Source organism: Paraburkholderia sp. UCT2 (assembly GCF_014397665.1).
Lineage (GTDB): Bacteria > Pseudomonadota > Gammaproteobacteria > Burkholderiales > Burkholderiaceae > Paraburkholderia > Paraburkholderia tuberum.
Genome location: NZ_VZQO01000001.1, coordinates 287,251 through 377,118, shown reverse-complemented (window position 1 = coordinate 377,118; position 89,868 = coordinate 287,251). Strand labels below are relative to the sequence as shown.

The 89,868-nt window shown below is 64.5% G+C and carries 83 protein-coding genes, 1 tRNA gene, 1 pseudogene and 2 riboswitches (1 of these 87 only partly in view); of the genes and pseudogenes, 35 read left to right on the top strand and 50 right to left on the bottom strand.

The genetic code is table 11. From position 1 onward, the window contains the following. Positions 1-199 precede the first annotated feature (199 nt). The 5 genes from F6X39_RS01725 to fliE form a co-directional block, all read right to left on the bottom strand. Complete coding sequence (locus tag F6X39_RS01725) at positions 200-559, bottom strand: EscU/YscU/HrcU family type III secretion system export apparatus switch protein (protein ID WP_187615318.1); 360 nt, start codon at positions 557-559, stop codon at positions 200-202. Then, positions 559-1,974, bottom strand: coding sequence for a flagellar hook-length control protein FliK (locus F6X39_RS01720; protein WP_187615316.1), 1,416 nt, complete (start codon positions 1,972-1,974; stop codon positions 559-561). Before F6X39_RS01720 ends, F6X39_RS01725 begins: the two co-directional genes overlap by 1 nt. 106 nt (positions 1,975-2,080) lie before the next feature. Then, positions 2,081-2,407, bottom strand: a complete 327-nt coding sequence (locus F6X39_RS01715) for a flagellar protein FliT (RefSeq protein WP_090802544.1) — start codon at positions 2,405-2,407, stop codon at positions 2,081-2,083. Next, complete coding sequence (gene fliS, locus F6X39_RS01710; protein WP_184074503.1) at positions 2,404-2,838, bottom strand: flagellar export chaperone FliS; 435 nt, start codon at positions 2,836-2,838, stop codon at positions 2,404-2,406. The genes F6X39_RS01715 and fliS overlap by 4 nt, the downstream gene beginning before the upstream one ends. 319 nt (positions 2,839-3,157) lie before the next feature. After that, entirely contained in the window at positions 3,158-3,493 is a 336-nt protein-coding gene (gene fliE, locus F6X39_RS01705) for a flagellar hook-basal body complex protein FliE (RefSeq protein ID WP_187615314.1), read from the bottom strand. A gap of 236 nt (positions 3,494-3,729) precedes the next feature. Here fliE and fliF point away from each other — a divergent pair, with 236 nt between their 5' ends. The 13 genes from fliF to fliR all read left to right on the top strand — a co-directional run bounded on the left by fliF (position 3,730) and on the right by fliR (position 16,050). Then, entirely contained in the window at positions 3,730-5,526 is a 1,797-nt protein-coding gene (fliF, locus tag F6X39_RS01700; RefSeq protein ID WP_187615312.1) for a flagellar basal-body MS-ring/collar protein FliF, read from the top strand. Next, positions 5,516-6,511 (top strand): flagellar motor switch protein FliG, encoded by a 996-nt coding sequence (gene fliG, locus F6X39_RS01695; RefSeq protein WP_018418745.1) that lies wholly within the window; start codon positions 5,516-5,518, stop codon positions 6,509-6,511. The genes fliF and fliG overlap by 11 nt, the downstream gene beginning before the upstream one ends. After that, a complete protein-coding gene (fliH, locus tag F6X39_RS01690) occupies positions 6,498-7,187 on the top strand; it encodes a flagellar assembly protein FliH (RefSeq protein WP_176078844.1) in 690 nt (229 codons plus the stop codon). The genes fliG and fliH overlap by 14 nt, the downstream gene beginning before the upstream one ends. Beyond that, complete coding sequence (gene fliI, locus F6X39_RS01685; RefSeq protein WP_187615310.1) at positions 7,181-8,824, top strand: flagellar protein export ATPase FliI; 1,644 nt, start codon at positions 7,181-7,183, stop codon at positions 8,822-8,824. The genes fliH and fliI overlap by 7 nt, the downstream gene beginning before the upstream one ends. A 17-nt stretch (positions 8,825-8,841) precedes the next feature. Continuing rightward, complete coding sequence (gene fliJ, locus F6X39_RS01680) at positions 8,842-9,291, top strand: flagellar export protein FliJ (RefSeq protein ID WP_187615308.1); 450 nt, start codon at positions 8,842-8,844, stop codon at positions 9,289-9,291. Between the two features lie 61 nt (positions 9,292-9,352). Continuing rightward, positions 9,353-10,870, top strand: coding sequence for a flagellar hook-length control protein FliK (locus F6X39_RS01675; protein WP_187615306.1), 1,518 nt, complete (start codon positions 9,353-9,355; stop codon positions 10,868-10,870). Positions 10,871-11,595: 725 nt separating this feature from the next. Then, entirely contained in the window at positions 11,596-12,096 is a 501-nt protein-coding gene (gene fliL, locus F6X39_RS01670) for a flagellar basal body-associated protein FliL (protein WP_187615304.1), read from the top strand. 58 nt (positions 12,097-12,154) lie between these two features. After that, on the top strand, positions 12,155-13,153 hold the full coding sequence (gene fliM, locus F6X39_RS01665) for a flagellar motor switch protein FliM (protein ID WP_184065889.1): 999 nt from the start codon (positions 12,155-12,157) through the stop codon (positions 13,151-13,153). Next, positions 13,146-13,610, top strand: a complete 465-nt coding sequence (gene fliN / locus F6X39_RS01660; protein WP_090802529.1) for a flagellar motor switch protein FliN — start codon at positions 13,146-13,148, stop codon at positions 13,608-13,610. Before fliM ends, fliN begins: the two co-directional genes overlap by 8 nt. Beyond that, positions 13,607-14,122: a flagellar biosynthetic protein FliO gene (gene fliO, locus F6X39_RS01655; RefSeq protein WP_187615302.1), complete on the top strand. Its 516-nt coding sequence runs from the start codon at positions 13,607-13,609 to the stop codon at positions 14,120-14,122. The genes fliN and fliO overlap by 4 nt, the downstream gene beginning before the upstream one ends. Next, entirely contained in the window at positions 14,122-14,931 is an 810-nt protein-coding gene (fliP, locus tag F6X39_RS01650) for a flagellar type III secretion system pore protein FliP (RefSeq protein ID WP_184069741.1), read from the top strand. Before fliO ends, fliP begins: the two co-directional genes overlap by 1 nt. A gap of 35 nt (positions 14,932-14,966) precedes the next feature. After that, the gene (fliQ, locus tag F6X39_RS01645) at positions 14,967-15,236 is read left to right on the top strand and encodes a flagellar biosynthesis protein FliQ (protein WP_090802525.1); all 270 of its coding nucleotides are present in this window, start codon (positions 14,967-14,969) and stop codon (positions 15,234-15,236) included. A gap of 31 nt (positions 15,237-15,267) precedes the next feature. Beyond that, the gene (fliR, locus tag F6X39_RS01640) at positions 15,268-16,050 is read left to right on the top strand and encodes a flagellar biosynthetic protein FliR (protein ID WP_184051828.1); all 783 of its coding nucleotides are present in this window, start codon (positions 15,268-15,270) and stop codon (positions 16,048-16,050) included. Between the two features lie 67 nt (positions 16,051-16,117). Here the strand turns inward: fliR and flgL are convergent, their stop codons facing one another. The 12 genes from flgL to flgB all read right to left on the bottom strand — a co-directional run bounded on the left by flgL (position 16,118) and on the right by flgB (position 28,627). Then, a complete protein-coding gene (flgL, locus tag F6X39_RS01635; RefSeq protein ID WP_187615300.1) occupies positions 16,118-17,344 on the bottom strand; it encodes a flagellar hook-associated protein FlgL in 1,227 nt (408 codons plus the stop codon). Between the two features lie 9 nt (positions 17,345-17,353). Continuing rightward, the gene (gene flgK, locus F6X39_RS01630; protein ID WP_187615298.1) at positions 17,354-19,348 is read right to left on the bottom strand and encodes a flagellar hook-associated protein FlgK; all 1,995 of its coding nucleotides are present in this window, start codon (positions 19,346-19,348) and stop codon (positions 17,354-17,356) included. A 217-nt stretch (positions 19,349-19,565) separates the two neighbouring features. Beyond that, positions 19,566-20,339, bottom strand: a complete 774-nt coding sequence (locus tag F6X39_RS01625; RefSeq protein WP_187615296.1) for a flagellar brake protein — start codon at positions 20,337-20,339, stop codon at positions 19,566-19,568. Positions 20,340-20,693: 354 nt separating this feature from the next. Further along, positions 20,694-21,698 (bottom strand): flagellar assembly peptidoglycan hydrolase FlgJ, encoded by a 1,005-nt coding sequence (gene flgJ, locus F6X39_RS01620; RefSeq protein WP_187615294.1) that lies wholly within the window; start codon positions 21,696-21,698, stop codon positions 20,694-20,696. A gap of 12 nt (positions 21,699-21,710) precedes the next feature. Beyond that, entirely contained in the window at positions 21,711-22,880 is a 1,170-nt protein-coding gene (locus F6X39_RS01615) for a flagellar basal body P-ring protein FlgI (RefSeq protein WP_026225507.1), read from the bottom strand. Positions 22,881-22,882: 2 nt separating this feature from the next. Further along, positions 22,883-23,581, bottom strand: a complete 699-nt coding sequence (gene flgH / locus F6X39_RS01610) for a flagellar basal body L-ring protein FlgH (protein WP_184035104.1) — start codon at positions 23,579-23,581, stop codon at positions 22,883-22,885. Between the two features lie 29 nt (positions 23,582-23,610). Beyond that, positions 23,611-24,399, bottom strand: a complete 789-nt coding sequence (gene flgG / locus F6X39_RS01605) for a flagellar basal-body rod protein FlgG (RefSeq protein ID WP_018418763.1) — start codon at positions 24,397-24,399, stop codon at positions 23,611-23,613. A 106-nt stretch (positions 24,400-24,505) separates the two neighbouring features. Next, entirely contained in the window at positions 24,506-25,264 is a 759-nt protein-coding gene (gene flgF / locus F6X39_RS01600; RefSeq protein ID WP_090802512.1) for a flagellar basal-body rod protein FlgF, read from the bottom strand. Positions 25,265-25,281: 17 nt separating this feature from the next. Then, positions 25,282-26,796, bottom strand: a complete 1,515-nt coding sequence (locus F6X39_RS01595; protein WP_187615292.1) for a flagellar hook protein FlgE — start codon at positions 26,794-26,796, stop codon at positions 25,282-25,284. Positions 26,797-26,839: 43 nt separating this feature from the next. Then, positions 26,840-27,562 (bottom strand): flagellar hook assembly protein FlgD, encoded by a 723-nt coding sequence (locus F6X39_RS01590; RefSeq protein WP_187615290.1) that lies wholly within the window; start codon positions 27,560-27,562, stop codon positions 26,840-26,842. Positions 27,563-27,572: 10 nt separating this feature from the next. After that, positions 27,573-27,998, bottom strand: a complete 426-nt coding sequence (gene flgC, locus F6X39_RS01585; protein WP_026225509.1) for a flagellar basal body rod protein FlgC — start codon at positions 27,996-27,998, stop codon at positions 27,573-27,575. A gap of 128 nt (positions 27,999-28,126) precedes the next feature. After that, positions 28,127-28,627 carry a flagellar basal body rod protein FlgB gene (gene flgB, locus F6X39_RS01580; protein ID WP_090802505.1) on the bottom strand — a complete coding sequence of 167 codons (501 nt, stop codon included), beginning with the start codon at positions 28,625-28,627 and terminating at the stop codon, positions 28,127-28,129. A 218-nt stretch (positions 28,628-28,845) separates the two neighbouring features. On the opposite strand from flgB, the gene flgA reads away from it, so the two are divergent. The 5 genes from flgA (at position 28,846) to F6X39_RS01555 (ending at position 32,279) form a co-directional block, all read left to right on the top strand. Further along, positions 28,846-30,321 (top strand): flagellar basal body P-ring formation chaperone FlgA, encoded by a 1,476-nt coding sequence (gene flgA, locus F6X39_RS01575; protein WP_187615288.1) that lies wholly within the window; start codon positions 28,846-28,848, stop codon positions 30,319-30,321. A 177-nt stretch (positions 30,322-30,498) separates the two neighbouring features. Continuing rightward, complete coding sequence (flgM, locus tag F6X39_RS01570; RefSeq protein ID WP_187615286.1) at positions 30,499-30,858, top strand: flagellar biosynthesis anti-sigma factor FlgM; 360 nt, start codon at positions 30,499-30,501, stop codon at positions 30,856-30,858. A 94-nt stretch (positions 30,859-30,952) separates the two neighbouring features. Continuing rightward, positions 30,953-31,399, top strand: coding sequence for a flagella synthesis protein FlgN (locus F6X39_RS01565; RefSeq protein ID WP_090802500.1), 447 nt, complete (start codon positions 30,953-30,955; stop codon positions 31,397-31,399). 290 nt (positions 31,400-31,689) lie between these two features. Further along, positions 31,690-31,872, top strand: coding sequence for a type II toxin-antitoxin system HicA family toxin (locus tag F6X39_RS01560; protein WP_013090886.1), 183 nt, complete (start codon positions 31,690-31,692; stop codon positions 31,870-31,872). Further along, positions 31,869-32,279 (top strand): type II toxin-antitoxin system HicB family antitoxin, encoded by a 411-nt coding sequence (locus F6X39_RS01555; protein WP_187615284.1) that lies wholly within the window; start codon positions 31,869-31,871, stop codon positions 32,277-32,279. Before F6X39_RS01560 ends, F6X39_RS01555 begins: the two co-directional genes overlap by 4 nt. Positions 32,280-32,372: 93 nt before the next feature. On the opposite strand, the gene F6X39_RS01550 is transcribed toward F6X39_RS01555, so the two are convergent. From F6X39_RS01550 to flhD, 20 genes are all read right to left on the bottom strand, one after another. Further along, positions 32,373-33,107, bottom strand: coding sequence for an RNA polymerase sigma factor FliA (locus F6X39_RS01550; protein WP_090802497.1), 735 nt, complete (start codon positions 33,105-33,107; stop codon positions 32,373-32,375). 30 nt (positions 33,108-33,137) lie between these two features. Further along, positions 33,138-34,007, bottom strand: a complete 870-nt coding sequence (locus F6X39_RS01545; RefSeq protein ID WP_187615282.1) for a MinD/ParA family protein — start codon at positions 34,005-34,007, stop codon at positions 33,138-33,140. After that, entirely contained in the window at positions 34,000-35,976 is a 1,977-nt protein-coding gene (gene flhF / locus F6X39_RS01540; RefSeq protein WP_187615280.1) for a flagellar biosynthesis protein FlhF, read from the bottom strand. Before flhF ends, F6X39_RS01545 begins: the two co-directional genes overlap by 8 nt. Before the next feature lie 246 nt (positions 35,977-36,222). Next, on the bottom strand, positions 36,223-38,325 hold the full coding sequence (gene flhA / locus F6X39_RS01535; protein WP_187615278.1) for a flagellar biosynthesis protein FlhA: 2,103 nt from the start codon (positions 38,323-38,325) through the stop codon (positions 36,223-36,225). Then, a complete protein-coding gene (gene flhB / locus F6X39_RS01530; RefSeq protein ID WP_187615276.1) occupies positions 38,322-39,557 on the bottom strand; it encodes a flagellar biosynthesis protein FlhB in 1,236 nt (411 codons plus the stop codon). Before flhB ends, flhA begins: the two co-directional genes overlap by 4 nt. 175 nt (positions 39,558-39,732) lie before the next feature. Beyond that, entirely contained in the window at positions 39,733-41,049 is a 1,317-nt protein-coding gene (locus tag F6X39_RS01525; RefSeq protein WP_187615274.1) for a DUF3443 domain-containing protein, read from the bottom strand. A gap of 14 nt (positions 41,050-41,063) precedes the next feature. Beyond that, positions 41,064-41,609, bottom strand: a complete 546-nt coding sequence (locus F6X39_RS01520) for a DUF2844 domain-containing protein (RefSeq protein WP_187615273.1) — start codon at positions 41,607-41,609, stop codon at positions 41,064-41,066. 337 nt (positions 41,610-41,946) lie between these two features. Then, positions 41,947-42,657, bottom strand: coding sequence for a protein phosphatase CheZ (cheZ, locus tag F6X39_RS01515; RefSeq protein WP_187615271.1), 711 nt, complete (start codon positions 42,655-42,657; stop codon positions 41,947-41,949). Position 42,658: 1 nt separating this feature from the next. Next, complete coding sequence (gene cheY / locus F6X39_RS01510) at positions 42,659-43,054, bottom strand: chemotaxis response regulator CheY (RefSeq protein WP_018418782.1); 396 nt, start codon at positions 43,052-43,054, stop codon at positions 42,659-42,661. Between the two features lie 61 nt (positions 43,055-43,115). Then, on the bottom strand, positions 43,116-44,204 hold the full coding sequence (locus F6X39_RS01505; protein ID WP_187615344.1) for a chemotaxis response regulator protein-glutamate methylesterase: 1,089 nt from the start codon (positions 44,202-44,204) through the stop codon (positions 43,116-43,118). Between the two features lie 5 nt (positions 44,205-44,209). Continuing rightward, entirely contained in the window at positions 44,210-44,929 is a 720-nt protein-coding gene (cheD, locus tag F6X39_RS01500) for a chemoreceptor glutamine deamidase CheD (protein ID WP_018418784.1), read from the bottom strand. Next, on the bottom strand, positions 44,926-45,897 hold the full coding sequence (locus F6X39_RS01495; RefSeq protein WP_187615268.1) for a CheR family methyltransferase: 972 nt from the start codon (positions 45,895-45,897) through the stop codon (positions 44,926-44,928). Before F6X39_RS01495 ends, cheD begins: the two co-directional genes overlap by 4 nt. Positions 45,898-46,101: 204 nt before the next feature. After that, complete coding sequence (locus F6X39_RS01490; RefSeq protein ID WP_187615266.1) at positions 46,102-47,949, bottom strand: methyl-accepting chemotaxis protein; 1,848 nt, start codon at positions 47,947-47,949, stop codon at positions 46,102-46,104. Between the two features lie 39 nt (positions 47,950-47,988). Continuing rightward, positions 47,989-48,522, bottom strand: coding sequence for a chemotaxis protein CheW (locus F6X39_RS01485; RefSeq protein ID WP_090802480.1), 534 nt, complete (start codon positions 48,520-48,522; stop codon positions 47,989-47,991). 79 nt (positions 48,523-48,601) lie between these two features. Further along, the gene (cheA, locus tag F6X39_RS01480) at positions 48,602-50,962 is read right to left on the bottom strand and encodes a chemotaxis protein CheA (RefSeq protein ID WP_187615264.1); all 2,361 of its coding nucleotides are present in this window, start codon (positions 50,960-50,962) and stop codon (positions 48,602-48,604) included. Positions 50,963-51,058: 96 nt separating this feature from the next. After that, positions 51,059-51,436, bottom strand: coding sequence for a response regulator (locus F6X39_RS01475; RefSeq protein ID WP_184035000.1), 378 nt, complete (start codon positions 51,434-51,436; stop codon positions 51,059-51,061). Positions 51,437-51,519: 83 nt separating this feature from the next. After that, a complete protein-coding gene (gene motB, locus F6X39_RS01470) occupies positions 51,520-52,530 on the bottom strand; it encodes a flagellar motor protein MotB (RefSeq protein WP_184035003.1) in 1,011 nt (336 codons plus the stop codon). Between the two features lie 22 nt (positions 52,531-52,552). After that, positions 52,553-53,413 (bottom strand): flagellar motor stator protein MotA, encoded by an 861-nt coding sequence (gene motA, locus F6X39_RS01465; protein ID WP_090802475.1) that lies wholly within the window; start codon positions 53,411-53,413, stop codon positions 52,553-52,555. 136 nt (positions 53,414-53,549) lie between these two features. Then, complete coding sequence (gene flhC / locus F6X39_RS01460) at positions 53,550-54,200, bottom strand: flagellar transcriptional regulator FlhC (RefSeq protein WP_187615262.1); 651 nt, start codon at positions 54,198-54,200, stop codon at positions 53,550-53,552. After that, positions 54,200-54,520, bottom strand: a complete 321-nt coding sequence (gene flhD / locus F6X39_RS01455) for a flagellar transcriptional regulator FlhD (protein WP_090802472.1) — start codon at positions 54,518-54,520, stop codon at positions 54,200-54,202. Before flhD ends, flhC begins: the two co-directional genes overlap by 1 nt. Before the next feature lie 798 nt (positions 54,521-55,318). Between flhD and F6X39_RS01450 the strand changes: the two genes are divergently transcribed. Further along, positions 55,319-56,383 carry a glycosyltransferase family 4 protein gene (locus tag F6X39_RS01450; protein ID WP_187615260.1) on the top strand — a complete coding sequence of 355 codons (1,065 nt, stop codon included), beginning with the start codon at positions 55,319-55,321 and terminating at the stop codon, positions 56,381-56,383. A 299-nt stretch (positions 56,384-56,682) separates the two neighbouring features. On the opposite strand, the gene F6X39_RS01445 is transcribed toward F6X39_RS01450, so the two are convergent. After that, positions 56,683-56,985 (bottom strand): H-NS family nucleoid-associated regulatory protein, encoded by a 303-nt coding sequence (locus F6X39_RS01445; RefSeq protein WP_013090908.1) that lies wholly within the window; start codon positions 56,983-56,985, stop codon positions 56,683-56,685. Between the two features lie 287 nt (positions 56,986-57,272). Here F6X39_RS01445 and aqpZ point away from each other — a divergent pair, with 287 nt between their 5' ends. The 3 genes from aqpZ to F6X39_RS01430 all read left to right on the top strand — a co-directional run bounded on the left by aqpZ (position 57,273) and on the right by F6X39_RS01430 (position 59,535). Beyond that, positions 57,273-58,013: an aquaporin Z gene (gene aqpZ / locus F6X39_RS01440; RefSeq protein ID WP_187615258.1), complete on the top strand. Its 741-nt coding sequence runs from the start codon at positions 57,273-57,275 to the stop codon at positions 58,011-58,013. Between the two features lie 173 nt (positions 58,014-58,186). Continuing rightward, positions 58,187-58,954 (top strand): histidine phosphatase family protein, encoded by a 768-nt coding sequence (locus F6X39_RS01435; RefSeq protein ID WP_187615256.1) that lies wholly within the window; start codon positions 58,187-58,189, stop codon positions 58,952-58,954. A 287-nt stretch (positions 58,955-59,241) separates the two neighbouring features. Beyond that, on the top strand, positions 59,242-59,535 hold the full coding sequence (locus tag F6X39_RS01430) for a PXPV repeat protein (protein ID WP_018418797.1): 294 nt from the start codon (positions 59,242-59,244) through the stop codon (positions 59,533-59,535). Positions 59,536-59,636: 101 nt separating this feature from the next. On the opposite strand, the gene F6X39_RS01425 is transcribed toward F6X39_RS01430, so the two are convergent. After that, on the bottom strand, positions 59,637-60,458 hold the full coding sequence (locus F6X39_RS01425) for a Cof-type HAD-IIB family hydrolase (protein ID WP_187615254.1): 822 nt from the start codon (positions 60,456-60,458) through the stop codon (positions 59,637-59,639). A gap of 47 nt (positions 60,459-60,505) precedes the next feature. Further along, positions 60,506-61,396 (bottom strand): BadF/BadG/BcrA/BcrD ATPase family protein, encoded by an 891-nt coding sequence (locus tag F6X39_RS01420; RefSeq protein WP_187615252.1) that lies wholly within the window; start codon positions 61,394-61,396, stop codon positions 60,506-60,508. 140 nt (positions 61,397-61,536) lie between these two features. Between F6X39_RS01420 and F6X39_RS01415 the strand changes: the two genes are divergently transcribed. Beyond that, positions 61,537-62,133, top strand: coding sequence for a DNA-3-methyladenine glycosylase I (locus tag F6X39_RS01415; RefSeq protein WP_187615250.1), 597 nt, complete (start codon positions 61,537-61,539; stop codon positions 62,131-62,133). A gap of 162 nt (positions 62,134-62,295) precedes the next feature. Beyond that, positions 62,296-62,721: a hypothetical protein gene (locus F6X39_RS01410; RefSeq protein ID WP_187615343.1), complete on the top strand. Its 426-nt coding sequence runs from the start codon at positions 62,296-62,298 to the stop codon at positions 62,719-62,721. Between the two features lie 100 nt (positions 62,722-62,821). On the opposite strand, the gene rpsU is transcribed toward F6X39_RS01410, so the two are convergent. Both rpsU and F6X39_RS01400 read right to left on the bottom strand, forming a co-directional pair. Beyond that, complete coding sequence (gene rpsU, locus F6X39_RS01405) at positions 62,822-63,034, bottom strand: 30S ribosomal protein S21 (RefSeq protein ID WP_006050883.1); 213 nt, start codon at positions 63,032-63,034, stop codon at positions 62,822-62,824. A 418-nt stretch (positions 63,035-63,452) separates the two neighbouring features. Beyond that, positions 63,453-64,394 carry an aldo/keto reductase gene (locus F6X39_RS01400; protein WP_184051755.1) on the bottom strand — a complete coding sequence of 314 codons (942 nt, stop codon included), beginning with the start codon at positions 64,392-64,394 and terminating at the stop codon, positions 63,453-63,455. 207 nt (positions 64,395-64,601) lie between these two features. Between F6X39_RS01400 and F6X39_RS01395 the strand changes: the two genes are divergently transcribed. Continuing rightward, complete coding sequence (locus tag F6X39_RS01395; RefSeq protein ID WP_187615248.1) at positions 64,602-64,886, top strand: hypothetical protein; 285 nt, start codon at positions 64,602-64,604, stop codon at positions 64,884-64,886. 778 nt (positions 64,887-65,664) lie between these two features. Here the strand turns inward: F6X39_RS01395 and F6X39_RS01390 are convergent. The 4 genes from F6X39_RS01390 to F6X39_RS01375 all read right to left on the bottom strand — a co-directional run bounded on the left by F6X39_RS01390 (position 65,665) and on the right by F6X39_RS01375 (position 72,834). Continuing rightward, positions 65,665-69,108 carry a tetratricopeptide repeat protein gene (locus tag F6X39_RS01390; RefSeq protein WP_187615246.1) on the bottom strand — a complete coding sequence of 1,148 codons (3,444 nt, stop codon included), beginning with the start codon at positions 69,106-69,108 and terminating at the stop codon, positions 65,665-65,667. Between the two features lie 211 nt (positions 69,109-69,319). Continuing rightward, positions 69,320-69,619: a flagellar protein FliT gene (locus tag F6X39_RS01385; RefSeq protein ID WP_187615244.1), complete on the bottom strand. Its 300-nt coding sequence runs from the start codon at positions 69,617-69,619 to the stop codon at positions 69,320-69,322. 19 nt (positions 69,620-69,638) lie between these two features. After that, positions 69,639-71,267: a flagellar filament capping protein FliD gene (fliD, locus tag F6X39_RS01380; protein ID WP_187615242.1), complete on the bottom strand. Its 1,629-nt coding sequence runs from the start codon at positions 71,265-71,267 to the stop codon at positions 69,639-69,641. A gap of 148 nt (positions 71,268-71,415) precedes the next feature. Further along, positions 71,416-72,834 carry a flagellin gene (locus tag F6X39_RS01375; RefSeq protein ID WP_187615240.1) on the bottom strand — a complete coding sequence of 473 codons (1,419 nt, stop codon included), beginning with the start codon at positions 72,832-72,834 and terminating at the stop codon, positions 71,416-71,418. 414 nt (positions 72,835-73,248) lie between these two features. On the opposite strand from F6X39_RS01375, the gene F6X39_RS01370 reads away from it, so the two are divergent. Next, complete coding sequence (locus F6X39_RS01370; RefSeq protein WP_316251637.1) at positions 73,249-75,381, top strand: tetratricopeptide repeat protein; 2,133 nt, start codon at positions 73,249-73,251, stop codon at positions 75,379-75,381. Positions 75,382-75,411: 30 nt separating this feature from the next. Here the strand turns inward: F6X39_RS01370 and F6X39_RS01365 are convergent, their stop codons facing one another. Beyond that, positions 75,412-75,711, bottom strand: a complete 300-nt coding sequence (locus F6X39_RS01365) for a hypothetical protein (protein WP_187615236.1) — start codon at positions 75,709-75,711, stop codon at positions 75,412-75,414. Positions 75,712-76,282: 571 nt separating this feature from the next. Between F6X39_RS01365 and F6X39_RS01360 the strand changes: the two genes are divergently transcribed. Both F6X39_RS01360 and F6X39_RS01355 read left to right on the top strand, forming a co-directional pair. Beyond that, positions 76,283-77,707: a hypothetical protein gene (locus tag F6X39_RS01360; RefSeq protein WP_187615234.1), complete on the top strand. Its 1,425-nt coding sequence runs from the start codon at positions 76,283-76,285 to the stop codon at positions 77,705-77,707. A gap of 653 nt (positions 77,708-78,360) precedes the next feature. Then, positions 78,361-79,944 carry a DUF262 domain-containing protein gene (locus F6X39_RS01355; RefSeq protein ID WP_187615232.1) on the top strand — a complete coding sequence of 528 codons (1,584 nt, stop codon included), beginning with the start codon at positions 78,361-78,363 and terminating at the stop codon, positions 79,942-79,944. Positions 79,945-80,093: 149 nt separating this feature from the next. Here F6X39_RS01355 and F6X39_RS01350 read toward each other — a convergent pair whose 3' ends face one another. Then, positions 80,094-81,008 carry a phage portal protein gene (locus F6X39_RS01350; RefSeq protein WP_187615230.1) on the bottom strand — a complete coding sequence of 305 codons (915 nt, stop codon included), beginning with the start codon at positions 81,006-81,008 and terminating at the stop codon, positions 80,094-80,096. 152 nt (positions 81,009-81,160) lie between these two features. Between F6X39_RS01350 and F6X39_RS01345 the strand changes: the two are divergent. After that, a pseudogene (locus F6X39_RS01345) lies at positions 81,161-82,003 on the top strand (tyrosine-type recombinase/integrase); the annotation flags it as partial. A gap of 52 nt (positions 82,004-82,055) precedes the next feature. On the opposite strand, the gene F6X39_RS01340 reads toward F6X39_RS01345, so the two are convergent. Next, a tRNA-Arg gene (locus F6X39_RS01340) sits at positions 82,056-82,131 on the bottom strand. 308 nt (positions 82,132-82,439) lie between these two features. Between F6X39_RS01340 and F6X39_RS01335 the strand changes: the two genes are divergently transcribed. After that, entirely contained in the window at positions 82,440-83,339 is a 900-nt protein-coding gene (locus F6X39_RS01335; RefSeq protein ID WP_187615228.1) for a c-type cytochrome, read from the top strand. A gap of 120 nt (positions 83,340-83,459) precedes the next feature. On the opposite strand, the gene F6X39_RS01330 is transcribed toward F6X39_RS01335, so the two are convergent. Then, entirely contained in the window at positions 83,460-85,550 is a 2,091-nt protein-coding gene (locus F6X39_RS01330; RefSeq protein WP_187615226.1) for a UvrD-helicase domain-containing protein, read from the bottom strand. 308 nt (positions 85,551-85,858) lie between these two features. Here F6X39_RS01330 and F6X39_RS01325 point away from each other — a divergent pair, with 308 nt between their 5' ends. The 5 genes from F6X39_RS01325 to gcvP all read left to right on the top strand — a co-directional run. Continuing rightward, the gene (locus tag F6X39_RS01325) at positions 85,859-86,908 is read left to right on the top strand and encodes an oxidoreductase (RefSeq protein ID WP_187615224.1); all 1,050 of its coding nucleotides are present in this window, start codon (positions 85,859-85,861) and stop codon (positions 86,906-86,908) included. Between the two features lie 218 nt (positions 86,909-87,126). Continuing rightward, entirely contained in the window at positions 87,127-87,477 is a 351-nt protein-coding gene (locus tag F6X39_RS01320) for a hypothetical protein (RefSeq protein ID WP_018418835.1), read from the top strand. A gap of 219 nt (positions 87,478-87,696) precedes the next feature. After that, positions 87,697-87,799, top strand: a riboswitch (glycine riboswitch). Positions 87,800-87,819: 20 nt separating this feature from the next. Beyond that, positions 87,820-87,980: riboswitch (glycine riboswitch) on the top strand. Positions 87,981-88,060: 80 nt separating this feature from the next. After that, positions 88,061-89,176: a glycine cleavage system aminomethyltransferase GcvT gene (gene gcvT / locus F6X39_RS01315; protein ID WP_187615222.1), complete on the top strand. Its 1,116-nt coding sequence runs from the start codon at positions 88,061-88,063 to the stop codon at positions 89,174-89,176. Positions 89,177-89,235: 59 nt separating this feature from the next. Then, the gene (gcvH, locus tag F6X39_RS01310; protein WP_187615220.1) at positions 89,236-89,616 is read left to right on the top strand and encodes a glycine cleavage system protein GcvH; all 381 of its coding nucleotides are present in this window, start codon (positions 89,236-89,238) and stop codon (positions 89,614-89,616) included. A gap of 68 nt (positions 89,617-89,684) precedes the next feature. Next, positions 89,685-89,868 carry the beginning of an aminomethyl-transferring glycine dehydrogenase gene (gene gcvP / locus F6X39_RS01305; RefSeq protein ID WP_187615218.1) on the top strand. Its footprint extends 2,753 nt past the window's final position, so the window shows 184 of its 2,937 coding nt (coding positions 1-184); the start codon lies at positions 89,685-89,687; its stop codon lies off the right edge, out of view.

Sequence of the window (89,868 nt, the reverse complement as noted above, 5' to 3'; positions counted from 1 at the left end):
ACTCCTTCCAAGCCAGGGGACCCGCTTAAGAGTTGGCGGTTTGAGCTGTCTTCTTTGCCTACTTTCTTTGCAGCAGCAAAGAAAGTAGGTGCCGCCCCGCACAGGGGCAACGCTAATAGACCGATAAGACAACAAGGAAAGGCCAACCAGGCCAGAACAACGAAAAAGCCCCGCCCTGCCAAAGGGCAAACACACCCCTTCAGTGATCCACAGTACTAGCGCCGCCAGGCACATCAGTAGCAACAACATCAACCACATCCGGCGCGCCAGCGCCATTGCCCGTCTCAGCATCAACCCCACTCTCGAGCCGATGCAACCAGGCCAGCAACTCGGCGACAGCCTGATAAAGCTGCGGTGGAATCCGCGCATCCAGATCGACTTGCATCAGCAGCGACACCATCTCGGGCGCCTCATGCACATACAGCCCAGCCTCCTTCGCGCGCTGCACGATCATCTCGGCGAGCAGCCCATACCCCTTGGCGACCAGACGCGGGGCGGGCTCACCGCCATGAGCGTCATAAACAAGCGCAGCCGCGCTGCGACGATGGGTGCGGCTCATCAGATATCCCAATCAAGGTCGTCGCGCGATGCGGCGCCCGACGCCGACGCCGTCGACGTGGCCACAGCCGCCGACGCCGACCGTGCATACGCGCTCGCGGCCTGCGCACCCGCCGCCGAGGTGCCCGCCGCAGTAGCACCAGGCACACCGCCGCCGATCTCGCGAATCGTCAATCCCTGCAGCTCGAGCCCCGCCGCCGCGAGCCGCTGACGGAAACCGTCCCCCTGCATCGCGAGCCGAGCGGCGCCCCGCGGGCTCGCCTGCACGCGCGCGGTCAGCCGCGTGCCGGTCAGCGTCAGTTCGGCATCGACGGTGCCGAGCGTCGGCAGCGACAGCGTCAGGCGCGTGCGCCACGGCTGGTCGTCCTCGCTCGCGAGGCCGCCGCCGCTGCGGTCCCATTCGTCGCCATCCTGCTCGATCGTCCAGTCCAGACGCGCGCCGGGCCACGCCTCGCCGGTCCAGCGGAACTGTCCGGTCGCAAGCAGATCGAGCTGCTGGCGCACGAGCGGCACCGTCGCCGGATGCACCGCCGCCGCCATCGCCTGCGCGCTCTGCGACGAGCCGGCATCGGCCGCCTGAGACACCGCGCTGTGCAGCCCCGCGTGTGTGGACTGGCCATTCAGGTCGGACACCGAGCTGGCCAGCAGCTCGCCCGCGACGAGTCGTGCGGCCTGCGCGGTCAGGATCGACGGCATCGCGTGCATGGCAGGGTTGTTCTCGGCAACGTTCGCCGTGCCGCGTGGCGTTGCCTCGGCGGCGCCGTTCGCCGCAGCGGTCCGCGCGCTCGCGTCGCCGGCGTCGGCGCTCCAGTCGGGAGGCAATTGAGAATCTGCGACGAGCTGGTTCTGCGCCTCGTTCGCCAGTTGGGCCGGCGAACGCTGGCCGACCAGCCACGCCGCGAGATGCGCCTCGTAGAACAGGCCGCTGTCGGCGACCGTCTGTTGCAGCGCGGCCGCGAGCGCCGCGACCGGCACTTCGGTCGCCGCCACGCTCGCGGCGGCGGTCGCGGTTGCGCTGGCGGCAGCGTTGGGATTGGTATTGGTGTTGGCAGCAGCGGCGGCATCGCCGGCAGCGAAATTGACTGTCGGGGCGCCCGCCGCATCGGTCAGCGGCAAGCTTTCGATGGCGACGTCGAGCGCCGGCGCGGCCGCCCAGATCGGCGCGCGGCCGAGCACCGCCGGTGTGGCCTCGCCGCCTGAGTGCGCAATCGCATTCAGCGTCAGCGCGACGGCCGACAGCGCGGTTTGCGCGGACGACTGGGGCGCGGGCGTCACGTTCGCAGGCGCCGCCGGAACCGCGGTATCGACGCCGGCCGCGCCGGTCTGCGAGGTGGTCGCGGTTCCCGGCGCGATGCTGAGCAGGCTGTCGATCCGGCTCGACAGCACCGAAGCGAGGGCCGAATCGATTCCGTTCATGCCGGTTCCTTGGTCGCATCGGCGGCAACGCGCGCGATGTTCTGATTGCTCCGATCCTTCAGACGCGTGCGGCATGGCGTCAGCTCACGCGCGCGCCCGCTCGCGCTCAGCGCGCCCCGTACAACTCCTTCAGCACGCGCGTCGACCGGCCGGCGAACAGCGCCGACAGATGCGCCATGCGCGGATTCGCGAGGTCGCGGATCGCGGCGTCGTCGGCGAGGATCTGGCGGATCAGCGCGTACTTGCGCAGGCGTTCGGCCTCGTCGAGCTTGACGCCCACGTCGGCTTCGCGCAGCGCTTCGACCAGTTGCCGATACTCTTCCTGCAAGTGCACCAGGTCGTTCCACAGTGCACGACGGGCCGCCATCAGCATGCGGCAGGACAGCGCCGCGATCGCCTCGTAGCGGGCAAAATATTCTGCGTTCGATGTCATCTCAGGCTTTCCGCGGCTGGCTGTGCTGCCATCCGCGCGATCTCCGGGGCTATCCCGATCCATGCCTCTTCGAGCGTCGCGAGCAGACGGTCCACCTCGACGAGCATCGCCTCGCTCTGATTGATATTGGCTTGCAACAGTCGACGCGCCATATAGTCGTACAAAGCATTGAGCCGTTCGGCGATTTCGCCGCCCACCTCGAGGTTGAGCGACAGCTGCAGCCCGCTTTCGATGATCCGGATCGCCTTGCTGATCGCCATGCCACGTTCGGCCACGTTGCCCTGCTGCAAATGCATGCGGCTTTGCGCGATCGCCTGGCGTGCGCCCTGGTACAGCAACACGATCAGACGATGCGGACTTGCGCCCATCACGGATGTTTCGATACCGACACGCGCATACGCGTTGGCTCCAGCGTGCCCTTGGGAAAACATCGGCGCTCCTCCTCTTATACTGGCTGCGGTTAAGTCGTGGCGTGGCCGCGCGGCGCGTCGACGCGCCGGTCGCTGACCTGTAATTGGGTTATCGGATGCGCGACGACAAAGCTTTAGTCCGGTGTAAGGAGGATCGAAAGCGCCGCTGGGCGGGCCCGGGAAACACGGCACGAAGCCGCCGGCGCAAGCGCCGGCAGCGGCGTGCCGGATCGTCGGACGGGACTCGTGTGGACCTTCAGGCGGTCCTTCAGGCAGTCCTTCAGGCAGTCCTTCAGGCAGTCCTTCAGGCAGTCCTTCAGGCGGACACGCGCGATCCCGCTCAGATCGACATCTGCGCGATGTCGTTGTACGCGGCGACCAGCTTGTTGCGCACCTGCAGGCCGAACTGGAAACCGATGTTGGCCTTCTGCATGTCGACCATCACGTCGTTCAGCGACACGTTCGACGCACCGAGTTCGAACGCCTGCGACTCGCCGACCGCCTTCTGCTGGTCGTCGCTGATCTTGTCGAGCGAAGCCTTCAGCGCCGCCGCGAAGCTGGTGGGCGTCGCCGCGCCGGATTGCTCCGCCGCCGGGGGCGCGTCGCCGGCCGCCTGCGCCGCCATCGCCTGCATCTGTTGCAGCGCCGACGATAGCGCGTTCACGGGCATGGTCATGTTTTCTCCGTTGGATCTGCGATCGGACCGCCGGACGGTGTACCGATCTGGACGAAAGCATAGCAGCGGCTCCTCGCGGAAAGTCCCGAAACTAGAGGGAAAACCCGGCTCTATTCAAGCAATCGGGTTGAGCGGCGCTGCGGATAATTTCAAAGGTGAAAGTCTCTGTCCGTCCGCCCAGCCCCGGCGCGGCATCACGACAGAACGCCAAGGCATTCCCCGGAGAAACCCGACGCATGGATTCGTCAGCCAACTCTTTGATCAACCCCGACGCCCGTATGGGGCTCGCCGGCGCGCAGCCCGCTGCCGGTCAGGCCGGTAGCGGCCAGGCCGGCGGCACTGCCGACCTCGGTGGCCTCGGCGGCCTGGGAGGTATCGGCGGCAATTTCGGCCAGCGTCTGTCCGGACTCGCGCAGATGCGCGGCAACCCGCGCGCGCCGCTCGTGTTCGCGGTCGCGCTGCTGGTGGCGGTCGTCGCCGGTCTGTTCCTGTGGTCGCGCGCGCCCAGCTACAAGGTGCTCTACAGCAATCTGTCCGACCGCGACGGCGGCTCGATCATCACCGCGCTGCAGCAGGCCAATATTCCGTACAAGCTGTCCGAAAGCGGCAGCGCGATCCTCGTGCCGGCCGAGCAGGTCCACGAGATGCGCCTGCGCCTCGCATCGCAGGGGCTGCCGAAGAGTGGCTCGGTCGGCTTCGAGCTGATGGACAACCAGAAATTCGGCATCAGCCAGTTCGACGAGCAGATCAACTATCAGCGCGCGCTCGAAGGCGAACTCGAACGCACGATCGAAGCGATCTCGAGCGTCAAATCGGCGCGCGTGCATCTCGCGATTCCGAAGCCGAGCGTGTTCGTGCGCGACAAGGAAGCGCCGTCGGCGGCGGTGCTCGTGAACCTGTACCCGGGCCGCGTGCTCGACGAAGGGCAGGTCGTCGCGATTACGCACATGGTGGCGTCGGCGGTGCCGGAAATGCCGGTGCGCGGCGTGACGATCCTCGACCAGGACGGCAACCTGCTCACGCAGCCCACCAATGGCAGCGGACTCGATGCGACCCAGCTGAAGTTCCGCCAGCAGATCGAGCGCAACACCCAGCAGCGCATCGACACGATCCTCGCGCCGCTGTTCGGCGCCGGCAACGCGCGCTCGCAGGTCAGCGCGGACATCGACTTCTCGCACAGCGAGCAGACCTCCGAGAACTACGGCCCGAACGGCAATCCGCAGCAGGCCGCGATCCGCAGCCGGCAGTCGAGCAGCGCCACCGAAATGTCGCAAGGCGGCGCCTCGGGGGTGCCGGGCGCGCTGTCGAACCAGCCGCCGCAGCCGGCCTCCGCGCCGATCGTGGCGGGCAACGGCGCGAGCTCGGTCACCACGACGCCGGTCAGCGACCGCAAGGATTCGACCACCAACTACGAGCTCGACAAGACCGTGCGCCACGTCGACCAGCCGATGGGCGGCATCCGCCGGCTGTCGGTCGCGGTGGTAGTCAATTATCTGCGGGTCGTCGATCCGAAGGGTCACGTGACGATGCAGCCGGTCAGCGCCGACAAGCTCGCGCAGATCACCCAGCTCGTGAAGGACGCGATGGGCTTCGACGCGTCGCGCGGCGACTCGGTCAACGTGGTCAACAGCGCGTTTACCACCGAGCTCGACCCGAACGCCGACCTGCCGTGGTGGCGCACGCCCGACATGCTCGCGCTGTACAAGCAGATCGCGACGTACCTCGGCATCGGCGCGGTGGCCCTGTTCCTCTACTTCGTGATGGTGAAGCCGGCGTTGCGCCGCGCCTTCCCGCCGCCGCCCGAGCCGGTTGCCGCGCTGATGGCGCCCGACGAACCGGTGCTGCTCGACGGCATCCCGGCCGAGGAGCGCGATGGCGCGGTGGTCGAAATCGAAGCGGATAGCGAGCAGCTCGCGCTCGAAAACGCGAAGCACAAATACGAGCGGAACCTGGAGTTCGCGCGCAGCATCGCGCGTCAGGATCCGAAGATCGTAGCAACCGTCGTCAAGAACTGGGTGTCCGATGAGCGCTGAAGGCGTAGTGAAGAGCGCGCTGCTGCTGATGTCGATCGGCGAGGAAGAGGCGGCGCAGGTGTTCAAGTTTCTGGGCCCCCGTGAGGTTCAGAAAATCGGCGTCGCCATGGCCGCGCTGAAGAACGTCACCCGCGAACAGGTCGACGAGGTGCTGCAGGAGTTCGTGCGCGAGGCCGAGCAGCACACCGGCATGTCGCTCGATTCGAGCGATTACATCCGCTCCGTGCTGACCAAGGCGCTCGGCGACGACAAGGCCGGCGCGATCATCGACCGGATCCTGCAGGGCAGCGACACGAGCGGCATCGAAGGCCTGAAGTGGATGGACTCGGCGGCGGTCGCGGAACTGATCAAGAACGAGCATCCGCAGATCATCGCGACGATCCTCGTGCATCTGGACCGCGATCAGGCTTCGGAGATCGTCGGCTGTTTCACGGACCGGCTGCGCAACGACGTGCTGCTGCGGATCGCGACGCTCGACGGCATCCAGCCGGCCGCGCTGCGCGAGCTCGACGACGTGCTGACCGGCCTCTTGTCCGGCAGCGACAACCTGAAGCGCAGCCCGATGGGCGGTATCCGCACGGCCGCCGAGATTCTGAACTTCATGTCGAGCAACCACGAGGAAGGCGTCATCGAAAACGTGCGCCAGTACGACGCCGAGCTCGCGCAGAAGATCATCGACCAGATGTTCGTGTTCGAGAACCTGCTCGACCTCGAAGACCGCGCGATCCAGCTGCTGCTGAAGGAAGTCGAATCCGAAGCGCTGATCATCTCGCTGAAGGGCGCGGCGCCCGCGCTGCGTCAGAAGTTCCTGTCGAACATGTCGCAGCGCGCGGCCGAGTTGCTCGCCGAAGACCTCGACGCGCGCGGCCCGGTACGCGTGTCCGAAGTCGAGACGCAGCAGCGCCGCATCCTGCAGATCGTGCGCAACCTGGCCGAGAGCGGACAGATCGTTCTAGGCGGCAAGGCGGAAGATGCCTATGTCTGATCCGAACGCCCCGGCAAAGGAAAGCCTCTCGGCCTACCAGCGCTGGGAGATGGCGTCGTTCGATCCGGCTCCGCCGGCGCCGCCGCCGGCCGAACCCGAGTTCGACGAGCGCGCGTTCGAAGCCGAACTCGAGCACCGCCGCGAAGCCGCGCATGCACAGGGCGTCGCGTCCGGTCATGTGGCCGGCCAGGCGCTCGGCTATCAGGCGGGCTATGACCAGGGGCACGCGCAGGGCTTCGCGCAAGGCCAGACCGAGGCGCGCGAGGAAGCGATGCGGCTCGCCGCGCTCGCCGAAACCTTCAAGAGCGCGCTCGATGGCGCGCAGCACGCGATCTCCGAAACGCTGATCGCACTCGCGCTCGACATCGCGCAGCAGGTCGTGCGCCAGCACGTGCAGCACGACCCGACCGCACTGATCGCGGCCGCGCGCGAGGTACTCGCGGCCGAGCCCGCGCTCGCCGGCGCACCGGCGCTGATCGTGAGTCCCGCCGATCTGCCGGTCGTCGAGGCGTATCTGCTCGATGAATTGCAAACGCGCGGCTGGACCGTGCGAACCGACGCATCGGTGGAGCGTGGCGGTTGCCGCGCGCAGGCCGGCACCGGCGAGGTCGACGCGGGCATCGACACGCGCTGGCAGCGCGTCGCCGCCGCGCTCGGCAAGGTGAGCACGTGGTGAAGCCGACGCTCGACGAGATCCGCGCGAGCGATCTGACGCCGCTCGAACGCGAGCTCGCGTTGGCGTCGTTCGGCGCCGAGGCGCTGGCCGATGTCGAGTCGGCCGGTATTCCGCAGCCCCCGGATGCGGCATGGCACGCTCCTGCGAGCGCACATCCGGCGACAGGCGCGGCGGCGAGCCGCGAGTCCGCCGCGACGGACCACGCCGCGCGCAGTGCTTGCGCCGCTCACGCTCCGCACGCGCCGTCCTACGATCCCGCGCTCGACATCAATCCCCACATGCAGGCATGGCGCGGCCAGCTCGACGCGCTGCGCGCGCGCAACGCGATCGCGAAGCCGCTGCGCGCGTGCGGGCGTCTCACACGCGCGGCCGGTCTCGTGCTCGAAGCGGTCGGCCTGCGTCTGTCGGTCGGCGCCGAAGTGATGATCGAGTTGCCGCCCGGCAGTTCGCTGCCGATGGCCGAAGCCGAAGTGGTCGGCTTCTCCGGCGACAAGCTGTTCCTGATGCCGACCACCGAAGTGATCGGGCTGTTGCCCGGCGCGCGGGTCTTTCCGCTCGAAAGCGCGCCGATCGCCGACCCGCTCGCGGGCGCGAAGCGTCTACCGGTCGGCTGGGAATTGCTCGGCCGCGTGCTCGACGCATCCGGCCGTCCGCTCGACGGGCTCGGCCCGCTCGGCACGCAAAAGGACGCGCCGCTGTCCGCGCCGGTCATCAATCCGCTCAATCGCGAGCCGATTCACAAGGTGCTCGACGTCGGCGTGCGCGCGATCAACTCGCTGTTGACCGTCGGTCGTGGTCAACGGATGGGGCTGTTCGCGGGTTCGGGCGTCGGTAAATCTGTGCTGCTCGGCACGATGGCGCGCTACACCAGCGCCGAGGTGATCGTGATCGGCCTGATCGGCGAACGTGGCCGCGAAGTGAAGGAGTTCATCGAACAGATTCTCGGCGAGGAAGGGTTGGCGCGCTCGGTCGTGATCGCCGCGCCGGCCGACGTGTCGCCGCTGCTACGGATGCAGGCCGCCGCGTACTCGACCTCGCTCGCCGAGTACTTCCGCGACCAGGGCAAGCACGTGCTGCTGCTAATGGATTCGCTGACCCGTTACGCGATGGCGCAGCGCGAGATCGCGCTCGCGATCGGCGAGCCGCCCGCGACCAAGGGTTATCCGCCGTCGGTGTTCGCGAAGCTGCCGGCGCTCGTCGAGCGCACCGGCAACGGACCGGCGGGCGGCGGCTCGATCACCGCGTTCTACACGGTGCTCACCGAAGGCGACGACCAGCAGGACCCGATCGCCGACTCGGCGCGCGCGATTCTCGACGGCCACATCGTGCTGTCGCGCTCGCTCGCCGAAGCCGGCCACTACCCTGCGATCGATATCGAAGCGTCGATTAGCCGGGCAATGACCGCGCTGATCGACGATAACCATCTGAATAAAACGCGTATGTTCAAGCAGATGCTGTCGCGCTATCAGCGCAACCGCGATCTGATCAACGTCGGCGCGTATTCGAGCGGGCGCGACGCGGTGCTCGATCGCGCGATCGCGCTGTATCCGCGGATGGAAGCGTTCCTGCAGCAAGGCTTTCGCGAGTGCGCGAACTTCCAGCCGAGCATCGACATGCTTAGCGCGCTGTTTGCTTAGGGCCGAGGAGGCTGACGATGTCGAAACATTTTCCGATCAAGACGCTGATCGGTCTTGCGCAGGACGACGTGGACGCCGCCGCGCAGCGGCTCGGCCGCGCGCAGCGCGAGCGCAACGACGTACAGGCGCAACTCGATGCGCTCGTGCAGTACCGCGACGAATACTACGCACGCTTCATGGAGAGCGCGCAGTCGGGCATGCCGGCCGGCAACATGCGCAACTTCCAGGCGTTCATCGACACGCTCGATGCCGCGATCGAGCAGCAGCGCAGCCTGCTGGCGGCGGCGAGCGCGCGCTTCGAGGCGGCGAAGCCCGATTGGCAGCGCCACAAGCAGAAGCTCGGCTCGTACGAAGTGCTGCAGGCGCGCGGCGAGGCGGCCGAGGCGAAGGTTGCGGCGCGGCGCGAACAGCGCGACGCCGACGAATATGCGGCGCGGAGTCTGCGCATGCGAGCCGACGGCGCGTGAGGCCTTGCCTCGCGGCTAACGCCCTACGGCACACCCGTTCGACCGATTCACAGGATTCTTTATGTCGCTTCTTTCACAGATCGGCTCCCAACTGAGCACGCTGCTCGACACGAGCGGCAATGGGTCGAGCAGCGCGTCCGCGAACGCCGCGGGCTCGAGCCCGTTCGCGCAGACCTTGCAGCAAAGCATCGACCAGCAGAACAGCGCGAATCAACAGCACACCAGTTCCGCGACGGCGTCGCCAGCCTCGGCGCCGAGCGCGCCCAGTGCGCCGCCGCCCGCTTCCGCGCAGCAGAGCGCGAGCGGCAGCCAGAACGGCAACGGCACAGCGAGCAACGCGGCCAGCAGCAGCGCGTCATCGCCGTCGTCCACGCCGTCGACGACACCAACGCAGCAGGCATCGAACAGCCAGACGAGCGCGACGCAAGCCAGGCAGAAAGACACCAAGGCGCAAACCGACGCTGGCGCGCTCGCCGCCGCTGCGGCTGCCGCCCAGGCTCAGGCGCAAGCGCAGGCACAGGTCGTCGCCAACAACGCCGACTCGAACGCCACCACCACGACCGATGCCGCGAGCTCCGCCGCCGATGCGGTGAGCGCGCTGGCCGGCACGGCCACGAGCGCGCTCGCGGCCACCGCGGCAAGCAGGAAAGGCGCGGTCGATCCGAAGTCGCTGCAGGAAGCGTTGCAGAGTGCGCTGTCCGCGCTGTCGAGCGGCCAGGGCGCGGTGCCCGCGGCCGCGCTTGCTGCCGGCGCGGCCGCGAAAGCCGCGAGCGTGTCGAGCGCGGCGGGCGGCTTGGGCAGCACGAAAAACGGCCTGAACGGCACGTCGGACGACAAGACGCTCGCGAGCGGCCTGTTCGGCAACGGCAAGGGCGCCTCGACGACCCACACGACGTCGACGGCGGCGGCCGCCGCGACCGCGCTGGCCGATCCGTCGGCAGCGAAGTCGGCCGCCGATGCGTTGAGCGCCGCGGCCGCGACGAGCGGCCAGGCGGACAACCTCGCATCGGCACGCAGCGCGTCCGAGGCGGCGAACGCCGCGCTGGCCGCGACGCAGGCGGCAGCGAACGCCGCGAGCACGACGGCGGCAGCGCAGAGTACGGGCAATGCGAGCGCGGCCGCCGCCGCGAATGCGTTGACGCCGCAGGTCGGCACGAGCGACTGGGAAGACGCGCTGAGCCAGAAGGTGGTGTTTTTGTCGAATGCGCATTCGCAGAGTGCTGAGCTGACGCTCAATCCGAAGGATCTGGGGCCGTTGCAGGTCGTGTTGCAGGTGGCGGATAACCATGCGCATGCGCTGTTCGTTTCGCAGCACCAGTCAGTGCGGGAGGCGGTCGAGGCGGCGTTGCCGAAGCTTCGCGAGGCGATGGAGTCGAATGGGATTGGGCTCGGCAGTGCGAGTGTGAGTGATGGGTTTGCGCGGCAAGGCGGGCAACAACAGCAGAGCGCTGGCGCGGGTGGGGGGAATGGGAAGAGGGGTAGTGGTGGTGGCGGTGCCCTTGCAGGGGACAGCTCCAGCGATGCCATCGGGAATGTTGCCGTGCGGCAGCAGGTTGGATTGGTCGATACGTTTGCCTGAAGCGAGGCGGGGCGCTTTTTTGTCGTTGTTCTTTGCGGTGTTGGCCTTTCCTTGCTTTCTTGTCGGTCTATTAGCGTTGCCCCTGTGCGGGGCGGCACCTACTTTCTTTGCTGCTGCAAAGAAAGTAGGCAAAGAAGACAGCTCAAACCGCAAGCTCATAAGTGGGTCCCCTGGCTTGGAAAGGGTAGTGGTGCATCTGGAATCCGGGCCGCCGCACATTCCCCGTTCGTGACAAAGCCGTCATCCCTCCCACTCCGCACTACGTGCGTCGCGGACGGGTCTGCCTGGGAAACCAATGGTTTTGCCCGCGCAGCGGGGGCCCTCGGCTGCGCCTCGGCGATGCGCCGAAACAACCGGTGGTTTTTGAGCGGGGTTTCGGCGCGCGTAGCGCCGCCGGAAGAATGACTGCCTTGTCACTGGCGCCGAATGTGCGAGGGCACGGATTCCAGATGCACCACTACCTCATGCAGACCGAGGGACCCGCTTAAGAGTTGGCGGTTTGAGCTGTCTTCTTTGCCTACTTTCTTTGCAGCAGCAAAGAAAGTAGGTGCCGCCCCGCACAGGGGCAACGCTAATAGACCGATAAGTCAGCAAGGAAAGGCCAACAAAGCCAGAACAACGAGAAATAGCCAGAAATAGCCCTTCTTTTCGACCCATAGCGCCGCAGGCAAATCAACAACAATCACCCTAACCCTTACTAGGCCAGCAACAAGCTGGCAAACCAAATGGCAACCACGACCGCCCCGCAACAAGCCGCGCCCGCCTCGCCGGGCCCCATGAAGCGCATCATCCTGATCGTCCTCATTGCGCTGATCGCCGCGGGCGCTGCCGGTGCCGGTGTGTGGTTCTTCATGTCGAAGCGCGCACCCGTCGCCGTATCGGCCGAAGCCGCGCCGGCGCAATCCGCCGTGCCGCTGTTCTTCCCGCTCGAATCGATGACCGTCAACCTGCAATCGGACGACGGCCAGCAACACTTCCTGCGCATCGGCCTCACGCTCAAGCTCGGCGATGCCGCCACCCAGCAGGCGCTCACCGATCACATGCCGGAAGTGCGCAGCCGCATCCTGCTCGCCCTGTCGAACAAGCACCCCGAAGAACTCGCGCCGCTCGAAGGCAAGCGCGCGCTCGCCGAAGAGCTGAAGACGCTGATCACCGAGCCGACCGACAAGAGCGTCGCACCGATCCGCGTGCAGGACGTGCTGTTCACCGAATTCGTCGTGCAGTGACGTGACGTTGTCAAGCGCTGCCATCATCAATCGCCAAGGGACGCACGAGGAATAAGCAATGGGCCACGAAGAGTTCATGTCCCAGGAGGAGGTCGATGCCCTTCTGAAGGGCGTCACCGGCGAATCCGACACGGAATCCGAGCAAAACGACCGCACGGGCGTGCGGCCGTACAACATCGCCACGCAGGAACGTATCGTCCGTGGCCGGATGCCGGGCCTCGAAATCATCAACGACCGCTTCGCGCGCCTGTTGCGCGTCGGCATTTTCAACTTCATGCGGCGCTCGGCGGAAATTTCCGTCGGCCCGGTGAAGGTGCAGAAGTACAGCGAGTTCACGCGCAACCTGCCGATCCCGACCAACCTGAACCTGGTCCACGTGAAGCCGCTGCGCGGCACGTCGCTGTTCGTGTTCGATCCGAACCTCGTGTTCTTCGTGGTCGACAACCTGTTCGGCGGCGACGGCCGTTTCCATACGCGCGTCGAAGGACGCGATTTCACGCAGACCGAGCAGCGCATCATCACGAAGCTGCTCAATCTGACGTTCGAGCACTACGCGGCGTCATGGAAGAGCGTGCGTCCGCTGCAGTTCGAATACGTGCGCTCGGAAATGCATACGCAGTTCGCCAACGTCGCGACGCCGAACGAAATCGTCATCGTCACGCAGTTCTCGATCGAGTTCGGCTCGACGGGCGGCACGCTGCACATCTGCATGCCCTACTCGATGATCGAGCCGATCCGCGACATTCTCTCGTCGCCGATCCAGGGCGAGGCGATGGACGTCGACCGACGCTGGGTGCGCGTGCTGTCGCAGCAGGTGCAGGCCGCCGAAGTGCAGCTGAGCGCCGATCTCGCGCAGGTGCCGGTCACGTTCGAACAGATCCTGAACATGCGCAAAGGCGATGTTCTGCCGATCAACATCCCCGAGCACATCACCGCGAAAGTAGACGGCGTGCCGGTGATGGAATGCGGCTACGGAATTTTCAATGGTCAGTACGCGTTGCGGGTCCAGAAGATGATCAGCGCAGCCGACACGATGAAGGAAGGTGGATATGAGTGACCTGAACGCAAAGCCCGAGACCGATCTCGCGGCAGCCGAGCAACTCGCCGCCGGCGAGCTGTCCGCCGTGGAAGACGACGCGGCGATGGCCGACTGGGCAAGCGCGCTCGCCGAGCAGAACGGCAACGACGAAATCAACCCGGCCGCGGGCGCCGTGTTCCAGCCGCTGTCGAAGGCCGCGCCGACCTCGACGCACAACGACATCGACATGATCCTGGACATTCCCGTCCAGATGACGGTCGAACTCGGCCGCACCAAGATCGCGATCCGTAATCTGCTGCAGCTCGCGCAGGGCTCGGTCGTCGAACTCGACGGCATGGCCGGCGAACCGATGGACGTGCTCGTCAACGGCTGCCTGATCGCGCAGGGCGAGGTGGTGGTCGTCAACGACAAGTTCGGTATCCGGCTGACCGACATCATCACGCCGTCCGAACGCATCCGGAAACTCAATCGATGAAACGTTTGGCAGGTCGCGGCGTGCTGCTCGCGTCGCTTTTCGCGTCCACCGTCGCGCACGCCGCCGACATGAACGCGGTCAACAACGCCGCGAAGATCGCCTCCGGTGTCGGCGCGGGTAGCGCGGTGCCGGCGCTCGGCGTCGGCGCGGTCCTGCAAACCTTCGTCGGGCTCGCGGTCGTGATCGGCCTCGTGTTCGGCTGCGCATGGCTCGCGCGACGCTTCGGCCTGCAACCGGGTCAGCGCGGCGGTCTCGTGAAGACGGTCGGCGGCGCTTCGCTCGGTGGCAAGGAACGCGTCGCGGTCGTCGAGATCGGCGATACGTGGCTCGTGGTCGGCGCCGCGCCCGGCAACGTGCGGCTGCTGCATACGATGCCGGCGGGTTCCGTCGCGGCCGATACGGTTGCCGCTTCGCCTGCACCGCTTTCCGGCACTTTTGGTCAACGCTTTCGCGACGCCCTGAAAGGCGAAGTGGGCAAACGCTTCAACGCGCACCGCGGCGGGGATCGGTAATGCAGGTCAGTTTCAGGCAGTCAGCCTGGTTCTTCACGCTTACGCGCCGTGCGGGGCGGGCGCTCCCCGCAGCGCTTCAACTCGCGCTGCCGGCACTGCTGTTCGCGCTGCCGACGCTGTCTTTCGCGCAAACCGCCGGCCTGCCGGCGTTCACGACGAGCCCCGGCCCCAACGGCGGCACGACCTACTCGCTGAGCGTGCAGACGATGCTGCTGCTCACGATGCTGTCGTTCCTGCCCGCGATGGTGCTGATGATGACGAGCTTCACGCGCATCGTGATCGTGTTGTCGCTGCTGCGCCAGGCGCTCGGCACGACCACGACGCCGCCGAACCAGGTGGTCGTCGGTCTCGCGCTGTTTCTCACGCTGTTCGTGATGTCGCCGGTGCTCGATAAAGCCTATAACGAAGGTTACAAGCCGTTCTCCGAAGGCACGATGTCGATGGATCAGGCGGTGGCGCGCGGCGTCGCGCCGTTCAAGACCTTCATGCTGCGTCAGACCCGCGAAAGCGACCTTGCGCTGTTCGCGCGCATCTCGCACGCGGCGCCGATGCAGGGGCCCGAAGACGTGCCGCTGTCGCTGCTGGTGCCGTCGTTCGTGACGAGCGAGTTGAAGACCGGCTTCACGATCGGCTTCACGATCTTCATTCCGTTCCTGATCATCGACATGGTGGTCGCGAGCGTGCTGATGTCAATGGGCATGATGATGGTGTCGCCGGCGACGATTTCGCTGCCGTTCAAGCTGATGCTGTTCGTGCTCGTCGACGGCTGGCAGTTGCTGCTCGGCTCGCTCGCGCAGAGCTTCGTCTGATATTTTTTCGACTCCTTGTTCTTCAGGCACTCACGATGACACCCGAAGCAGTCATGACGCTGGCCCACCAGGCCATGTACGTCGGCCTCGTGCTGGCCGCCCCGCTGCTGCTCGTCGCGCTCGTCGTCGGTCTGGTCGTGAGCCTGTTCCAGGCGGCCACGCAGATCAACGAAAGCACGCTGTCGTTCATCCCGAAGCTGCTCGCGATCGCGCTCACGCTCGTGATCGCCGGACCATGGATGCTGACCACGATGCTCGACTATCTGCGCCACACGATCACCAGCATTCCGACGCTCGTCAACTGAGCGCCGCTGGCACGCCTGCCCTCCCCACTCCATGTTCACGGTCACCTACGCGCAACTGAACGTCTGGCTGACCGCGTTCCTGTGGCCGTTCGCGCGCATCGCCGCGCTGATCGCGACCGCGCCGGTGCTCGGCAACATGTCGCTGCCCTCGCGCGTGAAAATCGGTCTCGCCGCGTTCGCGACGATCATCGTCGCCCCGACGATCGGCGCGCTGCCGCAGGTCACCGTGTTCTCCGCGGCCGGCGTGTGGATTCTCGTCAACCAGTTCCTGATCGGCATCGCGCTCGGCGTGACGATGCAGGTCGTGTTCCAGGCGATCGACGCGACCGGCTACTTCATCGGCCTCGGCATGGGCCTTGGCTTCGCGACCTTCTTCGACCAGCAGGCGACCGGCTCGGGCGTCGTGATCTCACGCTACATGACGACGATCGCGACGCTGGTGTTTCTCGCCGTCGACGGTCATCTGCAGATGATTGCCGCGCTCGTGACGACGTTCCAGTCGGTGCCGGTGTCGGCGAACCTGCTCGCGCCGCACGGTTGGCAGACGCTCGCGAACTGGGGCGGCTCGATCTTCTCGGCGGGGCTGCTGCTCGCGTTGCCGGTCGTCGTCGCACTGCTGATCGCGAACCTCGCGCTCGGCATTCTCAATCGCGCGGCGCCGCAGATCGGCGTGTTCCAGATCGGCTTTCCGCTGACGATGCTGGTCGGCCTGCTGCTCGTGCAGCTGATGCTGCCGAACATGATCCCGTTCTTCGTGCGCTTGTTCGATAACGGCATCGATGAGATGGGACGGGTCGCGGCGGCGCTGAGATAACGCCGAAAATCGCGGACATAAAAAAACCGGCGCGAGCCGGTTTCTTTATTGCGCCGCCGCAGCGGCATCAGCTGTTGATGTACTGGAACAGCGACATGTTCTGGATCTGCACGAACGCTTGCTGCGAAGCCTGCAAGGCCGCCTGCTGCATCGTGTACTCGCTGATCGTCGAGACCATGTCGGTCTGGGTCAGGTCCGCGAGATCGCTTTGCGTTTGCAGTGAGTTGGTCTCCGTGACCGTTTGCAGCGCCTTGACTTCCTGCTCGCGGCCGCCGACCGATGCCTGCACCGCGGTGACGTTGTTCAGCGTGTTGCCTAGCTGCGACAGGCCCGTATTCAACGCGTTCTGCAGCTTCGCCGAGGCCGCGGGGTCGCCGCTCACCGGCTGCTGGAGCGCGGCGATCATCGCGTTCAGGTTCGCGAACACGTTGGTGCCCGCCTGATTGGCCGGCTGCACCGTGAATTTGTCGTTGGCGGCCGGCGTGCCTGTGATTTCGACGGTCTGGCCCGCGATCGTGATGTCCGAGCCCGCCGTGTACGGCTGCGCCGTACCCGCGACGCCAGTCGTCGTGTCAGTGACCGTGTAGGTGAGCGAGCTGCCGCTGCCGCTGAACTGGATCTGGTACGAGTCCGCGTTCCCCGCGTTGGTCGGATCCTTGACCGACACCGCGCCGATCACGCCGCTGCCGGTATTGGCCGGGTCGCCCGAGGCGATCGGCTGCGCGTTGGTCGCACCGACGCTCATGAACACCGACAGCCCATTGTCACCGGTCGAGACCGCGTTGCTATCGGTGACCTGCACGGTGCGCGTGCCCGTGTCGCCCGTATAGGTGACGTTGCCGGCCGCATCGGTCGTGAAGGCCTGGGTCGAATTCTGGAAACCGGCGAACAGCGCATTGCCCGAGCTGTCGGTCGCATTCGCGTAGGTGACGAGCTGGTCGCGCAGGCTGGTCAGCTGCGCGGCGATCGCCGTGCGGTCGGCGTCGTTCAAACCGCCGTCGCCGGCGCGCAGGCCTAACGTGTTCGCGCTTTGCAACGTCGTGATGACGGTGGAGAGCGTCGAGTCCTCGGCCTGCAACGACGTGAGCGCCGCGTTCTGGTTCGTCGTGTACTGCGACAGCGCGGACGCCGTCGAGCTGAGCTGCACGGCCTGCGCGGCGCCGAGCGGATTGTCGGCGGGCGTGGTCAGGCTCTGGCCGCTCGAGATTTCCTGATAGATCTGCGACAACTGAGCCTGCTGATTGCTCATGTTCGCGACGTTCATGCTGAAGTACTGCTGGGTCGAAATTCGCATGGTTCCGCCTTACGAGAAGATGCCAAGCAAAGTCTGGAACAGCGTCTGCGCCGTCTGGATGACCTTGCTGTTGGCCTGATAGAGCTGCTGGTACTGAAGCAGGTTGGCCGCTTCCTCATTGATATTGACGCCCGACACCGACTGCTGCGCCGACGTGATCTGCGTGACGAGCGTGCTTTGCGCGGTCGCCGAGGTCTGGATCTGCGTGGTCTGGTTGCCGATGTTGTTGACGTAGCTCGCGTACGCGCCCGTCAGCGTCGAGGTGCCGCCGTCGAGCACCTGCGCCGAAGTCAGGTTCGACAGCAGTTGCGCGTTGCGGCCGTCGTTGGTCGCGCCGGTGTTCGGTCCGATCGTGAACGAGTCGCCGTTGGCGGGCGTGCCGCTGATCGTGACCGTCACGTTGTTCATCACGCCCGCGCTCGCCGAATTGCTCGGGTTGGTGATCGTCAGCGTCGCGCCCGAGCTCGGCGAGTATGGCACCGCGGTCGTCGCCGAGCTGATCGTGTACTGCGTGGACGGCGAGCCGGCGACTGTCACCACCGTGCCGACCGGGAAGCCGGTCAGGCCGGTGCCCGCGGTGTAAGTGATCGTCGAGGTGCTGGTCGGCGCGCTGTAGCCGGCAGATACCGTGCCTTGCGTGATCGTCCCGGTGCCGGTGTTCGACGTCGACGCCGACGCGAGCACCGGCGCCGCGGCCGCGATTGCCGACGCCGACGTGGTGGTCAGCGCGAAGCCGTCGAGCGCGCCGCGGGTCGGTTCGACCGAGAACGAGTCGCCGGCCTTCATCGTGCCGCTCGCGACCGAGAACTGCAGGCCGCCGATCGGGTTGGTCAGGTTCGCCGCCGAACCGACGATGCTGCCGGTCTGGTTGTCGGTCAGCGTGTAGCTGCTGCCGTCGTACGACAGCGTGTAGTCGCCCGTGGTCGGCTGGGTCGCGTCGGCGAACGAGACGCCGAGCGTAGCGTTGCCGGTGTTCTGCGAGTTCGCGTACACGGTCGGCGAGCCGACCGTGAACAGCGCGCCGCCCGCGGTGCCGTTCAGCGTCAGGCCGAGTTCGTTCTGCGCATTGACCTGCGCGGCGAAGCTGGTCGCGATCGCGCCGAGTTGCGCCTCGGCCGGATCGAGCGTTTGCGAGCGGAATTGCAGCAGTCCGCCCAGCGTGCCGCCGGACACGCTCGTGTCGGACAGCGTCTGCGGCGTCGGTGTCGGCTTTGCCCCGGCCTGGCCGAGATACTGGACCGACAGCTCGCTCGGATCACCCGACGAAGTCGCCGTGCCGAGATTGAAGCTGTTGCCGGCCAGCACGAGCGGCTGTCCGCTCGACATGAACAGGCTATAGCTGCCGTTGTCCTGCACGACCGACACGCCGATCAGCTGGGACAGGTTCGACACCGCCTGGTCGCGTTCGTCGAGCAGCTGGTTCGGCGGCTGGCCCTGGTTGCTCGCCTGCGTGATCTGCGTATTCAGCGACGCGATCTGCGCGGTGTAGGTATTGATCTGCGTAACCGAGTTGCTCAGCTGCGTGTTGACGCTCGAGCGCAACTGGTCGTACTGCTGGCCCGCCGCGTTGATCTGGTTCGCGAGCGTCTGCGCGTCGCTGACCGCGGTCTGCCGCGCCGACACGCTCGACGCGTTGTTGGCGACGTTCTGCAGCCCCGTGAAGTAACCGCTGATCGCGCTCGCAATCCCGGCGGTCGGACTGCCGACGAGGTTGTTGAGCTGGGTGATCATCGTGTTGTACGCGGTGAGCGCGCTGCTCGACGACTGCGCGGTGTTCAGCTGGGTCGTCAGGTACTGGCTGTATGCGCGCGTCACGGTGTCGGTGGAGACGCCCATCGGCAGGTAGCCGGAGCCGGTATACGTGCCGCCCGTCTCCGAATACACCGGGGTTTCCATCGTATAGCCGGGTGTCGACGCGTTGCTGATGTTCTCACCAGTCGTCGTCAAACCCCACTGGGCCGCGTTGAGTCCGCTAAGGCCGATATTCAACAGATTGCTGGACATGCGTCATCCTGAAGGGCGGCATCGCAGACATGCCACCGCGTTAGTGGAACATCCTCTTTAACGGCCCACCGTGCGAAAAATTGAGGGCCATTCCACTTCGTTTGCGCGACGTTGCCGCGCTGTTGCCTCCGACGCGAGTGCAACGTTTGCTTCGTCGGCCAAAGCGTTCGCGCGGTGCCGGGCGTCGCGCGCACGGCACCGCGCGTTGGCTCGCCGCTCAGCGCGCCAGCGAGCGGCGCTTCATTTCGAGCTGCGTGATCAGCCGCTGCAGCGTGTTTTCCGCGCTGCCCGGCAGCGACAGGAAACGGAAGCCGAGCTGATAGCGCTGCGTGCCGTTCGGCAGCGCGAGCGAGCGATGCGACACGAGCTGCAGATCGAGCGACAGACGGCCGAGCGCGCCGAGCGTGAGCTCGCAGTCCATCAGGCGCGCGCCCATCGGCAGCGCGGCGACGCGCAGGTCGGTCGTGCGCATCCCGACGCCGCCGAGCGACAGGTCGTGCACCTCGAAGCGGAACGTGTCGCCGTCGGGCAGGCGGCCCGTACACATGAACGGGTCGAGAATCGGCGCGGCGACGCGGAAGTACTCGCGACGCTGCACGTAGAACAGCACCTCGGGGAAGTCGGCCTCGAACGCCGGCATTCCCTCGAAGCGCGTCTCGCGTGGCGTCGGGGTCGTGAACTCGACGCGCACGCCGTCGGGCGACGCGTGGAACTGGCAGCGCGGCGCGTTGAGCAGCCCCTTGTTCTGATCGGCGAGCGCGCCCCAATCGAAGGTGAAGGTGCGCTCGCGCACGTCGACGTCGAGCAGGCGCGTGACGATCTGCCCGCCCGCATATTCGACGGTGAGGAAATCGCCGCGATTGACGATATTGCGCAGCTGCACGCCGATTTCCAGCGGATTGCGGCGGCCGAAATCGGAAGCGCTCTCGTTTTGCGGGACGTGCGGCTGACCGTTCGTGTCAGTCAGGCCGTTCGACTGGTTCATATCCATGGGCTTGCCGGTAAGCATGTTCTTGCGGGCACGTGCCAGGGCCTAGCCATGGACTCTGAGGGTCTTCATGCAAAGCCGCAACACACGCGTTCGACCGGACCTTACAGCGCTATTCCGGTATCGGGTCTAACTCGTTAGCGGCAGCATCGAGCCAAAATTTAGGGGCTCAATTTAAATATTCGCCGGAAAATTTCGCGCAAACGTTAAAAGCGTATCTGCCCTATTTTCCGCGACCTTGCTCGCCCCGGACCTCGCGGCGCTTTTTACCGATGCCGGTTTTTCTGCTGCTTTTATCGCCGCTTTTACCGACACCTTTAAAACCGCTTTAATGCCCGTCGCGTGCGTTATTTTTAATCAGCCCATTTTCTGCATGATCGACAGCAGCTTTTTCGCGTAATGCGGATCGGTTGCATAACCGGCGCGCTGCATGCCGTTCGCAAAGCCGTTCACATCGCGCGACGAATTGATCACCTGCGCGTAACGCGGATTGCTCTTCAACATGCTCGCGTAATCGGTCATCGCTTCCTGGTACGAGTCGTACGCGCGGAATTTCTCGACCGTGCGCTGCGGCTTGCCGTTCACGTATTCGGTCGTGACCGTCGACACGGTCTTGCCGGTCCAGTCGTTGCCCGCCTTGATGCCGAACACGTTGTGGCTCGTCGAGCCGTCGGCCTTCTTGATCTCGCTCTTGCCCCAGCCCGATTCGAGCGCGGCCTGACCGATGATGAAGCGCGCCGGAATGCCGGTCGCCGCGCTCGCGGCCTGCGCCGGCGCGGCGAGCTTGTCGACGAAGGCGTCGACCTTCGACGAGCTGCCGTCGCCGCGCACCGGCGGCGTCAGCGCGCTATTGGCCGAGTAGGCGCGGCCGAGCCCGAGCTGACCGTTGGCCTGGGCGTTGCCGTAGGCACGCGCGAGCGCGTTGAGCGCCGCGCTCTGGCCTTCGTCGCCGCCGCTACCGCCGCCGAGCGCGTTGGCCATGCCGGCGAGACCACCCGCCGCGCCCGCGCCGTTCGCGCCACCCACCTGCATGCCCTGGTTGCGCATCAGCTGCTTGAGCATCGCGTCGGCGACGCCGATGCCCTTCTTCGACAGCTGCTGCGCCATCTGCTGATCCATCATCGACGTGAACGTCGCCGTGTCGTGCGAATCGAACGGACCGTCCTGCGGCGTCGCATCGCGCATGCTCTTCAACATCATCTGCGTGAACACGGCGTCGAACTGCTGCGCGGCCATCTTCATGCCGGCTTGCGGCGAGGCCTTCGCCTGCGCGCTGAGTGCGCCGAAGCCCTGCACGTCGAGCGCGAACCGGCTGGTCAGATCGTTGGCGGAGTTGACGCTATTGGTCGTATCGGAATTCATCTCGCGTGCTCCTTAGATGATTTCAAGGTCGGCGCGCAATGCGCCGGCTGCTTTCATGGCCTGCAGGATCGACATCAGATCCGCGGGCGTCGCGCCGAGCGCGTTGAGCGCCTTCACCACTTCGGCGAGGTTCGCACCGGCGTTCACGAGTTTCAGCGAGCCGTTGTCCTGCTTCATCTGGATCTGCGACTGCTGCGCGACCACCGTGCGGCCGTTCGAGAACGCGCCCGGCTGGCTCACCACCGGCTGCGTATTGATCACGACCGACAGATTGCCGTGCGCGACCGCGCAGTTCTGCAGCGTGACCATCTGGTTCATCACGATCGAGCCGGTGCGGGCGTTCAGGATGACCTTCGCGGCGGCCTGCCCGGGCCGCACTTCGAGGTTCTGCAATTGCGCCATGAACGAGACCTGCTGCTGCGGATCGGCCGGCGCGCGCAGCTGGATCGTGCGGCCGTCGAGCGCGGTCGCGGTGCCGCTGCCGAACGCGTTGTCGATCGCCGCGACGACGCGCTGCGTGGTGTCGTAGTCCATGTCGTTCAGGTCGAGCTGCATGGTGCCCGCCTGCGACACCGCCGTCGGCACCGAGCGCTCGACGATCGCGCCGCTGGTGATGCGCCCCGCGGCGAGCTGGTTGACCTGCACCCTGCTGCCGTTCGCGCTCGCGCCCGCGCCGCCCACGGCGACGTTGCCCTGGCCGAGCGCATACACCTGGCCGTCGGCGCCCTTCAGCGGCGTGAGCAGCAGCGTGCCGCCGCGCAGGCTTTTCGCATTGCCGAGCGACGACACCGTGATGTCGATCGCTTCGCCCGGCCGCGCGAACGGCGGCAGCACCGCGGTCACCATCACCGCGGCGACGTTCTTCAACTGGATGTTCGACAGCGACGACTGCGAGTTGCTGGAGCCCGCCGCCTGGTTGTTGATCGAGATGCCGAGGTTCGCGAGCATGTTCGCGAGCGTCTGCGTCGTGAACGGCGTCTGCGTGGTCTGGTCGCCGGTGCCGTCGAGGCCGACCACGAGGCCGTAGCCGATCAGCGGGTTGTCGCGCACGCCCTGGATCTGCACGAGGTCCTTCAGGCGCTCCGCGTGCGCCGGCGTCGCGGCCGGCAGCGCCGCGCAGGCGAGCGCGACGAACATCAGTGCGCGGCCCGCGCGCGACAGCGTGTTGAAGACGGTACCCATGATCACCACGGCGCCACGTTGAGGAAGAACCGCTGCAGCCAGCCCATGGTCTCCGCTTCGTTGATGTAACCCTTCGCGGAGTATTCGATTTTCGCGTCGGCGACCTGGGTTGAGTACACGGCGTTCAGACTCGAAATCGTGTTGGGATTCACGACACCGGAAAAGCGCACGAATTCATTGCCCTGATTGATCAGCATCTGTTTCTCACCGCTCACGATCAGGTTGCCGTTCGCCTGCACGCCGGTCACGGTCACGGTGATCGTGCCGTTGAACGTATTCGACGCGTTCGCGCCGCCGGTGCCGGTAAAGCCGTTGGCACCGGTCGCGTTCAGGTTGGTCTTGGCGAACAGGCCGCCGAGAAAGCCCGCGGTCGGCACGCTGAAGTTCGTGCTGCCGTTGCGGCTCGCATTCGCGCCCGAGTTCTTCGTCGCGTTGATGTTCTCGGCGATCACGATCGTGATGATGTCGCCTACGTTGCGTGGCCGCTGGTCTTCGAACAGCGGCCGACCCGCGTAGCCCGGGTTGTAGATCGAGCCCGGCGCCTGCGCCTGCGGCGGCAGCGGCGGCACCGCGTTCATCGGCTGCTGGGTGATCGGTTCCCTCGGCAGTTGCGCGCAGCCGCCGAGCGCGGCGAGCAGCGTGAGCTGCACGAGCGCCTCCGCCGTGCGCGAATGAACCGGAGTGCGAGTGGAGTGCGACATCATCGTTTACCGCCTTAAATTTCCAGTCCTCAAACCTGCATCTGGCTCAAGGTCTGCAGCATCTGGTCGGAGGTCGTCACGGCCTTGCTGTTGATTTCGTACGCGCGCTGCGTCTGGATCATGTTCACCAGCTCCTGTACGACGTTCACGTTCGACGCTTCCACGTAACCCTGGTTGAGCGTGCCCGCGGCGTTCAGACCCGGTTGCGACACGTTCGGCGCACCCGACGACGCGGTCTCCGCGAACAGATTCTCGCCCTTCGAGTCGAGGCCGGCCGGGTTGATGAAGGTCGCGAGCTGCATCGTGCCGAGCTGCTGCGTATTGCTCGAGCCGGCCACGGTGATCGACACCGCGCCGTCGCTGCCGATCGTCAGCGAGGTCGCATTGGTCGGGATCGTGATCGCCGGAATCACCTGGTAGCCGCTCGACGTGACGAGCTGACCCTGCGCGTTGGTCTGGAACGAGCCGTCGCGCGTGTAGGCCGTCGTGCCGTCGGGCATCTGCACCTGGAAGAAGCCCGCGCCATTGATCGCGACGTCCTTCGAGTTGCCGGTCTGCTGCAGGTTGCCCTGCGTGTACAGACGCTCGGTCGCGACCTGTTGCACGCCGGTGCCGAGCTGGATGCCCGACGGCAGTTCGGTTTGCTGCGTCGAGTTCGCGCCCGGCTGGCGGATGGTCTGGTACAGCAGATCCTCGAACACCGCGCGCGAGCCCTTGAAGCCGTTGGTGCTGACGTTCGCGAGGTTGTTCGAGATCACGTCCATCTGCGCCTGTTGCGCATTCATGCCGGTGGCGGCGATATACAGTGAGCGGTTCACTTATGGTTCTCCAATGTCGGGCGGAGTTGGCGCTTTAGCGCTTACTTTCCGGCCCCATGCAAAGCGGTCTCGGAGCGCGCCTCGTAGGGCGCCCCGCGGCAATCCGTTAGCTGAAGCTCAGCAGCTGGTTGGCGGACTGATCGTTCTTGTCGGCGTTTTCCAGCAACTGCGTCTGCATCTGGAACTGGCGCGCGTTGGTGATCATCGAGACCATCGCGCTGACCGGATTCACGTTGCTGCCTTCGAGCGACGCCGGCGCGAGCGTCACGGTCGGATCGGCGTCGGCGGGATTGCCGTCGGCGGTGCGAAACAGACCGTCATCGCCGCGCGTGAGCGACTGCGGATCGGGATTGACCAGCTTCAGCTGATCGACGGTGACCACAGCGGTGGGCGGATCGCCCGGCGTCAGCGCCGACACCGTGCCGTCCTTGCCGATCGTGATCTGCGCGCCCGGCGGCACCGATACCGGCCCGCCGTTGCCGAGCACGACCTGATTGGTCGCGTTCACGAGCTGGCCGTTTTCGTCGATGTGCAGATTGCCCGCGCGCGTGTAGGCCTCGTTGCCGTCGGCGGTCTGCACCGACAGCCAGCCCGGCCCCTGAATCGCGACGTCGAGCGGATTGCCCGTCTGCTGGATCGGCCCCGGCGTGTAGTCGGCGCCCGGTGTCGACGACAGCACGAAGGTACGGGTCGTGTCGTCGTTGATCGCGCTGCCGTCGCCGAACGACATCGGCACGGCGCGGTAGGTTTCGAGCTGCGCGCGAAAGCCCGTGGTCGACGCGTTCGCGAGGTTGTTCGCGACGATCGCCTGCTGTTCGAGCGCCTGCGCGCTGCCCGACATCGCGGTGTAGATCAGCCGATCCATGAAGAGGTCCCGTTCGCTTACAGGTTGATCAGGGTCTGGTCGACGGCCTGCTGGGTCTTGATCGTCTGCGCGTTCGCCTGATAGTTGCGTTGCGCGGTGATCAGGTTGACCAGCTCGCTCGTCAGATCGACGTTCGAGTTCTCGACCGCGCCGCCTTGCAGCACGCCGTGATTGGTCGAGCCCGGCGTCGAAATCTGCGCGACGCCCGAGGCAGCCGTCTGGCCGTACTCGTTGTTGCCGAGGTCGACGAGGCCGTTCTGGTTCGAGAAGTTCGCGAGCACAATCTGGCCGAGCGCCGCGGTCTGGCCGTTCGAGTAGTTGCCGGTCAGCGTGCCGTCGGAGCCGACCGTGAAGCTCGTCAGCTGGCCCGCCGCGTAGCCGTCGGTCGACAGGCTGTTCACGCCGTCCTTGCCGCCGTACTGCGTGGTGCCGGCCATGTTCAACGTGACGTTCTGCGGCGTGCCCGAACCGTCGGTGGTCGGGATCGACATCGTGAACGCGCCGAGCGTCGCGGTCGCGAGGCCGGTCGTCGCGTCGGTCGTGCTGACCAGCGTGCCCGACGAATTGAAGTTCGCCGTGCCGATCAGGGAAGCGGTGCCGGTCGAGGGGCCCGCGTACACGTTCCATGTGCCCGAGCCCGTCTTCGCGAAGTACATATTGACGGTCTGCGAGCCGCCGAGCGTGTCGTAGACCGTCGTGCTCGTCGAGTAGTTGTAGGTCGACGAGCTGTTCTGGTTGAACGCGGTCGGGTTCTGCGTGATCGTGTAGCTGTCGTTGGCCACCGGCGTGCCGCTGAAGGTAATGCTCTCGCCGTTGCCGAGCGTGATCGCGGTGCCGGCCGTGTAGGTCTGCGACGCCGAGGTCGTGCCGAGCGTGTTGTCCGTGACTTTGTAGGTTGTCGGGCTCGTAAAGTCGATCGTGTACTTGTCGGTGTTGGTGCCCGCTGCCGCGTTGGTGATCGTCGCGCCAGTCGTACTCAGCGTGCCGGCGTTGGTGCCGCCCGGCGTCGCCGTCGGCGCGCCGAGCATGATGTCGTCCTGCGCGTTCAGGTTCAGGCCCGCGGTGATCGAGGTGGTCGCCTGCGGCGCGATGTTCGCGGTCGGCACCGTCAGCGGCACGGTCTGCGCGGTGTTGACGATGCCCGAGCTATTGGCCGCGTAGCCCATCAGATCGAGGCCCTGCGCGTTCGTGATGAAGCCGTTCTTGTCGAGCTGAAACACGCCGTTGCGCGAATAGGTCAGCGTGCCGTTGTTCGACATCTGGAAGAAGCCGTTGCCGTTGATCGCGACGTTCAGCGCCTGGTTCGTCGTCGTGAGCGTGCCTTGCGAGAATTGCTGCTGCACTTCGGAGAGTTGCGTACCGATACCGATCTGCTGGCTCGTCGCGGTCGCGACCGAATTGGCGTACATGTCGGCGAATTCCGCGGTGCCGCTCTTGAAGCCGACGGTGTTGGCGTTGGCGATGTTGTTGCCGATCACGTCGAGATCGCTCGACGACGCCGACAGACCGCTCAAACCTGTTTGGTAACTCATGACGTACTCCGTATCTGTAAAGTCGTAACTGAATGGATCCGGACTACAGGATCGCTGCGACGCCGGTCAGGTCGACCGTCGAGCCGTTCGACAGCACGAGGCCCGGCGTGCCGCTGCTCTGCTGGACGACGCTTTCCACCGTCGCGCCGGTGAGCGTGGTAGCCGTCGCCTGCTGGCCGTTGATCGTGCCTGTCGCGGTGATCGTGTAGGTGCCGTCGGCGAGCGTGTTGCCCGCCGAATCGGTCGGCGTCCAGCCAACCGGAATCGTGCCGGCCGACTGCTTGCCGAGATCGAGCGTATTGACGATCGTGCCGGCCGAGTTCTTCACGACGATCTGCAGGTCGCTGACGGAGTTCGCGAGCGTGACGCCGAACTCGTTCGTCTTGCCGCTCGCCACGGTGATCGAGTTGCCCGGTGCGAGCACGGTCGAACCGATCAGCAGCGCGGCCTGCGACTGCTGGCCCGCCGACAGCTGCGCCGACAGCGAGGAGACCGACGTATTGAGGTCGCTGATGCCCTGCACCGTGCTGATCTGGGCGAGCTCCGAGGTCATCTGCGAGCTGTCCATCGGATTGGTCGGGTCCTGGTTCTTCATTTGCGCGACGAGCAGTTGCAGAAAGGTGTCCTGCAGGTCCGCCGCCGACGTGCCAGACGTGCTGCTCGTCGAGCTGGTCGCGCTCGAGCTGCTGCTCGTGCCGTTCATCGTGTCGAGCAGCGTCTGCGAAACGGTCGTGCCGCTGCCGCCGATCGTGGTGTTGGTGGTCAAGGCTCTCTCCTCAGGTTCCGATCGTGAGCGTTTTCAGCATCAGGGTTTTGGCGGTGTTCAGTGTTTCGACGTTGGCCTGGTACGAGCGCGAGGCCGAGATCATGTTGACCATCTCCTGCACCGGGTCGACGTTGGGCAGCGTCACGTAGCCGTTCGCGTCGGCGGCCGGATTGCCGGGTTCGTACGCGGTCTTCATCGGCGACGGATCGTCGACCACGCCCGTCACCTGCACGCCGCCGACCTGCTGGCCGGAGCGTGTGCGCGCGCCGCCGAGCGGGCTCACCGCGAACACGACCTGCTTGGCCTTATACGGCTGACCGTCGGGGCCCGTCGTGCTGTCCGCGTTGGCCAGGTTCGACGCCGTCACGTTGAGCCGCTCCGACTGCGCCGACATCGCGGAACCCGCGACACCAAAAATGTTCATCAGGGATGGCATGTTTCCTGACCTCTCCTGCCGGTTCGCACCGGCTTTACGTTAAGTCCCGTAGCGTTTCTGTTCGTGCGTGCATGCTGCCTGTGTTCAGCTGCTATGCGCCCTGCGTGGGTGCCGTGCTCGTGCCCGGCTTACGACGAGCCCGACGTGATCGCCGACAGCATCGTCTTGATCTGGTTCGACACGACCGTCATACCCGACTCGAAGTGCACCGTGTTGTCGGCGAACTGCACGCGCTCGGTGTCGACGTCGACCGTGTTGCCGTCGAGCGCCGGCTGCAGCGGAATCCGGTATTGCAGGTTGCCGTAATCGTCGGGGCTGCCGCCCGTCGCCGTCAGCGTGGCCTTGCCGCTCATGTGGCCGGCCTCGGTCGTGTTCATCGACATGCCGCTCGTCACGCCCGCGGGTTGCGTCATCGCGAGCGTCGAGCTGTTCGATGCGCCTTGGCCGGCGGTGCTGCCGCCCGTCTTCTTCAGCGCGCCGGCGAGCGACGACGCGAAGTCGATATCGCGCGCCTTGTAGCCGGGCGTGTCGGCGTTCGCGATATTCGACGACAGCAGTTCCTGCCGGTATGCGCGCACATCCATCGCCTGCCGGCCGAATGCGAATTCGGCATCGAGCTTGTCCAGCATCGGAATCTCCCGAGAACGTTTCCAAGGCCGTCCCGTGTGCGCATCGTGAGAGACACGCGGCGGGCGCGAAGGCCTTTTTGCATGTGATGCATCTTATGGGCCGCCCGCAAGCGGCAATCGGACGAATAACCGGGAAAGGGGGCTTCTATTCAACGTTTGCGCGAAAGCGGGGCTCACTAGAATGCAAGGCGTACCGATGCATTCGATGGAGACCCGCGATGGACCAGCCCACCAACACCTTGCCGCAGCCGGCGAGCGGCACGACGATGCGTCGCGTGGGGGGTGGCCGGGTCGATGAACGGGGCGATGGTTCGGAGGGCGCGCTCGCCCAGCCGGTGCCGCGCTCTTTCTCGCGTTGCCTTGCGCATTGCCTGACGCGGGCTACCGTCAACGTCGCGGTATGGGTTGCGGGCGGCATCGTGTTGCTGCCGGCTACGACCCAGGCGCAGGATGCGGGCGGCCCGATCGTGATTGCCGGGCCCGCCGAGAAAAATCCCGCCGCACTGAACGATCTCGCGCAACGGATTCAGACGCCGGCGCAGCGCAGCGCGTCGGCGGCGTCGCTCGCGGCGGCGACCGCACAGTCGCTCGGCCGCGCGAGCGGGTCGCGCGACACCGATACGTTCGGGCGTGCCGCGAGCGCAAGCGGCGCGATCGTCATTCCGGGCGCGGGCGAGCCCGCTGCCGCCGCGCCGGCCATCATCCGCACCAACTTCAAACCGGACGCCAACGGCGTCGTGACGATTCCGCCGGCGGCCAGCACTGGGGCGTCGGGCGTCGCGCGCGTCAATGTCGAAGCGGGCCCGGCCGCCAGCGTCGCGAATCAGCGCGTGGTCGCGGCCAATGCGCCGCAAGGCGACGGTTTCGACAGTCTCGCCGCGCGCGGCGAGCCACCCGAGTTCGGCGCGAATGGCAAGCCGATCGCGGCCGCTGCGGCGCAGCCGGCGCACCCCGGGATCGCGAGAACGCCCGCGACGTCGCCTGGCTCGCGCCAACCGGCGGCCGTCATTGCGCAGAGAGCGCCGCAGACCGCTACCGCCGCGACGGCTGCGCAAGCCGCGCCGCTGCCAGGCCAGCAGGACCCGGAAGCGATTCACGCGAGCGCGCTCGCGTTCCTGCAACAGCAGGCCGTCGGCCTGCCCGGCAAGGCCGACATCACTGTCGCGTCCGCGTTTCCGCGCGGCCTCGCCGCGTGCACGTCGCTCGAACCGTTCATGCCGACCGGCGCGCGCCTGTGGGGCCGGCTGACGGTCGGCGTGCGCTGCGCGGGCGAGCGGCCGTGGACCATCTATCTGCAGGCGCGCATCTCGCTGCATGCGACCTACTACCTCGCCGCCCGCGCGATGGCGCCGGGCGAAGTGCTCACGGCCGCCGACCTCGTGGCGCGCGAAGGCGACCTGACCGGCCTGCCGCAGGCGATCGTCACCGACCCGTCGCAGGCGGTCGGCTCGGTCTCGCTCGTGCGGATCGCGGGCGGCATGCCGCTGCGCCGCGACATGCTGAAGAGCGCGTCGGCGGTGGTGTTCGGCCAGACCGTGCGGGTCATCGCGGCCGGCGACGGTTTCTCGATCTCGTCCGAGGGCAGCGCGATGAACAACGCGTCGCCGGGCCAGCAGGTGCGCGTGAAGACCGCTAACGGCCAGATCATCTCCGGCATCGTCAAGGACGGCGGCACGGTGGAGATCCCGATGTGAGCGGGCTAGCGGCAACGAGCACCGTCGAAACGGCCGGCGCCCCGGTGGCCAGGGCAGACGGACGGGGATTGAAAGGGGTAGATGGCCACCTGGCGGCGAGCCGGGTGTCGAGCGATTGCGCTAAAGTTTTGATCAGCGGTTGCCGTTATCAGGATCAAATCGTTAGGGAAGCCAATCGTGAAAGTCGATCCCACCACCTCTTCAAATCTGCCGTCGTTGAAAGACGCTTTGTCCCGTTCGCAGCAGAGCGACGAAGCCACGCCGGCAGCCAGCACCACCCAGGGCGCGACGAGCACGGCCGCGCCGGCCGCGAGCAGCGCGTCGGGCGACACGAGCGTGAGCCTGTCGGGTCTGTCGCAGCATCTGCACAGCCTCGCGGCCTCCGGCTCGGCCGACATCGACACCGCGCACGTCGAGTCGATCAAACAGGCGATCAAGGGCGGCAAGCTGCAGATCGACTCCGGCAAGATCGCCGACGGCGTGCTGCAGACGGCGCGCGACCTGTTGCAGAACAAAACCTCGTCGACCGGCAACTGATCGGCATTTCGCCGCGCGGTGATCTGCCGGGCGGCGTCAGACCAACCCGGTTCGCGCGCCGTTCGCGAGCCAGTGTGCGTAGCGAGTTGTTGATATGAAAGACGCCCTCGTTGCTACCCTGATCGAAGAATATTCGACCGTCGAGGCATTCGCCTCGATCCTCACGCTCGAAACCAAAGCGCTGACGGCGATCTCGCCGCTGGAGCAGTTGCCGGCGATCGTCGAGAAAAAAACCGAGCTGATCGGCGTGCTCGCGAGGCTCGAAGCCGCGCGCGACTCGCATCTGGCTGAACTCGGCTTTCCGACCGGCTGGTCCGGCATGGAGCTCGCGGCCAGCACCGACGCGCGCGTCGCGACGCAATGGAAGCTGCTGCAGAAAGCCGCGGATCGCGCGCGGCGCGTCAACACCAACAACGGCGAGCTGATCCGCGTGCGGATGGACTACAACGAGCGCGCGCTAAAGGCGCTGCAAGTCAACGTGCCGCGCAAGACGAATCTGTACGGGCCGGATGGACGAGTTCCGGCTTATTCGGGACTTTGATCGGCCCGCCTGCCCGGCCTGCAATCGAGCAATCTACGAAATGAATGAAAAAGCCCGTCATCGACGGGCTTTTTCGTTTTCCGCCGCCGCTTTTCCACCCACTTCCCTGTCCGTTCCGCGCTGCGTTAGCCGTTCGGCTAGCTGGCGCTAGTCCACCTCGTCACGTTGAAATGGTGACTTCGTTCGAGCTTTCGCCATCGCCGCGGCTTCGACGCGGCCGCAATTCGACGGGCGGAGTCTTGTTTGCTCGTTAGTTTGTGTAGGCGTGTGTATAATGGAGGGTATGATGTATGAACAGTGCCGAGGTCGTCAAATTGATTCAAGCGAATGGCTGGCAGCTCGTCCGCATAGCGGGCAGTCACCATCATTTCAGGCACGCGGGAAAACGGGGGCTCGTGACCGTCCCGCATCCGAAAAAAGATTTGCCGGCCGGCACCCTGAACAGCATTCTGAAACAGGCGGGGCTCAAATGAAGCATCTGATCTTTCCGATCGCCATCGAACCCGGAGACAACACGCACGCGTTCGGCGTCGTGGTGCCCGATATTCCAGGCTGCTACTCCGCGGGCGACACGCTCGAACAAGCGTATGCGAACGCGAAAGAGGCAATCGAATCGCATCTCGAAACCTTGCTCGACGAAGGGCTGCCGCTGCCCGAGCCTCTCACGCTAGGCGAGCATCGGCGCAATCCCGAGTTCGCGGGGTTCACATGGGGTTTCGTGACGACGCGCAATATTCCGGCGTTGAAGAAGGCGGTTCGCATCAACATCTCGCTGCCCGAGGTGCTGGTGCAGGAGATCGACGCGTATGCGCAGGCGCGCGGTATGTCGCGCTCGGCGTTTCTCGCGCTCGCCGCCGAGCATGAGATGGCGAACGCCTGAGCAACGGCAGGCGGCACAGGCGCGCATCGGCATCGGCGCACCGCCGCATCTGCAGGCGGCGTTTGAAAAACGGCGTGCGGCGCCGCGGTGGCGTCAGTTCGCTTCGGCGTTCGCCCAGGCCATTTCGCGCAGTCGGGCGCGCAGGCGTGCCACGGCCTGGCTATGCAACTGGCACACGCGCGATTCGCTGACTTCCATCACCGCGCCGATCTCGCGCAGATTCATGCCGCGCTCGTAGTACAGCGACATCAGCAGTTTCTCGCGCTCCGGCAAGCGGTCGATCGCTTCGATGAGCGCCGAGCGCAGGCTGTCGTCGAGCAGCGCCGAGAGCGGATCGGAATGATCGACGCAGTAGCGGTCCAGAAAAGGTTCGTCGTCGGCGGAGCGGTCGAAGTCTTCGTAGTAGATCAACTGGCTGCCATGCAGGTCCTGCAGCATCGACTGATATTCGTCGAGCGGCATTTGCAGGTGCTCGGCGACCTCCGCCTCGCTCGCCGAGCGGCCGAGGTTCTGCTCCACCTTGTGCACCGCGGATTCCACTTCGCGCGACGTGCGGCGCAGGCTGCGCGGCAGCCAGTCGTTGCTGCGCAACTCGTCGAGCATCGCGCCGCGAATCCGCTGGCTGGCATAGGTCTCGAACTGCGCGCCCTGGTCTTCCTTGTAGCGGCCGGCGGCATCCAGCAAACCGATCATGCCGGCCTGGATCAGGTCGTCGAGATCGACGCTCGCCGGCATTTTCGCGACAAGCTGCAAGCCGAGTCGACGCACGAGCGGTGCGTACTTCGTCAAAACTTCGGCCTGAGAAATCTTTCCCTGAGCGTTGTACATCGTGCTCCCCTTGTCCTTCGTGCACGCCTTTCAAGCGTGATGCGCGGACGGTTGGTCGGCGTGGTGCGCCGCTGTAACTGTCGCAGGCGCCCGCCAGGGCGTTTGCGACGACATCGCTGGCCGCATCGGCCAGTACTGCAATTCGGCGGCGAGATGGCGGAAGTCGCGCGCGGCCGGTGTCGACGGAAACGCGTCCACCACGCAGCGCGACAGCTCGAGTGCCCGTGCGATGCGCACGTCGGCCGCAATGCAGCCGGCGTTTTCCAACGCGACGGTCAGGTAACGGCCAGCCACGCCGGCGAGATTCGCGAACGCGGCCTGCGCGTCGTTGGCGCTTTGCACGTGATTCGCGAGCACGCGCAACTGCGCGATCGCGTGCGCGTAATGCAAACGCTTGATGCACGCATAGGCCTCGGTGATCGCCTCGCCCGACATGCGCGCGACGACCATCACGTCATGCGCCTGCCTGGCGAGCGGCGACAGATGCCCTTCGTCGTCGAGCTGCGCGTCGATCAGCACGATATCGGCCGAGCCGCCGAGCAGCACACCGAGTTCGGCCTCCGTATGCCCCTCGCGGTTGTTGCGCGAGGCGGACAGCACCGAAAAACCGAGCGCGTGACGCGCGGCGGCGAAATCGACCGGGCTCTCGCCGCGCATCACCGCCGCGAAGTTGCCCGCGCCGCGCAAGCCGCCAAGCATCGCGCTCACCGATTTCTCACCGACGCATTCGTCGATCACCAGCACGTCCTTGCCCTGCTGTGCGAGCGCCGCGGCGAGGTTGACCGCCACGGTCGTATTACCGATGCCCGACGACGCACCCGCCAACGCGATCACGCGCGCGCCGCCGCGCCCGAGCAGCCGCCGCAACCCTTCGGCTTGATCCGAAACGAACTTATCCAAAGCGAACCTCGTGCAGCTCGGCCGTCGAACGTGCGGACAGCGAGGACAGCAAAGCGGGGATGTCGTCGTCGTGCGGCACGAACGGCGAGCTGTCGCGCGGAATGCAGAAGGTGCTCTTGATCAGGAATTTCTTCGTCGCGACGTAAAGGTTCTCCGGCACCTTCTGTCCGGTCGATACGTAATGCACCGGCAGCTTGTAGCGGATCACCGTATCGAGCACGCCGCCGAGGTTGGTCGCTTCGTCGAGCTTGGTCAGAATGCAGCCGGCGAGCGGCTGCTGGTCCGGCGCGCGCTGATACGCCTGCACGACTTCGTTCAACGTGTCGCCGTGGCTCGTCGCGTTGAGCAGCAACAGACGCTGCACCGGCTGGCCGGCGCGGCTTAGCATCGCGATCTGGTCGGACACGAGCCGGTCGCGCTGGCTCATACCGATCGTGTCGATCAGCACGATGTGCTTGTTGCGCAACTCCGAGAGCGCGAGCTGCAGATCGGCGCTGTCCTTCACCGCATGCACCGAAACGCCGAGAATCTTGCCGAAGATGCGCAGCTGTTCATGACCGCCGATGCGGTAGCTGTCGGTCGTCAGCAGCGCCACCTTGCTCGCGCCGAAGCGCATCACGCAGCGCGCCGCGAGCTTCGCGGTGGTCGTCGTCTTGCCGACGCCGGTCGGCCCCATCAGCGCGAATACGCCGCCGCGCTCCATCAGCGCGTCTTCGTCCTCCATCACCGGCAGGTTCGACTCGAGCACCGAGCGCACCCAGTCCATGCCGCCATCCATCGTGTCGACATCTTCGGGCAGGTTGTCGACCAGCATCTGCACGAGCTGCGCGGAAAAGCCGGCGGCGAACAGATGCTTGGTGAGCGCGGCGCGTGCGGGACTGCGGCGCTGTCGATCGCCCCACAGCAGACCCGCGAAGTGCTCTTCCATCATGTCGCGCATCGACGACAGCTCGTTCATCACGGTGTCCTTGACGACCTGCTCCATGCGCCCCTTGATCGCTTCGGCGACGGCGGACGGCGTGCGGCTTTCGTCAGTAGCGGACGGCATGGGCGCGATCTTCTGAGCGGCGCGGCGCGCAGCGGCTTCGGCGGCTTCGCGCGCCCAGTCGGGCGTGTCGATCACCGGCGGCACGGCGACCGGCCGCGCGTCGACTGCGCTGCCGAGGCCTTTGGCGGTCGCGACGGCGGGCGTCATCGCGGCGGGACGCGCGCTGTATTGGCCGCCCTGTTGCTGCTGCTCGGCCGCGAGGCGGCGCGCGTGATCGATGAGCCACGGATTCGACTCGGCCATCGTGCGCGGCGCGGCGGCTTCGCTCGATGGGATTGCCGGCGGTACCGGCACGCCGGCGGCTTTCAGCAAATCCGCGCGGATGTCTTTCGACAGGCGCGCGGCCGCGGCGCGGGCGCTCGCGCCGGAAGGCGTGGCGGCAGCGGCGGGCGTGGCCGGTGCGTTGAACGATGTGGCCGCGCTGGACGCCGACTGGCTTGCGGCGGGCGCGGGGCCTGTCGCGATGGCCGCGGACGCTGCTTGATTCGCGGACATGCTGAGCGCCTGGCTGAGCGCCGAATTGAGCGCCGTCCTGTTCACCGAGCCGGCCATGAAATCCGCAGCCGCATTCGCCGGCTCGATCGCCGGCGTCGCTTCACCACCCGCTTCCGGGCTCGCGCCGAACACCGACGAAAACACGTCCGGCATTGCGCTCGCGTACGGATTCGTCGGCGCCGCGAACAAGCCGCGCGGGGCCAGCGTCGATGCCGCACCTGAGCCCGTGCCGAGCGCCGCGGCCTGCGCGCCTTCGCGCGCTTTCGGCGTGATCGCGGCGAGATCGCTATCGGCGAGCGCGACGATTTCGACGCTGCCGTCGTCCATCGTGCGATTCGACAGCACGACCGCATCGGGGCCAAGTGCTTCGCGAACGAGACGCAACGCATCGCGACTGGTAGCACCGACAAATTTACGAATGTTCAAGCTGGACCCCCGATGAGGTATACGGACTGACGGACCGGCAATACACCGCTTCCCATTGCGATCAATTATTGCGAAAGGCGTCGGGCGACGATCGATGGATAAAGACCGTTAAAGGTGGGTAATTCGCGCGATGGACACACGGCAGACGCATCGTTCGACGAGCCTGGGAGAGCCGTGCAAACGCAAACCGGCGCCCCATTGGAGCGCCGGTTCGTTGTATCGACAGCCGCGGGCGAGCGACCTTCGTCAGCCGTGCGCGCCGATCAGATTGACCACCTTGACGTTGCGCGTATCGGGCACTTCCGCATACGAGAGCACCTTCAGCTGCGGCAGGCTGCGGCGCAGGAAGCGCGCGAGCATCGGCCGCAGTGCGTGCTGCACCAGCAGCACCGGAGCGAGGCCAAGGTTCTGCTGACGCGTCATCGCTTTCTGCGTTTCGGTGAGCAGCGTGTTCGCGAGACCCGGTTCGAGGCCCGGGTTCGGTCCGGTCGATAGCGCCTGCGACAGCACCCGTTCGAGGTTCGCGTCGAGGCCCATCACCTGCATGTCGGCGGTCCCGGGGAACCACTGCTGCGTGATCGCGCGGCCCAGCGCGAGCCGCACCGCGGCGGTGAGGTCGTGCGGGTCGGTGAGCTTGGTCGCGTGTTCGGCGAGCGCTTCGAGGATCGTGCGCATGTCGCGAATCGGCACGCCTTCTTCGAGCAGGTTCTGCAGCACCTTTTGCAGCGTGGTGAGCGGCAGCATCTTCGGCACCAGATCGTCGACGAGCGACGCCGTGTCCTTTTGCATCCGCTCGACCAGCGACTGCACCTCGCGGCGGCCGAGCAGCTCCGACGCGTGCGTGACGACGAGGTGATTCAGGTGCGTCGCGACCACCGTGCTCGAATCGACGACCGTGTAGCCGTATACCTGCGCCTGTTCGCGCAGATTCGTGTCGATCCAGATGGCGGGCAGGCCGAACGCCGGGTCCTGGGTCGGCGTGCCCGGCAGCGCAGCCGATACCTGGCCCGGGTTGATCGCGAGCCACTGGCCCGGATACGCCTCGCCCGAGCCGACCTCGACGCCCTTCAACGCGATCCGATAGCCGTTCGGCCGCAATTCGAGGTTGTCGCGGATATGAATGACCGGCGGCAAGAAGCCGATTTCCTGCGCGAACTTCTTGCGGATGCTCTTGATCCGCTTGAGCAGCTCGCCGTCCGAGTTCTTGTCGACGAGCGGAATCAGCCGGTAGCCGACTTCGAGGCCGAGCGTGTCGATCATCGTCACGTCGTCCCAGCTCGCCTCGGCGTTTTCGACCGGCGCCAGCGCGGCCGGCGCGACGTCGACGAGCGCCGGTGCGTTCTTGCGCTCCTCGGTGCGCTTCTTCATCGTGCGGCCGAGCTGGATCAGGCCGCCGCCGAGAATCAGGAACGCGAAGTGCGGCATGCCCGGGATCAGGCCCATCAGCACGAGAATGCAGCCGGTGATCATCAGCACGCGCGGGTTCGTGAACAGCTGGCCGGTCAGCTGCGTGCCGATGTCCTCGTTGGTCGCGACGCGCGAGACGATCACGCCGGCCGCCGTCGAAATCACCAGCGACGGAATCTGCGCGACGAGGCCGTCGCCGATCGTCAGCAGCGTGTAGTTCTTGCCCGCCGCGGCAAAACTCATGTCGTGCTGGACCATCCCGACGATCAGCCCGCCGATGATGTTGATCACCATGATCAGGAGGCCGGCGACCGCATCGCCTCGCACGAACTTGCTCGCACCGTCCATCGAGCCGTAGAACTCGGCTTCCTGAGAGATCTCCTTGCGCCGCGTGCGAGCCTGCTCTTCGTTGATGAGGCCGGCGTTCAGATCGGCGTCGATCGCCATCTGCTTGCCGGGCATCGCGTCGAGCGTGAAGCGCGCGGACACTTCGGCGATCCGCCCCGCGCCCTTCGTGATCACCATGAAGTTGATCACCATCAGGATCACGAACACGACGATACCAACCGCGAAGTTGCCGCCCACGAGGAAGTGGCCGAACGACTCGATCACCTGACCGGCCGCATCGGGACCGGTATGGCCTTCGAGCAGCACGACCCGCGTCGAGGCGACGTTCAGCGACAGCCGCAGCAGCGTCGAGAACAGCAGCACGCTCGGGAACGCGGCGAAGTCGAGCGGCTTCATCGTGTACATGCTGACGAGCAGCACCATCACCGACAGCGCGATGTTGAACGTGAACAGCAGATCCAGCAGGAACGGCGGCAACGGCAGAATCATCATGCCGAGGATCATGCAGATCAGCACCGGCCCGGCGAGGGCGCGCAGGTTGGTGCTGCTCAGCGCATCCGAGCGTCGGGCGAGGAAACCGGCGCGAGCGTTCATGCGGAGGCTCCGTTGTTGTCGTCGCTAGTGGCGTCGTTGGCGTTGTCGTCGGTCGGGTTCAGCGTGTTGGCGGCTTCCTCGGCGGCGTCCTCGTCCGATACGCCGCCCTTGTCGAGTTCGGGCGGCACGTCGAGTTCGGTCGGCGCGACCGGCACGTCGCCGCCTTTGGCCTTGAAGCGGCGCAGCTGATAGACCCACGCGAGCACTTCGGCGACCGCGCCATAGAGCGGCCCCGGAATCTCACGATTCAGATCGACGTTGTGATAGAGCGCACGCGCGAGCGGCGGCGCTTCGAGCAGCGGCACGTTGTTTTCGGCGGCGATCTCGCGAATCCGCGCGGCCACGAGGTTCACGCCCTTCGCGACCACCTTCGGCGCGCGCATCTCGCCGTCCGTGTATTGCAGCGCGACCGCGAAGTGCGTCGGGTTGGTCACGACCACGTCGGCCTTCGGCACTTGCGCCATCATGCGGCGCCGCGCGATCGCGCGCTGCTGCTGGCGAATCTTGCCCTTGATGTGCGGATCGCCTTCGCTCTCGCGATGCTCACGCTTCACTTCTTCCTTCGTCATGCGCAGCTTCTTGTGGAACGACCACAGCTGGTACGGCACGTCGAGCGCGGCCACCGCGAACATACCGGCCACCGTCATGCCGCAGCACACCGCGATCAGATGCACGGAGTTGGCGAGCGCGAGATTGAGCGGCTGCGTCGCGAGCGCGAGGAATTGCTCGTGGCGATTCCAGATCGCCGTGCCGCCGATCAACCCCACCACCAGCGTCTTCGCGAGCGACATGCCGAGCTGGATCGGTCCGTTGATCGAAAATATGCGGCCGAGGCCCTCGATCGGGTTCAGCCGGTTGAACTTCGGCTCGAGCCCTTTCGCGGACAGTTGCCAGCCGCCCAGCGCCATCGGAGCGAGCAGCGCGGCAAGTCCGGTGACGCCGAGTATCGGCACGAGCGCGTAGAGTCCTTCGCGACCCGCTGAGCCCGCGCCGATCAGCATGCGGCTGGTGTCGAACGCGCTCGCGTGGTTGAAGGTGAGCGACGCACGCAGCATGTTCTGCAAATGCTCGCCGATGCTGCCCGACATGCCCCATACGCCGTAGAACCCGGCCGCGAGCAGCGCGAAGGTCGACAGCTCCCGCGAACGCACGATCTGCCCCTCCTCGCGCGCCTTCTGCAGGCGCCGAGGGGTGGCGGATTCGGTTTTTTCGAGGTCGCTGTCCTCTGCCACAAAGCTCTCCAGTCGGCCGAGGCACGGCGCCTCTTTCCAGTGAGAGCGATTATTCCTGCTCGACGCAAGCGCCGATCGGCGGATAAGGGCGGAGAAACGGGGGCATTTCGACGGATGAGCGGACGGCTCGCGCGTTTGTCACGCAAGCCGTCCGGCATTGGATCGACGTGCGGCTTCAGTAGCCGACGAAGGGGGAGGGACCGCCGCTCGCGGTCTGATCGAGGTGGTAGTACACGTAGCGGCCGAAGAAGAACGGCAGACCGAGGTCGAAGCTGGCGTTGCCGCCGATCTGGCCGGCGAGCGTGTTGAACGCGTAGTTGCCGCCGTTGGCGAACAGCGTCTGCGCATTCACGATGCCGATGCTCGCGACCGCCGACACGTTGTTCTTCCCGACCAGCGTGACCGTGCGGGTCTGCGCCGACGACGGGCAATAGAAGCCCGCGAACTGGCTGCCGCACAGCGTGAGCGTGCTATCGCCGAAGAAATAGGCGTTCGAGCCGGAATCGAGGAACGCCTGGACGGTCGTGCCGTTGAAGGTGCTGTTGTTGAGGTCGCCGTATGGGTCGGTCGTGAACACCTGCGCAGCGGCAAGCGGGTTGTTCCCCTGCGTGCCGATGCCGAACACCAGCGTGCCGGTCGCCGACGCCTGCCCGGTGTTCGACACCGGTGCCATCTGTACGATCACGCCGTTGTTGTCGAGCGGGAAGTTCGCGACCGGATTGGCGATCTGTTGCAGAATCGGCACCGCGGTGCGCGTGCACGACGTGCCGTTCGGACAGGCGAAGTAGTTGCTGTAGGTCGCCGCGGTCGTCGTGTTCGCGCAGGTTGCGCCGCAATCGGTCGGCGCGGTGCCGATGCCGAGGATGCCGTTCGCGCCCAGATCGGCGGCCGTGTTTTCGGCCGGGCCGCTGCCGCAGCCGCTTGGTACCGTGCTCGCGGCCTTGTCGCCGATGATCTGCAGCGGGATGCTGCCGGTCGTCGTTTCGCCGCCGAGCGTCACGATCGCGGTACGCACCGAGCCCCACGTGTAACCGTCCGCGAACGTCGCGCACTCGGCGAGCTGCGCGCTGTTACTGCCGATCGTGCTGACCGGCAGTGCGCCGAGCAGCGTCGAATTGAGCGTGGAGCTGACCACGCGCAAACCGAACGAGCCGGTGTCGACCTGGATGTTGTCGATGGTCTGACAGTTGGTGGCCGAGCCTGGCGCGCAGATCCTCACGCTGACGGTCGGGATGTTGATGACACCCGAAACGCCCCGGCCGACCGTGATCGGCACCGTGTTCGACGCATTCGCGGAGATCGGCTGCTGGGTCGGGCTGGCCGGCAGCGAACCGCCGTTCAGTCCGTTCGAGGTGCTGCCGCCATTGTCGGAACTGGAGTTGTTGTCGCTACCGCCGCCTCCGCCGCAGGCGACGAGCGTCGCCGTGAGCAGCACGGCAAGCGCGGCCTGCATCCAGCTTTTGAGGTTCGCGTTCGTGAGCATGGTTCGCATCGTGGTCCTCGCCGTTACTGGATGTCGGAACCGCTGACGCCGGCCGGCAGCGCGGAGGGCAGCCACGCGACGCCGCTGAACGCGCCCATGTGGCCGCCCGAACGCACCACCAGCCCGCTCTCGTCGACGGCGACCGGCCCCCGCGCATTGCCGCGCGCGGCCCGCACGGCCTTCACGCCGGCCACGTACTGCGGGAAATAACTGCCGAGCAGATCACTGAGATCGGGCATTTGCGGACCATGCCACGAAATGCCGAATACCGCGCCACTCGTGCTCAGGTATTCGCGCACCACGGTGCCGTTGCCGAACGTGGTCTTGCGTACCGTGTAGGAAGCGGGTGTGGAAGATGTGGAAGACGCCGCGCTCGACTCAGAACGCATGACGCTTTGCGATGTGCCGCTGGCGGGCTGCACCACGCGGGACGACACCGACGCGTCGGACGGGGGGGTAAGCGGCGCGCTGCCCAGCGCCGCATGGGCGGATTGCGCGGCCGTCAGGGCCAGTAACGAACATGGCAATACGAGCGCCGTGACTCCGGCGCGACCAATACGACTCCACATGAGAAGCTCCTCCCGAGCCGCGGCACGCTTCGCCGACTGCGCGAAGCGGCCGCTTATAGGCAGATGATACGGCACCGCCGCGGCCGCAACGCTGAGGGATGGCCTCACCGGGCGACTGCCCGGCGTTGCGCGGGCCGGGTGCCGTACCGCTTTGACCTCGTAGTATGCCTGCGGATTCTTTCAGCCGGCGCAAGGCGCGCCCACGCGCGCGACTGACCGACTATGACTAGCAGGAAAACGTACGGAAGATGGTTAGCCGGTACTCATTGAACGCGTGATTGGCGCAAATCGCGGAGAAACCACCAGCCCGGCGCGCTTGCCGGGCCGAGTCACTTGCTCAGAAACCGAGGCTCGCGAGCAGATCGTCGACCTGCGATTGATCCTGCACCACATCCGTCTTGCCTTCCGGATTGATCTGCGGACCGTTGAGCAGATGCTCGGGGCTGCCCGTCGACGACACCTCCGCCTTGAGCGCCGCGGCGTTCGCCGCGAACTGCTCGCGCCGCTCGAGCGCGATGTTCTCGACCAGCACGCCGAGCAGCTGCTGCTCGATCAGATAGACGACGTCGGTGATCTTCTTGATCACCTGGCCGGTCAGATCCTGGAAGTCCTGCGCGAGCATGATCTCCATCAGCTGCGAGTTGGTCGCGCCGGTCGCCTCGGGCACACCGCGCAGAAAGGTGCGCGTGTCGTTCATCAGCGCGCGCACTTCCTCGCGCTCGATCGGCGCCGCGTACCACTGCTCCCAGCGCGCGTCGAGCGTGCCCGCGTCTTTCTGCAGCTGCTCCTGGATCGGCTTCGCGATGTCGATCGCCGACAGCACGCGCTCGGCGGCCTGCTCGGTCATGTTGGCGATGTACTTCAGACGATCGCGCGCATCGGGCACGGCTTCGGCCGCGCGCTCGACGTGCTTGTCGAGCCCGAGTTCGCGCATCGAATCGCGCAGCGTGCGCGTCAGTTGTCCGATGCGGGCAAGGATGCGGTCCGACGCGAAGTCGCCGCTGTCGTTGCCCGCTTCGGCGCCAGGCGTTTGGGTCGGCGGCGTCACGTCAGCTCCCGGCTTTCGCCATTTTCTCGAGGATCTTGTTGAGCTTCTCGTCGAGCGTCGCGGCCGTGAACGGCTTGACGACGTAACCGCTCGCGCCGGCCTGCGCCGCCGCGATGATGTTTTCCTTCTTCGACTCGGCCGTCACCATCAACACCGGCAGGTGCGCGAGGCTCGCGTCGGCGCGGATTTCCTTCAGCATCGCGAGACCGTCGAGGTTCGGCATGTTCCAGTCGGAGATCACGAACTCGTAGCTGCCGCTGCGCAGACGCGCGAGACCGGCCGCGCCGTCTTCCGCCTCGTCGACGTTCGAGTAGCCCAGTTCCTTCAGCAGGTTGCGGACGATCCGGCGCATCGTCGGAAAATCGTCAACCACCAGAATCTTCATTCCCTTGTCCATTTCTTTCCCTTTGCTTGATCCATGTTGCGGCGCTCGGCCGCGTCATTCCATCCGGCACGCATCATACCCGCTGAACGCGGTCGCCCATCGACGACAAACGCGCCATCACGCGCCGGCTCATGTCCGGCAGCGCGGCGATTTCGTCGGCCGCGCCGAGCGCGATCGCCTCGCGCGGCATGCCGAACACGATGCAACTCGCCTCGTCCTGCGCCAGCGTGTAGGCACCGGCCTTTTTCATCTCCAGCAGCCCGGCCGCGCCGTCGCGCCCCATGCCGGTCAGGATCACGCCAACGGCGTTCTTGCCCGCATGCTGCGCGGCCGAACGGAACAGTACATCGACCGACGGACGATGCCGGTTCACCGGCGGGTCGTCGGACAGATGCGCAATATAGTTCGCGCCGCTCCTCGCGAGCAAAAGATGCGCATGGCCCGGCGCGATGTACGCGTGCCCCGGCAGCACACGCTCGCCGTGCTCTGCTTCTTTAACGGTAATCCGGCACAAACCATTGAGGCGTTGCGCGAAAGATTTCGTAAAGCCCGGCGGCATGTGCTGCGCGATCAGCACCGCGGGCGCGTCGGGCGGCAGCGGCACCAGCACTTCGCGGATCGCTTCGGTGCCGCCCGTCGAGGCGCCGACGATAACCAGCTTCTCGGTACTCAGCAGCGGGTTGTTGAAGAGCGGCGTGGCGCCGGCCGGCGCCTGCGCGGCCTGGGTGGCCGCATGCTGCGCGGGCGCGGCCTGGCGTACGCGCGCGCGGGCTGCCGCGCGAACCTTGTCGGCGAGCTTTTCCGCGTAGTCGAGCATGCCGTCGCGAATGCCGACCTTCGGCTTGGTCACGAAATCGACCGCGCCGAGTTCAAGCGCGCGCAGCGTGATTTCGTTGCCGCGCTCGGTCAGCGACGACACCATCACGACCGGCATCGGCCGCAGACGCATCAGCTTCTCGAGAAAGTCGAGGCCGTCCATGCGCGGCATTTCGACGTCGAGCGTCAACACGTCCGGGTTGTGCTGCTTGATGAGCTCGCGCGCGACGAGCGGATCGGGTGCCGTCGCGACCACCGTCATGTCCGGCTGGCTATTGATGATTTCGGTCATCAGGCTGCGGATCAGCGCCGAATCGTCGACGCACAATACCTTGATCTTTTGCACAGCGCTCACGCCTCCTCTGTGGTTCTGGCGTTGTTGGAATGAGTCGGGCGCGGGCTCGCGCCGAACAGTTCGATTCTCGGCCGCGCGGCGGCGGCGGCCGGCTTCGCGAACAGCTCGACCCGCTTGCGCGCGGCGGCGAGCCGCTCGGCGCGTGCTTCGGCGCTTTGCCGCACGAGCGCCTGCTCGCGCTCGGCGACGCCCGCTTCCTGTTGCAAGCGCAATTTCTTCACCATCACCTGACCGGTGCGCGGCATGAACGCGACCTTGCGCGGGTGCGAGCCCTGCAGGTCCTCGGCGACGATGCGGATCTTTTCGGTGGCCAGATAGCGGCGCACGAACTCCGAGTTGCGATCGCCGATGTTCATCGTCGTCATGCCCGCGAGCACCGCGCCGCCGCCGAACACCTTGGCCTCGAAGCGCTCGCGCCGCCCGCCCGCCTTGATCAGTTCGTTGATCAGCACTTCCATCGCGTACGCGCCGTAGCGCATCGAGTCCGACGCGGCCTGCGCGACGTCGGCGCCGTCGTCGGGCAGCATGAAGTGATTCATGCCGCCGATGCCCGCGGTGCGGTCCTGGATGCAGGCCGCGACGCACGAGCCGAGCACGGTCACGAGCACCATGTCTTCGCTCGTCGTATAGAACTCGTTGGGCAACAGCTTCACGCCGGGGCGCTGGAAGTGGTTGTCGTAGTACAGGTTCGAAGCGATCGGCAGCGTGCTGCTCATGCGGCCACCCCGCTCGATTGATGCGCGTCATGCGCGTCAGGCGCGTTGGCGCGCGACGGCGCGCGAATGCCGCCCACGTCGCGCGTCAATTCGTAGACGGTCTGGCCGCGCAGCCGGAACGCTTGCGTCACGTACGTGAAGTTTTCCGAATGGCCGGCGAACAACAGGCCGCCCGGTTTCATCAGCGGCTCGAAGCGCGTCAGCACCTGCGCCTGCGTCGGCTTGTCGAAATAGATCATCACGTTGCGGCAGAAGATCGCGTCGAACTGCGTGCGCAACTGGTAATCGCGATTGGTCAGGTTCAGTTGCTCGAAGCGCACGAGCGCGCGCACTTCGGGACGCACCTTGACCATCCCCGCATGCGCGCCCGTGCCCTTCAGGAAGAAGCGCTTCAACCGCTCGGGCGACAGGTGCTTGACCTGGTCGAACTGGTAGACGCCGGCCTCGGCCTTCGCGAGCACCTGGGTGTCGATGTCGGTCGCGAGCACCGACGCCTGGCGCGCGCCGCTGTCGCCGAGCGCCTCGATCAGCGTCATCGCGATCGAGTACGGCTCCTCGCCCGTCGATGCCGCCGAGCACCACACGCACACCGGTTGCGCACGGCGCGGCACGAACTCGGCGAGGATCGGAAAGTGATGGGCTTCGCGGAAAAACGCCGTGAGGTTGGTGGTCAGGGCATTGGTGAACGCTTCCCACTCGGCCGGATCGTTTTCCGCTTCGAGCAGATCGAGATACTGCCGGAACGTATCGATGCCGCGCGCCCGCAAGCGGCGCGCGAGGCGGCTATACGCCATGTCGCGCTTGTGGTCCGACAGCGAGATGCCCGCCCCGCGATGAATCAGGTCGCGGATGCGGGCGAAATCGGCCGCCGTAAATTCGAAATCGCGGCCCGTCTCGACGGACCTGGCCGGCTCTGTGCCGTCAGGTGCTGCCCGCGCGGGGCGTTGTGTTGCGCGCGTTGCCATCATGAAAATTCCTGTCTGCGATATGAGCCATCACGCTCGCCGCCCAGCCGGACTGCCTGGGAGGTAGGAATTGTCGTCGCGGGGTCGCGCCCTCCCGCGAGTACCATCGACATATGGCCGGCTCGCGACACGCGTACTGCGCGTGCTTCGATGCTTCGCCCATCCGCGGGCGCGATGCCGGTTGACCACATGTCACTCTGCCGTTGCCTAAAACGTTTCCCAGTCCGCGTCCGAGCTCGCCTTCGCCGTGCCCGGCGGAGCGCCGCGCGTGGGCGTGTCGGTCGTGACGCGAGCCGCGGCTGCGGCCGGCCGGGGCTTCAATACCGGTTCGACGCGTGCGGTTGCGTCGTGCTGCGTCGGGGTCGCCGCGGTTGCCTTCGATTCCTTGCTCGCGCCCACCGGGTTCACCGGAGTCGCCGCGCTCGCCGCTTGCGGTGCAGCCCTGGCGAGCCGCGCGGGCGTCTGCGCACGCTTGGCCGGGGCGCTCTGACGCGCCGGTGTGCCGGTTACCTTCCAGCCGCCCAGCACCGCCTGCAACTGCCGCGTCTGATCTTCGAGCGACGCCGCCGCTGCCGCCGCCTGTTCGACCAGCGCCGCGTTCTGCTGCGTGACCGAATCCATCTGCACGACCGCGCGGTTGACCTGCTCGATGCCGCCCGACTGCTCTTCCGACGCCGCGCTGATCTCGCCCATGATGTCGGTCACGCGACGCACCGCCTGCACGATTTCGTCCATCGTCGTGCCCGCGCGGCCGACCAGCTCGGAGCCGCTCTTGACCTTGTCGGCCGAATCGCCGATCAGCTCCTTGATCTCCTTCGCGGCGCTCGCGCTGCGCTGCGCGAGGCTGCGCACTTCGCCCGCGACGACCGCGAAACCGCGGCCCTGTTCGCCGGCGCGTGCGGCTTCGACCGCCGCGTTCAGCGCGAGGATGTTGGTCTGGAACGCGATGCCCTCGATCACGCCGATGATGTCGACGACCTTGTTCGAACTGATCGCGATTTGCTGCATCGTCGTGACGACCTGGCTCACCACGTCGCCGCCGCGCGTCGCGATGTCCGACGCGTTGACGGCGAGCTGGCTCGCCTGGCGCGCGTTCTCGGTGTTCTGCCGCACGGTGCCGGTCAGCTGATCCATGCTCGATGCGGTTTCCTGCAGCGACGCCGCTTGCTGCTCGGTGCGCTGCGACAGATCGGTGTTGCCCATCGCGATTTCGCGCGCGCCGGTGTCGATCGATTCGGTGCCGCTGCGGACCGCGCGCACCATCGTCGCGAGGCTTTCCTGCATCCGCTTGATGCCCGCGAACAGACGGCCGATTTCATTGTTGCTGAACACCTCGACGGGGGTGGACAGGTCGCCCCCAGCGATCCGCTCGAAGCACGCGGTCGCGTCGTTCAGCGGCTGCACGATGAGCCCGCGCAGCGCGAAACGGATGCCGACCACCACCAGCAGCGCGAGCACCGTGGTCACGCCGATCAGCATAATCATCAGCGACGCGCTCGACTGCGCGCTCGTTTCCTGATCGGCCACGCTCTGCCGCAACGCCTGGATCACCGCGGCGGCGGCCGCGTCGTAGGCGATGAACATCGGGCTGATCTTCGTGTCCGCGACCGCGTGATACGCGTCGAGATTGTTCGCGTTCAACGCGGCGAATTCGACCTCGACGCCGTCGTGCATCACCGTCGTATGCTTCGCGAGCACATCGTCGAGCAAGGCCTGCCCGACGCGGTGCTTCGGCGCGTCGAGATACGCCTGCCAGCTCTGCTTGCTCTTGCCGAGCAACTCCTGCGCGCGATCGAGCGCCTTCTTCGCCTCGTCCGCGTTACCGGCGGCCGTCAGCGTGTTGAAGCGATCGATCGCGATGCGCGAACGCAACAGATACGCCGACGCATCGTCGAGCGCATGAATCGCGACCAGTTCGCCGCGTGCGATGCGATCGAGCGAGCCGCTCGCGCGATTCAGCGCGGTCAGCCCGAGCGCGCCGACCACCACCGTCAGCGTCACCAGAAGAATCCCCACCATCGTCAGCGACGTGCGGATCGACCACCTGCTCAGCATTTTGATGCTCCTTGTGCCGGGTTCCGTTACTGCCTGCGCTCAGACGCCGAGCGTTTCGGTCAGCGACATCTCGGAGCTGGTCATCAGCTTCTCGATGTCCATCAGGATCAGCATGCGGCCGTCGACCGTGCCGAGACCGGTCAGGTATTCGGTCGTCAGCGTCGCGCCGAATTCCGGCGCCGGCATGATCTGATCGACCGCGAGCGTCAGCACGTCCGACACGCCGTCCACGACCATGCCGACCACGCGATGCGCGACGTTCAGGATGATCACGACGGTCTGATGGTCGTACTCGACGCGGCCGAGATGGAACTTGATCCGCATGTCGACGATCGGCACGATGATGCCGCGCAGGTTGATCACACCCTTGATGAACTCGGGCGCGTTGGCGATGCGCGTCACGTTGTCGTAGCCGCGGATTTCCTGCACCTTGAGGATGTCGATGCCGTACTCTTCCGCGCCGAGCGTGAAGACGAGGAATTCCTGACCGCCGGCGTCCGCCTGCGCGTCGCGGCGGCCATTCGTACCGCTCGCGTTTGCGACGCTCGAATTGATGGATTGGACTTCTGCCACGTTAGCCCCCAAACGGTTGGGATGAATTGAGTTGAAGTTGTGTTGCGTATGTCTGTCAGTGCCGCGTTTGCTGCGTGCGTTACGCGAGGCTCATCGCCTGCGCATGCCCATGCGCATGACGCGATTCGCGGTTCAGCGCCGCGACGTCCACGATCAGCGCGACGCTGCCGTCGCCCAGAATGGTCGCCGCGGAAATGCCGTGCACCTTGCGGTAGTTCGTTTCCAGATTCTTCACGACCACCTGCTGCTGGCCGACGAGTTCATCGATCAGCATCGCGAAGCGCCGTCCCTCGGTCTGCATGATCGTGACGATGCCCTGGGTCGGCTCCTGCTTCGCGTCCGACACGTTGAACACCTCGTGCAGCGCGACGAGCGGCAGGTATTCGCCGCGCACGCGCACCACGCGCTCGCCGTTGGCGACCGTGTAAATGTCTTCGGCTCGCGGTTGCAGCGACTCCATCACGAAGTTCAGCGGCAGGATGAAGATCTCGTTGCCGACCTTCACCGACATGCCGTCGAGGATCGCGAGCGTGAGCGGCAGCACGATCCGCGTGGTGCTGCCCTTGCCCGCGTGCGACGTGATCTCGACGTGACCGCCCATCGACTGGATGTTGCGCTTCACCACGTCCATGCCGACGCCGCGGCCGGACACGTCGGTGACCTGCTCCGCGGTCGAGAAGCCCGGCAGGAAGATCAGGTTCCAGACTTCCTCGTCGCTCATCGTGTCGCTGACCTGCATGCCCTGCTTGGCCGCCTTCGCGAGGATCTTGTCGCGGCGCAGGCCCGCGCCGTCGTCGCTGACCTCGATGACGATGTTGCCGCCGTGGTGCGCCGCCGACAGCACCAGCTGACCGGTCGAATCCTTGCCCGCCGCGCGCCGCGCCTCGACGGTTTCGATGCCGTGGTCGAGACTGTTGCGCACGAGGTGCGTCAACGGGTCGATGATCCGTTCGATAAGGCTCTTGTCGAGTTCGGTCGCCTGACCGAAGGTGACGAGTTCGACCTCCTTGCCGAGTTTCGCCGCGAGATCGCGCACCAGACGCGGGAAGCGGCTGAACACGTAATCCATCGGCATCATGCGGATCGACATCACCGCTTCCTGCAGATCGCGCGCGTTGCGCTCGAGTTGCGCCATGCCGTTGAAGAGCCGGTCGTGCAGCGCCGGATCGAACGTGCTGGTGGTCTCCGCGAGCATCGCCTGCGTGATCACCAGCTCGCCGACCAGATTGATCAGCTGATCGACCTTCTCGACGCCGACGCGAATCGAGCTGCCTTCGCCGCCGGCCGCCGCGGCGGCCGGACGGGCCGCCTTGCGGTCCTGATCGGCGGACGCGGCCGAAGCCGGTTTGGCCGCCGCCTGAGCCGCCGCGGGTGCCGCTGGCGGCGGCTCGATGCTGTCCGCCTGAGCGGGCGGGCTTGCGGGCGCAGCGGTGAGGGCCGCCTGGGTCGCCGATGCTGCGGGCTCCGTGTGAAGGACCGGCTGCGCCTGCGCTTGCGCCGCGGGAGCGGCGGGCGCGACCTGCGCGAATTGCGCCGGTGTCGGAGCGGCAGCGTCGGGCGTTCCAGGTTCGCCCTGCTGCGCGTCGTCCACCGGCGCGGTGCCGCGGCCGATCGTGATCTGACTTTCGTCGATCACGAAGCAGCACACGGCGATGATGTCGTCGGAAGATACGTCGCTCGAGAGCCACAGCGTCAGATCGCTGCCGCTCTTGACCTGCCCGACGATGTTGCCCAGGTTGCCCAGCTCTTCGGCGAGCAGTTCCTGGTCTTTCTCTCCCACGCCCCGTAGCGTAATTTTCAGATGTGGGCCGGCGCTGTCGGCCGTGCCCGCGGCTTGTCCGGTCTGTGCCGGTTCGCCGTCGATCCATTCGCCCGCCGCCTGCACCGCCTGTTCGACGACGTGCTCGGGCGGGGTGCCGCCTTGCTGCTGTACCGCGGTTGCTTGTGTTGTTGTTTGGGTTGCCGTCGCCTGCGCTGCTGCGGGCGCGGGGGCGCTCACGGCCGGCGCGGTTTCGGCGCTCGACGCCGCTGCCGGCGCGCCGCCCATGCGGCTTTCCGCGTGCAGCTGCTCCAGCTTGGCGCAGATCGCGCGCGCCACCGCCGCATCGGGCTCGGCGCTCGCGCGATAGTCGGCGAGCTGGCCGGACAGCACGTCCTTGGTTTCGAGGAACGTGTCGATCATGTCCTTGCGCAGCACCAGCTCGTTGTTGCGCGCGCGATCGAGCAGCGACTCGAGAATGTGCGTGGTCTCGGTGAGCGCTGTGAAACCGAACGTCGCCGCGCCGCCCTTGATCGAATGCGCGGCGCGAAAGATCGCCGCGAGGTCTTCGGGGTCCGGGTGGGCCACGTCGAGATTGAGCAGCAATTGCTCCATCTGCGCGAGCAGTTCGTCCGCTTCGTCGAAGAACGTCTGATAGAACTGTGTGATGTCGAGTGTCATGCCTGGTTCACCGCGAGAGTGCCTGTCTGGCGTGAGTCGCCGTAGAGGCGCGTCGAGAGCTATCTGTACTGTGTCTAAAGGTGCTGATGACGCGGATCAAGCCGGGTCCGGTTCGGCCAGCGCCGCCACCAGCTCGGTCAGCAGGTCCGGGTCGAGCGGCTTTTCGATCCAGCCGGTCGCGCCCGCCGCGCGCGCCGCCTCTTTGAAGGGTTCGCCCGATTCCGTCGTGAGGACGAGGATGGGCGTCGCCTGATAGGCCGGATTTCCGCGCAGCGCGGTGATCAGATCGAGACCGGTCTTGCCGGGCATGTGCTGGTCGGTCAACACGAGATCGAACGCCATCGCGAGCGCGTTTTCGAGCCCTTCGTTGCCGTCCGCCGCGAGCGTGACTTCATAGCCGGCGCCCGTCAGCGTCGCGGCGAGGATCTGCCGCATCGATGCCGAATCGTCGATTGCCAGGATGTGCCTGATCATGAAAACCTCGCTGCGCTTAACACTGGGCCGCCGGGCGGTGCGCGCCGGTCGGGCGCGGGCCGCGGCCCGGCGGCCGCGGTCTGTTACTGGGCCGGTGGCGCCGCCGCCGGCAACTTCGGTGCAGCCGTCACCGGCTGCGCAAGTCTTTGCAGCAGCGGCTTCGAGCCGGCTGCGTCGTCCGACAGGGTCGTCGTCGTGGAGTCGTCGTGATCGAGCGCCTCCTCGGACTTCCTGTTCAACACGATGATGCTGATGCGACGGTTTTCCGGATCGAGCGGGTCCGCCTTGTTCAGGTTCTGCGTCGACGCGAGACCGAGCACGCGCATCACCTTCGCTTCGTCCATGCCGCCCGCGACCAGCTCGCGCCGCGACGCGTTGGCGCGGTCGGCCGACAGCTCCCAGTTGCTATAGCCCTTCTCGCCGCCCGCGTACGGCACGGCGTCGGTATGGCCCTGCACGATGATGCGGTTCGGCACGTCGTTCAGCGTGTGGCCGATCTCGCGCAGGATGTCGCGCATGTACGGCTCGACGACGTCGCGTGCGGTCGCGAACATCGGCCGCTTCTGCGAGTCGACGATCTCGATGCGCAGGCCGGTCAGCGTCGAGTCGATGCGGATCTGCTGCTTGAACTGGCGCAGCACCGGGTTCGCCTCGATCGCGGCCATCAGCTTGACCTGCAGGTCGTGCAGGCGCACCTGTTCCTGGCGTTCGAGCGCGCCCTTCAGCTGCTTCACGGAGTCGTCGTCGTTGTGCGACGCGGTGCGCTCGGCGCGGCTGCTGCTGCCGTCGGTCGAGCGGGTCACGCCCTGCGCGTCGGTCGAGATGTCGCGACCGCCGCCCTTCAGGATGCTCGAGTCTTCGGCGCTGCGATCGCCGCCCCACAGCGTGATCTTCAACGGCTGGTTGAAGTAGTCGGCGATACCTTTCAGCTGCACGGTGGAGGCCGAACTCAGCAGCCACATCAGCAGGAAGAACGCCATCATCGCGGTCATGAAGTCCGCGTACGCGAGCTTCCACGCGCCGCCGTGATGACCGGACTTTTTCGGCGCGCTGCGCTTGACGACGATTGCGCGGTCTTTGTCCTTGCTGCTCATCGGTTCGGTTCCCGTCGCCTGCTTATTTCGCCTTGACGCGGCGCACGTGCTCTTCGAGCTCGGCGAACGACGGGCGCTCGGTCGAGAACAGCACCTTGCGGCCGAACTCGACCGCGATCGCCGGCGCGTAGCCGTTCAGGCTCGCGAGGATCGTCACCTTGATGCACTGGAACATCTTGGTCGACTCGGTCACGCGCTGCTCGGCGACGCTGGCGAGCGGCCCGATCAGCCCGTACGAAAGCAGAATGCCGAGGAACGTGCCGACGAGCGCCTGCGCGATCATTTCACCGAGCACCGCGGGCGGCTTGTCGGCCGAGGCCATCGTGTGCACGACGCCCATCACCGCGGCGACGATACCGAACGCCGGCATCGCGTCGCCGACCTTGGTCAGCGCGTGCGCGGGCGCCTCGCCTTCCTGGTGGTGCGTCTCGATCTCCTCGTCCATCAGGCTTTCGATCTCGAATGCATTCATGTTGCCGCCGACCATCAGCCGCAGGTAGTCGGTCAGGAACTCGATGATGTGCTTGTCGGCGAGGATCTTCGGGTACTGCGTGAAGATCGGGCTCTTCGACGGATCGTCGATGTCGGCTTCGAGCGTCAGCGTGCCTTCCTTGCGCGCTTTCGCGAGCAGCACGTACAGGAGCCCCATCAGCTCCATGTAGACGTCCTTGTTGTACTTCGCGCCCTTGAACAGGGTCGGAATGACGCGCAGGGTCGCCCGGATCGTCTTCATCCCGTTACCGAGAATGAATGCGCCGACTCCGGCGCCGACGATCATCAGCACCTCGACGGGTTGCAGCAGCGCGCCGAGATGGCCGCCTTCGAGCGCGTAACCGCCGAAAACGGACAACAGCGTCACGAGTGTTCCCACGAAAATCAGCACTGCCGAGCCCTCACAAAAAAGCGACGGTTACCGTCGTTAGTCAGGTTTACGGCACCGAGGCGGAAAACTTTGGGGAAAAAGACGGCGCTCGAGTCCGGTGTAAACCAGAGGCTTGCGCTGTCTCAACGCGTGCTGCTCAGACTTCGGCGGTGACGAGGGTATCGAGCGTGGGGGCGGGGCAGCGGGCCTCGTGAGCTCGCGCGTCGGTCACTTGCGGCACCTCGGCTGGGACTCCGGCGACGGCGATTTGCCGCTCGGCCCGCGTTTGCGCCGCCTTCTTCGTCTTGCCCGCGCGCGACGGCGGCTGACACAGCCCGCAAACGAACCCGTGCTGCGGATCGTGCGCGTGCGCGACGAAGTGGCCGCCGCAGCGGCGGCAGGCGCTCATCTGCAGCATGCCCGAGTCGAAGAAGCGCACCAGCGTCCAGGCGCGCGTGAGACTGAGCACCGGCTCGTCGTCGTGCAACTGCACGTGCTCGAAATACAGCCGGTAGCTCTTCACGATCGATTCGATCGCGCGGCAGCCGCCGTGACCGGCCATGAAACGGTAGATGTTGTAGAACAGCGACGAATGAAAGTTCGGCTGCCAGGTCATGAACCAGTCGGTCGAAAACGGCAGCATGCCCTTGGGCGGCGACACCCCTTTCAATTCCTTGTACAGCTTGACGAGCCGGTCGCGCGACAGGCTGGTTTCCGCCTCCAGCAATTGCAGACGCGCGCCCAGTTCGATCAGCTCGATCGCGAGGGTGATTTCCCGGACTTCGAGTAAGACGCTCTTACTGGCCATTAGCCGATCTGCTCGACCGGCTGGCTCGCCATCAGGATCGCCGAATGAGCCTGCGCCATCGCGCTGGACTTGTCCTTGTCCGCAAGGGCGGACAGCACCGCGTGATCGTCGAAGCGGAAGCGGCACAGCATCTGGTTGGACGCCGCGAGCTTGACGGTCTGCGCCAACGACAGATTGGCGAGCACGTCGGCCAGCTGGTCCGAAATACCCATGCGGAACATGCCCATCGGCTTGTCTTCGCGCAGCAGACGCTGGGCGAGCAGCAGATAGGAAAGATTGACTTCCCTGATCTCACTGAGCATATGGCTAGTCGTGCTCATGATTTCCCCCGTTCGTATGCCCGGCTGGTCAGGCCGATTTTTGCGGAAACGTTTGCTCGAACGCGCGCGCTGAATCCGCGCGAATCCGCTCGTCTCTGGTCTTGCAAGCATTGTCTCGAAAGGGGGCACAGCCGAAAATCGGAGAGACACCCCAGCTGGGTGACGGATTAATCCGTCATTTGTGTAGGAATTATTCCTACAACCCGGGTTGCGGCGAGGCACGAATTGGGCCGAATTGATGCGCGGGGCGGGACTGACGATGCGCGCTGGGAATTTATACGGCTGCGGCGTGTACCGGATGGTGAGTTTTCAGAACTTCACCGCCGCACCGTAAATCGGTGGAAAAGAATTATAAGACGTTTTCACCCGACTGCAATCTGGCTCGGGTAGAGATCTTTCCCGGCTCATCCGACCCTCGGGTCCGCCGCTTGCTACGGTGCATTTCGCCTGTCGAGCTTGATTGAGTCGGTGGAATTACGCTTCCCGATGATGGGGACCTGTTGACGGCTCGACCTTGCGCGGCAGCTGTAACGGTCCATGTTTCGCGCTGTAACAACATTAAGCGTTTGAAAAATAACTCGAATTACCGCGGTCGATCCCGATAATGAAGGCTAAGGGATTACCCGATAGCTATTTCGGAGCCCCCTCGGGCGGGGCAAACCGCGCCCAACCGTCCGGTTAGGCATACGTACCACGCGCCATTCAGCCGTCGTACGAAGCCCCGGTAAGTATCAAAAATCCGCATGGGATCCGGGTCGGCGCCACAGCGCTAACTCTGATCGACACAGGAGAAAACGCATGCGAATCGCACAAGTCGCGCCGCTCTACGAAGCTGTCCCACCGAAACTCTATGGCGGCACCGAACGTGTCGTGTCGTATCTGACCGAAGCGCTGGTCGAGCTCGGCCATGACGTCACGCTGTTCGCGAGCGGCGACTCAGTCACGTCCGCCAATCTCGAGGCATGCTGGCCGCGCGCGCTGCGCCTCGATCCGACGATTCGCGATGCATTGGCGCCGCACGTGCTGATGATGGAAAAGGTCCGCAAGATCGCGCACGAGTTCGACGTGCTGCACTTCCATCTCGACTACCTGCCGTTCCCGCTGTTCACGACGATGGACACGCCGTTCGTGACCACGCTGCACGGTCGTCTCGACCTGCCGGAATTACAGCCGGTGTTCGACGTGTTCTCGCATGTGCCGGTCGTGTCGATTTCGGATTCGCAGCGTCTGCCGCTGCAGCAGGCCAACTGGCTCAACACGATCTATCACGGTCTGCCGGACCAGTTGCTGACGCCGCAGCCGCACAAGAAGCCCGAATATCTCGCGTTCCTCGGCCGCATCTGCCCGGAAAAACGCGTCGATACAGCTATCAGGATCGCCGCGCAAAGCGGTCTGCCGCTGAAGATCGCCGCCAAGGTGGACAAGGTCGACATGGAGTACTTCAAGCGCGAGATCGAGCCGCTGCTGTCGATGGCGCATGTCGAGTTCGTCGGCGAGATCAACGAGGCGCAGAAACCCGAGTTTCTGTCGGGCGCGAAGGCGCTGCTGTTCCCGATCGACTGGTCCGAGCCGTTCGGCCTCGTGATGATCGAGTCGATGGCCTGCGGCACGCCGGTTATCGCGTTCAACCGCGGCTCCGTGCCTGAGGTGATCGACCACGGCGTGACCGGCTATATCGTCGAGGACGTGCAAGGCGCGGTAGCGGCTCTGCAGCGTCTCGACGAGCTGTCGCGCATCGAAATCCGCGCCCAGTTCGAACGCCGCTTCAGTTCGAAAACGATGGCGCAGAACTATATCGACGGCTATTCCGCCTTGATTGAAACGTCGCGGCGCCCGGTATTGCGCCAGGTCGCGGTCGGCTAGGCGCGCCTGAAAACGGCCGGCGCTTTTACGGCTGGCCGTTTTCGGCCCGCATTGAAGCGGCGCTGTGAACCTTCGCTTATAACGCCGCAATAGCGGCGAGTCCGGCATCGGAATCGTTTGCGCGAGCGAAAAACGAAGTCTTTTGGCTGCCGGACGCGAAAAAGCCGCCCTGTATGGGCGGCTTTTTTAATACAGGGATGGTTGCGCTTCCACGGTGGATTTGCGCGCGGCGAATAAGGCAAACAGCAAAGAAACCTTCAGACCGCCTTCACCCCGTCTCACATCAGGTCGAGCGGGCGTCACGCCGAGCCAATCAGAAATCGCTCGCGATTCTTGCCGACGATCCATTTGGGCGGCTTGCCGCGCCCGCTCCATGTATTGCCCGACTTCGGGTCCTGATATTTCGCCGGCAGCGGCGTCTTCTTGGGCGGGCGGCCGCGCTTGGCGGCGACCGCGAAACCGAGATCCTGCGCGGTCAGACCGTATTCGGCGATCTTTTGGCGGATGTCGGCGACGACATTGTCGATTTCCGTGCGTCGCGCTTCTTCTGCCTGTGCCTGCAATTTGGCAATCTGCGCCTTGAGGTCTGCATATTGAGACATTCGGTTCTCCCCTTTTCTAGAACTCATTCGACCGCAGACTAGCTGCAATTATAAAAATTCGCAATGGCGACTAATACCGGTTTAGCGAATTTTCCTCTGATAATTATTAAAGAGTGTGAATTGTAAAACCTGCGCTTTATCTCGCAATAGTTTATAAATTTTGTGCGGATTGACAATCTTTGACAACCGATTTGGCGCTGTCTGCCTAGAATTGCGCGCTCAAGGTACGTACTCGCCCGTTTCGATGCGTGCTTCTGAAGTACCCATTCTTTTTAGGATCACCAAAAATGCAGTTGTCAAAGCGCCTCGTTGCCGAATTGCTCGGCACCTTCTGGCTCGTGCTCGGAGGCTGCGGCAGCGCGGTCCTCGCTGCCAACTTCGCCGGGCCGGTTCACGGATTGGGCATCGGCTTCGTCGGCGTGTCGCTGGCCTTCGGCCTGACCGTGCTGACGATGGCTTTTGCGATTGGCCACATTTCGGGCTGCCACCTGAATCCGGCGGTGAGCGTCGGACTGGCCGTCGCCGGCCGATTTCCGGTGCGCGATCTTCTGCCCTATGTCGTCGCGCAGGTGGTCGGCGCGGTGCTCGGCGCATTCGTACTGTCGCTGATCGCGTCGGGCAAGCCTGGCTTCGACCTCGTCGCGAGCGGCTTCGCGACGAACGGTTACGGCGAGCAATCGCCGGGGCACTACTCGCTCGCCGCTGCCTTCATTTGCGAAGTGGTCATGACTGGCTTCTTCCTGTTCGTGATTCTCGGCGCGACCGACCGCCGCGCGCCGGCCGGCTTCGCGCCCATCGCGATCGGCCTGTGCCTGACGCTGATCCATCTGGTCTCGATTCCAGTCACCAATACGTCGGTCAATCCGGCACGCTCGACGGGCCCGGCGCTATTCGTCGGCGGCGTGGCGATCGATCAGCTGTGGCTGTTCTGGGTTGCGCCGATCATCGGTGCGGTGATCGCGGGTGTCGTCTATCCGCTGATCGCTGAGGATCGCAGCAGCGATGGGCGCAGGCTGGCGCTCGACTGACGGCCAGTTCGACGCCCCGGTCTCGCGATCGTCGCGTAGTCGGCATGAATGGGCGCCTCGGCGCCCATTATTCATTGCGCTCGCCAATGCGATATGAATGCCGCGCCGGCCGCGTGCCGGTGGGCACCGCTGCTAGAATCGGGCGACTTCCCAGCCTCGCACAGGTGCTTTCGATGAACCGTTTCCGCGGATTCCTGCATGGCGTCGCACTGTCGCTCGGCGGCCTGTGCGCGAGCACGATGGCGTTGCCGGCCGCGTCCGCGGCGACGAACACGGCGACCGTCGTTGCGACCGCGGCCCCCGTTGTTGCCGCGGCGGGCGGCAATATCGAAACCCTCGTATTCGTTCGACACGGCGAGAAACCCGCGCAGGGGTACGGCCAGCTAGACTGCCAGGGGCTCAACCGTGCGCTCGCGTTGCCGGCCGTGATCGCCGCCAAATTCGGCAAACCCGATGCGATCTACGCGCCCGACCCCGGCCAGCAAAAAGACGACGGCGGTCATCCGTACTATTACGTGCGCCCGCTCGCGACGATCGAACCGACCGCGATTCAATTCCAGATGCCGGTCCAAACACCGTACGGTTTTGCGCAGATCGACCAGCTCGGCAACGCGCTCGTCGACCCGGCCAATCGCGGCAAGCTGATCGTCATTGCCTGGGAGCACAAGCTGATCGAGAAGCTGTTGCGGCAGATGTTGAGCACGCATGGCGGTCGCGCGGCCGACGTGCCGAAATGGCAAAGCGACGACTTCGACAGCATTTACATCGTCCGACTCGACTGGCAGAACGGCACGCCGCGCGCGAGCTTCAAACACGATCGCGAAGGGCTCGACGGGCGGGCAACCGATTGCCCTTGCGCGGCCTTGCCGGGAGTGTCGGCATCTTCGGCAGGGGCGGCCTCTTCCGCAACTTCGGCCGCTTCCGCGCCCGCGGCGGATTAATTGAGCAATACAGATGTAAGCCGTGTTTACGTGCGCCGGCGCGGCAAGCGGCGAGCGTGCGCGACGAGCCGCCTGCCGGCTTGAATTGATCCGCCGCAAAGCCCCGTGCGGCGCGGCTGCAAGCGAAGTAAGGTGTTTGCGCGCAACGTCCGCGCGAGCGTTTTTTCTAGCTTCGATGACTTCGACGATGCTTGCAGTCCGTAACATCTGGTCGCAGTCCAGCCCGCCTCGAGTGCGTACATTGGTCCTGTGCGACAAACCTACGTCGCCTCACAGGAGAGACCAACATGAAACGCATCGTCACTCACTTGCTAGTTGCTGCCGGACTCGCGGCGGGCGCATGCGGTGTCGCGCAGGCGCATACGGATCTGAGCGTCGGCCTATCGCTCGGCGCCCCGGTTTATGCCGCGCCCGCGCGCGTCTACGCCGCGCCGGAGCCGGTGTATTACGGCGGCTGGGATCATCGCTACCCGCGTGGTGACTACTACCGCGACTATCACCGCGATGATCGCGGCTGGGGTCACGACAACCGTCGCTGGGGCCATGACAATCGAGGCGAGCACCGCGGCTGGCGCGATTGACGAGCGCAAGCGGAGCGCACGCTGCGCGCTTCGCGAGCAACTTTTGCGGCCCGCATCCACGCGAGTGGATGCGGGCCGCTTTCAATCGCAGTGACTGCGGTTCAAGATGCCAGTTCGTCGTTGAGCGCAAACAGTTTGCGCAGATGATGCGCAACGCCCGCCTCGAAGTTGTTGCCGATGCGCGGCACATGCGGCAGGCGGGTGATCAGATCGGGATTGGCGTTGTTCATCATGAATGGATGGCCGGCCGTCTCGAGCAGATCGATATCGTTCATGTTGTCGCCGAACGCGACGCAGTGCGACGCGTCGACACCGAGACGCTCGAGCACGATCTGCAGGGCGCGCCCCTTCGACACATTCGCGGTCATCACTTCGAGACAATCCGGCAATGAATACGTCACGTACAGTCGTTCGCCGAAGTCGCGTTCCAGATTGGCGGCCACCTGCGCGAGATCGGCGGGATCGCCGATATACAGCGCCTTGGCAATGTCGACGCCATCGTGCTTCGGCAGGTCGGTCACTTCGTACGTGAAGCCGGAATCCTGGTGAAATTCCAGCAGATGGGGCGCGGCGCGGTCGATCAGCCACGCCTCGTCTGCAAACAGACTGACGATCACTCGACCATGCGCGCCGACAATTTCGGGCTGCACGAGACGCTGGACGATCGCCGGCGGCAAATCGTCGGCGTGGATCACCGTGTTGTCAGGCGCGTGAATGCGCGCGCCGTTCGACGTGATCAGATACGGATTGATGCCGAGCAGATCGCGGATGCCCGCGACGTCGCAGTAATGCCGCCCGGTGGCGATCACGAACTGCAGCCCGTCGCTTTCGAGCTTGCGCACCGTGGCGACCGTGAACGGGTCTACCTGGTGATCGGCGTTGAGCAGTGTGCCGTCGAGATCCGTGGCGATGACTTTATACATGGTGAGTCCGGCGGCTGAACCGTCGAGGCAGCGTCAAAGCGGCTATTTTACAGGTCTCCTCGAGCCAGCCGCTGCGCCTCGCGCCGCGCCAGTTGCAAGCCGCCATGCGCCGAATCCGCCCGCGGCTCGCGCAGGCGCGCCTGATACGCCTGCGGCACGTACTCGCGCAACGGCATACCAAGGCCTCCGCATAACGCGACCGGCAGCGCGCCCGTCGCGTCCAGCGCGGCGATCATCTTGCCGACTTCGACGCCGGCCTCGCCGAGCAGCCGCGCCGCGAACGGATGTGCGCGGTGTTCGATCGCGATCGGCGCGAGCCGCGCGTAGGCAGTCTGATTAGCCGCGCACAGCCACACGACGAGACTGTCGCGATCCCGCGCGCCGGTATGCGCGAGCAGCGCGTGTGTGAGATCGTCGACGGCAACGCGGCCGTCCAGCGCCTGTTGCGCGTGCACGATCAGCCGAAGGCCGAGCCACGCGCCGCTCGCTTCGTCGCCCGATGGAAAGCCGTAGCCGCTGGCCATGCGGAATTCGCCGTCGCTCGCGAGCGAAGCCGCGACGCTGCCGGTGCCGAGTGCGACGATCACGCCGGGCGCGCCGTCGTGCGCGCCGAGCAGGGTCGTGTAGGCGTCGGTCTCGACGGCCAGTCCGGCGAGCCGCGGCGCCTGCTGGTGAAACTCGGCGAGCCAGTCGCGATTGTTGACGCCCGCCAGTCCGCAACCGAGCACGCAGCGCGACCAGTCCAGCGCGACTCCGGCTCGCTCGAACGCTTCGCCGCAGGCGGCCTGAATGGACTGCCATGCGCGCGGGATGCCGAGCCCAAGGCCCGATGGGCCGCTTGCCGCTTGCGCCAGTTCGCGGCCCTGCGCGTCGCCGAGCACGACGCGCGTGCCGGTGCCGCCGCCGTCGACGCCGATCAGAAAGAAGTCGTGGTTCATCGAATCGAATCGGTTCCGTGGGTGAATAACGCTTAGCGTGGCAGGTCAGTTTGAATCGCGCAATTAGCCGATTGGCCAGCTTGCGGCGCACCCCGCTTCCGCTATGCTGGCGAACGACATGACCACGCGGGGGCACGACAGTGACACAACGATGCAACTGGGTATCGAGCGAAGCGCTCGCACGGTACCACGACACCGAATGGGGTGTGCCCTCGCGCGACGACCAGCACCTGTTCGAGATGCTCGTGCTCGAAGGCGCGCAGGCCGGTTTGTCATGGTCGACGATCCTCAACAAGCGCATCGGCTACCGCCGTGCATTCGCCGACTTCGACATCGACAAGGTCGCGGCCTTCACGCCGAAGCGCGTGGATGCGCTCGTCGCCGATGAAAGCATCGTGCGACATCGCGGCAAAATCGAGGCGGCCATCCTGAACGCGCGCGCTGTGCAGCAGATTCAGGCCGAACATGGCTCGCTCGCGAACTTCGTGTGGTCATTCGTCGACGACACGCCGATTCAGAACGAATGGGCTTCGTATAAGCATGCACCTGCGTCGACGGAAGTATCGGACGCGCTAAGCAAGGCGCTCAAGCGCTACGGTTGCAAATTTGTCGGTTCGACGATCTGCTACGCATTCATGCAGGCGGTCGGCATGGTCAACGATCATGAGACGACCTGCATGTGTCGTGAGCGATGCGTGTCGCTGGGCAAGAAGGGGCGTGGTCGGACGGCGAGATGAGGCCACGGCGTCCGCGGGAGGCGCAAACGCGTGAATTGGCGCCCTTTCGTGCCCGTAGTCGGCCCTTCGTCGGACGACGCACGGCGGATACTCGTCGCCATGCGCTCACGCGATGCGCACTCAACAACAAATAACTACCGCCTCGGACGCGGGAGACCAACCATGAGAACACTTAGCTTCCTGACCCACCAAGACATTTACGATCAGTCCGTCACGCATCTGTTCGAACAGAAACGCGCTGCATTGCTACCGAGAGGCGGCGGCGCCTACCGCGGCTATTGCGGCGGCTGCCCGGTCGGCAACCTGATCAAGCCGCGCGATTACATGACCGCAATGGAAGGCGTGCCGGTGCGCTTCATCGGCAAGCCACTGGCCGAAGTGCCCGCTTACATGGATGTCGGCTTGGCCGCGCTGAAAAAAGCGCTGCTTCGCGCCCGCATCAACGTATACGATCCGGTGACCATCGCTTTGCTCAGTTGCCTGCAAAACGTGCACGACGTGTTCGGCACATGGGAGTGGCACGATCGGCTGGGCTCGATCGCGCGCGAGTTCGGGCTGTCGGCCGAGCGGCTGAGGAGCGCGGCGTAACGGCTGCACGCAGGGGCAAAATCCGACGCCGCAAAAGCAAAACGGCGATGTGGCTTCTTTCGAAGCTCACACCGCCGTTCGGCGTATCTAAAAAGCGTGTTTAGTGCAGCTTTTTCGGCAGCATCTGGCTGCGCAGACGCTTGTGCAGGCGCTTAACAGCTGCTGCCTTCTTGCGCTTGCGAGCCGTGGTCGGCTTTTCGTACGACTGGCGTTCACGCAGTTCGGCGATCAGGCCATTCTTTTCGATTGCGCGACGAAAGCGGCGAATTGCCACTTCGAACGGCTCGTTTTCCTTCAGAAGAATCGTCGTCATGTAATTCCTAACTCAATCACTAGATACGGGTTTAATTGCATGGCGGTAACCGCTCAGGTCACCACTCACGCGCCGGCCCTCCGGTCGCTTCGATTCATGGCCAGTAACAGGCAAACGCGAGGCTGATAAACAACCCCGGCCAAACCACGAATGAAGCGAGAGGCAAAGCGGCCACGGAGGCCGGAAAAGAGAGGTGGGGAGTTCACCGCGGAACGCGGACAGACGTAGTGCAAAAGCCGCGTCTGTTGCCGTTTCGCCAACCTTTCATCAACGAAGAACACTGACGAAACAGGCAAAGATCTCAATTCACTCCCGATCATATCAGGAAACTCTCCATGCTACCAGGGGTTTACCGATTGCGCCAGGCTTTTCCCTGGCGCGGATCGCCCCCGCGTCGGCGGCCGAGGTGTTCGCCTTATCAGGCGCTCGCTTCGTCCAGCTCACGAATATCGTCGACGGCGAGGGACAGCTGGACGGCCGCGACCAGGCTCTTCAACTGCTGGACCGAGGTTGCGCTCGCAATAGGGGCCGTAACGCTCGGGCGCGCGATCAGCCATGCAAGCGCGATCGCGGCCGGCGTGCTGCCGTGCCGTTGCGCGACGCGGTCGAGCGCGCCGAGAATCCGCAAGCCGCGCCCGTTCAGGTATTTTTCGACCCGGCTCCCGCGCGCCTTGCCGGCCAGATCGGCCTCGCTGCGGTATTTGCCTGACAGGAACCCGCTCGCGAGGCTGTAATAGACGACCACGCCGAGATGATTCGCGAGCGCCACCGGCTCGCTGTCGCTCTCGTATTGCGCGCGGTCGTACAGGTTGTATTCGGGCTGCAGCAACTGATACCCGGGCAGCCCGTGCTCGCGCGATACCGCCAGCGCTTCCTCGACGCGCGCGCCACTATAGTTAGACGCGCCGATCACGCGCACCTTGCCCGCCTCGATCAGCTTCTGATACGCACCGAGCGTTTCGGCGAGCGGCGTCGCGGTGTCGTCGTCGTGGGAGAAATAGACGTCGATGTAATCGGTTTGCAGGCGGCGCAGCGAGTCTTCGACCGCCGCCTGGATATTTGCGGCCGATAGCCCCTTGCGCTGCGGATGCTTCGACACCTTGGTCGCGAGCACGATCCGCTCGCGCTTGCCGCTCTGATGGAACCACTTGCCGAGGATCGTCTCCGACTCGCCGCCCTGGTTGCCGGGCACCCAGGCCGAGTAGACATCGGCGGTGTCGATGAAATTGAGTCCGGCTTCAACGAACGCGTCGAGGATCGAGAAAGAGGTGGCTTCATCGGCCGTCCAGCCGAATACGTTGCCGCCGAACATGAGCGGGGCGACCTGCAACGAGGAAGTGCCGATCCTGCGTAGTTCCATGATGGCTCCAGGTATGAGTGGGCGAACGCAATGCGGGAAATGGGCCGGGCAAACCCGGGACCGTTGAGCATACGCCGCCTTGCACTACGTTGCAGCCCCGGGCACGAAGGCTACTCAGCACGCCTCGCGCTTGAACGCGGTCGATGCGTGGCGCAAAAGATGGCGCAATAGTTTGCGCGCGTCTCAAGTTTATTCAGAACACCGCTGGTGTTCACGAATGCCGCCGGCGGCAGCGTCACGAACAACCGCGACGCGGGCACGCGCTACGTGCAGGTGTCGGTCCCGCGGCAGATCACGATCATCGACAACGGTCAGACGGTGTTCCAGAGCGTGCAGGCAGACGGCTCCGCCTACGTCGCCGCGGCCGGCTCGTCCAATCAGGGCACGGCCACGTTGGGCACGGTCACGCGACCAACTGGCGGCATCAGACGTCAACGACAACCACTCGATCCAGTTCGCGACGGACACTACCACCGGCGCGATGATCTATAGGTCAGGACAACTCGGCCAATACGACGACGCAAACGACCGGCAGGTACACAGACGTCTCGGTAATTGTGGCCGGCTCCGTCTTGAGCGTCCCGATCTCGCGTACGCCCGAAGGACGGCGACGCGTTCAGCGTGACGCCCGGCAATGCGAGCGCCAACAGGCAACACGCCTGCCGGTACGGCGGCGCTCGATAACGCACTCACGACGGGCGAGGCGCGGCTCTCCAACTCGTACTCGACGTGGTCACGATCCTGGCTTCGGTAGGCGGAGGCGTCGCAGAAAACCTTCTCGTCCGCGCAGAACCTGTCGCTCCCCGAATACATCAATCCCTGGTGTGGGCGAGAGGCTGGCACACGCCGCCAGGCACACCAGCCTCCCCGCAAGCGCAGCCGCACAGCGCATATTTTTCAAGCGCGCTCCCAAAGCGCCCGCTCAGCCCCTGGTCGTAGCGCCGCTGCCACGCACCCCAGCTCCTCGACACATGCTCGCGCTGTTCGATGCGCTGCCGCCGGAATTGCGCGTCGGTCTCGTTTGGCGGGGCAAGCCGCAACATCACAACGACGCCAACCGGTCGTTGCCGGCGGTCGCGTTGCTCGCGCCGCTCTGGCGGAAGAGGTGGTCGAGCGGGTGCGGGAGAGGTTCGCTAGTTGGCCCTGATTGAGTGCACGCCCATGGCTACGGGATACCAGGCATTAGCACCGCCGATAGTCTGTCGCCTGAACTATCGCTCTACCCCACGTGCCCGCAACAAAGCTTTAGTTGACCGACCAGGCGCAATGGTCACTTCAGGAACGTCGACCATGCCTGGTGTTTGCGGTAGTACTGATCCTCCGCAGCATCCAGTCCGTTGTCCTTGTACCAGGGCAGATGCCTGCACGTGTACCGTCCACCGAAACGCACCGCAGCCAGATGAGTTTCGCGGCGGAAGTACCGCTTGTTGTAGACCGCAAAGGTCGTATCGATCGGCGCGCGAAAGATCGGGTCACCGTTGGCGCTCGCCGCGATCTGCTGTTGCCAGAAGCGTGCTTCCCAGTCGATCAGCCCATAGTTCTTCACGCCGTCCGACTGCATGATGGAGAGTGCTTTCTCGTCCATCAGCGCGGGTTGCGAGATGTCGAGAGCAAAGCCGGCCTTGCCGATTTTCAAAGCTTCCGTGGCGTCTATCAGGTCGAACAGGAAAGTATCGGGCAACTCGGGATTCAGTTCGAGATCGGGATCGGTAATGCAGAAAATGTCCGGCAGCCGGTGATAGATGACGTCTGAAAGCGTGAACGCGCGCGGCCCGACATTGTGGTCGAGCCGTGCGACGCTCACCGTATCCTGGATGCTGGCGAGGTAGTCGAGCATACCGGGGGCGCTCGATGCGTTGTCCACGACGATGAGATTGCGCAATCCTCTGCCTTGGAGCTGCGACACCATCCGGCGCAGATATGTGACGTTGTTAAAGGTCGGGATCAGAACCGGCACGTTGGCGATCAGGGCGCCGACTGGATGCCGGTATTGCCGGCTATCCGCCCTGAGCGCTGCCAGCTCGCTCGCTGGCTCAGCCTGGTTGACCGGCGCGATGCGCTCAAGATCGCTCACGTATTGTGAGACTCGGCTCAGTTCCTGGCTGATGTTCCTGTCGTTCGGCAGCAGGATATTGGCCTTGCGCAAAGGCTCCAGTGCCTCAAAGGATTTCCCTTGCTGCCGTAGCGACGTCGCCAGCATGTGCCATGCCTTGCCGATTTCTGGCAAGAGCGTGGTGAACTGGCGGGCTACAGCTTCGGCCTCGGCAAACTGCTGCTTGTCGAGCAGGAGCGTGAGCGTATCGACGAATTCACCGGCCAGCGCGGCGCGCTGCTCGGGCGACAGGCCTGCTGGGCTGTCCCGGGCGGTGTGCGCATTGCTGACATGCGCCAGAACCTCGAAATGCTCAGGCTCCAGTCCGTCGCACCACCGCTGCCACATGGTGCGAAACGCGCGCGAGGCGGCGTTGGAGATCGCGCCGGCGTCGATCAGGACCGACTGTCTGCAGTACTCGCGCAGCTCGCCGCGCACTACCGCGAGCGCTTCGGGGTCGGCGGCCAGCGCGGCGCACTTGCGCACGAAGTCGTCCTTGTCCTGCGCAACGAAGGCTGAGTCGAGCCCGAGGTGCGAGAGCCACCCCGTGCTGCCGCGGCTCGCCATCGAAACGCCGGGCAGGGTCATGGTGGGCACGCCCATCCACAACGCTTGCATGGTCGTGGTCGAATTGCCGAAGGGCAACGTGTCGAGACAGACGTCGATCAGATTGTGCTGCTGCAGGTAAGTCGAGACATTCCCGCGCTGCAGAAAACTGATACGGCTCAAGTCGATCCCTTCGCTCGCGAACAGCCCGGTCAGCTTGTCCATCTGCTCCCGTGCCGTAATCGCGCCGATGACCATGCGCGAATCCGGTACCTCGCGCAGCACGCGTGCCCAGAGCGCCACGACTTCAGGCCCGATCTTGACGATGCGGCTGAAGCTGCCGAACGTGATGAAGCCGTTTTTCAGGGCAGGTAACTCGTTGACGTCCGGCGCTTGCGGGTGCGGCTTGAACGGCGCGAGCGCCGGCAGGAACACGAGCTTTTCCGAGAACTGGCGCTCGAATTGTTCGAGCGGCGTGACAAAACGGTCCGACAGGTAATAGTCGACGGCATCCAGGCCCGTCGTGGCCGGATTGCCGATCCAGCTCGCCTGGACCGGCGCCGGCTTGTGCGCGAAGGCCACGAGCCGGTTGCGGCCGGTATGGCCGGACAGGTCGATGAGGATATCGATGCCGTCGTCGCGGATCTTCTGCACGACTGCGTCGTCGCTCATGCCGAAGATTTCGCTCCACGTCTGCGCATGCGCACGAATCTGCTCGGTGAAGCCGTCGGTCACCGCGTAGTTCGAATAGATGTGCAGTGACAGACTCGAATCGAGCGCCAGATGCTCTAGCACCGACAGGAAGAAATACGCAACCGGGTGACCGAGCAGATCGCCGGAAACAAAACCGACCCGTAGGCGCCGCGACGGATCGCGGTCATTGGTGTGCCGGGGCCGACGCGCACGCAGCGGCGCTTCGTGGCGCGCTGCAAACTCGCGGAACTCCGCGAATGCGCTGAGCGCATCGAGGTCCGGCTTGTGCATCAGGTTGAACAGCAGGTTGCTGTGGGTTATCGCCTGCATCGGTGCCAGTTTTAGCGCACGGCGGAAAGCGGTTTCGGCTTCGTCGTACAGACCATGCTTGAGTAGCGAGAGGGCAAACGCGTCGCACTCGAGGGCGTCGTTCGGCGCCAGTTCCACGGCACGGCGGAGATGGACGATCCCCTCGGCGTACCGGCCCATCTCCTCTAAGGCGGTACCCAGGTTGCGATGTAGCGCGGCGCTTTCGGGATATTTTTCCAGCGCCTGCCGGCAATGCGTTTCGGCTTGCTGATACTGGCGGGTGGTAATCAGCCCGTCAGTCAGCATCGTCCGGGCGGCAATGAAGTTGGGCAGCAGGCGGGCGGCGTGCTCGGCTGCCTCGACGGACTCGTTGTAGCGGCCCGTGCGTTGCAGGACACGCCCAAGTTCGTACCAGCATTCGCCATGCGACGGATATTGATGCGTCAGGCGGCGGGACACATTCAGGGCCGCTTCGAATTTCCCGCTGTTGAAGAGATGCTGGAGCTGGCGCATCTCCTTGAGGCTTGCGCGGCGCGTATCGAGCTTCACGCGCTCGTCCGTATCGGATGCCGCGGGGGGGCGCGAGTCGCTCCCGCTCGCATCAGCCTGGGGAGCGGGAGCGGTCGCAGCCTCGGGCTCCGGCGTGGCCGGGAGCGGCGCTTCTTCCCCATTGATGCGCGCGTGCAGCATCTGGACGGCCGCCTCGGGCAAGCCTTGATGCCGCGCGAGGTCGAGCACGACGCGCGCCGCCTCGGTCTGCTGGCTGGCGACGAGGGCGTTGATGTAGTAGACCCAGATCTGCCCATTTTTCGGCATCTGCCCAAGCGCCGCCTCGAAATGCGGCACTGCTTCGGAGGGCCGCCCCGTTTGCATGAGCAGCACGCCGAGGTGGTAGTGCGCGTCGGGGTGATCGCTCGCGACCTCCAGGACGGAGGCATAACGCGCGGCCGCCTCGTCATAGTCCTGCTGGCGATGATGTTCGATCGCGCTCTGCATGGTGAGCGCGATGTCGTGATTCTGCTGCAATTTGGCAGCAGGTGTGGCGGTGCAGCCCGGAGAGAGGAAGGCGGTCATGACGAAGGCGCGCGTACGCGTCAAGAACTCGGAACGTTCGAATTATGGGCGGCGGCCAATTACGCCGATCGTCCGAGCTAGCGCCAAAACGGCCGCCAATTTGCCTTCGATGAACTCTCAGGGCAAAGAAACGGAAAAGAAAAAGCCCGCACAAGGCGGGCCAGAGTACGCCATTGCGCCGCGAAGGACGCAATGAACCGTTGCTCCTGCTTCAGTACCGCGCCATGCTCAAATACCGCCCGGCGTTGCGGCTCGCTTGCATGCTCGCCTGATACTCGGCGCCCAGCACCTGCTGCGCGGCCTGCGCGGCCTCGACGATGCGGCTGTCGATCTCGTGGATCTCCTTGAGCCGCACGATGACCTCCTGCGGCTGGGGCGCGCCGAGCGCCGTCAAGAGGGGCGAGCGCTCGTCCGCGAGCTGCGCGGCCCGCTCCCACTCGCCAACAGCGACCGCCAGTTCGAGGTCTTTCGTTATCTGCCAGATGCGCTCGATCGGGGTGACGTTCTGCATGGCTCGCTCCTCGTCGCGCTCAGCTCTTGTTCGTGGCGAGCGCGCCTGCGCTGTTGGTGCCACCGAACAGTTGCGTGAGGTATTGCGAGTTGTTGTTCATCGTTGCCATCAGTGAGTTGAGCGCTGTGAACTGCGCGGTATACATACTGGTGAGCTGAGCCTGCCACGCTGTAAGCGTCGTCTGCTGGTTCGAGAGGCTAGTCAGGTCGGCGTTGATCGCGTCCGTACGGTTTTGAATGATGCCGCCGGACGAGGTGTAGTTTGTGATGCTGTCGTCCAGTTGCGCGGCGATGCCGTTGGTCGAATTGAACAGCGAGGCTACAACCGACTGGTTGTTCTGCAACGCATTGCTGAGCGTCGTGTCGTCGACCGACAGCGTGCCGTCCGCCTGGAGCGTAACGCCGATCGCGGCAAGCGTCGTCTGCGAGGTGCCGCTGCCCACGCCGCCGCTCACGATCTTGGCGAGCTGGTTCTGGATCGTGCTCAACGTGGAATCGCCGATTAGCACGCCCTGCGACGTCGAGTTCGCGTTGTACGCCGTCAGCGCCCCCATCGTCGTGACGAGCGTGTTGTAGAGGCTGACGAAATTGTTGATCGCCGAGGACTCCGAGCTGGTGTTCTGCGCGATCGTGAGCGTCTGCGTGGTGCCGACCGCCGCTGCCGTGAGGTTCAGCGTCACGCCGGACACGGCCGTCGTCACGGAGTTCGAGGAGCTGGTTACGCCCACGCCGCCGAGCGTGAAGTACGCATCCTGGGCGGCCTGCGTCTGGGTCCAGCCTGTGCCGGTAATGGTCGACTGGCTGGGGTTGTAGGTCTCCGGGTTGCCGTTGCTATCGAGAACCGGGTTGCCACTGCTATCCAAAACTTGAGCGGTGAGGTCGCTCGCGCTGGAGATCGCCTTGCCGTTGGTGGTCGTCACCGCGAGCTTGTTCAGGTCGTCGGTCGAGCTCGAATCGTTGATCGCGATGCTGATGCCGCTCGACGCGCCGGTCGAGGTCGATTGCAGCACGAGATGCGCGCCGTCCGCGCCGGTCACCACGGTCGCGACCACGCCGGGATTGTCGTTGGCCGAGTTGATCGCCGATGCAATGCCGGCAATCGTGCTGTTCGAGCTATTCAGGGAAATCGTGCTGGTCTTGCCGTTGACCGTCAGGGCCATCGTGGCCGCGCCGGAAGCCAGGTTTTTGGTCGAGCTGTAGCCCGCCGAGGTGAGCACTTGCGACGTGGCGACCTGCGCCACATTGAGCGAGTACGAACCTGCCACCGCGCCCGTGCTGGCCGTGGCGGTAACGCCGCTGCCGCTCAAGGTGGACGAGAACGAGTTGAGCGTCGCACCGTCGCTGAGCGGCTCGGCGGCGGCCTGCAACGCGGACAGTGCCGCGGAGAGCGTGCCGTAGGCCGAGATCAGCGTGTTGTCCGCAGTCTGCTCGGCGGCGATGGTCGCGGACTGGCCGGCAGTCTTCGAGTTGACGAGCGCGGTGACGAGCGAACTTGTGTCCATCGACGAATTGGTCGAGCCGCTAATGATCGACTGGGCGGCTGCCTGCACCGTGGCGTTGGCGTCGGCTGTCGTGGTGGCGACTGCACTCGCGATCGCGCTGGTGGTCGATCCGGTTACGGTGGAGGTGGATCCGGTTACGGTGGACATGAGAAGGCTCCGTGCGTCGGCAATGCCGGTTAAAGCGATTTAACAAGCGGGGTAACGCGGGAAAAGACAATCGGGAGGCAAGCCTCCCGATGGGTTTGCGTCCGGCGCGCATCGAGCCGCGCGCCGGCTGCCTGCAGCGGGAAGCGCCTTACTGGAGGAGCTTCAGGATCTGCTGCGGCTGCGAGTTCGCTTGTGCCAGCACCGAGATACCGGCTTGTTGCAGAACCTGTGCCTTGCTCAGGTTAGCCGTTTCTTGTGCGAAGTCGGCGTCCTGGATCGACGATTGTGCGGTCGACAGGTCGGTCGACTGAGCTTGCTGCGTCGTGCCGATTGCGCTGAAGCGGTTTTGTGCCGCGCCGAGCGTTGCTTGCAGGTTGTTGACAGCGTTCAGCGCGTTGTCGATGGTCAGCATTGCTGCCGAAGCGCCGTCCTTGGTCGAGATGTCGATCTGCGAAACCGTGTTCGACTGGCTCAGCTTGTCGATGGTCGCGCCCATTGCGTCTGTAGTCTTGCCCGCAGCATCGAGATTCGGGTCATCGCCGGCCGCTTGACTCGCGGTCGCGATAGCGCCCGTTACCGCTTCGACTTCGGTCGCCATAGTTGCGCCGGTGTCGCCAGTCAGCGTGGTGTTGCCGTTGCTGTCCGTACCAACAGTACCGCTGGTGAAGACTGCGCTAGCAACAGCGTTAGTCAAGGCCTTACCGTTCTGGTCCGTGAGCGTGAAGCCGCCCTTACCGTCGGCAATCACGTTGATCTGCGAGACAGTAGCGTTCTCGCTGCCGTTCGTATTAAGCGTCCACGTCTGCGAAGCATCACCTGCTGCAGCCGGAAGCGCGGCGCCACCGGTCACTTCGGCCGCGGGGGCATTCGAGAAGGCCGTGATCGTCGAAGCATCGGTGATGGCGTTACCGTTTTGGTCCGTGTACGAGACCGAATTCGTAGCGTTGTCCCACGAAGCCGTGACCGACGTGATACCCGCAGCCGCCGCAGCAGCGCCCGTGCTATCCAGCGAGACCGAGAACGAGCCGAGCGTGTTGCCCGCTGCCGGAACGCCGCCGCCAATCGAAGCAGCGGACATCGACTGCGAGAGATTCAGCGAGATCGACTGACCGACGTTTGCGCCGACCTGGAACGACACGTTGCCCAACGAGCCGTCGAGGACGTTCATGCCGTTGTACGTCGTTTGCGACGCGATACGGTTGATTTCCGAGACTTGCTGGTTCACTTCCTGTTGAAGTGCAGCACGGTCGTTGTCGGTCATCGAACCGTTAGCTGCTTGCGTAGCAAGCTGGCGGATACGCTGGAGCGACGAAGTCAGCGACGACAGACCCGACGATGCCGTTTGCACCATCGACGTACCATCGTTCGAGTTCGACACACCCTGGTTCAGACCGTTGATCTGGGTCTGCATGATGTTCGAGATCGCAAGACCTGCCGCGTCGTCTGCTGCGCTGTTGATGCGCTTGCCCGACGACAGACGCGTGATCGCCTGCGACAGTGCGCTACCCGAGCCGGTCAGGTTTTGCTGCGCGACGAGCGAGTTGGTGTTGGTGTTGATTCCGAGCATTGAGATTCTCCTGATGGGGCTATCGGCCCAGTAACGGCAGCGGGTTCGTTGGCCTGCCGCCTTGTTTGTGATTACGACCCCACCTGGAAAAACTTTAGCTGCCTTCTTGATGCGACCCTCTGGGCTGACGCCCTTCCCTCGCCCGCGTGCAGTGGGGAGGCGCTTTTCAAGATGGTGGACGCCAGGCTTCGTCCTTCGGCGGCTTAAGGCTCGCAGGCGTCGAAGCCACTTCGCGTCGCAATGCTGATTGGGCATCCGATCGCCCTTGATCTGCACCCAGCCTTACGGCTTCGAAAGACAAAGCCCGCGCAGCACGTCATCGGTCGAATTGAACCGAGCTGCCAGCTCAATTCGGGCCGCCACCGCGCGTGCGCATGCCTTAAGCTGCGAATCCACAGCCCCTCTACCACGACCGTGACCGCTACGAGCCCACTTGCCCCCACGCGCCAGCACATTCTGAGCGAAGCCACTGCCCTCAGCGCCACCGGGCAGTTCGCCGACGCACTGGCGCTGCTTGCACCGCTCGTCGGCGCGAAGGCCACCCCCGAGGACGCGGAGCACGCCGATGCGCTCAACCTCGCGGCCATGTGCGCCACGGGTGTGGGCCAGCCCGCGCAGGCGCAAGCTCTATGGTTGCGCTGCATTCAAGCGAAGCCGGATTTCGCCGACGCGTATCTGGGGCTCGGAGCGATGCTCGCGACCCTCAATCAGCTTGCCGAGGCGGAAGCGGTTTACGGGCGGCTTGCCGCGATACGCCCCGATGACGCCGATGTCCACAGCAATCGCGGGATCGTGCTGCACCGTCTCGGACGGCATGACGCGGCCCAGGCCGCGTACCGGGTGGCGCTCGCCCTTCGCCCGGACCACGTCGACGCGAACTACAACCTCGGCATCGTGCTTCATGAACAGCGCCGCCTCGACGAAGCGGAGGCGGCCTATCGCACAGCGCTCGCCGTGAATCCGCAATTTGCCAAGGCGAACAACAACCTCGGCAATCTGTTGCGCGATCGCGGCCGGATCGAAGAGGCTGAAGAAGCGTATCGGCAGGCGCTGCTCGCGCACCCGCAATATCCCGAGGCACTGAACAACCTCGGGGCGCTTTACAGGGCGCTCGGCCGGCTCCGGGAAGCCGAGCTGGCTTGCCGCCTCGCGCTTCAGATCCGCCCCGACTACGCGGACGCGCTCAACAATCTCGGCTGTGCGCTCACCGAACTCAAGCGCCTGCCCGAGGCGGAGAGCGCCTACCGGCAGACGCTCGCGTTGCGCCCCGCCTTCGCCGAGGCGCACTACAACCTCGGCTGCGTCCTGCACGCACTGGACCAACTGGTCGATGCCGAATGCGCGTATCGCGAGGCGCTTCGGCTCGCGCCGAACCGCGTCGAAGCGGCCAATAACCTGGGTTGCACGCTGCTTGCGCAAGCGCGCCTGCCCGAGGCACTCGCGGCGTTTCGCCACGCGCTCACGTTGCGCGCCGACATCGCCGAAACACACTTCAACATCGGCAGCATCGTGAAAGAGCTCGGCGACCCGGAGCAGGCCGAAGCCGCCTACCGCCGCGCGCTCGCGCTGCGCCCCGACTACGGCGACGCGAAGTTCCGTCTCGCCACGCTGCTCATCGGCATGGGCCGCTTCGAAGAAGGCTTTCTCCTCTACGAATGCCGCTACGAGATGGCTGGGTTCGCGCATCACGCCACGCAGTCGATGCTGAGGTGTCCGCGCTGGCGCGGCGAGCCGCTCGCCGGCAAATCACTCCTCGTTTGGCAGGAGGATGGACTCGGCGACATGCTGCAGTTCGGGCGCTATCTGCGCCTGTTGAAGGCTCAGGGCGCCGCGCACGTCGCGTTTGCCTGTATGGCACCGCTACAACGCCTGTTCGCCGATGTCGATGGAGTCGACGCGGTGCTCAGTCATGACGAAGCCTCCGCGCGCGCCGGCGATTTCGATTGCTGGATCAGCGCCCTCAGCGCACCGCTGTATCTGGGCACGACGCTCGACACGATTCCGCCTCCCCTGCGCATCACCCTGGCCCCGTCGCGCGTCGAGCATTGGGGCGCGCGCCTTGCTGTGCTGGGCGCGGGACACCGGGTGGGTCTCGTCTGGAAGGGCAACCCGAAACACCACAACGACGTGCACCGTTCGCTACCGTTGCTCAACACACTGGCGCCGCTCTGGAGCCTGCCGGGCGTGAAGTTCGTGAGCCTGCAAAAAGGCGCGGGCGAAGACGAAGCGCTGTCATTCCCTGCGAGCCTCCCGATCCTGCCTCTCGGCGCGGATCTCGAAGACTTCACCGACACGGCTGCGGTTATCTCGCAACTCGATCTGCTGATCTGCGTGGACACTTCGACAGCACATCTGGCAGCCTCGCTCGGCAAACCATGCTGGGTGCTCTTGCCGGCACGCGATGTGGACTGGCGCTGGATGCACGGCCGCGACGACTCGCCGTGGTATCCCGATACGGTTCGCCTGTTCAGGCGAGGGCTGGATGAACCGTGGCCCGCAGTCGCGGAGCGCGTGCGACAGGCCTGCGCTGCGTGGTTCGGCGCGTGACATCAACGCCGCGCTTGCGCTGAAGTGAGGCTAGTCGCACATGCTGCGAAACACCACGGCAGCGATCATAGGCGCGCAGAGCACGAGCAGCACCAAGGCATCGAGCAGGCGAACCAGGCGGTGTCGCAGATGGGCCAGATGACGCAGCGGAACGCGGCGGCGGCCAGTTCGTTGCACGACCATGCCGGTCAACTGGTTCAGCAGGCCTCGGATTTCAGGGTGGCTTGAAGCGGCTTCCGGGTTCGCGCAGAAAGTTTTCCGGTCGTCGGCGTTGCTGGGGCGTGATGAGACCGGCAACTGATGCTGGAAGCACGCCATGTTGGAGCGCAAGACGTTGGTTCTGACGCCAGGACAAAAAACTAAAGGCCCCAGGCTTTCGCCAAAGGGCCTTGTTTTATCGGGTGGTTTTCTGCGAACCCGGCATCATGTCTAATCCTGGCGCGCCCGGCTGGGATCGAACCAGCAACCCCTGCCTTCGGAGTTTTATCGGCGCACTAAGCTTCTTTATAAATCAATGCCTTACGCAACTCGCAAACTGCAAAGCCAAGGGTAACCAAGGTCAATCAAGGCCGATCCAGTCCACTAAAGCTGCAATTTAGCTGCATTGCCCTAGAAGCAACATCGACGTCATTGGACTCGGACCGTCTCTTTGGCAGGCGACACGATCCACGGTCCCCTACCTCGCGGATTACAAGTCTCCCCGGTCAGAGTTCTTCAGCCGCTATGAGCAAGGCCAATTCTGCAGTCGATCAATGGTCGGGTTTTCACCGGTATATGCTTCAATTGCCCTCAGATCGTCGGCCAATACGGTTGAATTGCGGTGGCCCCATGCCTATACTGCGTCCGACATGGGACAAAATGCCCCGAAAGGAACTAAGTCAACCAAGAGACCGGGGGACGCGTGAGCACCCAAGGAAAAGGAATAGCACGGCCCCTCGACGCTGACGAGCTACGTTTGCTGCTTGAAAGCCTGACAGGGCAGCCGCTGCCGATGAACGCCGATTCGTCCGTCCTTTCGAAAGTTGCCGAATCCGTCGCCAGTGGACATAGCCTTGGACACTCCCAATTTAACGAGCTACTGCTTACGGTTGGGTATGACCGTGTAGACGGAGAGTTTTTCCGATTCTTGTGCGACCCGATCGCCGTGCGGGTAAACGGTGAAAGCACGAACGAGATTTCTTCTGCCGACGACCTCCGTAACGGGATAAATTCGTTTCGGCAACTTGCACTCCTTTTATTTGGTAATGTGAAGTACGGTTTCAAGGAGCTGTCGAGGAACCCGCGGGCGCTAACGATGTTTATCCGCGAAGCGACATCCGAGCGTCCGGACCGTGATTTTCGATCGAGGCATTCGCCTTTGATAGATTTGAAAAAAATCGATAGCAAAGACACTTATTTGCTAGGCTACATATCAGGGCGAGAGTTAGAAGATAAACTAAAATCTGCCCCGGAAGATCAGCAGCTCCTGCAAAAACAATCCCACCGAAACGAAATCATCCAGCGCGGCCAATGGAACCATAGTGCCTATCTGACATTTGATCATCTTGACGTGTATGTCGCCACATCGATGCGAGAACGGCACGAGTACGTATTCGTAAACGAATTTATGAACCGGATTACAGAAGATCCACACATAAGTGACCTAAAACTGCGGTTTTTTGATCCGACAAGTGCATATTGCCCAAATCGGTTAGATAAAGGTCTAGCGGAAGCATTGATGCTGAAGCGGGCGAAGTGCACGGTGTATCTTGCACAAGAATCAGATACGCTTGGCAAGGACTCTGAGCTCGCTTCAACACTCGCTCAAGGCAAACCAGTTATAGCGTTCGTGCCCGAGATGAGCGATAAATTTTGGGCGTACCTTTACGAAACGTTCATCGAAATCTATAAAGAGCACACCGAAGAACAGATATTACTAAAGCTACTTAGAATTTACAAACCAGAATCGGCTTGGACTGACGATGATATTTTAAATCACCTATCAGAGAAGCAGATTCTAACGAATGATATCTTGAAGCAAAAATCTCGAAATGCGGTGGAAGATCATTACAATAAACGCGCCAAGGTCCTCAAGGACGATCACCCATTGGGTCTTCAGACAAATTTGAATACGGGAGTCGCCAATGGGGTTTTAGTTGTTCGGAATATCGAGAATTGTGCTCAATTGATTAGAAGAATTGTCTTGAACAAAATGGAGTTTAGAATTGAAGATCAGGCAGGTGGATACGTTTTGTTAAAAGAGAAAATTAGCGACTGCACTTTTAGAGTAATGACCGGAGATCGTTTGCTTACCAATAGTTTCTGGAACTTCTACAATGTAGAGTAGTTACGTGTGCAATAGCGCAACTTAGGAGAGAAAAAATGGCGAAGCTTCATGGAGAAAAAGGATCGATATACGACACACTTTATGTGTCGCGCTTAATTCGCGAATCTCGCACTTCCTCAGGAGAACCGGCTTTATCGACTGTGAACGTCCTTGACGCGTCACAGCCTCGCACTCAGTCGCTCACGGCCTTGGTGTCGCACTACGAGGAGGCAGCAGGTGGTAACAATGGCAAGAATGCCGAATAGAGAATTCCTGACAACTCCGGCAACATTCATGTCAGTCTTTAGCTAGCCAGAACGCATGAGAGCCGCTGGTTCGGGCAACCGCCTGGCATCATCATGTCCAATCGATCGACGCTAGCGCGGAACAGGTGAGAAGCCTGAGCTATGCGCGCACCAAATTGCATCACTCTGATGCACAAAAAATCCCGCTCTGCCCCTTGTGGCGCCGGGGCGGACAGACAGTCCCCGGGTGCATCAAAACCAGCCACCCAAGAAGCGGGCAGGCGGGGAGGGGACTGCGAAAAGCATCTCGGCGACTCAAACGCTGCGTTTGCATAAGTTCAGCGTAGGCTTCATCTGACCAGCATCTACGGTTCGATACTTTCAGGTACATTTACATGCTCGAAGATCGCGCGCGGGGATAGAGACACTATGGAATATCAGCACTATTCGATTCGAAAGATGCTCGACGCCGTTGTGAGCGGGGAGATCCGAATTCCGGCCTTCCAGCGAGGCTTCGTATGGGAGATGGACCGCGTTGCTTACTTGCTCGATAGCATCTACAAGGGCTACCCTTTTGGCTCCCTCCTCTTCTGGCGCACCAAACAACAGTTGACGACCGAGAGGAGCTTAGGCACGTTCACGTTGCCCGTCCCGCAGGTTGACTATCCGATCGACTACGTACTTGACGGTCAGCAGCGTCTGACGTCGATCTTCACAGTGTTCCAGACGGAACTGGTAGCTGAAGTCAATCCCGACTGGGCAGACATCTACTTCGATCTTGACGCGAGCGACAACGCTCAAGACAGCGTATTTGTGGCGATCTCAGAAGGTGATGAAATCGATAAGAGTCGCTACTTCCCGATGAATGTTTTATTTGATTCTGTGAAGTACCGCGCGAGTACTGAGCATCTTAAACCGGAGCAGATCGCGCTCGTTGACAGGCTTCAGGAGAAATTCAAAGAGGTTTCGATCCCGGTGCAGGTGCTTAAGAGCGAAGATCGTTCAATCGTCGCGATTGTCTTCGAGCGAATCAACCACCTTGGAGTCGCTCTCGACACGTTGCAACTTCTATCTGCATGGACATGGAGCGATGACTTTGATCTGCTGGAGAAATTCAAGGAACTGCGTGAGGAACTATCAGACTTTGGCTTCGCAGGCGTCGGCGACGATGCCGACTTAGTGTTGAGTTGCGTGGCCGGAATCCTCACGGGGGAGCCAGGGCCTGAGAAGTTGCTAGAACTGAACGGCGCGGAAGTGAGGGCGCAGTTCTCTACCGTCGAAAACGGGATTCGCGGAGCAATCGATTTTCTCAGAACGCAACTCAAAGTCGTCCATTTAAAGCTGCTACCGTACCCATCGATGCTAGTCCCGTTGGCCGTTTTCTTTGCCGAGCCGGATGGTAAGGAGGTGGTCTATGGAGGGCAGACGTATCAAACAATCAAGCGTTGGTTCTGGCGTACTTGTTTTTCCGCTCGATACACGAGCCAGACCCGAAAAACCACCATCAATGATATCGAACAGATGGTGAAACTGAAGGCCGGCCAGCCGAACACCCTGGACAACATCGACGTTGTCGTAAAGCCAGAGTTTTTCCAAAGCTCGTTCCGAGTTGGTGCGGCGGCGACGAAAACCTTCGTGCTGCTGTTGGCGAATAACGACCCGCGAAGTCTTCTCTCTGGAAAGAACATCGAACTTGATAAGGTATTACAGCGCTACAACCGGTCAGAGTTCCATCACATTTACCCACGGGCATTCCTGCGAGAGATTAACGTACCTGATACACAGATTAACGTCCTCGGAAACTTCTGCTTCCTCAGCGCAGCAGAAAACAAGAACATCGGGCGAAAGCGCCCTTCGGCGTATCTGGGTGACCTTGTCGGCGACGACAAAGCGCGTGCTTCGACACTCGCGACAGCGTTTTGCCTCGATAGCGAATTCGACGATGATTACCATCCTTTCCTTACCGCAAGATGCGCCCGGCTTGCAGAGTTTGCGAATAAGCTGATGGTTTGATGACCCTTGCAAACGCCTTCCGGCGCCGCTCACTGCCCACAAAGCTGACGGCGGCGAACGGGCGGCGTAGAACCACGTATGTTCGGCACGCTAGACGCGCCCAGCTGCTTTCCTTGACAAGCGCCCCTGTGAACCGAAACGCCGGTTGCCTACCCGGCGGCTTTCCGTACTTTGATCGAATAAGGGTTGAACCGCACAACCTCGTCGCCGATCCACTCATTGATCTGCGAGAAGCGCCGCTGCAACGGCTCGATTTCATTACGCCCGAATACCTCGGCGGCCGTGTCGGCCGCGCCAAATCCGCCGGTATTGCTCGGCACGATCCCCATAAGCTGCGGGGGGATGCGATGCGCCGCAAGCAAGTCGTCGCGCGTGACGTTTTTCATGTTGAAAAACTCGTCTTTCGCCGTGACCTCTGAAACGGGAATGAGCTGGATACCGTCTTTCTTGCCGTTCGGCGCGTACATGAACAGGTTTCGGAAATTGCCTGGCCCTTTGCTGTTTTTCAACGCCTCGCGCATGTTGTCGACATCGGTTTGCGATTGCGCTGCATCCGTCATGTACAGGATGAAACCCGCGTGCGAACCATTCTCGTAATACCGCCGGCGAAAGAGCGTCGCCGATTCGTTCAACCATGCTGCGTGCAAGGCACCGAGATATTCGGGCAAGCCGTACACCTCCTGATTAATGTCCGGTTCCATCAGGTGATGAACAGTCCCGGCCGCGAACTCGTGCGACGCCTGCCACCCGTTGACCTGATAGAAGCGCTGTAGGTCCGTCGCGCGGCGCATGTACTTGGCTGGCGCCCGCTCTAACGCGAGCGGCCCGCCTAGCCGGTTCTTTCGAAGCTCAAGATACCCATTGCCGAACGTGAGGAAATCGAGCGCCCACTTATCGAACACTTCGCGCGTGAGCAACTTGTGCGGAATGAACGTCGCGGAAAGCACGTTGCGTTTGAAGTAGATCGCGGAGCCGTGATGGACGCCCGCACGAAACGTCTTTGCAAGGCCCGACCACGACACCGGCGGCTCGAACCAATTACCCGCCGGGAGGCGGACAAGCATTACAAGGCAGCACTGGCACCCAGGACAAAGTCAAGGCGCAGGAATTCCATGACCGGCTGAAAGCCGATTTATAGGATCAGGCGAAGCTCGGCCACAAGCCGCGTTACACCTGGAATGATGCGGTCGTCCGCTACGTCGCCGACCGCGAAGGCCTGTCGAGTCTCGAGACCAGCAAGACGCACCTGCGCTGGCTCGACCAGCACCTGTCCGGCGTGCAATTGGTGGATATCGACCGCAACCAGATTGACGCAATTGCGCATATCAAGCGGATGGAGCCGCGAGTCGTGCAGACGCGCAACGGTCCAAAGCAGCTCGGGCGCAACGTCAGTGCAGGAACGGTCAATCGCGTCATCGGGGTGCTCAAGGCCGTTCTGAACGCAGCGGTCGAATGGGAGTGGATCGACCGGGCGCCAAGGACGAAAAAGACGAAAGTCGTGTCGCGCCGGATACGTTGGCTGACCCCAGCGGAGGCTGGACGTCTGCTGACCGAGTTGCCGACGCAGCTGGCCGACATGGCGCAATTCAGCCTCGAAACCGGACTGCGTCGCGCCAACGTGACCGGCCTGCTGTGGTCGCAGGTCGATATCGTGCGGCGCGGCGCGTGGATTCATCCGGACCAGGCGAAAGCACGCAAGGCGATCACGGTGCCGCTGTCGGACACGGCAATCGCGGTGCTGCTGCGGCAACGCGGGAAGAAACGGAAGCCCGAGCACGTCGAAAGCGTGTTCGTGTACCACGGCAAGCCGGTCTACCAGACCGTAACCGCCGCATGGACCAAAGCGCTCAAACGCGCCGGCATCCGCGATTTCCGCTGGCACGATCTGCGCCACACATGGGCAAGCTGGCACGTGCAGCGCGGCACGCCATTACAGGTGCTCAAGGAGATGGGAGGATGGGAAACGCTAGAAATGGTGCAGCGGTATGCGCACCTGTCGGCCGATCACCTGGCGCAGTGGGTGCAGCCGATGATGGTGCAAGCCGCACCGCAGTTAGCTGCAATTCGTGGGGAGCGGGAACGGGTGAATTCGTTGGAACCCTTGTCAGGGTTGGTGCGCCCGGCTGGGATCGAACCAGCAACCCCTGCCTTCGGAGGGCAGTACTCTATCCATTGAGCTACGGGCGCTTCACCACAAAACTGCGGGGAATCTACGCGAAAGCGCGCCAACCAGAACGGACGCGACGCCAACGCGAGAGACCGCAAGGATACCCGGTTTCGGCCGAACCGTCCACAGGACGGCCTCCGACGCCCATCCCAGCGTCTTCCCCGACCCCTGCCATCGTCCATACCGATCCGGGTAAACGCCTGCTGAACACCGTCCTGGCCCCCTCGCCGCCGCCGAAAGCTTACGTCTATAATCGTCCGTGGCTGATAAAGAACAAGAAGTTGCCGTCGCGCTGTACCGCTCACACACCCACGGAGACGAGACAAGCATGAGCGAAGCACCACACGGAGCCCCGATCAAAACCCCAGCACAGCTTATCGCCGCGGTCATCGCCGGGTTTGCTGTGCCGATCGTCATCATCGTTCTGCTCGCCGTCTACGTCGATAATTCGACGCGCACCGGCGCCGGCACCGACTCTCTCTCCGAAGCCGAAGTCACCTCCCGCATCCATCCGATCGCCCAAGTCGAGATTCGCGACGCCAACGCACCGCGCGTCTACAAGAGCGGCGAGGAAGTCTACAAGGCGGTCTGCTCGGCGTGTCACGCGTCGGGTGCCGCAGGCGCGCCGAAATTCACCAACACCGCCGACTGGGCGCCGCGCATCGCGCAGGGCTTCGACACGCTGTGGCACACCGCGCTGTCCGGCAAGGGCGCCATGCCGCCGCGCGGCGGCACGAGCCCCGACGACTACAGTGACTTCGAGATCGCGCGCGCGGTGGTCTATATGGCGAACAATTCGGGCGCGAGCTTCCCCGAGCCGGCGCTGCCGGCGGCGGGCGCGGCCGCGGCATCCGGTGCGACAGCGGCATCCGGTGCAGCAGGTGCATCGGATGCGGGCGCGGCCCAGGCCGCCGCGGCGCTGGCCGCAATGGCCAGCGTGCCGCAGACTCCCGCCCCGGCAGCAGGTGGCGCGCAAAGCGCGGACGCCTCGCAGGCCGGCAAAGCGCTGTATCAGTCGGTATGCCAGGCCTGTCACGCGACCGGCGTGCTGAACGCGCCGAAGTTCGGCGACAAGGAAGCATGGGCGCCGCGCCTGAAGGACCCGATGGACACTGTCTATAACTACGCGCTGCACGGCAAGGGCGCGATGCCGCCGAAGGGCGGCTCGAACGCCTCGGATGCGGACGTGAAGGCCGCAGTCGACTATATGGTCAGCGCGGTGAAGTAAAGCACACGGCATCGGTCGTCGCTGAAATGAAAAATCCCTGCATGCGCTAACGCGATGCAGGGATTTTTTATGTGCAATCGCAAGCAAACGTACCTGGCGGGCACTTGCAGTCCCGCCCGCTCACGACTTCTGCAACAACGCCTTCAGGCTCGCGAGCCGGTCCTTCGGCGACATCGGCGCTTCTTCCGGTGTCGGCGGCGGCGCATCGTCGAGCAGCATTTCGTTGATGAAGCGCGACGCCTCGCAGACGACCGTCTCCCGCGCCCGCTTGCGCTTCTTGCACCAGTTCAGATGCAGGCTGCGCTGCGCGCGCGTGATCGCGACGTACATCAGCCTACGTTCCTCCTCGATGCGCGCGTCGTCGATCGGCTCGTCGTCCGCGCCGCCCCGATGCGGCATGATGCCTTCCTCGACGCCGACCAGGAACACGTGCGGATACTCGAGCCCCTTCGACGCATGCACGGTCGACAGCCGCACCGCATCCGGATCTTCCTCGCGGCCTTCGAGCATCGACATCAGCGCGACCGTCTGGATCAGCCCGAGCAGGTTCTTGCCGGTGTCGCCGAAGCCGTCGGCGGTGTCGTAGCCGGTCGCTTCGCTGCCGCTGCCGTGCTCCGGCTCTTCCTTCGTGCCCTTGCGCTTGAGCCACTCGATGAACTCCAGCACGTTCTGCCACTTCGCCTGCGCCTGGCGTTCGTCGAACGCGTCATACAGATACGCTTCGTAGTGGATCGCCTCCATCAGCTCATTGAGTAGCGTGCCCGCCGCGTCCTTCTCCGCGCGGTCGGTCAGGCGCTGCATGAAGTCGCAGAACGTGCGCATCGGCTCGATCTGACGCGGCGACAGACGCGCCTCGATGCCGCCCATGTAGACCGCCTCGAACAGCGACACCTTCGCCTGACCCGCGAACGCGCCGAGCGCCTCCAGCGTCGTATTGCCGACGCCGCGACGCGGTGTCGTGATCGCGCGGATGAACGCGGGATCGTCGTTCGCGTTGGCGATCAGACGCAGGTACGCGCAGATGTCCTTGATCTCGGCCTTATCGAAGAACGACTGGCCGCCCGACAGCACGTACGGAATCCGTTCGCGGCGCAGCACCTGCTCGAAGATGCGCGCCTGGAAGTTGCCGCGATAGAGGATCGCGTAGTCGCGGAAATTCGCGCGCCGCTCGAACTTGTGCGCGGACAGCCTAAACACGACCGACTCCGCCTCATGCTCCTCGTCGTTGCAGCCCGTCACCGTGATCGTGTCGCCCATGCCGTGCTCGGACCACAGCTTCTTCTCGAACAGCTTCGGATTGTTCGCGATCACGTTGTTCGCGGCGCTCAGGATGCGCACCGTCGAGCGGTAATTCTGCTCGAGCTTGATCAGGTGCAGGTTCGGGAAATCCTTGCCGAGCTGGCCGAGGTTTTCGAGGGTCGCGCCGCGCCAGCCGTAGATCGCCTGATCGTCGTCGCCGACCGCCGTGAACGCCGCCCGCTTGCCGGCCAGGAGCTTCACCAGTTCGTACTGGCATGCGTTGGTGTCCTGATACTCGTCGATCAGCAGATAGCGCAGCTTGTTCTGCCAGCGGTCGCGCACCTGCTCGTTGCTCGCGAACAGTTCGGCGGGCAGGCGGATCAGATCGTCGAAATCGACCGCCTGGTACGCGTGCAGCGTCGCCACGTAGTTGCGATAGACGATCGCCGCCTGATGCTCGTCCTCGGTCGAGGCGATCGCGATCGCCTGCTCGGGCATGATCAGGCCATTCTTCCACAGCGAGATGATCGACTGGATCTTGCGGATGAAGCCCTTGTCCGTCGAGCCGACCTGCTCCTGGATCATGCCGAAGCAGTCGTCGGAATCCATGATCGAGAACTGCGGCTTCAGGCCGACATGCTCCGCCTCCTGACGCAAAATCTGCACGCCGAGCGAGTGGAACGTACACACCGTCAGCTGGTTCACGGGCACCTTGCGGCCTTGCTTGCCGGGTGCGGTCAGCGTCTTGCCTTCGAGCAGCTTGCCGACGCGCTCGCGCATCTCCGCCGCGGCCTTGTTCGTAAACGTGACGGCGGCGATGTGGCGTGGCTCGAAGCCCTTCGCTTCGATCAGGTGCGCGATTTTCTGCGTGATCACGCGCGTCTTGCCGCTGCCGGCGCCGGCGAGCACGAGACAGGGACCGTCGAGATAACGGACCGCTTCACTTTGAGCGGGGTTCAGGCCTGCGGACATCGTTTGTGGATGGGTAATACGGTTGAGGGCCGCTGAGGTCGGACCGGCGGGTGGCGCCGGCCGAAGGCCCGGGGCATGCTGCGCGGCGCAATGCGCGCGAGAGGTGCGATGTTAACATGGCCACCGCGATGGCCACCGCGATGGACGCCCTCGTTGGATGCCTCGATGGTTCGGACGCCCCGACGGGCTGCGCGCAAGGCCGGCCGTCATGCTCAGCCCCCAGTCCAGCCCACAAATGCCACAATGATGAGATTGCGCGCCGCCGCCGCGGTGGCAAGGCGGCGCGCCGCTCCTCCAGGAAGACTCGCATGTCCGCATCGCTGAAAATTGGATTGATGGGCTACGGCTTCGCCGGCGCGACGTTTCACGCACCGGTGATCGAACACTGCGGACGCGCGAGGGTCGCCGCGATTGCGACCGGGCAATCCGAGCGCGCGCACGCCGACTATCCGCACGCGAAAATCGTCGCCGATCTCGACGCGCTGCTCGCGCTCGACGACATCGACTGCGTCGTGATCGCGACGCCCAACGACACCCACTTCGACCTCGCGCGCCGCACCCTCGAAGCCGGCAAGCATGTGGTCGTCGACAAGCCTGTCACGCTAAGCGCCGCCGACGCCCACACGCTTGCCAATATCGCGCTCGCGCGCGGCAAGCTGTTCGCGCCCTTTCACAACCGCCGCTGGGACGGCGATTTTCTGACCGTGCGCGATCTGCTCGCGCGCGTGGAACTGGGTCGCGTCACGCAGTACGAATCGCATTTCGACCGCTTCCGGCCGGGCGTGCGTCAGCGCTGGCGCGAAGACGTGACGCGCGGCGGCGGTCTGCTGTTCGATCTCGGTCCGCATCTGATCGACCAGGCGCTCGCCCTCTTCGGCGCGCCGCGGACCGTATCGGCGACGGTGCGCACCCATCGCGACGACGCAAGTGCACCCGACTACGTGCACATCCAGCTCGGCTACGACGAGTTCGAGGTCGTGCTGCACGCAAGCGCGTTGACCGCGTTGCCGGGACGGCGCTTTGCTATCCACGGCACGCGCGGCAGCTACGTGAAGTACGGCCTCGACACCCAGGAAGATCAGCTGAAAGCGGGCCTGCGCCCCGGCGACGCAGGCTTCGGCGCCGGCAACAGCCCCGGCGTGCTGCGCGTGCTCGAAGGCGACGAGGAAGTCGAGTGCGAATTGCCGACCCGCAACGGCGAGTACGCAGGCTTCTATATTGCGTTGGCCGACGCGATCCAGAACCGCGTCGCATTTCCGATCAGTACGCGCGACGCGGTCGACGTGATGACGATCATCGACCTGGCCGCGCGCAGTTCCGAGCAGGGCGTGCGACTGCCGTTCGAGCGGATTCGCTGAGCCCCGCCCCGCTGCGCGTCGACACCGCGCCACCACGATCTGTGTACCAAAAACGGGACCGCCTTTAGCGCCGCGAAGGCTGTCGGCGCGGGCTTTCCTGACGCTCCGGAAAGGAACATAACGTTACAAATTCGCCCGCTGCCAGGTCAGCGGGCGTTCTTCGTCAGCCGTTGCTAATGAGGTAGTAACCCAACACGACAACGACTCCGGGAGAATCCATGTCTCGAATCATCCGTGCCCTTGTTGCATGCGCGCTGCTCGGCTCCGTCGCCGCCTGCGTGGTAACGCCCCCGCCGGCGCCGCATCCGGGCCCGACTCCGCAACAGATCGCGGACCAGCGTCTGCATCAGGTCGACGGCCGCATCGACAATCTCGCGCACCGTATCGATAACCGCGTGAATCAGGGCTATTACCCGCCGCCGCAAGGCGCCGCGCTGCATCATCGTCTCGAGACGATCCGCCAGGAAGCGCATGACATGGCCGCCCAGCATGGCGGCGGTTTGTCCGCGGAAGAACAGCGCGTGCTGAATCAGGAACTGGACAATGCGGCTCATGCGATCGGCGAGTGAGTCAGCGAGCAAGTGGGCAAACCGAATCGGCAAACGAGCCACCAGGTGAGCCCCCACTACCGCTCATCGTGCGGTCACGGATGGCATCGGGAGAAGCAACTGAAAAGCGCGGGCACCACGGTCCGCGCTTTTCTTTTTGACGCCCCCGAACAGCCACAGCCGGCCCCACACCGCTGCCGGGCCTTTATTTGACAAGCCCCGGCCCGTCGCGTAAATTCGCCGCACGCGTCGGGAGAGCGTGCTGGCAGGCGAAAAATCGCAGGCCGCGCCGCCGAAGGGGCACACCCGCAAACTCTCAGGCAAAAGGACCGACCGCGTCGAAAAACCCGTCTTCCGGCGGCTTTTTCGCACTCTGGAGAGCGGCAGTAGCCATCCGCGTCGCACCTCGTGCACCGCAGGCAGGCTGCCCACCGAAGGGGCGCGCGTTTCACCGTGACGGATCGAGCTCATTGAGCCAGTCGCGGCGGCGCAATCTCTCAGGTATCGAGGACAGAGGGGTCATGCAGAACCACGCTCGCAGGCACACGGCCGCGAGGCAGTGCGCCGCATGGCCTTTTTTGTTTCGCGAGATGCCCGAGGCCCCATGACCGAACTCAAACACACCCCGCTCCACGCCGCTCACCGCGCGCTCAATGCTCGCATGGTCGACTTCGGCGGCTGGGACATGCCCGTCAACTACGGCTCGCAGATCGAGGAACATCGCGCGGTGCGCACCGACGCCGGCATGTTCGACGTGTCCCACATGTGCGTGGTCGACTTCATCGGCGAGCGCGTCCGCGCGTTCTTCGAATACGCGCTCGCGAACAACGTCGCGAAGCTGCACACGCCGGGCCGCGCGCTCTACTCCTGCATGCTGAATCCGAACGGCGGCGTGATCGACGATCTGATCGTCTATTACTTCGCCGAAGACCACTTCCGCGTGGTCGTCAACGCCGGCACCGCCGACAAAGACATCGCCTGGTTCGGCCAGCTCAACGCGGGCGGCTTCGGTCTCACCATCACGCCGCGCCGCGATCTGGCGATCGTCGCCGTGCAAGGCCCGAACGCACGCGAAAAGGCCTGGCAAACCGTGCCGGCCGCGCGCGCCGCGACTGAAACGCTGAAGCCGTTCAACGCCGCGCGCGTCGACGGCACGCCGTTCGGCGAGCTGACCGTCGCGCGCACCGGCTATACCGGTGAAGACGGCTTCGAGATCATCGTGCCGGCTACCCACGTCGAAGCGCTGTGGAATGCGCTCGCGGCCCACGGCGTGCGCCCGGCCGGTCTCGGCGCGCGCGATACGCTGCGCCTCGAAGCCGGCATGAACCTGTATGGCCAGGACATGGACGACAATGTCTCGCCGCTCGACGCCGGCCTCGCATGGACCGTCGACCTGGCCTCGTCGCGCGAGTTCGTCGGCAAGAGCAGCCTCGAAGCCGACGGCTCGCGCGCCGCGTTCGTCGGCCTGATCCTGCTGAAGGAAAACGGCAAGGCCGCGGGCGTGCTGCGCGCGCATCAGAAAGTCGTCACGCCGCACGGCGACGGCGAAATCACCAGCGGCACGTTCTCGCCGACCATGCAGGAATCGATCGCCTTCGCGCGCGTGCCGAAAGGCGTGCAGCCGGGCGACACCGTGCACGTCCAGATTCGCGACAAAGCCTGTCCCGCAAGCGTGGTAAAACTGCCGTTCGTGCGCAACGGCAAGGTGCTGGCGGTCTGAGCGGCCGGCGCACGCCCCTACATTCAAACACTACCGAACATACCGTTCAGGAGCATCCAATGAGCATCCCGGCCGAACTGAAATACACCGAATCGCACGAATGGGTCCGCACCGAAGCGGACGGCACGCTGACGGTCGGCATCACCGACCACGCGCAGGAAGCGCTCGGCGACATCGTCTTCTTCGAAGTCCAGGAACTCGGCAAGTCCGTGACCGCGGGCGACACCGTCGCCGTGATCGAATCGGTGAAGGCCGCCTCCGATATCTACGCGCCGGTCTCGGGCGAAGTCATCGAGGCGAACACGAGCGTCGCCGACTCGCCCGACACCGTCAACAGCACGCCGTACGACAGCTGGCTGTTCAAGATCAAGCCGGCCGCCGATGCGTCGCTCGACCGTCTGCTCGACGCCGAGGCGTACGCGAAGTCGATCGGCGCCTGAGTCACCTTTTGTTTTAACCGTCAGGCGCGGCGCTCGCACAACGGCGCGCCGCGCCGCCAGGAACACCCATGAAGCTCGAACACCCGGATCGTCTGATGAACCGCACTCCTCTCTCGCTCGCCGCGCTCGAAGTGCACGACGCCTTCGCCGAACGGCATATCGGCCCGGATACGGCCGACCAGCAAGCGATGCTCGAAGCACTCGGCTTCGCGTCGCGCGCGGCATTGATCGACGCCGTCATCCCGAAGACGA

What these genes read in the sequence shown, in the direction of transcription:
- F6X39_RS01435 (WP_187615256.1), top strand. Translation starts at nt 58,187, where the DNA reads ATGAACCGTTTCCGCGGATTCCTGCATGGCGTCGCACTGTCGCTCGGC.
- fliJ (WP_187615308.1), top strand. Translation starts at nt 8,842, where the DNA reads ATGTCGAAACATTTTCCGATCAAGACGCTGATCGGTCTTGCGCAGGAC.
- F6X39_RS01625 (WP_187615296.1), bottom strand. Translation starts at nt 20,339, where the DNA reads ATGGATATGAACCAGTCGAACGGCCTGACTGACACGAACGGTCAGCCG.
- F6X39_RS01390 (WP_187615246.1), bottom strand. Translation starts at nt 69,108, where the DNA reads ATGACCGCCTTCCTCTCTCCGGGCTGCACCGCCACACCTGCTGCCAAA.
- gcvH (WP_187615220.1), top strand. Translation starts at nt 89,236, where the DNA reads ATGAGCATCCCGGCCGAACTGAAATACACCGAATCGCACGAATGGGTC.
- F6X39_RS01615 (WP_026225507.1), bottom strand. Translation starts at nt 22,880, where the DNA reads ATGGGTACCGTCTTCAACACGCTGTCGCGCGCGGGCCGCGCACTGATG.
- motB (WP_184035003.1), bottom strand. Translation starts at nt 52,530, where the DNA reads ATGAGCAGCAAGGACAAAGACCGCGCAATCGTCGTCAAGCGCAGCGCG.
- flgK (WP_187615298.1), bottom strand. Translation starts at nt 19,348, where the DNA reads ATGTCCAGCAATCTGTTGAATATCGGCCTTAGCGGACTCAACGCGGCC.
- flgF (WP_090802512.1), bottom strand. Translation starts at nt 25,264, where the DNA reads ATGGATCGGCTGATCTACACCGCGATGTCGGGCAGCGCGCAGGCGCTC.
- fliP (WP_184069741.1), top strand. Translation starts at nt 14,122, where the DNA reads ATGCAGGTCAGTTTCAGGCAGTCAGCCTGGTTCTTCACGCTTACGCGC.
- F6X39_RS01525 (WP_187615274.1), bottom strand. Translation starts at nt 41,049, where the DNA reads ATGCGAACCATGCTCACGAACGCGAACCTCAAAAGCTGGATGCAGGCC.
- F6X39_RS01720 (WP_187615316.1), bottom strand. Translation starts at nt 1,974, where the DNA reads ATGAACGGAATCGATTCGGCCCTCGCTTCGGTGCTGTCGAGCCGGATC.
- F6X39_RS01425 (WP_187615254.1), bottom strand. Translation starts at nt 60,458, where the DNA reads ATGTATAAAGTCATCGCCACGGATCTCGACGGCACACTGCTCAACGCC.
- F6X39_RS01450 (WP_187615260.1), top strand. Translation starts at nt 55,319, where the DNA reads ATGCGAATCGCACAAGTCGCGCCGCTCTACGAAGCTGTCCCACCGAAA.
- F6X39_RS01725 (WP_187615318.1), bottom strand. Translation starts at nt 559, where the DNA reads ATGAGCCGCACCCATCGTCGCAGCGCGGCTGCGCTTGTTTATGACGCT.
- F6X39_RS01520 (WP_187615273.1), bottom strand. Translation starts at nt 41,609, where the DNA reads ATGTGGAGTCGTATTGGTCGCGCCGGAGTCACGGCGCTCGTATTGCCA.
- cheD (WP_018418784.1), bottom strand. Translation starts at nt 44,929, where the DNA reads ATGAGCAGCACGCTGCCGATCGCTTCGAACCTGTACTACGACAACCAC.
- F6X39_RS01595 (WP_187615292.1), bottom strand. Translation starts at nt 26,796, where the DNA reads ATGAGTTACCAAACAGGTTTGAGCGGTCTGTCGGCGTCGTCGAGCGAT.
- flgA (WP_187615288.1), top strand. Translation starts at nt 28,846, where the DNA reads ATGGACCAGCCCACCAACACCTTGCCGCAGCCGGCGAGCGGCACGACG.
- fliH (WP_176078844.1), top strand. Translation starts at nt 6,498, where the DNA reads ATGCCTATGTCTGATCCGAACGCCCCGGCAAAGGAAAGCCTCTCGGCC.
- gcvT (WP_187615222.1), top strand. Translation starts at nt 88,061, where the DNA reads ATGACCGAACTCAAACACACCCCGCTCCACGCCGCTCACCGCGCGCTC.
- flhD (WP_090802472.1), bottom strand. Translation starts at nt 54,520, where the DNA reads ATGAGCACGACTAGCCATATGCTCAGTGAGATCAGGGAAGTCAATCTT.
- fliR (WP_184051828.1), top strand. Translation starts at nt 15,268, where the DNA reads ATGTTCACGGTCACCTACGCGCAACTGAACGTCTGGCTGACCGCGTTC.
- fliN (WP_090802529.1), top strand. Translation starts at nt 13,146, where the DNA reads ATGAGTGACCTGAACGCAAAGCCCGAGACCGATCTCGCGGCAGCCGAG.
- F6X39_RS01355 (WP_187615232.1), top strand. Translation starts at nt 78,361, where the DNA reads ATGGAATATCAGCACTATTCGATTCGAAAGATGCTCGACGCCGTTGTG.
- F6X39_RS01320 (WP_018418835.1), top strand. Translation starts at nt 87,127, where the DNA reads ATGTCTCGAATCATCCGTGCCCTTGTTGCATGCGCGCTGCTCGGCTCC.
- F6X39_RS01420 (WP_187615252.1), bottom strand. Translation starts at nt 61,396, where the DNA reads ATGAACCACGACTTCTTTCTGATCGGCGTCGACGGCGGCGGCACCGGC.
- flhA (WP_187615278.1), bottom strand. Translation starts at nt 38,325, where the DNA reads ATGAACGCTCGCGCCGGTTTCCTCGCCCGACGCTCGGATGCGCTGAGC.
- F6X39_RS01385 (WP_187615244.1), bottom strand. Translation starts at nt 69,619, where the DNA reads ATGCAGAACGTCACCCCGATCGAGCGCATCTGGCAGATAACGAAAGAC.
- fliL (WP_187615304.1), top strand. Translation starts at nt 11,596, where the DNA reads ATGGCAACCACGACCGCCCCGCAACAAGCCGCGCCCGCCTCGCCGGGC.
- F6X39_RS01565 (WP_090802500.1), top strand. Translation starts at nt 30,953, where the DNA reads ATGAAAGACGCCCTCGTTGCTACCCTGATCGAAGAATATTCGACCGTC.
- F6X39_RS01335 (WP_187615228.1), top strand. Translation starts at nt 82,440, where the DNA reads ATGAGCGAAGCACCACACGGAGCCCCGATCAAAACCCCAGCACAGCTT.
- fliG (WP_018418745.1), top strand. Translation starts at nt 5,516, where the DNA reads ATGAGCGCTGAAGGCGTAGTGAAGAGCGCGCTGCTGCTGATGTCGATC.
- F6X39_RS01675 (WP_187615306.1), top strand. Translation starts at nt 9,353, where the DNA reads ATGTCGCTTCTTTCACAGATCGGCTCCCAACTGAGCACGCTGCTCGAC.
- F6X39_RS01550 (WP_090802497.1), bottom strand. Translation starts at nt 33,107, where the DNA reads ATGTACAACGCTCAGGGAAAGATTTCTCAGGCCGAAGTTTTGACGAAG.
- fliQ (WP_090802525.1), top strand. Translation starts at nt 14,967, where the DNA reads ATGACACCCGAAGCAGTCATGACGCTGGCCCACCAGGCCATGTACGTC.
- flgB (WP_090802505.1), bottom strand. Translation starts at nt 28,627, where the DNA reads ATGCTGGACAAGCTCGATGCCGAATTCGCATTCGGCCGGCAGGCGATG.
- fliS (WP_184074503.1), bottom strand. Translation starts at nt 2,838, where the DNA reads ATGTTTTCCCAAGGGCACGCTGGAGCCAACGCGTATGCGCGTGTCGGT.
- flgL (WP_187615300.1), bottom strand. Translation starts at nt 17,344, where the DNA reads ATGCGAATTTCGACCCAGCAGTACTTCAGCATGAACGTCGCGAACATG.
- cheY (WP_018418782.1), bottom strand. Translation starts at nt 43,054, where the DNA reads ATGGACAAGGGAATGAAGATTCTGGTGGTTGACGATTTTCCGACGATG.
- F6X39_RS01475 (WP_184035000.1), bottom strand. Translation starts at nt 51,436, where the DNA reads ATGATCAGGCACATCCTGGCAATCGACGATTCGGCATCGATGCGGCAG.
- F6X39_RS01445 (WP_013090908.1), bottom strand. Translation starts at nt 56,985, where the DNA reads ATGTCTCAATATGCAGACCTCAAGGCGCAGATTGCCAAATTGCAGGCA.
- F6X39_RS01560 (WP_013090886.1), top strand. Translation starts at nt 31,690, where the DNA reads ATGAACAGTGCCGAGGTCGTCAAATTGATTCAAGCGAATGGCTGGCAG.
- F6X39_RS01350 (WP_187615230.1), bottom strand. Translation starts at nt 81,008, where the DNA reads ATGCTTGTCCGCCTCCCGGCGGGTAATTGGTTCGAGCCGCCGGTGTCG.
- fliF (WP_187615312.1), top strand. Translation starts at nt 3,730, where the DNA reads ATGGATTCGTCAGCCAACTCTTTGATCAACCCCGACGCCCGTATGGGG.
- F6X39_RS01495 (WP_187615268.1), bottom strand. Translation starts at nt 45,897, where the DNA reads ATGATGGCAACGCGCGCAACACAACGCCCCGCGCGGGCAGCACCTGAC.
- aqpZ (WP_187615258.1), top strand. Translation starts at nt 57,273, where the DNA reads ATGCAGTTGTCAAAGCGCCTCGTTGCCGAATTGCTCGGCACCTTCTGG.
- fliO (WP_187615302.1), top strand. Translation starts at nt 13,607, where the DNA reads ATGAAACGTTTGGCAGGTCGCGGCGTGCTGCTCGCGTCGCTTTTCGCG.
- fliM (WP_184065889.1), top strand. Translation starts at nt 12,155, where the DNA reads ATGGGCCACGAAGAGTTCATGTCCCAGGAGGAGGTCGATGCCCTTCTG.
- rpsU (WP_006050883.1), bottom strand. Translation starts at nt 63,034, where the DNA reads ATGACGACGATTCTTCTGAAGGAAAACGAGCCGTTCGAAGTGGCAATT.
- F6X39_RS01430 (WP_018418797.1), top strand. Translation starts at nt 59,242, where the DNA reads ATGAAACGCATCGTCACTCACTTGCTAGTTGCTGCCGGACTCGCGGCG.
- fliE (WP_187615314.1), bottom strand. Translation starts at nt 3,493, where the DNA reads ATGACCATGCCCGTGAACGCGCTATCGTCGGCGCTGCAACAGATGCAG.
- F6X39_RS01330 (WP_187615226.1), bottom strand. Translation starts at nt 85,550, where the DNA reads ATGTCCGCAGGCCTGAACCCCGCTCAAAGTGAAGCGGTCCGTTATCTC.
- F6X39_RS01715 (WP_090802544.1), bottom strand. Translation starts at nt 2,407, where the DNA reads ATGACATCGAACGCAGAATATTTTGCCCGCTACGAGGCGATCGCGGCG.
- F6X39_RS01555 (WP_187615284.1), top strand. Translation starts at nt 31,869, where the DNA reads ATGAAGCATCTGATCTTTCCGATCGCCATCGAACCCGGAGACAACACG.
- flgJ (WP_187615294.1), bottom strand. Translation starts at nt 21,698, where the DNA reads ATGAATTCCGATACGACCAATAGCGTCAACTCCGCCAACGATCTGACC.
- flhC (WP_187615262.1), bottom strand. Translation starts at nt 54,200, where the DNA reads ATGGCCAGTAAGAGCGTCTTACTCGAAGTCCGGGAAATCACCCTCGCG.
- F6X39_RS01375 (WP_187615240.1), bottom strand. Translation starts at nt 72,834, where the DNA reads ATGCTCGGAATCAACACCAACACCAACTCGCTCGTCGCGCAGCAAAAC.
- fliD (WP_187615242.1), bottom strand. Translation starts at nt 71,267, where the DNA reads ATGTCCACCGTAACCGGATCCACCTCCACCGTAACCGGATCGACCACC.
- flgC (WP_026225509.1), bottom strand. Translation starts at nt 27,998, where the DNA reads ATGCCATCCCTGATGAACATTTTTGGTGTCGCGGGTTCCGCGATGTCG.
- F6X39_RS01325 (WP_187615224.1), top strand. Translation starts at nt 85,859, where the DNA reads ATGTCCGCATCGCTGAAAATTGGATTGATGGGCTACGGCTTCGCCGGC.
- F6X39_RS01490 (WP_187615266.1), bottom strand. Translation starts at nt 47,949, where the DNA reads ATGCTGAGCAGGTGGTCGATCCGCACGTCGCTGACGATGGTGGGGATT.
- F6X39_RS01400 (WP_184051755.1), bottom strand. Translation starts at nt 64,394, where the DNA reads ATGGAACTACGCAGGATCGGCACTTCCTCGTTGCAGGTCGCCCCGCTC.
- cheA (WP_187615264.1), bottom strand. Translation starts at nt 50,962, where the DNA reads ATGACACTCGACATCACACAGTTCTATCAGACGTTCTTCGACGAAGCG.
- flgH (WP_184035104.1), bottom strand. Translation starts at nt 23,581, where the DNA reads ATGTCGCACTCCACTCGCACTCCGGTTCATTCGCGCACGGCGGAGGCG.
- F6X39_RS01410 (WP_187615343.1), top strand. Translation starts at nt 62,296, where the DNA reads ATGAGAACACTTAGCTTCCTGACCCACCAAGACATTTACGATCAGTCC.